At 60.4% G+C, this 110,819-nt stretch carries 109 protein-coding genes and 2 pseudogenes (1 of these 111 running past the window's edge); 56 read left to right on the forward strand and 55 right to left on the reverse strand.

Going from position 1 to position 110,819, the window contains the following annotated elements; genetic code table 11:
- Positions 1 to 60: 60 nt before the first annotated feature.
- Positions 61 to 261 (reverse strand): hypothetical protein, encoded by a 201-nt coding sequence (locus ACN0SW_RS09525; RefSeq protein WP_417727690.1) that lies wholly within the window; start codon positions 259 to 261, stop codon positions 61 to 63.
- A gap of 170 nt (positions 262 to 431) precedes the next feature.
- Between ACN0SW_RS09525 and ACN0SW_RS09530 the strand changes: the two genes are divergently transcribed.
- Positions 432 to 518: a hypothetical protein gene (locus tag ACN0SW_RS09530; protein ID WP_417727865.1), complete on the forward strand. Its 87-nt coding sequence runs from the start codon at positions 432 to 434 to the stop codon at positions 516 to 518.
- Between the two features lie 167 nt (positions 519 to 685).
- The gene (locus ACN0SW_RS09535) at positions 686 to 2,323 is read left to right on the forward strand and encodes a hypothetical protein (protein WP_417727691.1); all 1,638 of its coding nucleotides are present in this window, start codon (positions 686 to 688) and stop codon (positions 2,321 to 2,323) included.
- 111 nt (positions 2,324 to 2,434) lie between these two features.
- Here the strand turns inward: ACN0SW_RS09535 and ACN0SW_RS09540 are convergent.
- The 4 genes and pseudogenes from ACN0SW_RS09540 to ACN0SW_RS09555 form a co-directional block, all read right to left on the reverse strand.
- Positions 2,435 to 2,620, reverse strand: a pseudogene (locus ACN0SW_RS09540) (FAD-dependent oxidoreductase); the annotation flags it as partial.
- Between the two features lie 9 nt (positions 2,621 to 2,629).
- A pseudogene (locus tag ACN0SW_RS09545) lies at positions 2,630 to 2,773 on the reverse strand (3-isopropylmalate dehydrogenase); the annotation flags it as partial.
- 10 nt (positions 2,774 to 2,783) lie between these two features.
- Positions 2,784 to 3,413 (reverse strand): TetR/AcrR family transcriptional regulator, encoded by a 630-nt coding sequence (locus ACN0SW_RS09550; protein ID WP_417727692.1) that lies wholly within the window; start codon positions 3,411 to 3,413, stop codon positions 2,784 to 2,786.
- Positions 3,410 to 3,817 carry a hypothetical protein gene (locus ACN0SW_RS09555; RefSeq protein ID WP_417727693.1) on the reverse strand — a complete coding sequence of 136 codons (408 nt, stop codon included), beginning with the start codon at positions 3,815 to 3,817 and terminating at the stop codon, positions 3,410 to 3,412. The genes ACN0SW_RS09550 and ACN0SW_RS09555 overlap by 4 nt, the downstream gene beginning before the upstream one ends.
- Before the next feature lie 149 nt (positions 3,818 to 3,966).
- Here ACN0SW_RS09555 and ACN0SW_RS09560 point away from each other — a divergent pair, with 149 nt between their 5' ends.
- Complete coding sequence (locus ACN0SW_RS09560) at positions 3,967 to 4,293, forward strand: hypothetical protein (protein ID WP_417727694.1); 327 nt, start codon at positions 3,967 to 3,969, stop codon at positions 4,291 to 4,293.
- A gap of 42 nt (positions 4,294 to 4,335) precedes the next feature.
- Here ACN0SW_RS09560 and ACN0SW_RS09565 read toward each other — a convergent pair whose 3' ends face one another.
- The 3 genes from ACN0SW_RS09565 to ACN0SW_RS09575 are packed head-to-tail and all read right to left on the reverse strand — an operon-like array spanning position 4,336 to position 9,373.
- A complete protein-coding gene (locus tag ACN0SW_RS09565; protein ID WP_417727695.1) occupies positions 4,336 to 7,458 on the reverse strand; it encodes an efflux RND transporter permease subunit in 3,123 nt (1,040 codons plus the stop codon).
- Positions 7,455 to 8,759 (reverse strand): efflux RND transporter periplasmic adaptor subunit, encoded by a 1,305-nt coding sequence (locus ACN0SW_RS09570; RefSeq protein WP_417727696.1) that lies wholly within the window; start codon positions 8,757 to 8,759, stop codon positions 7,455 to 7,457. Before ACN0SW_RS09570 ends, ACN0SW_RS09565 begins: the two co-directional genes overlap by 4 nt.
- The gene (locus ACN0SW_RS09575) at positions 8,756 to 9,373 is read right to left on the reverse strand and encodes a TetR/AcrR family transcriptional regulator (protein WP_417727697.1); all 618 of its coding nucleotides are present in this window, start codon (positions 9,371 to 9,373) and stop codon (positions 8,756 to 8,758) included. The genes ACN0SW_RS09570 and ACN0SW_RS09575 overlap by 4 nt, the downstream gene beginning before the upstream one ends.
- A gap of 174 nt (positions 9,374 to 9,547) precedes the next feature.
- Here ACN0SW_RS09575 and ACN0SW_RS09580 point away from each other — a divergent pair, with 174 nt between their 5' ends.
- Genes ACN0SW_RS09580 through ACN0SW_RS09590 form a run of 3 tightly spaced genes read left to right on the forward strand, consistent with a single transcriptional unit; the run spans position 9,548 to position 10,903 of the window.
- A complete protein-coding gene (locus tag ACN0SW_RS09580; protein ID WP_417727698.1) occupies positions 9,548 to 10,189 on the forward strand; it encodes a MarR family winged helix-turn-helix transcriptional regulator in 642 nt (213 codons plus the stop codon).
- A gap of 59 nt (positions 10,190 to 10,248) precedes the next feature.
- Positions 10,249 to 10,386, forward strand: coding sequence for a hypothetical protein (locus ACN0SW_RS09585; RefSeq protein ID WP_417727699.1), 138 nt, complete (start codon positions 10,249 to 10,251; stop codon positions 10,384 to 10,386).
- A 52-nt stretch (positions 10,387 to 10,438) separates the two neighbouring features.
- The gene (locus ACN0SW_RS09590) at positions 10,439 to 10,903 is read left to right on the forward strand and encodes a TlpA disulfide reductase family protein (RefSeq protein ID WP_417727700.1); all 465 of its coding nucleotides are present in this window, start codon (positions 10,439 to 10,441) and stop codon (positions 10,901 to 10,903) included.
- 6 nt (positions 10,904 to 10,909) lie between these two features.
- On the opposite strand, the gene ACN0SW_RS09595 is transcribed toward ACN0SW_RS09590, so the two are convergent.
- The 7 genes from ACN0SW_RS09595 to ACN0SW_RS09625 all read right to left on the reverse strand — a co-directional run bounded on the left by ACN0SW_RS09595 (position 10,910) and on the right by ACN0SW_RS09625 (position 14,803).
- The gene (locus tag ACN0SW_RS09595) at positions 10,910 to 11,443 is read right to left on the reverse strand and encodes an NnrS family protein (RefSeq protein WP_417727701.1); all 534 of its coding nucleotides are present in this window, start codon (positions 11,441 to 11,443) and stop codon (positions 10,910 to 10,912) included.
- A 99-nt stretch (positions 11,444 to 11,542) separates the two neighbouring features.
- A complete protein-coding gene (locus ACN0SW_RS09600) occupies positions 11,543 to 12,028 on the reverse strand; it encodes a 5-formyltetrahydrofolate cyclo-ligase (protein WP_417727702.1) in 486 nt (161 codons plus the stop codon).
- A 76-nt stretch (positions 12,029 to 12,104) separates the two neighbouring features.
- Positions 12,105 to 13,118, reverse strand: coding sequence for an NAD(P)H-dependent flavin oxidoreductase (locus ACN0SW_RS09605; RefSeq protein ID WP_417727703.1), 1,014 nt, complete (start codon positions 13,116 to 13,118; stop codon positions 12,105 to 12,107).
- Entirely contained in the window at positions 13,115 to 13,522 is a 408-nt protein-coding gene (locus ACN0SW_RS09610) for a DUF488 domain-containing protein (protein ID WP_417727704.1), read from the reverse strand. The genes ACN0SW_RS09605 and ACN0SW_RS09610 overlap by 4 nt, the downstream gene beginning before the upstream one ends.
- Positions 13,522 to 13,866, reverse strand: a complete 345-nt coding sequence (locus ACN0SW_RS09615; RefSeq protein WP_417727705.1) for a carboxymuconolactone decarboxylase family protein — start codon at positions 13,864 to 13,866, stop codon at positions 13,522 to 13,524. The genes ACN0SW_RS09610 and ACN0SW_RS09615 overlap by 1 nt, the downstream gene beginning before the upstream one ends.
- Positions 13,859 to 14,344, reverse strand: coding sequence for a hemerythrin domain-containing protein (locus ACN0SW_RS09620; protein WP_417727706.1), 486 nt, complete (start codon positions 14,342 to 14,344; stop codon positions 13,859 to 13,861). Before ACN0SW_RS09620 ends, ACN0SW_RS09615 begins: the two co-directional genes overlap by 8 nt.
- Before the next feature lie 15 nt (positions 14,345 to 14,359).
- Entirely contained in the window at positions 14,360 to 14,803 is a 444-nt protein-coding gene (locus ACN0SW_RS09625; protein WP_417727707.1) for a group III truncated hemoglobin, read from the reverse strand.
- Between the two features lie 86 nt (positions 14,804 to 14,889).
- Here ACN0SW_RS09625 and ACN0SW_RS09630 point away from each other — a divergent pair, with 86 nt between their 5' ends.
- From ACN0SW_RS09630 to ACN0SW_RS09675, 10 genes are all read left to right on the forward strand, one after another.
- Positions 14,890 to 15,306 carry an RrF2 family transcriptional regulator gene (locus tag ACN0SW_RS09630; RefSeq protein WP_417727708.1) on the forward strand — a complete coding sequence of 139 codons (417 nt, stop codon included), beginning with the start codon at positions 14,890 to 14,892 and terminating at the stop codon, positions 15,304 to 15,306.
- A 19-nt stretch (positions 15,307 to 15,325) separates the two neighbouring features.
- Entirely contained in the window at positions 15,326 to 16,636 is a 1,311-nt protein-coding gene (locus tag ACN0SW_RS09635) for a cbb3-type cytochrome c oxidase subunit I (protein WP_417727709.1), read from the forward strand.
- Entirely contained in the window at positions 16,597 to 17,277 is a 681-nt protein-coding gene (locus tag ACN0SW_RS09640; RefSeq protein WP_417727710.1) for a DUF2189 domain-containing protein, read from the forward strand. Before ACN0SW_RS09635 ends, ACN0SW_RS09640 begins: the two co-directional genes overlap by 40 nt.
- Positions 17,274 to 17,666, forward strand: coding sequence for a cbb3-type cytochrome oxidase assembly protein CcoS (ccoS, locus tag ACN0SW_RS09645; protein WP_417727711.1), 393 nt, complete (start codon positions 17,274 to 17,276; stop codon positions 17,664 to 17,666). Before ACN0SW_RS09640 ends, ccoS begins: the two co-directional genes overlap by 4 nt.
- Complete coding sequence (locus ACN0SW_RS09650) at positions 17,663 to 17,989, forward strand: DUF6522 family protein (RefSeq protein WP_417727712.1); 327 nt, start codon at positions 17,663 to 17,665, stop codon at positions 17,987 to 17,989. Before ccoS ends, ACN0SW_RS09650 begins: the two co-directional genes overlap by 4 nt.
- A gap of 93 nt (positions 17,990 to 18,082) precedes the next feature.
- A complete protein-coding gene (locus ACN0SW_RS09655) occupies positions 18,083 to 18,502 on the forward strand; it encodes a hypothetical protein (RefSeq protein ID WP_417727713.1) in 420 nt (139 codons plus the stop codon).
- Positions 18,499 to 19,029 (forward strand): cupredoxin domain-containing protein, encoded by a 531-nt coding sequence (locus tag ACN0SW_RS09660; protein ID WP_417727714.1) that lies wholly within the window; start codon positions 18,499 to 18,501, stop codon positions 19,027 to 19,029. Before ACN0SW_RS09655 ends, ACN0SW_RS09660 begins: the two co-directional genes overlap by 4 nt.
- Positions 19,026 to 19,736 carry an RNA polymerase sigma factor gene (locus ACN0SW_RS09665; protein ID WP_417727715.1) on the forward strand — a complete coding sequence of 237 codons (711 nt, stop codon included), beginning with the start codon at positions 19,026 to 19,028 and terminating at the stop codon, positions 19,734 to 19,736. The genes ACN0SW_RS09660 and ACN0SW_RS09665 overlap by 4 nt, the downstream gene beginning before the upstream one ends.
- A 581-nt stretch (positions 19,737 to 20,317) precedes the next feature.
- The gene (locus ACN0SW_RS09670; RefSeq protein ID WP_417727716.1) at positions 20,318 to 20,629 is read left to right on the forward strand and encodes a hypothetical protein; all 312 of its coding nucleotides are present in this window, start codon (positions 20,318 to 20,320) and stop codon (positions 20,627 to 20,629) included.
- A gap of 214 nt (positions 20,630 to 20,843) precedes the next feature.
- Positions 20,844 to 22,754 (forward strand): PA domain-containing protein, encoded by a 1,911-nt coding sequence (locus ACN0SW_RS09675; protein WP_417727717.1) that lies wholly within the window; start codon positions 20,844 to 20,846, stop codon positions 22,752 to 22,754.
- Between the two features lie 129 nt (positions 22,755 to 22,883).
- Here ACN0SW_RS09675 and ACN0SW_RS09680 read toward each other — a convergent pair whose 3' ends face one another.
- A complete protein-coding gene (locus tag ACN0SW_RS09680; protein ID WP_417727718.1) occupies positions 22,884 to 23,468 on the reverse strand; it encodes a hypothetical protein in 585 nt (194 codons plus the stop codon).
- Between the two features lie 157 nt (positions 23,469 to 23,625).
- On the opposite strand from ACN0SW_RS09680, the gene ACN0SW_RS09685 reads away from it, so the two are divergent.
- Together ACN0SW_RS09685 and ACN0SW_RS09690 are read left to right on the forward strand one after the other, a co-directional pair.
- Entirely contained in the window at positions 23,626 to 24,138 is a 513-nt protein-coding gene (locus tag ACN0SW_RS09685; protein ID WP_417727719.1) for a c-type cytochrome, read from the forward strand.
- Between the two features lie 108 nt (positions 24,139 to 24,246).
- The gene (locus ACN0SW_RS09690; protein WP_417727720.1) at positions 24,247 to 24,663 is read left to right on the forward strand and encodes a c-type cytochrome; all 417 of its coding nucleotides are present in this window, start codon (positions 24,247 to 24,249) and stop codon (positions 24,661 to 24,663) included.
- Positions 24,664 to 25,197: 534 nt separating this feature from the next.
- Here ACN0SW_RS09690 and ACN0SW_RS09695 read toward each other — a convergent pair.
- The 5 genes from ACN0SW_RS09695 to ACN0SW_RS09715 all read right to left on the reverse strand — a co-directional run bounded on the left by ACN0SW_RS09695 (position 25,198) and on the right by ACN0SW_RS09715 (position 30,003).
- Positions 25,198 to 26,130 carry a ribose-phosphate diphosphokinase gene (locus tag ACN0SW_RS09695; RefSeq protein ID WP_417727721.1) on the reverse strand — a complete coding sequence of 311 codons (933 nt, stop codon included), beginning with the start codon at positions 26,128 to 26,130 and terminating at the stop codon, positions 25,198 to 25,200.
- Entirely contained in the window at positions 26,127 to 27,635 is a 1,509-nt protein-coding gene (locus ACN0SW_RS09700) for a thymidine phosphorylase family protein (protein ID WP_417727722.1), read from the reverse strand. The genes ACN0SW_RS09695 and ACN0SW_RS09700 overlap by 4 nt, the downstream gene beginning before the upstream one ends.
- Positions 27,632 to 29,014 carry an MBL fold metallo-hydrolase gene (locus tag ACN0SW_RS09705; RefSeq protein WP_417727723.1) on the reverse strand — a complete coding sequence of 461 codons (1,383 nt, stop codon included), beginning with the start codon at positions 29,012 to 29,014 and terminating at the stop codon, positions 27,632 to 27,634. The genes ACN0SW_RS09700 and ACN0SW_RS09705 overlap by 4 nt, the downstream gene beginning before the upstream one ends.
- Positions 29,011 to 29,376: a DUF5676 family membrane protein gene (locus ACN0SW_RS09710; RefSeq protein ID WP_417727724.1), complete on the reverse strand. Its 366-nt coding sequence runs from the start codon at positions 29,374 to 29,376 to the stop codon at positions 29,011 to 29,013. Before ACN0SW_RS09710 ends, ACN0SW_RS09705 begins: the two co-directional genes overlap by 4 nt.
- An 81-nt stretch (positions 29,377 to 29,457) precedes the next feature.
- Positions 29,458 to 30,003, reverse strand: coding sequence for a calcium-binding protein (locus ACN0SW_RS09715; protein ID WP_417727725.1), 546 nt, complete (start codon positions 30,001 to 30,003; stop codon positions 29,458 to 29,460).
- 405 nt (positions 30,004 to 30,408) lie between these two features.
- On the opposite strand from ACN0SW_RS09715, the gene ACN0SW_RS09720 reads away from it, so the two are divergent.
- The 4 genes from ACN0SW_RS09720 (at position 30,409) to ACN0SW_RS09735 (ending at position 34,106) form a co-directional block, all read left to right on the forward strand.
- Positions 30,409 to 30,633 (forward strand): hypothetical protein, encoded by a 225-nt coding sequence (locus ACN0SW_RS09720; RefSeq protein WP_417727726.1) that lies wholly within the window; start codon positions 30,409 to 30,411, stop codon positions 30,631 to 30,633.
- A gap of 63 nt (positions 30,634 to 30,696) precedes the next feature.
- Positions 30,697 to 31,134 (forward strand): hypothetical protein, encoded by a 438-nt coding sequence (locus ACN0SW_RS09725; protein ID WP_417727727.1) that lies wholly within the window; start codon positions 30,697 to 30,699, stop codon positions 31,132 to 31,134.
- Between the two features lie 241 nt (positions 31,135 to 31,375).
- Positions 31,376 to 31,717, forward strand: coding sequence for a hypothetical protein (locus tag ACN0SW_RS09730; protein WP_417727728.1), 342 nt, complete (start codon positions 31,376 to 31,378; stop codon positions 31,715 to 31,717).
- 49 nt (positions 31,718 to 31,766) lie between these two features.
- Positions 31,767 to 34,106, forward strand: a complete 2,340-nt coding sequence (locus ACN0SW_RS09735; RefSeq protein WP_417727729.1) for a heavy metal translocating P-type ATPase — start codon at positions 31,767 to 31,769, stop codon at positions 34,104 to 34,106.
- A gap of 797 nt (positions 34,107 to 34,903) precedes the next feature.
- Here ACN0SW_RS09735 and ACN0SW_RS09740 read toward each other — a convergent pair.
- Positions 34,904 to 36,046: an alpha-D-ribose 1-methylphosphonate 5-triphosphate diphosphatase gene (locus ACN0SW_RS09740; protein WP_417727730.1), complete on the reverse strand. Its 1,143-nt coding sequence runs from the start codon at positions 36,044 to 36,046 to the stop codon at positions 34,904 to 34,906.
- Between the two features lie 49 nt (positions 36,047 to 36,095).
- Here ACN0SW_RS09740 and ACN0SW_RS09745 point away from each other — a divergent pair, with 49 nt between their 5' ends.
- Positions 36,096 to 36,767 (forward strand): DUF1045 domain-containing protein, encoded by a 672-nt coding sequence (locus tag ACN0SW_RS09745; RefSeq protein ID WP_417727731.1) that lies wholly within the window; start codon positions 36,096 to 36,098, stop codon positions 36,765 to 36,767.
- Here the strand turns inward: ACN0SW_RS09745 and phnN are convergent.
- From phnN to phnG, 8 genes are read right to left on the reverse strand one after another with little or no spacing between them, the layout of a single operon-like run.
- A complete protein-coding gene (gene phnN / locus ACN0SW_RS09750) occupies positions 36,749 to 37,294 on the reverse strand; it encodes a phosphonate metabolism protein/1,5-bisphosphokinase (PRPP-forming) PhnN (RefSeq protein ID WP_417727732.1) in 546 nt (181 codons plus the stop codon). The two genes, ACN0SW_RS09745 and phnN, sit on opposite strands and share 19 nt — an antisense overlap.
- Positions 37,291 to 37,974 carry a phosphonate C-P lyase system protein PhnL gene (gene phnL / locus ACN0SW_RS09755; RefSeq protein ID WP_417727733.1) on the reverse strand — a complete coding sequence of 228 codons (684 nt, stop codon included), beginning with the start codon at positions 37,972 to 37,974 and terminating at the stop codon, positions 37,291 to 37,293. Before phnL ends, phnN begins: the two co-directional genes overlap by 4 nt.
- Positions 37,975 to 37,978: 4 nt before the next feature.
- A complete protein-coding gene (gene phnK, locus ACN0SW_RS09760; RefSeq protein ID WP_417727734.1) occupies positions 37,979 to 38,749 on the reverse strand; it encodes a phosphonate C-P lyase system protein PhnK in 771 nt (256 codons plus the stop codon).
- Complete coding sequence (locus tag ACN0SW_RS09765) at positions 38,746 to 39,597, reverse strand: alpha-D-ribose 1-methylphosphonate 5-phosphate C-P-lyase PhnJ (protein ID WP_417727735.1); 852 nt, start codon at positions 39,595 to 39,597, stop codon at positions 38,746 to 38,748. Before ACN0SW_RS09765 ends, phnK begins: the two co-directional genes overlap by 4 nt.
- Positions 39,594 to 40,196: an HAD-IA family hydrolase gene (locus ACN0SW_RS09770; protein WP_417727736.1), complete on the reverse strand. Its 603-nt coding sequence runs from the start codon at positions 40,194 to 40,196 to the stop codon at positions 39,594 to 39,596. The genes ACN0SW_RS09765 and ACN0SW_RS09770 overlap by 4 nt, the downstream gene beginning before the upstream one ends.
- A gap of 31 nt (positions 40,197 to 40,227) precedes the next feature.
- Entirely contained in the window at positions 40,228 to 41,316 is a 1,089-nt protein-coding gene (locus tag ACN0SW_RS09775; protein WP_417727737.1) for a carbon-phosphorus lyase complex subunit PhnI, read from the reverse strand.
- Positions 41,316 to 41,879, reverse strand: coding sequence for a phosphonate C-P lyase system protein PhnH (gene phnH, locus ACN0SW_RS09780; protein WP_417727738.1), 564 nt, complete (start codon positions 41,877 to 41,879; stop codon positions 41,316 to 41,318). The genes ACN0SW_RS09775 and phnH overlap by 1 nt, the downstream gene beginning before the upstream one ends.
- Entirely contained in the window at positions 41,879 to 42,334 is a 456-nt protein-coding gene (phnG, locus tag ACN0SW_RS09785) for a phosphonate C-P lyase system protein PhnG (RefSeq protein WP_417727739.1), read from the reverse strand. The genes phnH and phnG overlap by 1 nt, the downstream gene beginning before the upstream one ends.
- An 81-nt stretch (positions 42,335 to 42,415) precedes the next feature.
- On the opposite strand from phnG, the gene phnF reads away from it, so the two are divergent.
- Complete coding sequence (gene phnF, locus ACN0SW_RS09790; RefSeq protein WP_417727740.1) at positions 42,416 to 43,135, forward strand: phosphonate metabolism transcriptional regulator PhnF; 720 nt, start codon at positions 42,416 to 42,418, stop codon at positions 43,133 to 43,135.
- 265 nt (positions 43,136 to 43,400) lie between these two features.
- Here the strand turns inward: phnF and ACN0SW_RS09795 are convergent, their stop codons facing one another.
- From ACN0SW_RS09795 to phnC, 5 genes are all read right to left on the reverse strand, one after another.
- Positions 43,401 to 44,018 carry a chloramphenicol acetyltransferase gene (locus ACN0SW_RS09795; RefSeq protein WP_417727741.1) on the reverse strand — a complete coding sequence of 206 codons (618 nt, stop codon included), beginning with the start codon at positions 44,016 to 44,018 and terminating at the stop codon, positions 43,401 to 43,403.
- Position 44,019: 1 nt separating this feature from the next.
- Positions 44,020 to 45,333: a phosphonate ABC transporter, permease protein PhnE gene (gene phnE / locus ACN0SW_RS09800; RefSeq protein WP_417727742.1), complete on the reverse strand. Its 1,314-nt coding sequence runs from the start codon at positions 45,331 to 45,333 to the stop codon at positions 44,020 to 44,022.
- Positions 45,330 to 46,211 (reverse strand): phosphonate ABC transporter, permease protein PhnE, encoded by an 882-nt coding sequence (phnE, locus tag ACN0SW_RS09805; RefSeq protein WP_417727743.1) that lies wholly within the window; start codon positions 46,209 to 46,211, stop codon positions 45,330 to 45,332. Before phnE (ACN0SW_RS09805) ends, phnE (ACN0SW_RS09800) begins: the two co-directional genes overlap by 4 nt.
- Positions 46,212 to 46,273: 62 nt before the next feature.
- Positions 46,274 to 47,182: a phosphonate ABC transporter substrate-binding protein gene (gene phnD, locus ACN0SW_RS09810; RefSeq protein ID WP_417727744.1), complete on the reverse strand. Its 909-nt coding sequence runs from the start codon at positions 47,180 to 47,182 to the stop codon at positions 46,274 to 46,276.
- 60 nt (positions 47,183 to 47,242) lie between these two features.
- Positions 47,243 to 48,052 carry a phosphonate ABC transporter ATP-binding protein gene (gene phnC / locus ACN0SW_RS09815; RefSeq protein WP_417727745.1) on the reverse strand — a complete coding sequence of 270 codons (810 nt, stop codon included), beginning with the start codon at positions 48,050 to 48,052 and terminating at the stop codon, positions 47,243 to 47,245.
- A gap of 409 nt (positions 48,053 to 48,461) precedes the next feature.
- On the opposite strand from phnC, the gene ACN0SW_RS09820 reads away from it, so the two are divergent.
- The 7 genes from ACN0SW_RS09820 to glp all read left to right on the forward strand — a co-directional run bounded on the left by ACN0SW_RS09820 (position 48,462) and on the right by glp (position 58,819).
- Complete coding sequence (locus tag ACN0SW_RS09820) at positions 48,462 to 50,039, forward strand: oleate hydratase (protein WP_417727746.1); 1,578 nt, start codon at positions 48,462 to 48,464, stop codon at positions 50,037 to 50,039.
- Positions 50,040 to 50,811: 772 nt separating this feature from the next.
- A complete protein-coding gene (locus ACN0SW_RS09825; protein ID WP_417727747.1) occupies positions 50,812 to 51,660 on the forward strand; it encodes a PhnD/SsuA/transferrin family substrate-binding protein in 849 nt (282 codons plus the stop codon).
- Positions 51,661 to 51,663: 3 nt separating this feature from the next.
- Positions 51,664 to 53,106 (forward strand): sensor histidine kinase, encoded by a 1,443-nt coding sequence (locus tag ACN0SW_RS09830; RefSeq protein ID WP_417727748.1) that lies wholly within the window; start codon positions 51,664 to 51,666, stop codon positions 53,104 to 53,106.
- Complete coding sequence (locus ACN0SW_RS09835; protein ID WP_417727749.1) at positions 53,093 to 54,340, forward strand: sigma-54-dependent transcriptional regulator; 1,248 nt, start codon at positions 53,093 to 53,095, stop codon at positions 54,338 to 54,340. The genes ACN0SW_RS09830 and ACN0SW_RS09835 overlap by 14 nt, the downstream gene beginning before the upstream one ends.
- A 220-nt stretch (positions 54,341 to 54,560) precedes the next feature.
- The gene (locus tag ACN0SW_RS09840; protein ID WP_417727750.1) at positions 54,561 to 55,025 is read left to right on the forward strand and encodes an arsenate reductase (azurin) small subunit; all 465 of its coding nucleotides are present in this window, start codon (positions 54,561 to 54,563) and stop codon (positions 55,023 to 55,025) included.
- A 12-nt stretch (positions 55,026 to 55,037) separates the two neighbouring features.
- Positions 55,038 to 57,503, forward strand: a complete 2,466-nt coding sequence (locus ACN0SW_RS09845) for an arsenate reductase (azurin) large subunit (RefSeq protein ID WP_417727751.1) — start codon at positions 55,038 to 55,040, stop codon at positions 57,501 to 57,503.
- 59 nt (positions 57,504 to 57,562) lie between these two features.
- Positions 57,563 to 58,819 (forward strand): gephyrin-like molybdotransferase Glp, encoded by a 1,257-nt coding sequence (gene glp / locus ACN0SW_RS09850; protein WP_417727752.1) that lies wholly within the window; start codon positions 57,563 to 57,565, stop codon positions 58,817 to 58,819.
- A gap of 85 nt (positions 58,820 to 58,904) precedes the next feature.
- On the opposite strand, the gene ACN0SW_RS09855 is transcribed toward glp, so the two are convergent.
- Positions 58,905 to 60,887 carry an FAD-dependent oxidoreductase gene (locus tag ACN0SW_RS09855; protein ID WP_417727753.1) on the reverse strand — a complete coding sequence of 661 codons (1,983 nt, stop codon included), beginning with the start codon at positions 60,885 to 60,887 and terminating at the stop codon, positions 58,905 to 58,907.
- A 101-nt stretch (positions 60,888 to 60,988) separates the two neighbouring features.
- Between ACN0SW_RS09855 and ACN0SW_RS09860 the strand changes: the two genes are divergently transcribed.
- Positions 60,989 to 61,984: a LysR family transcriptional regulator gene (locus ACN0SW_RS09860; RefSeq protein ID WP_417727754.1), complete on the forward strand. Its 996-nt coding sequence runs from the start codon at positions 60,989 to 60,991 to the stop codon at positions 61,982 to 61,984.
- A 114-nt stretch (positions 61,985 to 62,098) separates the two neighbouring features.
- Positions 62,099 to 63,061: a GNAT family N-acetyltransferase gene (locus ACN0SW_RS09865; RefSeq protein ID WP_417727755.1), complete on the forward strand. Its 963-nt coding sequence runs from the start codon at positions 62,099 to 62,101 to the stop codon at positions 63,059 to 63,061.
- 40 nt (positions 63,062 to 63,101) lie between these two features.
- Here ACN0SW_RS09865 and ACN0SW_RS09870 read toward each other — a convergent pair whose 3' ends face one another.
- Together ACN0SW_RS09870 and ACN0SW_RS09875 are read right to left on the reverse strand one after the other, a co-directional pair.
- A complete protein-coding gene (locus ACN0SW_RS09870) occupies positions 63,102 to 64,391 on the reverse strand; it encodes an NAD(P)/FAD-dependent oxidoreductase (protein ID WP_417727756.1) in 1,290 nt (429 codons plus the stop codon).
- Positions 64,392 to 64,406: 15 nt separating this feature from the next.
- On the reverse strand, positions 64,407 to 65,072 hold the full coding sequence (locus tag ACN0SW_RS09875) for a haloacid dehalogenase type II (protein WP_417727757.1): 666 nt from the start codon (positions 65,070 to 65,072) through the stop codon (positions 64,407 to 64,409).
- Between the two features lie 452 nt (positions 65,073 to 65,524).
- Here ACN0SW_RS09875 and ACN0SW_RS09880 point away from each other — a divergent pair, with 452 nt between their 5' ends.
- The 11 genes from ACN0SW_RS09880 to ACN0SW_RS09930 all read left to right on the forward strand — a co-directional run bounded on the left by ACN0SW_RS09880 (position 65,525) and on the right by ACN0SW_RS09930 (position 75,902).
- Positions 65,525 to 65,896 carry a M20/M25/M40 family metallo-hydrolase gene (locus ACN0SW_RS09880; RefSeq protein ID WP_417727758.1) on the forward strand — a complete coding sequence of 124 codons (372 nt, stop codon included), beginning with the start codon at positions 65,525 to 65,527 and terminating at the stop codon, positions 65,894 to 65,896.
- Positions 65,893 to 66,066: a hypothetical protein gene (locus ACN0SW_RS09885; RefSeq protein ID WP_417727759.1), complete on the forward strand. Its 174-nt coding sequence runs from the start codon at positions 65,893 to 65,895 to the stop codon at positions 66,064 to 66,066. Before ACN0SW_RS09880 ends, ACN0SW_RS09885 begins: the two co-directional genes overlap by 4 nt.
- Entirely contained in the window at positions 66,063 to 66,416 is a 354-nt protein-coding gene (locus ACN0SW_RS09890) for a hypothetical protein (protein WP_417727760.1), read from the forward strand. Before ACN0SW_RS09885 ends, ACN0SW_RS09890 begins: the two co-directional genes overlap by 4 nt.
- A gap of 124 nt (positions 66,417 to 66,540) precedes the next feature.
- The gene (locus ACN0SW_RS09895; RefSeq protein WP_417727761.1) at positions 66,541 to 67,386 is read left to right on the forward strand and encodes a GNAT family N-acetyltransferase; all 846 of its coding nucleotides are present in this window, start codon (positions 66,541 to 66,543) and stop codon (positions 67,384 to 67,386) included.
- 17 nt (positions 67,387 to 67,403) lie between these two features.
- On the forward strand, positions 67,404 to 68,777 hold the full coding sequence (locus ACN0SW_RS09900; RefSeq protein ID WP_417727762.1) for an aminotransferase class III-fold pyridoxal phosphate-dependent enzyme: 1,374 nt from the start codon (positions 67,404 to 67,406) through the stop codon (positions 68,775 to 68,777).
- Positions 68,777 to 69,688, forward strand: coding sequence for a 2-hydroxyacid dehydrogenase (locus ACN0SW_RS09905; RefSeq protein ID WP_417727763.1), 912 nt, complete (start codon positions 68,777 to 68,779; stop codon positions 69,686 to 69,688). Before ACN0SW_RS09900 ends, ACN0SW_RS09905 begins: the two co-directional genes overlap by 1 nt.
- 239 nt (positions 69,689 to 69,927) lie before the next feature.
- Positions 69,928 to 70,659: an HAD-IA family hydrolase gene (locus tag ACN0SW_RS09910; RefSeq protein WP_417727764.1), complete on the forward strand. Its 732-nt coding sequence runs from the start codon at positions 69,928 to 69,930 to the stop codon at positions 70,657 to 70,659.
- A 68-nt stretch (positions 70,660 to 70,727) separates the two neighbouring features.
- The gene (locus ACN0SW_RS09915; RefSeq protein ID WP_417727765.1) at positions 70,728 to 72,341 is read left to right on the forward strand and encodes an ABC transporter substrate-binding protein; all 1,614 of its coding nucleotides are present in this window, start codon (positions 70,728 to 70,730) and stop codon (positions 72,339 to 72,341) included.
- A gap of 77 nt (positions 72,342 to 72,418) precedes the next feature.
- A complete protein-coding gene (locus ACN0SW_RS09920) occupies positions 72,419 to 73,378 on the forward strand; it encodes an ABC transporter permease (protein ID WP_417727766.1) in 960 nt (319 codons plus the stop codon).
- A complete protein-coding gene (locus ACN0SW_RS09925) occupies positions 73,375 to 74,235 on the forward strand; it encodes an ABC transporter permease (RefSeq protein ID WP_417727767.1) in 861 nt (286 codons plus the stop codon). Before ACN0SW_RS09920 ends, ACN0SW_RS09925 begins: the two co-directional genes overlap by 4 nt.
- Entirely contained in the window at positions 74,235 to 75,902 is a 1,668-nt protein-coding gene (locus ACN0SW_RS09930; protein WP_417727768.1) for an ABC transporter ATP-binding protein, read from the forward strand. Before ACN0SW_RS09925 ends, ACN0SW_RS09930 begins: the two co-directional genes overlap by 1 nt.
- 9 nt (positions 75,903 to 75,911) lie before the next feature.
- Here ACN0SW_RS09930 and ACN0SW_RS09935 read toward each other — a convergent pair whose 3' ends face one another.
- The gene (locus tag ACN0SW_RS09935; RefSeq protein WP_417727769.1) at positions 75,912 to 76,406 is read right to left on the reverse strand and encodes an Lrp/AsnC family transcriptional regulator; all 495 of its coding nucleotides are present in this window, start codon (positions 76,404 to 76,406) and stop codon (positions 75,912 to 75,914) included.
- A 160-nt stretch (positions 76,407 to 76,566) separates the two neighbouring features.
- Between ACN0SW_RS09935 and ACN0SW_RS09940 the strand changes: the two genes are divergently transcribed.
- Positions 76,567 to 77,892 carry an NAD(P)/FAD-dependent oxidoreductase gene (locus ACN0SW_RS09940; protein ID WP_417727770.1) on the forward strand — a complete coding sequence of 442 codons (1,326 nt, stop codon included), beginning with the start codon at positions 76,567 to 76,569 and terminating at the stop codon, positions 77,890 to 77,892.
- Between the two features lie 2 nt (positions 77,893 to 77,894).
- On the opposite strand, the gene ACN0SW_RS09945 is transcribed toward ACN0SW_RS09940, so the two are convergent.
- Complete coding sequence (locus ACN0SW_RS09945; protein WP_417727771.1) at positions 77,895 to 79,001, reverse strand: NAD(P)/FAD-dependent oxidoreductase; 1,107 nt, start codon at positions 78,999 to 79,001, stop codon at positions 77,895 to 77,897.
- Between the two features lie 109 nt (positions 79,002 to 79,110).
- Between ACN0SW_RS09945 and ACN0SW_RS09950 the strand changes: the two genes are divergently transcribed.
- The 5 genes from ACN0SW_RS09950 to ACN0SW_RS09970 all read left to right on the forward strand — a co-directional run bounded on the left by ACN0SW_RS09950 (position 79,111) and on the right by ACN0SW_RS09970 (position 85,818).
- A complete protein-coding gene (locus ACN0SW_RS09950) occupies positions 79,111 to 79,995 on the forward strand; it encodes a LysR family transcriptional regulator (protein WP_417727772.1) in 885 nt (294 codons plus the stop codon).
- 100 nt (positions 79,996 to 80,095) lie between these two features.
- Positions 80,096 to 82,171: a hydantoinase/oxoprolinase family protein gene (locus ACN0SW_RS09955; RefSeq protein WP_417727773.1), complete on the forward strand. Its 2,076-nt coding sequence runs from the start codon at positions 80,096 to 80,098 to the stop codon at positions 82,169 to 82,171.
- On the forward strand, positions 82,164 to 84,152 hold the full coding sequence (locus ACN0SW_RS09960) for a hydantoinase B/oxoprolinase family protein (RefSeq protein WP_417727774.1): 1,989 nt from the start codon (positions 82,164 to 82,166) through the stop codon (positions 84,150 to 84,152). Before ACN0SW_RS09955 ends, ACN0SW_RS09960 begins: the two co-directional genes overlap by 8 nt.
- Positions 84,149 to 84,469 carry a (2Fe-2S)-binding protein gene (locus ACN0SW_RS09965; protein ID WP_417727775.1) on the forward strand — a complete coding sequence of 107 codons (321 nt, stop codon included), beginning with the start codon at positions 84,149 to 84,151 and terminating at the stop codon, positions 84,467 to 84,469. Before ACN0SW_RS09960 ends, ACN0SW_RS09965 begins: the two co-directional genes overlap by 4 nt.
- Entirely contained in the window at positions 84,466 to 85,818 is a 1,353-nt protein-coding gene (locus tag ACN0SW_RS09970) for an FAD-dependent oxidoreductase (protein ID WP_417727776.1), read from the forward strand. The genes ACN0SW_RS09965 and ACN0SW_RS09970 overlap by 4 nt, the downstream gene beginning before the upstream one ends.
- Positions 85,819 to 86,036: 218 nt before the next feature.
- Here the strand turns inward: ACN0SW_RS09970 and ACN0SW_RS09975 are convergent, their stop codons facing one another.
- On the reverse strand, positions 86,037 to 87,212 hold the full coding sequence (locus ACN0SW_RS09975) for an AAA family ATPase (protein ID WP_417727777.1): 1,176 nt from the start codon (positions 87,210 to 87,212) through the stop codon (positions 86,037 to 86,039).
- 406 nt (positions 87,213 to 87,618) lie between these two features.
- Between ACN0SW_RS09975 and ACN0SW_RS09980 the strand changes: the two genes are divergently transcribed.
- Together ACN0SW_RS09980 and ACN0SW_RS09985 are read left to right on the forward strand one after the other, a co-directional pair.
- Positions 87,619 to 88,131: an aldehyde dehydrogenase family protein gene (locus ACN0SW_RS09980; RefSeq protein ID WP_417727778.1), complete on the forward strand. Its 513-nt coding sequence runs from the start codon at positions 87,619 to 87,621 to the stop codon at positions 88,129 to 88,131.
- Between the two features lie 18 nt (positions 88,132 to 88,149).
- Positions 88,150 to 89,196, forward strand: coding sequence for a tartrate dehydrogenase (locus ACN0SW_RS09985; RefSeq protein WP_417727779.1), 1,047 nt, complete (start codon positions 88,150 to 88,152; stop codon positions 89,194 to 89,196).
- A 248-nt stretch (positions 89,197 to 89,444) separates the two neighbouring features.
- Here ACN0SW_RS09985 and ACN0SW_RS09990 read toward each other — a convergent pair whose 3' ends face one another.
- The 8 genes from ACN0SW_RS09990 to ACN0SW_RS10025 all read right to left on the reverse strand — a co-directional run bounded on the left by ACN0SW_RS09990 (position 89,445) and on the right by ACN0SW_RS10025 (position 98,246).
- Positions 89,445 to 91,478, reverse strand: coding sequence for an NAD(P)-binding protein (locus ACN0SW_RS09990; RefSeq protein ID WP_417727780.1), 2,034 nt, complete (start codon positions 91,476 to 91,478; stop codon positions 89,445 to 89,447).
- Between the two features lie 69 nt (positions 91,479 to 91,547).
- Complete coding sequence (locus ACN0SW_RS09995) at positions 91,548 to 92,306, reverse strand: amino acid ABC transporter ATP-binding protein (protein WP_417727781.1); 759 nt, start codon at positions 92,304 to 92,306, stop codon at positions 91,548 to 91,550.
- A 17-nt stretch (positions 92,307 to 92,323) separates the two neighbouring features.
- Positions 92,324 to 93,124 carry an amino acid ABC transporter permease gene (locus ACN0SW_RS10000; protein WP_417727782.1) on the reverse strand — a complete coding sequence of 267 codons (801 nt, stop codon included), beginning with the start codon at positions 93,122 to 93,124 and terminating at the stop codon, positions 92,324 to 92,326.
- A complete protein-coding gene (locus tag ACN0SW_RS10005) occupies positions 93,121 to 93,867 on the reverse strand; it encodes an amino acid ABC transporter permease (protein WP_417727783.1) in 747 nt (248 codons plus the stop codon). Before ACN0SW_RS10005 ends, ACN0SW_RS10000 begins: the two co-directional genes overlap by 4 nt.
- 54 nt (positions 93,868 to 93,921) lie before the next feature.
- Positions 93,922 to 94,764 (reverse strand): transporter substrate-binding domain-containing protein, encoded by an 843-nt coding sequence (locus tag ACN0SW_RS10010; protein WP_417727784.1) that lies wholly within the window; start codon positions 94,762 to 94,764, stop codon positions 93,922 to 93,924.
- Between the two features lie 22 nt (positions 94,765 to 94,786).
- Positions 94,787 to 96,313, reverse strand: a complete 1,527-nt coding sequence (locus ACN0SW_RS10015; RefSeq protein WP_417727785.1) for an FAD-dependent oxidoreductase — start codon at positions 96,311 to 96,313, stop codon at positions 94,787 to 94,789.
- Between the two features lie 92 nt (positions 96,314 to 96,405).
- A complete protein-coding gene (locus ACN0SW_RS10020) occupies positions 96,406 to 97,311 on the reverse strand; it encodes a LysR substrate-binding domain-containing protein (protein WP_417727786.1) in 906 nt (301 codons plus the stop codon).
- A complete protein-coding gene (locus ACN0SW_RS10025; RefSeq protein WP_417727787.1) occupies positions 97,308 to 98,246 on the reverse strand; it encodes a LysR family transcriptional regulator in 939 nt (312 codons plus the stop codon). The genes ACN0SW_RS10020 and ACN0SW_RS10025 overlap by 4 nt, the downstream gene beginning before the upstream one ends.
- Positions 98,247 to 98,356: 110 nt before the next feature.
- On the opposite strand from ACN0SW_RS10025, the gene ACN0SW_RS10030 reads away from it, so the two are divergent.
- Entirely contained in the window at positions 98,357 to 99,058 is a 702-nt protein-coding gene (locus ACN0SW_RS10030) for an HAD-IA family hydrolase (protein WP_417727788.1), read from the forward strand.
- Entirely contained in the window at positions 99,058 to 100,353 is a 1,296-nt protein-coding gene (locus ACN0SW_RS10035) for an NAD(P)/FAD-dependent oxidoreductase (protein ID WP_417727789.1), read from the forward strand. Before ACN0SW_RS10030 ends, ACN0SW_RS10035 begins: the two co-directional genes overlap by 1 nt.
- A gap of 325 nt (positions 100,354 to 100,678) precedes the next feature.
- Here the strand turns inward: ACN0SW_RS10035 and ACN0SW_RS10040 are convergent, their stop codons facing one another.
- From ACN0SW_RS10040 to ACN0SW_RS10050, 3 genes are all read right to left on the reverse strand, one after another.
- Positions 100,679 to 102,652 carry an FAD-dependent oxidoreductase gene (locus ACN0SW_RS10040; RefSeq protein ID WP_417727790.1) on the reverse strand — a complete coding sequence of 658 codons (1,974 nt, stop codon included), beginning with the start codon at positions 102,650 to 102,652 and terminating at the stop codon, positions 100,679 to 100,681.
- Between the two features lie 69 nt (positions 102,653 to 102,721).
- Positions 102,722 to 103,552: an enoyl-CoA hydratase/isomerase family protein gene (locus tag ACN0SW_RS10045; protein ID WP_417727791.1), complete on the reverse strand. Its 831-nt coding sequence runs from the start codon at positions 103,550 to 103,552 to the stop codon at positions 102,722 to 102,724.
- Positions 103,553 to 103,704: 152 nt separating this feature from the next.
- On the reverse strand, positions 103,705 to 105,870 hold the full coding sequence (locus ACN0SW_RS10050) for an acetate--CoA ligase family protein (protein WP_417727792.1): 2,166 nt from the start codon (positions 105,868 to 105,870) through the stop codon (positions 103,705 to 103,707).
- A gap of 136 nt (positions 105,871 to 106,006) precedes the next feature.
- Here ACN0SW_RS10050 and ACN0SW_RS10055 point away from each other — a divergent pair, with 136 nt between their 5' ends.
- Positions 106,007 to 106,939 carry a LysR substrate-binding domain-containing protein gene (locus ACN0SW_RS10055; RefSeq protein WP_417727793.1) on the forward strand — a complete coding sequence of 311 codons (933 nt, stop codon included), beginning with the start codon at positions 106,007 to 106,009 and terminating at the stop codon, positions 106,937 to 106,939.
- Positions 106,940 to 107,220: 281 nt separating this feature from the next.
- Positions 107,221 to 109,035 carry a PHA/PHB synthase family protein gene (locus ACN0SW_RS10060; protein WP_417727794.1) on the forward strand — a complete coding sequence of 605 codons (1,815 nt, stop codon included), beginning with the start codon at positions 107,221 to 107,223 and terminating at the stop codon, positions 109,033 to 109,035.
- A gap of 137 nt (positions 109,036 to 109,172) precedes the next feature.
- On the opposite strand, the gene ACN0SW_RS10065 is transcribed toward ACN0SW_RS10060, so the two are convergent.
- The 3 genes from ACN0SW_RS10065 to ACN0SW_RS10075 all read right to left on the reverse strand — a co-directional run.
- Positions 109,173 to 109,538: a cupin domain-containing protein gene (locus tag ACN0SW_RS10065; protein WP_417727795.1), complete on the reverse strand. Its 366-nt coding sequence runs from the start codon at positions 109,536 to 109,538 to the stop codon at positions 109,173 to 109,175.
- A 61-nt stretch (positions 109,539 to 109,599) separates the two neighbouring features.
- Positions 109,600 to 110,421, reverse strand: a complete 822-nt coding sequence (locus ACN0SW_RS10070; RefSeq protein ID WP_417727796.1) for an ABC transporter permease — start codon at positions 110,419 to 110,421, stop codon at positions 109,600 to 109,602.
- A protein-coding gene (locus tag ACN0SW_RS10075; protein WP_417727797.1) for an ABC transporter permease crosses the window boundary here: on the reverse strand, positions 110,421 to 110,819 show its end. 492 nt of this gene lie beyond the right edge of the window; only the last 399 of its 891 coding nucleotides appear in the window; its start codon lies off the right edge, out of view; the stop codon is at positions 110,421 to 110,423. The genes ACN0SW_RS10070 and ACN0SW_RS10075 overlap by 1 nt, the downstream gene beginning before the upstream one ends.

Here is a 110,819-nt window from a genome sequence, read left to right on the forward strand (position 1 = left end):
CTGGCTTTGTCTGGTCAGATCCAACTCATGGACGGCAAATTCGTAATTAGCAGGTCGCATTCACGCTCGGTTCAGAACAGTACTGGTTCGGTCAAGGTCAAGGCACCCTCTCGCAACCAGTTTAATTTGCATGAGGTCGTCCGGCGAAAGCCCGGCGGCCTTTTTGCTTGTCTGGCAGAGGCTTAGGATGCCAGCGAGATCGCCTTCGATGCCCATCACGAAGCCGCTGTCTTCGTCGGCATTGGGATGCAGCACGACCATGGCTGCGTTCCGCACACATGCCGCAGAGACGCATGCACCGAAACAGCCGAGCCCACGCGTGGAACCGAAGCAGGCCATGCTGATCGCGCTGCTGCAGCGGCCGGAGGGGACCTGGGTGGAGGCGACCATAGCAGCGGCTGGCTGGGCAGGTTCACACCGCGAGGGGCGCGATGTCGGGCGCGCCTCAAAAGAAGCTGGGGCTTGTCGTGACCGCTGCGCAGAAAGATGAGCGGGGACGGGTGTATCGAGTCGGATAGCTTGTCCAGGATTGGTCGGAGGATCGTTTCGAGCTCTGAGTCGCCGGATTGTCAGGGTCTTCGACCAGACGTTTCGCCTCTGAATCAAGGCATGTGATGTCTCTCAGAGTGAACGCCATTGTTTGACGCTTTGTGCTATGCTCCCCACATCAACAAGGAGCATTACAATGTCGGATTATTTTGATCTGGGCCGTTATAGTCGCCCCGCAAGTGATGTGCATGTTGCACAAATCTGGTTTGACCGCGGTCTCGTCTGGCTGTTCGCTTACAATCATGAAGAGGCTATTTCGTGTTTCGAAAAGGCGTTGGCCTCCGATCCGGCCTGCGCCCTGGCCCATTGGGGGATCGCCTATGCTCTTGGCCCGAATTACAACAAGCCATGGGAGTTCTTCACGCCGGAGGAAAAGGCGCCGGCTCTGGAGCGCGCGCACAGATCTCTGGAGATGGGCCTTGCGATCAGAACGACCAAACCGGTGGAACGTGCGCTTCTCGATGCGCTTGCCTCGCGCTATCCGACCGACCCGGACATCGAGGATTATCAGCCCTTCAATGATGGCTTTTCTGCCGCGATGAAGCCGGTCTACGAGGCCAACACGCATGATTTGGACATCGCCTTTGTCTATGCCGAGGCCTTGATGAACCGAACCCCGTGGCAGCTCTGGGATGTGCGCAGAGGTGTGCCAAATCCCGACGCCTCGACGCCCGAGGCGATGGCGGTGCTCGAGCGCGCCTTCGATCAGGACCCTGCCGCCTGGGATCATCCGGGCCTGCTGCACATGTATATCCACCTGATGGAAATGTCGCCGTATCCCGAACGTGCCTTGCGACACGGTGATCGGCTCAAGGATCTGGTGCCCGATGCGGGGCATCTGGTGCATATGGCGACCCATATCGACGTGCTGTGTGGCGACTACCAGAACGTTCTCTCTCGCAACCTTGAGGCCGCCGTGGTCGACGACAGGTTCAAGGCCTATGCCGGAGCGGTCAATTTCTATGCACTTTACCGGATCCACAACCTGCACTTTGCCTTCTATGGCGCGATGTTCCTCGGCCAGAAGGCCGCAGCCGTTGATGCTGTGACCCGTCTGCGCGCCGAGGTTCCGGACGAGGTTGTCCGGTCCTATCCCGACATCTTCGAGACTTTTGTGGCCGCGGCCCCGCATGTCTATATCCGTTTCGGTATGTGGTCGGAGATCCTCAGACTCGAGCAGCCCAAGGACACGGAACTGTATGTGACCACAAATGCGCTGATCTATTATGCCAAGGCTGTGGCGCTCGCAAATCTTGGACGGCACGAAGAGGCCAGGGCCGAGATGGAGAACTTCACCGCGGCATATGCAGCGGTGCCAAGCAGTCGCATGCTGTTTAATAACAAGGCCCGTGACGTTCTGGCCGTCGCCGAAGAGATGATGAAGGGTGAGATCTCGTTCAAGGCGGGGCGACATGACGAGGGCCTGGACCATCTTCGCAGGGCCGTCGAGCTGGACGACGCTCTGGAATATGAAGAACCCTGGTCGTGGCCGCAGCCAACCCGCCACGCCTTGGGCGCGCTGCTGATGGAGGCAGGCGCGTATCACGAGGCCGAGGCCGTCTATCGCGCTGATCTGGGCCTTGATGGCAAACTGCCGCGTCCAAGCCAGCATCCCCGCAATGTCTGGGCGCTGCACGGGTTGCACGAATGCCTGACACGGCGCGGCGAAGAGGTGGAGGTGCCGCATGTGAAGCTCTTGCTGGATCAGGCCGTTTCGCGGGCCGATATTCCGATCCGTGCCAGTTGCCTGTGCCGCGCCGCCGCAGCGGCCTGACAGGATGTGTCATTCTGCGCGGAAATTCGTCGCGGAGCAGAAAGAGGTGGTTCCGGAAATCTGACCAGCCGGGATAGGTGGATTGTCCGTGCAACAGCGGCATGATGCTGCGAGCAGTGCTTCACGAACCAAGCGTATCTGGACGTATTCCAAATACCGTAGCCCACCATGGAAAAGCTTGGTCGATGCCGAGGAGGTGGCTGAGGCAAAATCATTCATCGCGGCAAAACAGACAGAATGGCCACGGCCTGCCGCATCCCGCGCAATGCCGCAACCATAGCCGCCGGGAAAAACCACGAGTGCCTATGCCTGCATCAGGAAATGCAATTTGCGTATGGCGAAGTAGTGAAAGCGGAATGCGAGATCCGGCGTGATGAGTGGGTTTGGTTTCGGTTCGCTCGGCAAGGTGACATTCAAACCGGCCGAGCGCGCTCCAACATCGAAGGCCCCAGATGCCATGTCACCCCTGCTCCTGTGCATGACGCGCCTTAGAAATGCCGCGCAAATAAATAGCAAAAACACGTGGCGCATCGGTACGCATTTTACCCATGTCGCCGGCGATCAGGGATTGCATCACGAGGCCTTGAATCGTGCCGATGAACAACGTAGCTGCCGCCCCGACTTCGAGGTCCTCGCGCAATTCGCCGCATTCTTTGCCACTCACAATCATGTCGCGCAGGCGTGCCGCGTATAGTTTCATCATGGTCTGCGCGAGGCGCTTGGCCGGCGTCTGTCGAGCGCCCTGAAGCTCTCCGAACAGCATACGTGGTGCGCCCGGGTGATCGGCGACAAATGCGATGTGAGCGAGAAACGTCGCCTCCATCTTTTCTGTAGGCGATGTTATGTCTTTGGTCGCGCGATCGATCCGGGCCATCAGGTTCCTGGCCACCCAGTTCATGACTGCTTTCCAGATCGCGTCCTTGTTCGGAAAGTGACGAAAGATCGCGCCCTGTGTCAGCTTCATATGCTTGGCAATGGCCGCAGTCGTGATGCTGTCCGGGTTGGAAGAGCTGGCCAGGTCGATGACCGCTTCGACGGTGATGTTGCGGCGCTCTTCCGCCGGGATCTTCTTTGGTCTCGTCTTGGTCAATGAAACGTCTCCGTTTGCCATACATGTGCGGTCGTCCATATCATCGCTGCGACCATCGAAATGCCGCCGGCCATGACGAAGATCGGCGGTGCACCAAAGAGCGCCTCGGCCAGAATGCCCAATGGCATCAGCAGCCCCAGCAGTGTTAAACCGGATATCCGGCGCCCAGTTGGCGTGTTTGGCGCGCGCAACAGGGCGAGCCCAACCACGATATTGAGGAGTGCGAACTGGTTGCCGTGAATATGCGCAAGCCGCGATTCGAGATGCATACCCACCGAATAGTCGGCGATCCATCGCTCGTTCCCCGGCGCGAAATCGCGCAAGAAGATCAGCGCGAACCCATACAGCATGAAGAGCGTCAGGAATGCGAAGACTGTCACGACATTCGTTTTGCCCGTCAGCATGAATTTCCTTCTCGGTCTCTTGCGGCCCTTACCTTCCTTGCCGTGCATCATGGTTTGAGTAAATATAGTAATCAATTGCTATCTTTATTCGAGGTTGTCCAGCGGTGCCGTAAACCATCATCTCGATGTCGCCGACCGGACATCAAGGAATGTTGATGGAGCCGCAAGCGTCGGACCAGATGGTGGAACTGCGTGATGTGCAAGGAAAGGAAGGGGACGAGCAAGCCGCGTCTGACTGCGCCGCACACGACATCTCAGAAGCAGAGACCAAGACGAAGCAGAGTGCATTGATGCAGGCTGGTTCGGTGACAAATGCCAGGCATTCACCCGCTTTCTTCGGTCCGGTCTCCTGTTCAGGGGTTTTTCTTGAAAAAGTTCGATCTGCAAAACCTCCGCGCATTTTGCAGTTCACTTCAGTCGACATCATGTTCTCCTTCTTGCATGGATTCGATCCCGGTCCACAGATAGGTGAATAGAAAGTTTCCAATCGGCTCGTTTCCATACCTCGCACGGCGGACTCATTCGTTCGCGCCCAAAGTGTCAAAATCCTCGCCCGCCTTGACCCGAGCCAACCTAAGATCGCCGAGAATAGCGTAGAAAGCGGGCAAGACGATCAGGACAAGGACGGTGGCGGAGAGCAGGCCAAAGACGACCGAGATCACCAGTGGTTTCAACGTCTGGGCCTGAGTGCTGGTCTCAAGCAGTAACGGCACAAGCCCCATCATCGTGGTCGAGACCGACATCAGGATCGGGCGGAACCGAGCGCGGCTGGCCTGACCTGCGGCGCGGGCCAGATCCATGCCCTCGGCGGTGCGCGTCTTGATGACCTGCACCAGCAGGATGGCGTTGTTGACCACGATGCCAGCCAGCGACGCGGCGCCGATCAACGATGGCATCGAGATGTTGTAGCCCATGATCAGGTGCCCCAGCACCACGCCGATGAAGGCCAGAGGAATCGACAGCATTACGATCAGGGGTTCCACATAGCTGCGGAACTGGAAGGATAGCACCACGTAGATACCGATCAGTCCTAAGAGGAAACCACGCAGGATCGAGGCGACTGTTTCCGCTGAATTGGCGCTCTGCCCGGCGACCTCGAAATCCAGTCCGGCGAAGTCAGCCGCAAGCTGCGGCAGAAAGCTGTTCGATAATTCGGATACAATCGCGTCGGCATTGCCGATTCTCGTATCGACATCGGCCTGCACAGCCACGGTGCGCTGCCCATTGACATGGGTGATGGAAGACCAGCCCCGCGCCTCGTCAACCAGCGCAACGGTCGAGAGTGGTACTGTGTGGCCATCCGGCAGGGCGATGGTAAAGTCGCGCAGATCATCGTAGGAGTCCCGGTCTTCCGCAGCCTGCTCAAGCTCGATCTCGTGGGCGATGTCGCCTTGCTGGACGGTCGTGATTGCGCGGCCCAGATAGGCGGCGCCGATCTGATCGGCCACATCGCGGGCGGTCAGTCCCAGCCCGGTTGCGCCCTCGGCGAGGCGCAGCCGAAGTTCTGGCTTGCCGGGGTGCAGGTCATGGGTGGCGTTGAACACCCCGGCATAGGTCTCGACCTCGGCCAAGAGGCGATCAGAGGCCTTTGTCAATTTCTCCAGATCCGATGCCGACAACCGGATCTCAATGGCAATCCCTTGTGGTCCGATGCTCGGTTCCATTAGCAGGATCGCTAGGGCACCGGGCACATCTCCGATTTCCTCGCGCCAAAGTGCCACGATTTCATCCAGCGTCACGGTGCGTGTCTCGGTGCCCAGTAAATCGGCGCTGATCGTGGCGACATGCGGGCCGGCTTCGCCAGCGGTGGCATTGACGTTGAAGCGCGTCTGGACGGACTTCACCAGCGCTGCGCCGTCCGGCTGATCGGGCGCGAAGGCCGTATCCACCCGGCCCAATGCGGCGCTCACACGGTCGGCCACCTGTGCGGTGCGGGCGAATGGCGTCCCCTGAGGCATGAGTATGCGTGCCTCCAGCACGTCGCCATCGATCGCTGGAATTGCCTCACGCTTGAGATACCCGCCAGCCAAAAGCCCCACGGTCACGATCAGCGCCGCGATTGTCGCGCCCGTTACAAGATATCTCCGGCGGATCGCCATGTCGGCCAGTCCGCCGATGCGCCGCTCGCGGAATCGATCGAAACGTGTATCAAATCCCGCGCGGAACCGTGACGGCGGCTTTTCCGCCCCTTTCAATCCGTAGCTGAGGTGATGCGGCAGCACCCAGAACGCCTCGGCGAGACTCGCCGCCAATGCCGCGATCAGCACCATGGGGATCACCTCGAGGATGGTGCCCAGTTCGCCGACCAGGAAGGCCAGCGGACCGAAGACCGCGATGGTGGTGGCGAAAGACGACAGCACTCCCGGCATCACCGCCATTGTGCCTTTCACGGCTGCTTCAGTGCGCGACGCGCCGTCCGCCGCAGCTTCGGCGATGGCGTCAGAAATGACGATCGAATCGTCCATCACGATCCCGATGGCCATCAACAACGCAACCAGCGTCATCATGTTCAGCGACAGGCCCTGCAGTGCCATCGCGGCGAACGCGCCCATGAAGGCCACAGGCAGGCCCATCGCCGCCCAGATCGCGAAGCCGGGCCGGAAGAAGAGGCTCATTACCGCGACGACCAGGATAAGTCCCAGAATACCGTTTTCCACCAGCATCGTCAGCCGGTCGCGCACGATGCTGGTCATGTCCTTGACGATTTCCAACCGCAGCGTGTCGGGCAGGGCGTGACGCTCGGATGCTACCAGCTTCTCGACGCTGTCGAAGACATCGAGCGCGTCGGCTCCAAGCGCCTTGTTCACTTGCAGATAGACCGCACGTTGTCCGTCGAGATACGCGCGTTCCTCCTCCGGCGAGTAGTGCTCGGAAATCGACGCGATCTGTCCGAGGGTGAGTTCGGCGCCGTTCGGCCGGGACAGGACGACAAGGCCGGCGAGGCCGGCTGCACTGCGCCGCTCATCGGTGAAACGCAGGCTGATCTCTCGGTCGACGGTCTCAAGCGTACCAAGGGGGCGGTCCAGGCTTTGTGCGCCGATAGTGCTGGCAAGTTGCGTGACGGTGAGGCCGTGTTGTTCCAGCAGCGCTCGAGGCACTGTTATCCGAAACTGGCGCGTTCCGAAGCCGGACATCGTGACCTTTGCCACCCCGGGGAGGGTCGACAATTTGTCCTGAAGATCCGCAGCGTAGCGTTCCAGGTGCGCGGGCGTTAGATCACCCGCCACGGCGACCGAGGTGACGTTGTCGGTGCGGTGAAGCTCGCGCACGATCGCCGGGTCAGCCTGATCGGGAAAATCGTCGATCGCCGTCACCTCGGTGCGCAGATCATTCACGAATCTGGCGCTGTCGCCTGACGGGGCCATTGTGGCGATGGCCCGCGCGATGCCATCCTGCGCGGTGCAGGTCAGTTCTTCCAGATTCTCGACACTTTCGACCGCATCCCAGATCCGTCGGCAGATGGCGTCCTCGACCTCTTCGGCTGTGGCGCCGCGATAGACCACGCTGATTTCCGCCTCGGCAGGCCGGAAATCGGGAAAAGTCTCACGCTTCAGCGTCGGCGCAGCCATGAGACCGACCGCGAAGATAAGCACGAGCAGAAGGTTGGCGGCCGTGGGGTGCCCGGCGAACCAGCGGATCATTCCAACACCTCCGCCGGTTCGACGATCATGCCCGGGATCGCTGGCATCAGATCGTCGATGACGACCTCTTCGCCTGCCGCGATGCCACCATCCAGCACCGCCATGCCTGACTGCCGCCAGTCGACCGACACCGTGCGCAGCTCTAGGCGGCCTTCTTTGTTTCGAAGATAAACGATATTGCCCTCATGGATTGCGCCATCGGGCAGAGTGATGCGCGCAGGTTCTTCGGGCCCGGTGAGGATGACTTCGACATACATGTTCGGCACCAGTGGCAGGCGCAGCGGCGGGTTCGTTCCGGCATAAGGATCATCGACAGCGATGACAGCGGGAACCGACCGGGCCTGCGGATCGAGTGCGCTCTCCACCCGCACCAGCCGGCCTGTCCATGTCTGGGATGGATCGGGTACAAGACGTACCTCTGCAGCAATGTCTGCGAACCGTTCGGAGAGATCCGAAATCGTCATTGGGCGGTTTCCGGTCGTGCCACTCAGCAGACGGCGGAACGAGTTCATCGGAATCTGTGCCGTGATCTCGGCCTGGTCGATGTCGTCGGCCGCGACCAGAGACTGACCGGCGCTCACAAACTGGTGGTGCTCGACATGCACCTCACTGACCCGGAGATCGAATGGTGCCGAGATATCGGTCTTGTCTAGGTCACGAGTTGCGCGGGCCAGAATGGTTCTTGTTCGCGCCATCTGGGCCTCAAGTCGTGCGCGGCGCGAGGGAACAAGAGCGTTGGCATTGCGCAGCTCCGCCACGCTCCGACGCACCTGCAAGGTGGTGCGTTCCTGAGCGTCGAGCGCAGACTGGGCTGCGACTCCACGCTCGGCCAGGTCGCGGACCCGCGCCAGTTCAGCCTCGGTCAGCATCAGCCGGTCTTCTTCCAGGGCCAGAAGACGGCTGGTGTTTGCCTCGTCAACGGCCAGCTGCGCGGCGTCCGCTTCCAATGCGGTCAGATCGGCCTCGGCCTGAGCAATGGCCAGTTCGTAACCCGTTGGGTCGATCCGGAGAACTTTTGTGCCTTCGGTGATAACATTGCCGGCCTCCAGATCGGGATGACGCCAGACGACCGTTCCGGCCACCTCGGCCACAGCTTCCCAGTTTCGTGCCGCCTGTACATTGCCATAGCCCCGCACGGTGGACCGCACACGCGTCATCTCTGTTATCACAATGCGCGCGACGACGCTGCGCTCGGATTGTTCTTTCCGCGCCGGCGGCTCCGCCGTTGAGATAAGCCATGCAGCGGCGCCGATGCCGAGGGCGATCGGTGGTGCGAGTTTCAATAGACGTGGAATTTTCACGATTTGTCTCCTCTGGCTTTCAGTCCGGACAGGCGAATCTGCAGCCCGATCAGCCGAACACCCTCTGCCACCAAATCGAATCCACGTCCGGTCAGTGACCAGCGCAATACGCAATCCTGAACCCCTTCGAGCAGCAAGGATTCCATTTCGCGTGTCTTGATCTGAAAGTCCTGGCCGCATTCCTGCACCGCCGTGTAGCGTTCTTCCGTGATGCGCAATCGGAGCGCCGTCATGATACGAACATGTATCGGATGGACGACTTCTTCGGCGACCATGCGCCCGGGTGAGAACAGCAGTGACGGGACCGCCGGACAGTTTTCGATCAGCTTGATCTGTGCCAGCAGAGTCTTGCGACGTCGGACAACTGTAGGGTCGCCTTCCCGGCTCGCACGTTCCCAAGAATGGTGGGCAAGTCGCTCGATTTCCGACAAAGCTGCAATCCAGAGGCCATTCTTGGTGGGGATGTGCTGGAAGAGGCCGACTCGGGTGATGCCGATATGATCGGCAATCGTCTGAGCGGACACACCACCCTCACCCAGTTCGGACAGCAAACGAAGGGCCATTTCCACGATTTCCTGTTGACGCTCAACCGCTGGTTTCCTGACGGTGGTCATCTGATTGCCTTTAAAGGTAGTGAGTGATTACTATCTAAATGATCCTGATGCAATAGTGTTCAGGAACGACGATAACATCGGGTTCGAAACTGGCGAGCGGTAAGAGTGGGATGAATATGCAGTTGCACGATACATAGGACTCCTATTTAAGATATATGTGTGTGGGGGATGGAAATGGGTTCAGATTCGAAGCACATAATTACGGCATTGCAACGGCTCGCGATGTTCTGGCGCGCGAACCAGTGGCACGTAGCCAAGGAATTGGCCCTGAACCCGACCCAATGCGAAGTCCTGACGCGCGTGGCGGCGAAGTCCGAACGAGCGGTGGATCTGGCCGATGCGCTTGGGATCTCGCAGGCCAGTCTGAGCGACAGCGTCGCGGCGCTCGATCGCAAGGGGCTTGTACGGCGCCGACGCGATCCCGACGACGGACGCGCACGAATGATTGAGGCGACCCGGGCGGGCACATCCTTGACCGAGCGGATGCCGGAGGCCCCCGTGGCCATACAAGAGGCGATTGCCGGGCTTGCCGAGGATGATCGTGCGGGGCTGCTGCGCTGCCTGGCGCTGATCATCCGCTCGCTACAGGAGGCAGAGGCGATCCCGGTGCAGCAGATGTGTTTCACCTGCCGTCATTTCTGCCCGCATGTTCATGCTGACCCGGCGCGACCGCACCACTGCGTCTTCGTCGACGCCGCTTTCGGTGATGGTGGCCTGAGGCTCGACTGCCCGGATCACGAGACCGCCACGGAGGAGGAAGCCCACCTGCAACCGGGCGCACTGGGTTGCCGTGGGGGGAGTAGGGCACCCGGATAGCCGCTGCAACGACCCGGACGCCCCGAATGCAACCTCACTATCAAGAAAGGAAGCCTCCCATGTTGATACGAAACCGACCGCATTGCCATGCCGCTGCCGCCAGTATCGCGATTGTCCATGCGCCGCTGCTCTGCGTGACGGATGTGTTCGACGTGGCCTTGGGCGATCCGAGCCGGCCGGGTAAAGCCGGAGAATGACAGATTTGGGCGCGGGCCGATGCCCACGCCTCGCCAGCATAGGCAGCATCGCATGGACGACATCCCCTTCCACACCGCCCACTGGCTCAACACAGATCACCCGCTGACGCTTGCCGATTTTCGCGGCCGGGTGCTGGCCGTCGAAGTCTTTCAGATGCTCTGCCCCGGCTGCGTGCTGAACGGTCTGCCGCAGGCGCAGCGCCTCGCGCAGACTTTTCAGGAAAGGGATCTCGCTGTGATTGGACTGCACAGCGTCTTCGAACATCACGCGGGCAACAGCCGAGAGAGCCTCGCCGCCTTCCTGCATGAATGGCGTATCCGCTTCCCCGTCGCCATCGACATGCAGGGAGAGGGTCTATTACCCCAAACGATGGCGGCCTGGGGCTTGCAGGGCACGCCGAGCCTGGTGTTGATCGACCGCGTCGGCAGGATGCGGGCGCGCCATTTCGGGCAGGTGGCGGACATGGCGCTTGGCGCGCAGGTGATGGAATTGATCGGAGAGAGCTCCGCAGGATGAGCGCGTTCACGATTGACGAGGTTCGGATCGGCAATATCTGCCCGCTCGACCGGATGCGGATCCCTTGGGCATCGACCGGGCGCTTGTCGTCGCTCCGCTCATGGCGCGGCTTGCAACGCCGGACTGATCACCCTCCGTGCCCGCAGGATCGCCGGGCCCTAGACTAGGGCGAAGGCACCGTAGGCCACCATCCAGGCGAGGACTCCGTGCATGTGCAGAAGTGGCGCCTGATCGGGCCAAAGGCCGACGGCGATCCCCGCGAGGACTGCCGTCAGAAGTGTGAGATAGATCGCAAGCGTTCCCCTGTCCACCGCGCCCGCCGACCCAGAACGCGAAAAGTTCGCCGAGCGGCCAGCCGACGAACGGCAGCTGCCCGGTCCAGTTGGGAGCAACGGTCAGCAGGAAGCCGCTAATGACTGCCGATAGATAGCCGAACAGAAACTCATGCGCATGCCAGCTTACCGCGTCAAAGCGGGCAGGCCGTTCGAGGGCAGCGGTGAACGCCGGAACCCGAAGCTCAGAATTTCTGGACCGTGCCATGCCGCATCGGTTCCGCAGTGGTGTTCATGCCGCTCCCTGTGCGGTCTGCGTCCCGTTCTCGGTCAGGATGAGATTGAGAGGGATGTCGTGGGGTTGCGGTTAGATGATTGCAAGGTGCGCGGCTTTGATCCCGATGCCGGTGACAAACGGTTTCGGGCTTAGTGTCGCCAATGTCCGGTCGAAATAGCCCCCGCTATAGCCGAGGCGATATCTATCCGCCGTCCAGCCGAGGAGGGGGGCAAGCGCGATGTCGGGCGTGACGGGAATGTTCCAGTCGCCGCGCACCGCGCGGATTTCGGGTGTCCAGCGGCGGAAGGTGAGCGGAACTGCCCTTGTTTCGACCAGCGGGAGGGCGATGGTTACACCGGCCTTGTGAAGTTCGGCCATCAGCGGGCGCAGGTCGGGTTCGCCCTTGATCGGCGAGTAGGCGGAAAATGTCATGCCCCGCACCCCGCCGAAGCGGTCTTTCAACACCTGTCGCAGATGCACGGCCAGCGCCTCGTTGATCTCCTTACGCTCAGCAGCCGACAGCGCCAAACGTGCGTCGCGCAGGCGGGTGCGTTCCGCCTTGCGCCAGCGGGCCACGTCGCGTGCCTGTTCGGGATCGACTGCCAGCGGAAGCTTTCGAATTCATCGCTCATGATCTCGCCTTGAAGTCGTTTCAAACCGTGCCTTTCAAGATATTCCGGGCCTGCGCGACCATATCACCCAGACGTGCGGCGGCGGGCGGGACATCGTTTAGGGCACCCACACCCTGACCGGCATAGAGCGCCATCGCCTCGAGATCGCCGATTGTCGTCCGCAGGGGCGAATCTGTGCTGAAGCGCAGGCGCGGCTGATCGCCATCGCGGGCGATGGCCACGCGCGGCAGGTTGTCGGGATCGTGGCCCAGGTAATGCCCGTCCAGCCCGTCGGTTACACTGTTGGCGATCACCCGCACCGCTGCGCCCTTGGGCCAGTTCAGAACGAAGACATCGGTCAGCACCGTGTCGTCGCTTGTGGCCTCGATGATGCGGGACTTGTGATAGGGGTGGGCGAAGGATTCCTCCGTTGCCAGAAAGGCCGTTCCGCATTGCACGCCATCGGCGCCGATTGCCAGCGCGGCGGCAAGGCCCTCGCCCGTTGCGATCCCGCCCGAGACGACGACCGGCAGGTCGGTCCGCGCAAGGATCTGCTCGGCCAGCCCGAAGGCCGGGAGACGCCCGTGAACGTGACCGCCCGCCTCAACGCCCTGCGCGATGATCGCATCCGCCCCGGCCTCTTCGGCGATCCGCGCGGCTTCAACCGTACCGACCTGGTGCAGGACAAGGCAACCCGCGCGTTTCACCCGGGCCACCACGTCCGGCATCACGTCCCAGAAGAAGCTGAAGGCCGGCACGCCAAGATCAAGGCAGCAGGCGATCTGCGCATCGAGCAGTCCCGGCGCTGTTGCCGACGGGATCAAGTTGACGGCAAAGGGCCGGTCGGTCGCGCCCCGCAGCGCGGCAACCTCAGCGGCGATCAGGGTCGGGTCTTCGCGCACCATGCCCAGTATCCCGTAACCGCCTGCATTGGCCACGGCGGCGGCCAGCTCCCAACGGGAAACACCGCCCATCCCAGCCAGCAGCACGGGCTGGTCGCAACCCAGCAGGTCGCAAAGCGGTGTATGCAGCGGGTCCTTTCGCCGGTCCGTCATGTCAGCCCCTCCCGTTCCAGCCATCGGCGCAGGTAATCGCGCAACACGATGGCATTGTTATGGGCCTCGTTCTTCGAGGCATAAAGCAGTGTAACGACGCCCTCGCGCGCATATCCGGCTAGTTCGGAGACTAGATCGTCATGGGAGGCGAGTTCCACCTCATAGCGCGTGGTGAACGCCTGCCATTGATCGGTGTGGCCGTGGAACCAGTGCCGCAATTCATCGCTCGGTGCGATCTCCTTGCACCATTGAAACAGTCGGGCGCGGTCCTTCGCCACGCCGCGCGGCCATAGACGGTCGATCAGTATCCGCTTGCCGTCCGACACGCGTGGCGCGCGGTAGATCCGCTTGACGCGAATACGCTCGGCGAGAGCGTCCGGGACAGGTGGCCTTGCCGACGGCATCAGCTGTCCCGCTTTTTCGTGTCGCCGATCGTCTCCACCGCCTTCAGCGCATGGGCCCAGGCGGCGCCGGCGCGCATTTCTGCGGCGACCCAGATAGCCTCCATGACCTGTTCGTCCGAGGCACCCGCACGCAGAGCGGCCTTGACATGACCCTCGATGCACCACGGGCATTGCGTTACATGCGCGACTGCCACGGCGATAAGCTGCTTGCTGCGCGCATCCAGCGCCCCCTCGGCGAACACCGCTTTTGAAAAGGCGCGGAAGGCATCCTCGATTTCCGGTGCCAGGGCATGACGCTGCTCAACGAGGTCCTTGGTCGGCTTGGGAAGATGCAGGTCAGACATGGCCCGCGCCATGGGCTTCGAATTGCGGGAACAACACGTCGTTTTCCAGCCGGATATGGGCCGCGAGGTCGTCAAGAAATTCACCGACCTCAGCATAGAGCCGCGTCCAGCTTCGGCAGGCGCCGTCCGGCACTGTCAGGCCGTTCGTCAATTGCCGGACCTGTTCGACTTCCGCCTCGTGGCCGTCGTGATCCGCACGCATTGCCGCGATCGGCGCGTCCAGCCCCGGTGCCGCGTTGCGAATGGCAGGAAACAGAATCAGTTCCTCCTTCTTCATGTGCACCTCGAGCTCGCCAATCATCCGGTGCAGCAATTCGGCCAGTCCAGCAGGGACATCCGCCTGTCCGGCATGGACGGTTTCCACCTTTTCCGACAGTGCCGCCAGTTCGGGAAGCTGGGTGCGGTGTTTCGCATGATACTCCGCCTCAATGTAGCGGGTGAGGCCAGCGGGATCTTGTGGGGGTATCGGTTTCGTCATGTCGGTATCCTTTGGTCAGACAAGAGACGGGACAGTTCGAGGCTTGGCGTCCTCGACCGCCATATAGAGCGAGCGTGCTATCCGCTCGGCACGTTCGATAACGTGCGCGGCACCCTCGGGCGGGCAGGTCTCGGCTGCGGATTCGCGAAACAGCACCAGCCAGCGTTTGAAATGATCCCATTCCACTGGCAGGGTCACATGGGCCGGCATCGGGGCGCCGTGATAGCGGCCGGTCATCAGCGCGACCGAAGACCAGAAATCCACCATGCGTTCCAGGTGTGGGCCCCAGTCGGAAATCCGGGTGGCGAAGATCGGGCCGAGAACGGCGTCGGCGCGCACCTTGTCATAGAAGCGATGCACCAGTTCGGTCAGCTTGCCCTCGTCCAGCCCGGTCCGCGTCATGATCTCGGCGGTCATTCGCGGGCGGGCGGAGATGATCTGTGGATCGGCGGACGACATGGGATCCTCAAGAATTTGAACTTGAGTCTCATGCTATCTCTGTTAAATAGGTATTGTAAATACCAATTTTAAAAATGCGAGACGACATGAACCTCACCTCCTTTACCGATTATGGGCTTCGAATGTTGATGCGGATGGCGAGTGCCCCCGATCAGGCTTTCTCGACGGCCGATCTCGCCGAGGAATTCAAACTGTCCCGCAACCATTTGACAAAGATCATGCAGCGACTCGCACAAGGCGGCATCGTCGAGACCCGACGCGGGGTGAATGGGGGCGCTGTCTTGCGACGTCGTCCTGGCGAAGTCCGGATCGGTGATGTCGTGCGACTGCTCGAACAGGGGCAGTCCCTCGTCGAGTGTTTCGGTCCGGATGGGGGAGACTGCTCGATTGACGGGTGTTGCCGCCTGAAATCACGGCTTCGGCAGGCTGAAAGCCAGTTCATCGCCGATCTGAACAGATCGACCCTTGCCGATATCGCCCTTCCCGAACGGGCGGCAGCATGACGAAGAAAGGCAGAAAAAGATGACTGCGACGCTGTCCGTTTCCGAACGCCGGATTGGCATGGTCCTGTCGATCCTACTGGCCTTGTTGGGGCTCTCTATGGCGGCAGTAGCACGTCACGGGGTCATGTCGCTGCACGGGTTCATGGCGCTCGGGCTCGGAATCGGCTTGGCGTTTCTGCTTGGCGGCGCGCTTTATGACCCCGAGCCGCCTGGCGATCGGTTGCGCCGCTATTACGATGCACCGACCCGGTTCGGAATCGTCATGACGTTGATTTGGGCGATAATCGGCATGGGTGTCGGCGTATGGGTTGCGGCGTTGCTTTATTGGCCTGAGGCAACGCCACTCTGGCCCGCGACCAGCTTTGGCCGGCTCAGGCCCGTGCATACGACCGGCATCATACTCGGCTTTGGCGGCAATGCCCTGATAACCACGTCGTTCCACGTCCTTCAACGTACCTCACGCGCGCGGCTGGCCGACTCCGTCAGCCCTTGGGTCGTGCTTCTCGGCTACAACCTGTTCTGTGCCTGGGCGATGACCGGCTATTTGATGGGGTCTACCCAGTCCAAGGAATATGCCGAGGCCGAATGGTATGCGGACCTATGGCTGGTGGTGGTCTGGATCACTTATTTCGTGCTCTATCTGCGCACAATTGCTCGGCGGAACGAGCCGCATATCTATGTCGCCAACTGGTATTACCTGGCCTTCATCCTAGTCGTGGCGATGCTGCACATCGTCAACAATCTCGCGTTACCGGTACGGCTTACCACGGCCAAGAGCTTCCCCATCTGGTCGGGCGTGCAGGACGCGATGGTGCAATGGTGGTACGGCCACAACGCGGTCGCCTTCTTTCTGACCGCCGGGTTCCTCGGCATGCTCTACTACTTCCTGCCGGTCCGGTCGGGGCGGCCAATCTGGTCCTATCGCCTGTCCATTGCCAGTTTCTGGGGTATTACCTTTTTCTATATCTGGGTGGGATCACACCACCTGCACTACACCGCGCTGCCTTTCTGGGCACAGACGCTGGGGATGACGTTTTCGGTCATGCTGCTGGTGCCGAGCTGGGCCTCGGCAGGCAACGCCATCGCCACGCTGAACGGCGCTTGGCACAAGGTGCGTGATGACGCGACGCTGCGCTTCATGTTCGCCGCCGCCGTGTTCTACGGGCTGTCTACCTTCGAGGGGTCGTTTCTTGCAATCCGCCCGGTCAACTCGCTCAGCCACCCTATGCGCGCGACCTGCCAGCGTCTTCGGCGTTGGACTGGCTGCGGGCTGGTTGGCAAGATGTGCGAATGGCGCCCTGGTCCAGCCTTGCCTACGGTTTGTTCCTGACGCTGATATCCTATGTCGTCCTGTGGGCACTCTACGCGGGCCATCTGTTGCATCTCGCGCTTCCCGCCATATCCGGGTTCCTGATTGTCGGGCCATTCCTGGCAATCGGGCTCTACGAGCAGAGTCGTATGCAGGCACAGGGTCGACAGGTTGCGTTCTCCGACATGCTGATATTTCGGCCGGTGTCAGGAGGGCAGTTGGCCTACGCTGGACTGCTACTCGGGCTTCTCATCCTGTTCTGGCTCAGGGCAGCAGATCTTCTTTATGCGCTGTTTTTCGGCCTTATTCCGTTCCCCGGCGCGGAGGAGGCGTTGACCAATGTGTTGACGACGCCCCGGGGATGGACGCTGATTGTAACAGGCACGCTGGTGGGCTGCCTGTTCGCAGCCTTCGCCTTTGCGATCAGCGTCTTCTCCATTCCCATGCTGGTCTCGCGCAAGACCGATGCGCTGACCGCCATGGGGTTGAGCTTTATCATGACAGTACAGAACCTGCGCCCCACGTTGGCCTGGGGTGTGGTCGTCGCGCTTGGAATGGGTCTGACGGTGGTAACCGGCCTTGCCGCCCTGATCGTTCTCTTTCCGGTTCTTGGTCATGGCACTTGGCACGCCTATCAAGCGATAGCTGGTGAGGGACGATGAGTCTTCTTCTGCTCATACCCCTTTCGATTGGCCTCGGCCTGATGGGGCTTTGCGCCTTTTACTGGGCGCTCAAGAACGGGCAGTTCGATGACCCTGATGGTCCGCATGGCGCATCATCCCCCCTGATCTCCCACTCGAAATGGAAGGAAAGCCCGATGACAAGCTGGCTCCCGACACTCAAGACAGCAACGCCCGAAGAGGGTTATGACCTCGCCGTCAAACTTGCACGGGTCGCCGTGAAACTGACGCAGCCCGACGCCGAAATCCGCGATCGCCTGCAACCGGAATACGCCGAGGATTCCGACGCTCTGATCGCCGTCAGCCAAGTCGTCGCGACGCATTTCGCCACTGTGGCTGTGGCGAATGATTACTGGCGGGGCACGACATGAGCTGCGTCGAGCGAAACGGGGATCAGTTCATCGTCGATGCGCGAGAACTGGCCAAGGCGTTTGACCTGACCGCCGACGAAACACGCATCCGGATGCAAGCTGGCCAGATCGCGGCGCTTTGTGAATGTGGCGAAGGGGACGATTCAGGTCGCTGGCGATTGACCTTCCGCCATCAGGGCCGCGCCTTGCGGATGATCGTGGATACGCATGGCGAGATCCTGAGCAAGAGCACGTTTCCAGTCGGTCATCCGAACGTGGTGACTCGAACACAATCACCGGCAACGCGCGAAGAACCCGTACCGACCAGGCGCGACAAAACCTGACCGCGAAACTTTTCTGCGAACCTTTATGTTTCTTGCGCATCAAAGAGACAGGTGGCCACGACTGTGGCGCCACAGAACTTGAAAGGACGCAACATGAAATCTGCTTTCATTCTCTCCGCAACCGCCCTCATCTTCTCTGTCGGGCATGCCCTGGCTCATGACGGGGAGGCGTTGCAAATGTCGCCTCCGGGCGAGCCTTATGTCCAGGTCAGCGACGCCTTGCCTCTGCCGGAGTTTATTCCGGGCCTGGGCACGCTCTTCGTCGATCCTGCCTCACTTCCCGCCGGCCCCTTTCTCGCCTATGATCACGATGGAAGGCTCTCGGCCACGATCTACATGACGCCTCTGGAAGACCTGCAGAACGGCACCTCCTTCGATGACCTGGGCGTTGGCAGCCACACGGTGTCGTTAGTCGACATCTACTTCAACGCCGGTCATCCCGGCGTGGACAGGCCGCATGCCCATGTTGTGCTGTTCCATGACGAGAACGCCAAGTCTAGGCTCTCCAAATGATACGGGGACGCCGAGAGTTACTGACGGTCGGGGGTGGCGTGATCGCCACCCTTGCGTTCCCGCGCGTTGTTCGGGCAACTCAGGTCGAAACCGTGGAAATGAAAGGAACCGCGCGGGGAGAACATGTCTGGTTCGAACCCATGGGTCTCGCGGTTGCTTCCGGCACAACCTTGCGTTTCATCAACAGAGATCCCGGCAATAGCCACACCGCGACGGCCTATCATCCGCACATATTTGATCGGCAGCGGCGCATTCCGGCAGGCGCTGCGCCGTGGGACAGCGATTTTCTGCTGCCCAACGAAAGTTTCGAGGTCACGCTGACCGCTCCCGGCGTCTATGATTACTACTGCCTTCCGCATGAAATGGCCGGTATGGTTGGCCGGATAGTGGTGGGACAACCCGCAACTCTGGGATGGGAGGGTCCGGCAGGCGACAGCGGAGATATGGAACCCGAGGCCCTCGCAGGATTTCCGTCGATAGAGGACATTCTCGCCCGAGGCTGGATCGTACGGGAGGAGCACGAATGAGTTCCCGATACCTGAAAAAAGTGGATGAGCTTCATCCGATCATCGATAGAAAGACCAGTGAAGGCGACCTGCTTGCTGCTGCAATTGCACGTTCGGAACCCGCCGTCCGGGAACTCATCCGGCGCAACAACCCGCGCCTGTTCAGGGTCGCACGGGGGATCGTTTCGACCGATGCAGAAGCCGAGGATGTGGTGCAGGAAACCTATCTCGCTGCGTTCCGACGTCTGGACAGCTTCCGCGGCGCTTCCGCCTTTTCGACCTGGATCACACGCATTGCGATCAACAACGCCTTGATGCACCAGCGCCGCAAACGCCCTGAGGAGGAGTACGATACAGTGATCGAGAGCGACGTTTCATCTGTCCTGCCTTTTCCTGGGTCGCCACTAGAAAATGCCGAGGGTCAGCTTGGGCGCCATCAGCTTCGGCGGATACTGGAGGAGGTGGTGAACGGGTTGCCGCCCGAGTTGCGTCTTGTGTTTGTTCTGAGCGAAACAGAAGGCATGACCAACAAGGAGATCGCACGCGACCTGGAAATCAACCCGATTACCGTCAAAACGCGGCTGTTTAGGGCGCGCAAATGGTTGAGATTGGATTTGGAGCGCAGGATAAAAGGCGGCTTCAATTCCATCTTTCCTTTCGACGGCCTACGTTGTGCCAACATGGCCGAGCGGGTTGTTCAAGACCTACGCGAGCAGGAGTATCTATAGAAAACAAGCCGCTTGACCGAACATTCGCTTGCATGCTCGTCAAGCGGTTGACGTAGTGACCGGAAACGAAAAGAATCGGTGCATGCAGAATTCCGGGAGCACTTCATCGGTTCTGGTGAGTCAAAGAGACAGCATTTCCGCAAATGCAGCACCACACCACATCACGTGTTGGGCCAAGCCACACTTTTAGGAACTCTCCGCTGGCCCTGCCGAGGAGGATTTTGCATGTCCAGCCCCATTGCGCAGAAATCGTCTGTTACGCCCTCCCGAAGCCAAAAAAACATTTGGATACAAAGATGTGCGCAGCGCCCTTCGGGGCAATTTTTGCATTTCGCATTTTACATCATTGCCACATCAACACCGTTACAGAAAAACCGCACCAGCACGCATCCTTCTGTATTCGACGACGTTTGTGGCCAAGGCGCTGCAATGCACGGTTGTGCGCAAATCCTGAGCTCGGACAGGATGGCGGGCTGGATCCACTGGGTATGTAGCGGCCCATTGAAGCGATCTATCAGTCGCTGCTACCGGGCATCAGCACCAACACACTGCGCTTCGGGTGCTATTAGTTCTTCGTCTGGATGCTCGAGGTCTGTGCCAAGGAAAACGAAAACACCGGTCCCATTGCCTTTGGGCTGTTCCAGCGTCGCTGTGAAAGCTTTTTTGCCTTTATCGCCGCGCGTGGCGCCGCCAAACTGGGCGTCGCAGGGATTGATTGGGCGCAGAGGTGGCTGGCAGCCGTTCCGGAAAACCCGGCGGCGATCATCGATTTCTCAGCCGGAATTGATCCGAAAGCGGATGTCGGCCAGCGCTATCTGCGCAACAAGGGTGGAGCCTTTGTGGGCAATCTACATTATGCTGAGACGTGCATAGAATGGAGTAATGCGCAGTAAACCGCCATAGAACATAGCCTTTGGAAACTCAAAACGCTTCGATCCTGCTGTTTTCTTTTTCACCTTCGGCAACTTGTTCTGAATTCTGTTGTCGCAAATTATATATTCCTGAGTTATGTTTTCTGTGGGTTCAGTTTATCCAAAAAAATTTCGAGCGGTAATTTCAGATAATAAAACGCTGGGTGAGGCAACCAGTCAAATAGGGAGATTACAAATGATACCGAAGTGGCTTTACATCCTTCCTGTTGCATTTTCCACAGCAGCTTTGCCGGTCTGGGCTGATGACCACCCGGAAATATCGGACGAATTTATCGGAATCCTTGAACGCCCCGATCCCAGTGAAGCGCTCAGTCACCATGACCTCGCCGTTAAGAATATAGTAAGTAGCGGACCAAATTCGAAAGTTACGAAAAACCTCGCCGAAGCGGGCCGGGGGGAGCGTTTGCTGCCCGAAGGCACAACGGATGTTTGGGTCCACGACGGGTTTGCATATATTGGGACGTTCAATTCTCCTTGCGGTGATGGAACGGGTGCCAACGGATCAGGGGTTCAGATTTTCTATGCCCGAAATCCAAGCAAGCCTTACCAGATTTCGGTGATCCCATCTCCGGAGGGCAGCCGTTCGAATGATGTCAAGGTGGCGTCGATGAATTCCGGCGATATTCTTGTACATTCCAATGAGTCCTGTGGCGGTGGCCCCGGTGGATTTGAGGTATACAACGTCGATGATCCCGAATTTCCCCAACCGCTGGCGTCTGTGCGCATTGATGAGATCAACGCGCTGAGTAACCTTGTGTTTGGCGGCATTACCGATGTCGGCGTGCATAACCTGTGGCTCTTCAGTCAGGGGAGCAATGATTATGTGGGGGTCGTGGCCGAAACGGCCTTTGACAACTTCATGATTTACGACATTACCGATCCGGCCAATCCGGTTCGAGTGAGCGCATGGGGGGCCGAAGAAATTTTCGATCCGGGCGTGGGTGACGAAGTTGCCGATGTTAGTCGCGTTCTGAACTCGGCACTTTGGTTGCTGGACGGGTTTGGTGCCTCGGCGAACCGTTTCCTGCATGATGTGACGATCAACAAGGCAGGCGACAAAGCCTATCTAAGCAACTGGGACGCTGGTCTGGTGCTCATCGACATCAGTGATCCCGCCAACCCGGCCTTCGTCTCTCAAGCTATTGATGTGGCCAACGGCTCACTTGACGGCGAAGTCAACAGCCACAACGCCTGGCCTAATGCCGATGGCACGGTCGTCGTGGAAACAGAGGAGGATTTCTCGGCTTGGGAAAGCAACATTCCGCCAACCAGTCTGACGCAGGACGGAGGGGCCACGCCGGGTGATCCGACAATTCCCGCCACGGCCATTTCGACCAGTGCAGGTGATTTCTTTGAGACTAATCAGACCGGACTTTCAGGTTCCGTCAGTGGCGGACAGGTCGTGGTCGATGGCGGCCCAACCTTTGCTGCGGTCGAACTGGGCACTGCGGCCGGATCTCCAACTTTTTCTGACACCGGTACGCTGTCAGGTGAGTTGGTCTTTATCGGTCGCGCGTGTACGCTGACTGCGGGTGATGCGCTTTTGAACGTTGGCGCAATCGATCCCGGCGATATTGCTGTTGTTCGTCGTGGTGCCTGCGAGTTCGACGAAAAGTCGCAATCGGCTGCTGCAGCTGGCGCCTCTGCCGTGGTCATCGCAAACAACCAACCCGGCAGCACCCCTTGGGGTGGCATCCGTATTTGGGACTACAGTGATCCGGCCAATCCGGTTCTGTCCTCCCTGTTCGATACGGAATGCAGTGCATCGACCGAGCCGGGTGGTGAATGTGATCCACGTGGTACCTATTCGGTACACAACGTGCAGGTCGAAGGGGAAAAGGCTTATGTGTCCTGGTACAGCGATGGTATGGTCGTGCTGGACATCAGCGATCCCGTGAATCCTGTGGAGACAGCCCGTTTCAAAAGATCGGGGCCTGAATTCGAGGCCGAAAACGGTGGAATTCAGGATATCTGGGGCGTTTACAAAGAAACCAACAGCCCTTGGATTTTCGGATCAGATCGTAATGGTGGGCTGTATGTACTCAAAGAGTATGGTTCAGGCAGCATAAAGGTTGCCCAAGATTAGTCTGGGCAAATTGACTGACATCAAAAACAAGGGGCGGCACAACAGTGCCGTCCTTTTTATGTAGGCATCGAAGATGCGTCATAACAGCCGCTCTTTATTGTTCTGGAGCCGAAAGGTCCGGCACAAAACCTAATGTGTGGATTTGCCTGCCCGCGCTTTCACTTTCCGCGCCGTTTCAAGCAAATCATGCAACGTCTTCTCTTCCAATCCCTGAGTACGAACCATGCCTTTGCCACCCGTAGACTTGGTGTCCACAGCCGGTTCCTCCACAATGGCAGTCTCGATTGGTGTGCTGTTTGCGAAATGGATCAAGTCGCGGCGCGTGCCCAATTCGATCCATACTCCAGCCTTGTCTATGTCCGCGATCATCTCACCTTGGGGCAATGTGTCCCCGGGCCCAACAAGAATATCGCGATTAGCTGTACCCAGGATTGCCCACCGTTCCGTCCTGCCAACAAACAACCCTTTGAGTGTGTAGTTGCCAATCATGACTTCGCTTTTAGCGTCGGGCTCTATTTTCTTAAGCGGTTTGCCAAAAATAGGTGGCCAAGCTGAAGTTCTGCCTTGTTCATGATCTAACTGAGCCTCTATCCCCGGTCCGCGAAGCGAAACTTCGGCACTCGGAACCCGTTCGAAATGAGTAAGCACAAGCAGCAGAGAACCGCCGCCATAACCAAAAGCGGTCGCAGCAGTTACCAAAACAAGATTTGCCAAGCTTTTCATCTAAGGGCAAAGCATAACACGGGTTATATCTACTGGACACAACTGACCGTTGCTGATCTGAAATAGGTTAAAGCTTTTGAGTGCGCGGCTGTCGTACGCCCAAAATATTGACCGGATAATGAGCGACACAAGAACAAAGAACGGTCGCATGGCGATCAAAGCTTGGATAGGGAAACGGATTGCCCTGATAGGTGCTTTTGTGCTGCTGATTTGCCTTGGCTACCTATCGTCGCAAATGGCTCCGGATACCAGCAAGCGAAATTGGCCGATGCAATTCACGAGTGCAGGGCAACGGCTTTACTTTACCGGTCAGGGCACTTCGGGGCAGCGCATGTTGCCAAGCGGCGGAAACCATCACATGACAATGATGGGCAGCGGAGCATGTGTGGACTGCCACGGCACGAACAGAGAGGGCGGGCGTTTGTGGCCTACTTTCTGGAGTAAGGCACCGGCAATTACATTCTCGGCTCTGTCAGGCGCGCATGGTGAGGATGGTCATGATCACGAAACCTATTCTGCAGAAACTTTGGCCAAAGCAATTGCAGATGGGGTGCGTCCTGACGGAACCTCGATTGGGCCGGGGATGCCCCGTTGGTCGATGCCTTCGCAATCCCTTGATGATCTGGTGAACTACCTTCTTTCGCCCCCCAATGATAAGTGACCTGAAAATGACCTCTGGCGCGGGCTGGAATGCCGTTGTGTTCAATGCTTTCGTGCAAAAGGCACACAAACAGAATGAACGGATAGGACTATGCGAAAAATAATAATTATGGCCGGAACTATCGTCGCCGGTGCTGCGGTCTACTTCGGCAGCCAACAGACTGGGCTCGCGCCTGTGAGGGATACGCAGGATGCCAATCAAACAGGTGCAATTGTCGCCGTGAACGTGCCAGACACATTGTCTGCGAATGCGATGATTGGAAAAACGGCTTACCAAGTCAAATGCGCAACCTGCCACGGTGAAAATGCAGCCGGGAAAGACGGTAAGGCACCGCCATTGGTGCATAAAATCTACGAACCATCGCACCACGGCGACGAAGCCTTTCAGCGGGCAGCCGCCATCGGCGTACGAAGTCATCACTGGCCTTTCGGCAACATGCCGCCCGTTGACGGGCTGACTCGTGCTGATGTCTCAATGATCGTTGTCTACGTGCGTGAGCTTCAGCGCTCCAACGGCATCAATTGATTGTAAAATACTCATATCCGTTCGAAGCGGATATTGTGTGATTTCCTCAATTCAGGACGAGCCGGTTCTTCAACCACCGAAGATCAATCTCGCAAGGGCGGAAGTGCTTTATCAAGCGCATCGCACCTCTTGGCGCAGTGTCAATCTGGAGGGTCGTCCAACTGGCAAACTCCGGATACCAACGAACGACGTCCTGCGCCGACACATGATCGCGACGGACATACTTGGCATCTTGGTATAGCACCTATCCAAAATTTGGTGGACAGGCAGGGCCGGTCGCAATCCGCCCAGAGTGGTTTCTCCATAGGATGCCCGCGTTTCAGAAAGGTCTGACAGACCCCTAATCTTGAATATCATCGGCGACAGTAGGAGATTCGGCACGGTGAGGACCAGCGAGACCCAGAAACGGCGCTTGACGTCAGCGATCATCGTGCCGTGGTCGTCGTGTCCCTCTTCGTCGTGCCCGGCGTGCTCTGTGTCAGGCGGCGCGATTGTGCTTGCCGCCTGCCTGATGTTCGTGATGCTCCATCTTGTTCACTCGCCCTTCCTTTCATTGGCGTGTCGGCGTCCCTCCCCAAGCGTTGCGGACGGAGCGATCTCGCGGATCGCGTGGGCTATCAACGGAGCGACCCCGATGACGTTCGTCGGATGCGGCACCGTGTCGGTAGTCACGACGCGCAAGGCGCCCGCCGACGAGAGATTCTCGAGAGCGTTACCGGCAAAGATGCCATGAATGATCAGACAGATCGGTTGACCGGTGCCCGCCGCGAGAAGCTGTTCGATGGCCCGGACCATCGTCTGGCCCGACGACGCGATGTCATCGAGAATGACGGGCGTACCGTGACGCAGGGCGGCGCTTTTGGGCATGCTGACGTCAACTGACCGATCGCCCGTCCGGTGCTTCTTCAGCACCTCGAAGGGTCGGTCCGCCAGCCGCGCGACCTCGCCAACCCATTGCTGGCTCTCACTGTCGGGGCCAAGCAGCACCCCATCCGGTACGTTCTTGCTAATCCACTCCGCCAACAGTGGAGCCGTCGTGACGCGTTTCGCAGGAATCCGGAACACATCTCCGAGGCTCGAAATGCGATGAAGATGAGGATCCACCGTCACGAGCCATTCGAAGCTCTCGCTCAGGAAGTCTGAAAACAAAATTGCGCTGACGGATTGCCCCGCATGAAACCGGTGGTCCTGCCGCATATAGCCGAGATAGGGCGCGATCAGACCGACATGATGAGCGCCCATCTCCCGTGCCGTGGCGGCGGCGAAGCGAAGCGGTAGCGCCAGCGTGTCGGGATCCCGCAGGGTCGCAACGATGGCCACATCTTCGCCCGAAAGTCCGTTCGGGATTGTCACCAGGCTCTCGCCATCGGGAAAGTGGTGCCAATCCAAGGGCCGTGAAACGGTACCGAGATGCGAAGCGATCTTGGCAGCAAGCGGTATCATTTCCGGGAACGGGATCAGGATCATCGCGATTCCTCCGCGATCACGAACACGTCCGGATGGCGTTCCGCATAGCTTCGCGCCCAGTTTGCCTCGCCGGGGGTGGCCGAGTGGATCTCGTAGAGCGGTTGGCCCTTGGAAACGCGGTCCCCGACCCGCGCCGTCAGCCGGACACCGGCCACCTTCTGTCGCGGGGCACCCGCAAGCTTGGCGACCCGCGCAATCACCCGGTTGTCGATGCTGGAGATCACCCCATCGGACAGTGCCGAAATCTCGATCCGATGCGGGGCAAGTTCTGGCTCGGTAAACCCACCCTGCGCAGCGCAGATCGCAAGGAACTTCGCTTCGGCTGCGCCGCTGTCGAGCAGCGTTTCAGCCCTCGCGCGCCCGATACCCGGCGCGCCGTCAGGCACAAGATCCAACAGTTTTCCAGCAAGGGTCAGCGCCCTCGCACGCAGGTCGTTCGGAGCGCCGGCCGCACGGCGCAGCACCGCCAGCACGTCTGCCGCTTCGAGTGCCGGTCCGATGCCACGCCCGACCGGAGCGGAACCGTCACTCAGGTGCAATGCCAGCCGAAGGCCGATGGCCTCGCCCACCTGAAGGAACCGTTTCATCAATACTTCTGCGGCCTTGGCGGAGCGAACTTTCGCGGTAGCGCCGACGGGGATGTCGATCAGGACATGGGTGGATCCGGCTGCTGCCTTCTTGGACAGGACGCTGGCCACTAGCTGCCCGTTCGAGTCGAAATCGAGCGGGCGTTCGATCCGGATGAAGTGATTGTCGGCCGGGCTGAGGTTCAGCGCCCCGCCCCAGATCACACAGCCGCCTTCGGCCTCCACCACCCGGCGCAGTGCTCGCTCGTCGAGCGTCACAGGCGCCATGACCTCCATAGTATCTGCAGTGCCCGCCGGCGATGTGATAGCGCGGCTCGATGTCTTGGGGATCATCTCGCCGGCGGCCGCGACGATCGCGACGACAAGGGGCGTCGTCCGGTTGCCGGGAAGCCCGCCGACGCAATGCTTGTCCAGGACCGTCCGGCCGCCCCAATCGAGCGTCTCGCCTGCCGCCTGCATTGCCCGCGTCAACCCCACGGTCTCGACATCATCCAGTCGCTCGCCCGCGCAAGCGGTGATGAAAGCGGCGAGATCGAGATCGGTCAGACGGTGGTCGAGCGTGTCGCGGATGATCGATGCGAAATCCTGCTCGGTCAGCCGTTCGCCGTATGCCTTGGCCCGAACCCTTGAACTGGAAATGGCAGGTTCAGGATGTGAAAAACGGGCAAGGTCGCCGTGCTGTGCTCTGATCGCCGACCAGGCCGAGGCGGACAAGGCCGCTTTGTCCACCGCCAGCCACTCGCCGCGCGCCACGACGTTCAGCGTGGCGATAACCCATCGGTCGCGCAGGTCGATGCGCACCCTCGTCTGCGCCGCAAAACCTTCGGCACGGCATATGTGGCAGTCCTCGTGCATGTAGACGACCGGCTGGCGGTAAGTATCGATCCCGGCGGGTACGAGGGCAATCGCGTCTGTCATTTCGGATGATCCAGATGCACAGTCTCGAGGTGATCCGGCACACGGACTGCCCGACCGAGTTCATGCGCCACGCGTTGACGCAGCGTGTCGGCGGCTGTCGGCTCGCCGTGGGTCAGATAGGTCATTCGCGGCGCGGGGCCGGCTGCCATCCACCGCAGGATTTCGTCCGCGTCGGCATGGCCTGAGAAGCTTTGGAGTTGGACGACTTCCGCCTCGATGGGAAAGTCGCGCCCGAACATACGCAGCGTCCTCGCCCCTTCGACCAGCGCCGCGCCCCGCGTGCCACCGGCCTGGAACCCCGAGAGCAGGATTGTGTTCCGCCGATCGCCCCCAAATCTCACCAGATGGTGGAGGATACGACCCCCTGTGAGCATGCCACTGGCAGAGACAATGATCATCGGCCCATGCCTGGTGTTGAGCTTCTTCGACTCCTCGACCGAGTTCACACGCTGCGCGATACGGAACATGCCTACGCAATCGTCCCAACTCACACGGTGTTCTTCGTGGTGCCGGTGATAGATCTCAGTCGCGTCGACCGCCATCGGGCTGTTGAGATAAACGGGAACCCGAGGAATTTCGCCCCGTGCCATCAAACGGGCGACGTGATACATCAGACCCTGTGCGCGGCCGACTGCGAAGGATGGGATAAGAACCGTGCCGCCACGGGCCAAGGTTCGCTTGAGGATGGGGGCGAGTTCCGCCTCGGAGTCAATTTCCGGGTGGCTGCGATTTCCGTAGGTCGACTCGCAGACCAGCACGTCGGCTCCCGAAAAAGGCGCGGGCGCGCGCATTAACGGATCAGGATCGTGCCCCAGATCACCGCTGAAATGCACCACGGTACCGCCAAACTCCAGCCTGATTTGCGCCGCTCCAAGCAAGTGACCGGCCGGAATGAAGGTAACACTGATTCCATCGCCAAGATCGATGGGCCGATCGAACTCCACGGTCTTGAACCGTTCGAGCGCGCGCTCTGCGTCCTTTACCGTATAGAGCGGGATCGGGTTGCGATGCTTCGAGAAGCCCTTGCGCTTGGCATTGCGCGCCTCTTCCTCTTGAAGGTGGCCGCTGTCGGGCAGGATCAGACCGCAGAGTTCCGCAGTGGCATGGGTACAGAGCACCCGCCCGCCATAGCCAGCCCGGATAAAGGCCGGAAGAAAGCCGGAATGATCGAGATGGGCATGGGTCAGCAACACCGTGTCGATGGCGGAGGGCCGCGCCGGAAACGGTTTGCGGTTGCGGTCACGCAGCGTCTTGAAACCCTGGAAGAGACCGCAATCGACAAGAATGCGGCGGGTTCCGATCTCGACGAGATAGCGGGACCCTGTGACGGTTCCCGCCGCCCCTAGGAAACGTAGGCTGGGGCGGGCAAAGCGGATCATACCTGCCTCCGCCGCGCTGTGAAGGCGTTGTAGAGGCCACCAAATACCAGTGCGACATACCAGCCGTAAAGGAAGCTTTCCGCCAGACCGATGGCGAAACCGGCTGGCGTCAGCCACACGAAACCGGGCAACAATCTGGCCCAGGTCTCGTACATCGCATAGCTTGGGAGCAGCAGGTCGAAGACAACGCACGCCACATAGGTGATGGACAGAAAGAGGCTCAGCGCCCAACCGAGATTGAGGATCGGCAGACCGACGCCGCTGCCTGTCTCAGAACGCCCCATCACGCGGGTGCCGCAGGAAAAACGCAAAGCAAAGAACAGGATTGCGGCGATTCCGGCGAAATAGATGATTGGCATCATGGCTCGGTTCCTTTCGGTATTGGCCAGACCCGGTCCCGACCTGGCTCGTTCGGCTCGGTCGGGACGCAAGTCGGGACGGTGTCAGTTGCTGGATGGCATCCGGTCGCCCATCATGCCCGGTGCCCCGGGCATCCTGCGCCGCATCTCCATCCGTCTTGCGGGGCCGTCCATCTCGGCTTCGGTGATCCTGCCGTCACCATCGGCATCGAGATGCTGGAACCGGTCCACTGTGGTTTCGCGGATCATCGCCGCGTGCAGAGCCTCGAATTCGGCCAGCGACAGGGTGCCGTCGCCATCGGCATCGAAGTCGGCGAGACGGGCCAGCATCGCCGCACGCGCGGCGCCGGGCTCAGGCTCTGCAGCCGGACCGGTGCCCATCATGCCCGGCCCCATCATCATGCGCATCATGTCGCCATCCATCATCGACATGCCGTTGCCTGGACCGGTGCCCATCATTCGGCCGTGCATCTGCATCATCATCGACATCATCTCGCCCTGACCGGCGTAGGGTCCGCTGTCGTTCGCCAGTGGCCCGCAGCCATGTCCATGGTTGATGTCGGCAGCGGCATGACCTGCTGCGGCAAACGAGAGGCTCAGCGCGGCTACAAGTGTGGTAATCGTCTTCATTTCAGGTTCCTCTGGTTTTGTTCAGCGACGCTGCAAACCGCGAAAGCGGTGCACTCCGCCGCATGGGAATAGAGCTTTCGGCAGTTGAGCCTGCTGGGGGTGAGCAGTACTCACTGCCGGACGGCGTGATCTCACACGCCACGATGCCGACGAGGGTCCGTTTTTTCCGTAAGATTGGACGACGGGTTCCGGCGCGGCGCGACTCTAGCTGTGCTGTGGCGGTCGCAGAAGTCCGAAAGCCGGAGCCGAAGGTACGGCGAACTTGACGATCACGAAACGAGCGAGGCCCGTCTCGGGGCCTGGTGGAAGTATAGGTCCCGGTAGAAGGGCCACTAGGCAGACGAGGCCACCTCCACAATGCGTCGTCGAAGGGGCGTGAGACTCGACGGCTTGATGCGAGCGGTCATGGTTCTCGTCGGCAAGGACGCCTGCGTGCGCCGCAGCGTCGTCAACCACGATGCCGTGAGCCTCGAGCGGCGTGCCGAACCCGATGACATGCACAACAGTGATCAGCGCGAGGGCGCGGATCACGACGCAGAACAGGTCAAGCGGGCTGTTGTGACTCACTTCCTTCTCCGGTTCTCTTCACCTCGTATCCTGTCTATGCTTCTTTTCTGGAGTACCTGTTGACGCAGATCAATGTTACTCATCCTTTTGACACGGGCGGCTTATGGAAAGGCTATGGCTTCTGTAATGAAACGCGCGGTTCCGGTAGAGGTCGATCTATTGATCCTGTCCTTCCTGGGTCATTTCGCGTGGGAACTTCTTCAAGCGCCGCTTTTTTCGAGCCTTGAAGGTATCGGGCATTTCGCAGGTGTGCTGATCTGCCTCCATGCGACTCTGGGCGATCTGGGGATCGCGCTTGTGGCCTTCTGGTGTGCCGCATGGCTCGGGGGCGGTAGAGGATGGGTCGCTCGGCCGATCTTGGGAGCCGTGATCCTCTTTTTCGGCGTCGGTCTGGTCGCAACCATCGGCTTCGAGTTCGTTAGCACTGAAATCCTGAACCGCTGGTCTTATGGTCCCGGGATGCCGCGGCTGCCGATTGTCGGAACCGGATTTGCGCCGCTTGTCCAGTGGCTGATCGTTCCATCACTGGTACTCTGGTACCTAAAGAGGCTCGCGAAAGAATAATAAAGGTAATGAAAGAATATCAAAAGCGCTTCGGCAATCAGGCGCAAGCCATCCACATTCCGCCGCATAGTTGCACGTCAGGGTACGGCCGCCGATAATACCTAGGTTCGCAACCCGTTTCCGGCCTTTCCCCCAAGGTCAGGAGAGAACCATGGACCGTCTAATGGGCTTTGGGGGTGCACGCCCGCGTTGAGACAACGAACGCTGCCTGGGCCTGCACGCCTGGCGGTTGGCCCTCGCGATGCCGGCGGGCATCGTCCCGGAAAGTTCCTGCTCGCGCAGTTTCGCCTATCTCGTGATGAATATCCTGATGCATTGGGGAGTCTGGCGGAATCTCCGTGGGGATATCGGCGCTCGGGGCTCGGTCCTCCTGACAGCGATCACGCTGAACTTGATCGTCCTTGCTGCCTTCGCCTCGCTTAAATGGCAGAGCGACCCGCTGATCGTCGTCATCGCCTTTGTTGGCATGACCGCCGTGGTCCTGTCCGCGCGCGTTTTCCTCGCACTCAATCCGCCACCGAGCGAAGCAGTATATGGCGGCCACTCCTCTGCACACGAAGAAAAACACGAGCCCGCCTCTTGACCTTCCGGTTACTGGAGGCCGTATGCTCGGGCGGAAAGGACGTCGATTCATGGCAAACCATCACGATCACCATCATCACGCCGCTTCCGGAAACGCCCCGGACTCTGAAATCGCAACCGATCCGGTCTGCGGAATGACCGTCGAAATCAGGGAAGGTATCCGGAGCCGTGACTATAGCGGCGAAACTTTCCACTTCTGCTCTGTCGATTGCCAGGAGAAATTCGATGCCGATCCGTACTTCTACGCCGTCGGCAAGGCGTGGAAGGCAGGACTGCGGGCACAGCCTGGCACGCAATACACTTGCCCCATGCACCCGGAGATCGTGCGCGACGAACCGGGTAACTGCCCGATCTGCGGCATGGCGCTTGAACCGGTGGTGCCATCGAACGAACCTAGCCACGAACTCGTGGACTTCACGCGGCGGATGTGGTTCTCAGCGGCGGCGGCTGTGCCTCTCATCGTTCTGACTATGGGTGAAATGGTGGCGCTGCCAGTGCGCGACTGGATCGGACATCGGACGGCGAACGTCGTGGAATTCGTTCTGGCCACGCCGATCGTTCTCTGGGCGGCACTGCCGTTCTTCCGCCGTGGCCTCGACTCGATCCGAAATGCATCACCGAATATGTGGACGCTGATCGCGCTCGGCGTGGGCGCGGCCTATGTCTACTCTTTGGTCGCGACCTTTGCGCCGGGCGTGTTCCCCGAGCAGTACCGAATGGGCCACGGCGTGGGCACCTATTACGAGGCCGCCGTGGTGATCGTCGCGCTGATCTTCGTGGGCCAGGTCCTGGAACTGCGCGCGCGAGAGCGCACAGGCGATGCGATCCGGGCACTGCTTGACCTCGCCCCCAAGACCGCGCGCCGCATCCTGCCGGACGGGTCGGAATACGACGCGCCGCTCGAGAACATCGTAGAGGGCGACCTCTTGCGGGTCCGGCCCGGCGACAGTGTGCCTGTGGACGGTGAGGTGGTCGAGGGCCGGTCCTCGGTCGACGAGAGCATGATCACGGGCGAACCGGTGCCAGTGGAGAAGGTCGAGGGCGACCGGGTTACAGGGGGGACGATCAACAAGAACGGCACGCTGGCGGTGCGCGCGACGCAGGTCGGCGCGGACACCGTTCTGTCGCAGATCGTCGAGATGGTCGCAAGCGCGCGGCGGTCGCGGGCACCGATCCAAGGGTTGGCGGACCGGGTGTCGTCGATCTTCGTGCCGACCGTGGTGCTGGTGGCCGTTGCAGCCTTCGTCATCTGGCTCTTGGCCGGGCCAGAGCCGGTGCTGGCCTTCGCCGTCGCCTCGGCAGTCTCGGTTTTGATCATCGCGTGTCCCTGTGCGCTGGGCCTCGCCACACCAATCTCAATCACCACCGCCGTCGGCCGCGGCGCGCAGGCCGGCGTGTTGATCAAGGACGCCGAGGCACTGGAGCGCATGGCGCGGGTCGAAACGTTGATTGTCGATAAGACCGGGACGCTGACCGAGGGCAAGCCACGGTTGACCGACGTGGTGGCACTCCACGGCGATGAGGCGGACGTGCTCGGCCTGGCCGCCGCGCTCGAGCGCGGATCGGAGCATCCGCTTGCCGAGGCGATTGTGGCCGGTGCCAAGGACCGTGACCTGTCGCTCGGGATCGCGGAGGACTTCGAGGCAATCACAGGCAAAGGGGTGAAGGGCACAGTTAACGGTCGCAAGGTAGCGCTCGGCAACGCAGCTATGATGTCGGAACTCGGATTGACGACAGACGACGCCGAAGCGCAGGCCGACACGCTCCGTTCGGACGGCAAGACCGCGATGTTCGTCGCCGTGGACGGAGCGCTCGCCGGGATCGTTGCCGTGGCCGATCCGATCAAGGAAACGACGGCAGCCGCGATCCGCGACCTTCATGCTCTGGGGTTGACCATTATCATGGCCACGGGCGACAACCGGCGCACGGCTGAGGCCGTGGCATCGAAGCTCGGTATAGACGAGGTGCGCGCGGGCGTTCTGCCGGAGGACAAGCAGAAACTGGTTGAGGAACTGCGCGCGAAGGGCGACTTGGTGGCGATGGCCGGCGACGGGGTGAACGATGCGCCTGCGCTGGCCGCCGCCGATGTCGGCATTGCCATGAGCACCGGAGCCGATGTGGCGGTGGAAAGCGCGGGGATCACACTTATGCGCGGGGATCTCGTTGGGATCGTCCGGGCGCGAAAATTGGCCGTGGCCACGCTGCGGAATATCAAGCAGAATCTTTTCTTTGCCTTCGTCTACAACGCTGCGGGCGTCCCCATCGCTGCCGGCGTGCTCTACCCTTTGACCGGCCTCCTGCTCTCGCCGATGATTGCGGCCGCAGCGATGAGCCTGTCCTCGGTCTCGGTCATCACCAACGCGCTCCGGCTCAGACGGACTGACCTCTGAACGCCAAGCCGTGCCTGACTTCAATCGCCAGAGGAGAACGCCATGACCGACGAAATCCTTTCCCGCCGCTGAGTGCTGATCGGCGGTGCGGTGCTGCCCTCAGCCGTCGCTGACCCGGTCTGACGGAACGCCGATCCATGTCCTGAAGGATCCAAACTGCGGCGGCTGCTCGACCTGGATTGAGACCCTAGAGGGCGACGGCTTTGTCGTCACGACCGCAGTGAGCGCGGGAACCCTGCTCATCACGGGCCTTCTGCAGGGCTTCGACGTTTGGTCCGTCGAAATAGAGAGAAATCTCGGTACTCATTGTAGACATTTCCCGTCGGTGAAAGGATAGGGTTTAGCTTTTCCCAATGGTCCGGGCTACTCAGGGTTCTTACTCAAGCATCGGTCGATCCCATGGTCGCGCGGACTCGGTGTAGATGGAGCGTATTGGCATATACTTCTTTGGTTCGTCCAACGACGATGCGTAGGCATAAACCCGGTCGGCCATTCGCTCACTGCGCCGGATTATCAGATAGCCGCAGTTCCGACCGAAACCGCTCCAAATCGGACGGCCTGAGCCACCCGTCATTTGCTACTCCGTGATTGCGCCTTCGGTCTGAAATGTTTCGGCAATCAGTGCCAACATTTCCGAATGTCCGGTACCGGTCAGTTGCTGGCAATCGCGGCTGTCTTTGAGGTGCGACCAAGAGGTCGGTATCATCCTGCCTGCCTGCTGCCTTGCAGCATTCGTCACATCAACTTGACGATTCTCCTCTAAGTTGATTGATGCAACGGTCTATAATGGACAGGCATCAGGCAACGCGTTTCCCTTGACTCCAGACGCCGCGCAAGAGCGGGGTGTCTCCAACCAAGGCGACGCGGATGACGTCACCGCGTTGGCCAACCAAAAGCTTGCCGCGATCGTTCAAGCCTGCGGCCTTGGCGGGGTTCTGCGTGACGCAGGCCGTGGCGGCGGGCAGGTCGTTCCAGAGTTTGGCCAATTGGAACGCCGACAAGAGCAGTGCCGAAGGCACGTAATCAGATGAGATGATGTTGAGAAGCTCAGCTTCTGCCAGTTCGCGCGCCGCGACATTGCCGGAATGCGATCCACCACGCACGAGGTTGGGCGCACCCATCATCACCGCAATACCATGCGCCCGGCAGGCGGCTGCCGCCTCGCGGGTGGTTGGAAATTCGGCAAAGCCTACGCCATTGGCGGCTGACGCACGAACCTGATCAGCGGTGGTGTCATCGTGGCTGGCAAGTACGGCTCCGTAGCGACGGGCTTCGGCAACGGCACCTGTTTGGTGCTTTTCTCCGAACCTTGCCTGCAAGGTCCTGAGGTTGGCGACATGTTCGGCAAATTCGACATCGTTCATGCCGCGCTTTTTCATGACATAGGTCTTGAGCGCGGTCAGGTCACGGAACTGGCGCTGACCTGGCGTGTGGTCCATCAGGCTGACGATGCCGACACGATCTTTGGGGCCGAAGGCGGCCATTTCTTCGAGCAGCGTTTCCGAGCAGATTTCGGCGCGCAGGTGAATGAAGTGGCTGATCTTAAAATGCCCCGCTGCCCGTGCGTCGAGCAATTCATCCGCCAGTTTGCGAGCATATGCGCCATAGCCCGAGTCTGCGCTGTGGATCGACCCGACGCGCAGCGCGTCAAACACCGTTGTAATCCCGGTCGACGCCAGTTCGGCGTCATGTGCAAGCAGCGCGGGAAGATGCGGCCAATCCACCTTGGGGCGAGGTTCGATATGACGTTCAAGATTGTCAGTGTGCAGTTCAACCAGACCCGGCATGACGTAATCGCCTTGGCAGTTCACTGCGCCGACTGGCACATCGTCGCCTTGTTCTATCATGTCGATCTGACCGTCGATAATGACGATCTGTCCGGTGATGACCCGATCGGATAAAACTAGACGGGCATTTGCAAGATGCAGCACCTGTGACATGGATCCGTCATGTACTTCTGTCAAATGGGTCGAAATTAAAGGAGAGTTCATGTCATACGCTCGCTTTGCGATCTATTATGTGCCGCCCGAAGGCGCGCTGGCCGAATTCGGAGCCGCGTGGCTGGGATGGGATTGCGTCGCGGGGCGCGACGCGCTCCAACCCGGTGTGCCGGGTCTTGATGACGTGACGATCACACCGCGCAAATACGGGTTTCACGGCACGCTGAAGCCGCCATTTCGACTGGTCGAGGGGCGGGATATTGAAGGGTTGAAGGCGGCGGTGGCGCAGATGGCGCAGACCTGCCCGCCGGGTCAGAGCGACGGGCTGGCGTTGACCGCGTTGGGCCGGTTCCTTGCACTGACGCCGGTCGGGGATGCCGCTGGCATTTCCCGCGTGGCCGCCACCTGTGTCGAGACGCTGGACGCGTTCCGTGCGCCGTCCACTGAGGCCGAGTTGGCGCGGCGACGCAAAGCAAGGCTGTCTGTGCGCCAGGACGCGTTGTTGCAAAGCTGGGGTTATCCTTATGTGATGGAGGAGTTCCGTTTTCACCTGACCCTGACGGGGCGTCTGCCGGTCGATCAGATCGACCGCTGGGCTGAGACTGCCCGCGCGCATCTGCCACCGCTGGCTGCCCCTTTTGTTGTGGGTGAGGTGGCGCTGATGGGCGAGCGGTCGGATGGGCGGTTCGAACTGATCCAACGCTACACCCTCGCTGGTTGAAGCGCGTCGAGCGCCTGTGCAACGGTGTCTTCAAGCGCACCGTCATTCGCGATGGTCACCACATTCAGCCCGGCAGGCACGCTTTTGTCGGCCTGTGCCAGCCGTCCGGCTATCTCTGCGACCGTTTCACGCCCGCGTCCGGCCAGACGGCGGGCCAGTGTCGTGGCGGCGGCGGTGATGTTGAGAACGGTTAGGTTCGGGAAGACCTCGTTTGCTTGCACAAGTGCGGTGCGCGAAAAATTGGCCAGACAGTCGGTGCCGGTTTGGACATCAGTCAGAACGTCCGCGGGGATGCCGTAGGACAGGCCATGCGCGGACCAATGGACACAAAACGCGCCGCGTTTGGCCGCGTCGGCAAAGGCGGCGGGTGTCACTGCATTATAGTCTTCACCACTCAGGCCTGGCGCGCGGGTAATGCTGCGGCGGACGAGGCGGATGTCGGGGCGGGCGGCAATCATGCCCGCCATGATGCTGTCTTTGCCGACACCAGATGGCCCGACAATGGCGATAAGGCGACCCGTGTTCATGCCGCACGCGCCGGGGTGAAGCGGCTCACGTCGATTTCGCGGTCGCAGACGCGGGCACGCGCCGCTTCGTCGTGGAAAATGCCGATGATCGCGGCCCCGCGTGCCTTGGCTGTCTCGATCAGCGACAACACCACGTCGCGGTTGGCGGCATCCAGACTGGCGGTGGGTTCATCCAGCAGCATCGCCGGGTAGGGGTGGGCAAATCCGCGCGCGATGTTGACGCGCTGCTGTTCGCCGCCCGAAAAGGTGGTGGGCGACAGCGACCAAAGCCGTTCGGGGATGTTGAGCTGTGCCAGAAGCTCTGAGGCGCGTGTGCGGGCCTCATCGCGGCCTACACCTACCGCGCGCAGGGGCTCTGCCACTACGTCGAGCGTCGGCACACGCGGCACGACACGCAAGAACTGGCTGACATAGCCCAACACCTCGCGGCGGATCTGGATGATCTCGCGGGGCTCGGACTGTACCAGATTGACGCCACCGATATGGATTGCCCCGGATTGGGCGCGGTAGTTGCCGTAGATCATCCGCATCAGCGTTGATTTACCCGCGCCCGAAGCGCCGGTGAGGGCCACACATTCGCCGGGCGCGACGCTCAGGTTGACATCGCTCAGCACTTCGATCACGGCGCTGCCCTGATTGTGCAGGGTAAAGGTCTTGGACACTTTGAAAAGGTCAATCATGGTCTCACACCTGCAAAACGGAGCTGACAAGAAGTTGCGTATAGGCATGCTGCGGGTCGTCCAGAACCTGATCTGTCAGGCCTGCCTCGACCACATGACCGTCTTTCATCACCATCAGCCGGTCGGCGAGAAGGCGCACCACAGCGAGGTCATGGGTGACAATGATTGCTGACAAGCCCATGTCGCGCACCAGCCCGCGCAGCAGGTCGAGCAGGCGGGCCTGCACCGACACGTCCAGCCCGCCGGTCGGCTCGTCCATGAAGACAAGGCGCGGCCCGGTCACGAGGTTGCGCGCGATTTGCAAGCGTTGTTGCATCCCGCCGGAGAACGCGGTGGGGCGGTCGTCAACGCGGGCGGCGTTGATCTCGACCCGCTCAAGCCACTCCACCGCCTTGTTGCGAATGTCCCCGTAATGTCGTGCACCTACGGCCATAAGCCGTTCGCCCACATTGCCGCCGGCGCTCACACCCATGCGCAGCCCGTCACGGGCGTGCTGGTGGACAAAGGCCCAGTCGGTGCGCGATAGCATCCGGCGTTCTGGTTCGCTCATCGTAACTGTGTCGCGGGGGCCGTGGCCCCTTGTATCGAACACCACCGATCCGGCGTCGGGCAACAGATGCCCGGCCATGCAATTGAGCAATGTGGATTTGCCCGAGCCGGATTCGCCGACGATGCCCATGACTTCGCCGGGATAAAGGTCAAACGACACATCCGCGCAGCCGATATGCATCCCGTAGCGTTTGGTGACGCCCTGAACTGACAAAAGGGGGGTCATGCCGCATCCTTTCCGCGATGACCGGCGGTTTGCCGCGCCTCGCAATAATCGGTGTCTGAACAGACGAACATCCGCCCCCCCGCATCATCAACGATCACCTCGTCCAGATAACTGTCCTCGGCGCCGCAGAGGCCGCAGGGGTGATCGGCCTTGCTGGCCTCGAACGGGTGATCCTCGAAATCAAGGCTGACAACCTGTGTGTAAGGCGGCAGCGCATAGATGCGCTGTTCGCGGCCCGCGCCGAACAATTGGATCGCAGGGCAGTTGCCCAGCTTGGGATTGTCGAATTTCGGGATCGGCGACGGGTCCATCATGTAGCGCCCCTCGACCCTGACCGGGTACGCATAAGAGGTGGCGATATGGCCGTGGCGCGAGATGTCCTCGTAAAGTTTCACATGCATCAGCCCGTATTCTTCGAGGCTGTGCATCTTCCGCGTTTCGCTTTCGCGCGGTTCGAGAAAGCGCAGCGGCTCTGGGATCGGCACTTGATAGACGAGGATTTGCCCCTCGGTCAGGGGGGCTTCGGGGATGCGGTGACGGGTCTGGATCACGGTCGCCTCAGAGGTGGCTGTCGTGGTTGCGACGCCAGCGGTGCGCTCAAAGAAGGCGCGGATTGATACCGCATTGGTGGTGTCGTCCGCGCCTTGGTCGATGACCTTGAACCGGTCCTCGGGTGTTAGAACGGCGGCGGACACCTGTACGCCGCCCGTGCCCCAGCCATAGGGCATTGGCATTTCACGGCTGGCAAATGGCACTTGATAGCCGGGGGTCGCCAGCGCCTTGAGGATGGCCCGGCGGATCATCCGCTTGGTCTGTTCATCAAGATAGGCAAAGTTGTAATTGGTCATAAGAGCCCCCGGTCGTACAGGTCGGCGCGCAGGCCCTCGGGCCCGGCAAAGTGATGCGCCTGCCAGCCTGCAGCGCGGGCTCCGGCCACATTGGCGGCGCTGTCATCGGTGAAATAACACTGGTCAGGGTGGGCGCCCGCACGCTCGCACAGAAGGTCAAAAATCTCGCGGTCGGGTTTCACTATGCCCTCATGGGCAGAGACGACGATGCCTTCGAATATATCGGTCAGGTCGGGATGCAGGCGCAGCGCCTCGGGCCATGTGTCGGCAGAGAAATTGGTGAGCGCCCAGAGGCGGTGATCGCGCGTGGCTAGCTCTGCGATAATGTCCCAGGCACCTTGGATGCGCTCGCGGATGGTCAGGCCGAAGTGGTCGAAATACCCGTCCATCAGATCGGCATGCTGCGGCCAGCGCGCGGCAATTGCCGCCACTGCCTCGGCGCGCGGGCGGCCCCGGTCCTGCTCAAAGTTCCAGTCGTAAAATTCAACCTCTGCCAGCACCGCTTCAATCTCGGCATCGTTGTCATAGGCATGACGAAAGGCGGCCTGCGGTTCCCAGCGCAAGAGAACATTGCCGATGTCGAACACGATCAGGCTCATGTCCACCCCCGTTTCATCGTTCCAAAAATACTCATTCTGCGGCCTCCTGTCGGGCAGTGCTTTCGGCCTCGCGGCGCAGTTTGCGCACCAGTTCGAGTTCGGACTGGAAATCAACGTAATGCGGCAGCTTGATATGTTCGAGGAACCCCGTCGCCTGAATGTTGTCAGCATGATAGAGGACGAATTCTGCGTCTTGTGCCGGTGCGCCGACATTGTCTTCACCCAGTTCTTTCCAGCGCAGCGCGCGGTCGACGAGGGCCATTGAAATAGCCTTGCGTTCGGTCTGGCCAAAGACCAACCCATAGCCGCGGGTGAATTGCGGCGGTTCGGTTTTCGAGCCTTTGAATTGGTTGACGGTTTCACATTCGGTCACGGTGATTTCGCCAATTTCAACGGCGAAACCCAGTTCGGGGATGTCCATCTCGACCGGCACGGTGCCGATGCGCAATTCGCCGACAAAAGCATGATTGCGACCGTAGCCGCGCTGGGTCGAATAGGCCACCGACAGAGTGAACCCTTCGTCGGCGCGGGCGAGGGCCTGTAGGCGCAGAGCGCGATCGGCAGGCATTTCGAGCGGTTCGCGCGTCAGATCTGGTGGTGGTGTGTCATCGGGCGGCGCCTCTTCGATCAGGCCTTCGCGGTTGAGAAATTCGGTCACATGCGGCACCGGGCCCTGCGCTGTCTCGCGCGTTGGTGCCTCGGCTGTGTCACCTTCGGCGGCGAGTTTGAAATCCAGCAGGCGATGCGTGTAATCGAAGGTTGGGCCAAGCAATTGGCCGCCGGGCAAATCCTTGAACGTGGCCGAGATGCGCCGGTCACAGGCCATGTCACCGGTGTCGACCGGGGCGGACGTGCCAAACCGCGGCAGGGTGGTGCGGTAGGCGCGGATCAGGAAGATCGCCTCAATCAGATCACCGCGCGCCTGCTTGATCGCCAATGCCGCCAGATTGGGATCGAAGAGTGACCCTTCGGCCATCACCCGGTTCACTGCCAAGCTGAGCTGTTCGCGGATTTGCGCGACCGAAAGCTCTGCAACCGAGATGTCGCCGCGCCGTTCTTCGGCAAGCCATGCATGGGCGTTCCGGATGGCGCGTTCGCCGCCTTTGACCGCTACATACATCAGGACACCTTCGTGGTTCTGGGCAGCGCCGCGATGCGGTCGCCGCTTGTAAAGAAGAAATCGAGGCCCAGCGGGAAGCGCGCAGAGTTGTCCCGAAACGCCTGTGTTTCTGGTAGGGACAGAACGGCGGTATTTTGGATGCCAGGGCCGGTCAGAGTTGCGCCTTTGATCATCAGGTCCTCGCATTCAACGATCAAAGTGGCGGACCGATCCGGGTATTCCGACGTACCGATGGGATAGGCCGACAGGGGGGCAAGCGCGTCCCACATGCCTAAGGCGAACATGCAGCGCGACGGGCCGGTGAGCGGCGCACCGGTGTGGAACGCCACCCATGCGCGCACTGCGTCGCAATCAGCGTCCCCGGCCAGATAGAGCGGCGTTTCGGTGTCGCAGAGCGTCAGGAGCGCGACTCCGGCGGCGATGGACAGTGGGGCGGGCGGCATTGCGCCGGTGAGCGTGTGCAATGTGCCGGGCCGGGCCATCGCCTCCATCACACCGCGAAAGGCGTGGGCCGCATCGGTGGCCGGATAGGCGAAGCCACCTTCAAGTGTTTGGGCCTGCATCAGTCGTCCCCCCGGACCATCGTGAAAAAATCTACCTTGGTTGCGGCGGCTTTTTCCGCTCGCTTTTCCCGTCTTGTGGCCTGTTCCTGTTCCAGAGGTTGTAGCAACTCGGCGCGCAAGATCCCGGCGGCACCCGTTTGCATCAACGCATCCACCAGCGCCGCCACTTCGGCATCTGGTTTGCTGCGGCCTTGGATGTAGGCATGTCCGACCTCGCCACCGGGCAGCGTCAGCGCACAGCGCGTGATGGTCATTTCTCCAAGGTTGAACGGCGCGCCGGTACCGCCCGCGCGGCCACGTATCATGATGCTGCCGATCTCGGGCGCGCGCAGCCACCTAAAGGCGGGGCGGGGCAGGATGGCGTCCAATAGGAAGGCGATGCGGCCTTGAGGCGCTTTGGCCATCAGGCTCATCCACGCTTTGCGGTCCGGTGTCTGATTGCTTGAGTCTTTCATCTCGACAACTTTGTAAATTTCTATACAACTAGACACATCATACCAGATTCCCTCGTCTGAGACAGTGGAGATTTGTGAAGTTTGCGTAACAACCGTTCCACAACCCCTGTTTGGAAAGCTATCGCTGCAGCCCTGCGCGCGGAAATCTCGGAAAGGCGCTACCTATCCGGAGACAAGTTGCCGACCGAAGCACATCTGTCGGCGCGGTTCGGCGTCAACCGTCACACGGTGCGTCATGCCTTGTCGCATTTGGTGGCCGAGGGTCTGGTGCGCACGCGGCGGGGGGCGGGTGCCTTTGTCGCGGCGACGCCGACCGATTACCCGATTGGGGAACGGGTACGGTTCCACGAAAACCTGTTGGCAGCCGGACGCAAGCCGGAGAAGCGTATCCTTCATATCGAATGTCGCGCTGCGACGACGGGTGAGGCGCGGGCCTTGGCAATCGAAGACGGTGCGCCGGTCTGTGGCTGTCACGGATTGTCATTTGCGGACGGCGCGCCGATTGCACTTTTCGAGAGTGTATTTCCACTGGACCGGGTCGCCGGGATCGACCAACACCTGACCGATACCAGCAGCGTCACCGACGCTTTGACCCGCGCAGGCGTGGCCGATTATACCCGCGCTTCCACCCGGCTGACGGCGGTCGTGGCTGATGTCACGCAAGCCTTGCAGCTACATCTGCACGAGGGGGACCCGCTCTTGCGGTCGACCAGCGTCAATGTCGATGCCAAGGGCCTGCCGGTGGAATATGGGCGGACGTGGTTCGCTGGAGACCGGGTTACCTTGACGTTGGAGACGTGAAGCCCGTTGGATTAAATCGCCCCTTACGAGCGATCAGCCCTGTCAGGTCGAGATCGTGCTGATGCGCAAACACAAGTAGCACCCCAAGCGCATCCGCAACTTTGTCGCGACTGCGCCCGGTCTTGAGGTTTCGGAGCTGCGTCAACGCTCCGGTTTATTCCTCAAGTTTCAGTATGACCCAATCTGCGCCACGTTCCAACTTATGCAAGTCGCAATAGCCGAGCGTGACGGCGTCAAACTCAGCCCGAACTTCCTCGAACATGTTTCAGCCTCCGAACCTTTCCAGAAACGCTTCGGCACTCAGGGAGCGGAAGTCGTCCAAAGCCATGCGCAGCGCGTTGTGCGGCCAATCCCACCATGCTAGGGCGATCAGGCGTTCGGCAATCTGGGGTGACTGGCGGGCGCGCAAAAACCGGGCGGGCGTGCCGGCGACGATGGTGTAGGGGGCAACGTCCTTGGTTACGACTGACCCGGCGGCGACGACCGCACCGTGGCTCAGCGTGACCTCCGGCTTGATCATCGCGCCGTGGCCGATCCACGTGTCATGGCCGACAACCGCGCGGCGGGTTTTGCGGTAGTTCAGGAAATCCTCGTCCGGGTGGGCGTCGTCCCAGTAATCCTGCGACCGGTAAAGGAAATGGTGACAGGCGGCGGTTTGAAGCGGGTGATCCGTCGCGCCGATCCGTACAAAGCTGGCAATATTGGCGAACTTGCCCACATCCGCATTGGCAATATCGGCATATCGGTCGCAATAGCTGTAATCACCGATATGACTATTGGCGACGCGGCTTCCCAGCCCGATTTCGGTATAGGTGCCGAAGGTGCTGTTTGTGAGGGTGCACCCGTCGTGGACAAAGGGCGCGTCATGGGTCAGGCGGGCCATATCAGTCCTTGCGGCCGATCAGCTTGCCACGCAGCCAGCCTGAAAAGCTGTCCATCGTCATCACCATCACCACGATCAGGATGATGTAGTAGGCGACCTCTTCCCAATCCTTTTGTGTCTGGATTGCCTGTGTCAGCATCAACCCGATCCCGCCGCCGGTGATTGCGCCGATGATGGTGGCAGAGCGGGTGTTGGATTCAAGGAAGTAGAGAATCTGTGCCAGCAGGATCGGTATAATCTGTGGGATCACACCAAAGCGGTAGCGCTGGAAGGGTTTGGCCCCGGTCGAGCTTATTCCTTCGATCTGTTTCTGATCGACGTTTTCCAATGCTTCCGAGAAGATCTTGCCGAAGGTGCCGGTATCAGTGATCAGGATAGCGAGGCTGCCTGTTAGTGGGCCGGGACCAAAGGCGCGGGCCAGTACGACGGTCCAAATGAGCGCATCGACGCCGCGAACGAAGTCAAACAGGCGACGGGTTGCGGCGCGCACGATCATGACCGGGGCAAACCGCTTGGCTGCCAGAAACGCCAGCGGCAAAGCGAGGATTGCCGCCCCCATCGTGCCGAGAAATGCCATCAGAATGGTTTCTCCAATTGCCCACGCCACGTCCTTGTGCCGCCAAATCGCGTTGTTCCACCAATCTGACACCGCGCCTGAGATGTTCGGTCGGGTCGGGTCAATCCGGTCACCCGACAGGATCTCGAACATGCTATGGCCGTGATAGGGGCTGTCGAAGGTGAACCAGAACAATTCCCATCCGGGAAAGTAGTTGAACACTTCCGTTTTTGATCCGGTGATGGTGATGCGGCCTTCGGGTGTCGTGATGGCGACCCGGCGGTTCGCGGAATTGATCCAGTCAGGCGCGTCCTCTTGCAGGTTGGTGGTGATCTGACGGCCCTTGGCCTGCGCTTCGATCAGGCCGAAGCCGGGCACTTCGATCTCGGTGCGTTGATCTGGCAGCAGGCGTACGATGGTGTCACGGCCCAGATCAATCGTGATGATGTCGTCGCCGGTGATCCAATCGGGGCGCTGGCCTTTGGGGTAAGTACCTTTGCGTTCGCCTTCGACGGCATAGGTCACTTCGCCGCTGAGGTTGTCGCGGGTGACATGGGTCTTGTAGGACCAGATGTCCGATGCAAGCGTGACCGCGTTTTCCCAGTTCGCCCGCTTGGTCAGGCCGGGGATGTCAAAGGCAAAGAAGATATAGACGAAGTAGGCGAGGATAATGGCGGGAAAGGCGACTGCAAACATACGCTTGCGCACGAACAGCGCATCGGCGTCCGCTTTGACAAGGTTCAGGTCAGTGGTGGTCATGCGTTATGTCCTTCGGTCAGGCGATTGCGGTAGCGGCTGGAGATTTGATCGAAGAACACGATGGTTCCAAACAGCAGGACGAAGATTGCGGCGGCCTCGTCGAAGCGGCCCGGCCCCCAAGCCATGGCGTTGCGCAGTTCATAGCCCAGGCCGCCTGCGCCGACGAACCCAAGGATGGCGGAGGCGCGGATGTTGATCTCGAACCGCAAGAGCGCATAGCTGAGATAATTGGGTGCGACCTGCGGCAGTACGCCAAGCCACATGCGCTGTGACCAACTGGCTCCGGTCGAGGCGAGGCCCTCGACCGGTTTGGGGTCGGCGTTTTCTGCCACTTCCGAGAACATTTTGCCAAGTGCACCTGCCGTGTGGATGGCGATGGCGATCATCGCGGGCACCGGCCCACCGCCCAAAACAAAGATCAGCACCAGCGCGATCACGATTTCCGGCACGGCGCGCATGATGTCCATGCCGCGGCGGAAGACCGGGATCAGGCGGGGCCAGCGGGCCAGCCCCCGTGTGGAGAGCAGCGATAGGATGAGACCGGCGGCAGCGCCGAACAGGGTGGATACCGCCGCGATATTGATGGTCTCCACCAAGGCGGGGAAGAATTTTCCGACCAGAGCGGGCAGCTCGGCGCGTTTTTCCCAAGCTTCTGACAGAACCTCGGACGGGTAGTCGCCGACATTGAGGAGACCGTCCCAGAAGCCGCCTGCATTGCGGCCATCTGCGACGGTGAACCCGGAGACCATGAGGATGGTGAAAGTCAGCAGCGTTAGCCCACCATAAAGGCGGCGGCGCTGAACTTGCGCGATGTAGCTCGCCTGAATGTTGTTCACCGATTGGCGTCCCTGCGCCGCGCCGAGTGTCGCGTCTGTCATGTGCTGCCCTTAAATGAAAATCGGCAGCCCACGAAGGGCTGCCGATGAAAAAGGTGAAAAGCTCAGCTGCCGACTTTGGCTTTGCGGGCTTTGATCACTGACTCGTAGGTGCTGTGCTCGACCGGCTGGAAGCCAAGCGTTTCACCCGCAGCCACACCGTAGGCGCAATCCTGATCACGCTCGTGCAGACCGTCGACCAAAGCGGTCATTTTTGATTTCACGTCAGCGGGCAGAGCCTTGCGCAGGACAACCGGGCCTTCGGGGATGACTTTGGATTTCCAGATTTGGACCAGATCGTTCATGTCGACAAGACCAGCATCCACCGCCTTGCGCAGCGCACCCGAGTTGTAGCCGTCTTCCCAGTTGCCCTGACCGTCGGCCCATGTCACGCCGCCGTCGATGTCGCCGTTATAGACAGCAACAATGGTTTGCTCGTGACCGCCGACGAACTTGACCTCCCCAAAGTAGTCGCCAGACTCCATGCTCGCGCCAGTCGCCTGCGGGATTTCGATCGAGGGGATCAGGTAGCCCGACGTAGAGTTTGGATCACCAAAGCCAAACACTTTGCCCTGCATGTCTTCGAGAGAGGTTATGCCGGCGTCCTTGCGTGCAAAGCCAATGGAGTGATAGCCGATTGAGCCATCCATGTTCACCTTGACCAGAACCGGCTCGACCGCTTCGGGGTCTTGTAGGAAGGTTGCGGCATAGGACGATGCGCCCAGCCATGCCATGTCGATGGTACCGCCCAGAAGGCCCTGAATAACACCGTTATAATCCGCAGGTGCGAACAGCTTAACGTCGACGCCCAGTTCTTCGGCCGCGTAGTCCTGAAGACAGCTGTAGCTGTTCATCCGGTCTTGAGCGTTTTCACCACCCAGAATACCGATGCGGAATTCCGTGATCTCCTGTGCAAAAGCAGCGTTGGTCAGAGCGGTTGTGGTTGCAAGTGCAAGCGCGATGGTCTTTTTCATCTGTCTCTCCGTTGGGTGTGATGAAATGCAATAGCCCGCCAGAGCGGGGTCTGAACTGGGTCAGGCCAAAACGAGGTCTTTGTCGGTCCGGTCCAGCGTTTCGATGGCGGTGGATGTGGCGGCTTCCGAGAAACCCGCCCCCGCCCCGTAGATGTCGCGTGCGACACCGGTCGTCAGTTGGTCGGGGCGTCCGTCAAAGACGATGCGCCCGTCGCGCATCCCGATCACCCGGTCGCAGTAACGACGGGCCGTGTCGAGTGTGTGCAGGTTTGCGATGACCATGCGCCCGTCCTCTTCATGAATACGGCGCAGTGCATCCATCACGATCTGGGCATTCATCGGGTCAAGGCTAGCAATTGGTTCATCGGCAAGGATAATGCTGGGGTCTTGCATCAGGGCGCGGGCGATGGCGACGCGCTGTTGCTGACCACCCGACAGTGCCTCTGCGCGTTTCGGGGCCTGTTCGGCGATCCCGAGCCGGTCTAGAATCTCGATGGCCTTATGAATGTCGTCCTGTGGGTAGAGGTTGAACATCGTCGCAAATGTCGAGCGTCGGTTCAACGTGCCGTGTAGCACGTTCGATACAACATCCATGCGGGGGACAAGGTTGAATTGCTGAAAGATCATCGCACAGCGTGACTGCCATTCGCGCCGCGCCGCGCCCTTGAGCGACAAGATTTCCGCGCCCTCGAAACGGATTTCGCCGTCGCTGGCATCGGTCAGCCGGTTAAGCATTCGCAGCAGTGTCGATTTGCCTGCACCCGAACGGCCGATGATGCCGATCATCATGGGTTTTTCGACGGTAAAGGTTGCGGCATCAACAGCCACCTTGTCGCCAAACCGTTTGGTCAGTGACTTTAGTTCGAGCATGGTATCCCCCTGTGCTGAGGGGCGGATACCGGTTGTCTGCGACGCTATCACGACAGCTTTGAATCGAGTTTGCGAAGAATGGGAAACGGTTTTGTAACACCGCAAAGCCAAGCCTTCGCAGATCGATCTAACCGCAAGGGATATACTTTTAGGCGATTGTATACTGGGGGGCATGATTATCGTGGCGTCACCTGCCGTGAGGACGCGGCATGGCAGCTGCGGTTTGCCATTGCGGTTTTCGGGGGGGCGCAAGACGATGCGCTTTCCGGAAATAAAATTATAAAATAAAAACAGTCTCTTGAACGTCGGCGGCTTTGCCGTGACTTGTCACTCTTGATTCATATCAACGCCATGACGTCTTTGATATGCGCCAATTAACACGTTTCGAAGGGAGAGGGGGACCCCCATCATGCCGGAGACCGTACCGCAGGCGCATCATCACATTGTCGGTGGAGGGATCGCTGGTTTGGCAACAGCCGTTTTCCTCATACGCGATGCCGGTGTGCCCGGAGAAAGAATCCACATCTACGAACAATTGGCTGTTGCCGGTGGTTCTTTGGATGGATCGGGATACGCGACCACCGGTTATCTTATCCGGGGCGGGCGTATGTTCGAGGAACATTTTGCCTGCACCTTTGATCTGTTGTCGTCCATCCCATCTGCCGATGATCCCACAATCTCGGTGACCGATGATATTCTTGCTTTCAATCGCATGGTGCCAGGATCGTCGAACTGTCGTATTGTCAAAGACGGAAAACCGGCCGAAGACAGGTATGAGTTGACCCTCAGTGCCCACGACATTCTGGATATCAATCGTCTGATCCTGCACCCTGAAAACAGCCTTGGCGATAAATCAATTGAGGATTGGTTTCAGCCCAGCTTTTTTGACACCAATTTCTGGCTGATGTGGTCCACCATGTTTTCTTTTCAGCCCTGGCACGCGCTGATTGAAATGCGGCGCTACCTGCGCCGGTTCATTCACCTCTTTCCGGGGTTTACCCGCATCGCCGGGATTCTCCGGACCCGCTACAATCAATACGACTCGATCATTGCCCCCATCGTAACATGGCTGCGTGAGCGCGGGGTCATGATCGAAACCAGCACGCTGATCGTCGATGTCCAGATCGAAGGCTCCAGACAGGACCGCGCTGTGACCGGCCTGAACCTTGCGGATGGCAGAAGTTTACCCGTCAGCGCGCAGGACCGGGTTTATCTGACGCTGGGGTCGATGACCGATGGATCAACGCTGGGCACCAATGATCAGGCACCCAGTCTTGCGGATCACCAAGGCGGGGCTTGGACGCTCTGGCGCGAACTTGCTGCACAACACGAGGGTTTTGGCCGCCCCGATGCGTTTTGCGGTAACACGGAAAAAACCGCGTGGCACTCTTTTACTGTGACCCTCGATAGCCCGGATTATTTTGAATTCATGGAGGATTTTACAAACAACCGGACTGGAACAGGTGGGTTGGTCACGTTTGCCGGATCGGGCTGGACCCTGTCCATCGTCCTGTTCCACCAGCCGCATTTCCGCGGTCAGACGCATGGGACATATACGTTCTGGGGCTATGGGCTGCGCGGGGACCGCAACGGTGATTTCGTGCACAAACCAATGTGGCAGGCAACCGGGGATGAAATTATTGCCGAACTCAGCGGGCATCTGAAACTGGACGATTCTCAAAAAGCATGGTTCAACACTGCGCGCGTTATCCCGTGCCGCATGCCATTCATAACAAGCCAGTTTATGCCACGTCGCTCTGGTGACCGACCCGATGTCCGCCCCGTGGGGTCAAGAAATTTTGCGGTGATTGGACAATATTGCGAATTGCCGCGGGATTGCGTGTTTACCGTAGAATATTCAGTGCGCTCCGCACGAACCGCTGCGGCGGCAATGACTGGCAAGGTGAAGGCCCCCCCTCCGGTTGTGCGGACGGACCTTGATCCGTTTGTTCTGGCCAAAGCGGCAAAAGTGCTGATGGGCGTGTGATCGATGCCGATCTTCTATGTGAAGTGATCAGCGTGTCGCCGGACGCCGGAAGGCGTGATCGCTGTGCTCTGCCAAGCGGGATTGCGGTTGCGCCCCTTTCGAAAGGGGAACTATCACCCTGTTGTGTTGTCCTTGCCGACGAGGAGAGCTAGCAAGAGTACTTGCGGGGCAAGTGCCTTATGCCGACGAGGAGAAGTGTGAGGCGCTGCCCGTGGTCAGGGTCTTGCCGCTTTCCAGAAACGTTCCATTCAGTTTGCGCTCAGCCTAGAGAGCGCCTTCTCAGCCTGAGTGTCATCCATAAGGCCGAGTCTCTCACGATTTTATGCGACCTGTGTAAAATCGACGGGGCTCGCATGCTGTCCGGGGTTATCTGGAACCAGGCGAACAGCACGCTCGCGCACTTCGGGGGAATACGTGCTCGTTGTCTTGCTCATGATGCTCCACCCTACTCAAGAGTTGGAGCCTCCGGCAAACCCGGCGCGGTTCGGGCATGGGATGAGGGGCTGATCATTGCCTTTCATGAGTGCAACGGCCATTCTGGAAGGTGAGGAGGGCGGCGGCGTGACGCCGTTTGTCTATTTCGAACGTATCGTTGATGCGACGGTGGATGTCATGAGATTCACGCTTCCGGCCCGTAACCGTACAGAGTAGCGTGTCAATCGCTATTCCGAGCGCAAGAATTAGCGCGTCCTATTTGTCGACGCGGGTCAATCAGTCAGCCACCTGATTACGTGGATGGTCTGAAGTCTGGCCAAGGGAGGAGGCCGAGAGCATGAAGTATCAGATCAGACGACGAACCCTCGTTGGGGTCGGGCTTGCAGCCTTGGTCGCGGGCCGGGCGTGGTCGCGGCCGGTATTCCGCCTTGGGCTAACGCCGGTTTTTCTGGACAACGACGCAGCCGTGATCAAAGGGTTGCGTAGTGCATTGTCCCTTGGAATGGGCCGTGAAATCGAACTTGTGCAGCGGCGCACCTACCAGGAAATCACGGGCCTCCTTCTGGAGCGTAGCGTCGATGCGGCATGGCTGTGTGGCTATCCCTATCTCCAACATGCCGACGTTCTTGAGCTGGTGGCTGTGCCGGTGTGGCGCGGTGGCCCACGATATCAATCCTACCTGATTGTCGCTACAGAGGATCCGGCCGCCGCCCTGACAGACCTGCGCGGGGCGACGCACGCGTTTTCCGACCCCGATTCAAACTCTGGATATCTTGTCACTGCCACTGATCTGCGTCGTATGGATGAGCGGGTTGAAACCTTCTTCAGCAGGTCAATCTTTACTTTTGGCCATCGCAATGTGGTCCGCGCAGTGGCGGATGGCCTTGTCCGCTCTGGTAGCGTCGACGGCTATGTCTGGGAAGCGCTGGCCGTGATTGAGCCGGAGTTGACCGCGCGGACGCGGGTGATCGCCCGGTCAGAATGGCTGGGCTTTCCCCCGGTTTGCGCACGGCGCGACAGCATCATGTCTGAACCGGTTCAGGCCCTGCAAAGCGCCTTGATGGATCTGGCAAGGACCGAGGAGGGGCGGCAAGCGCTCACGTCGTTACAGCTTGATGGGTTTCAGCAGGCATCGACCGACCTGTTCGACGGGATTGCAGACCGCATGCGCGATTTGGGGCCCTGAGCCATGAAGCGGCTTGCCCCGATGCCCCCAGCGATACCATTGTCGATCAAGCTGCCGCTTCTCGCGGCGGCAATGATGGTCCTCGTTGGCGCGGTGGCATCGCAGCAGGTCTTGCGATCGCTGGCGCGGGTGCAGGACGCGCGGATTCAGGAACTGGCGCGGATGCATGTCGAGGGATTGTCGGTGGCGCTCGGGCCGCTCGTCCTGCGGCATGATATCTGGGAAGTCTACGACACGCTCGACCGGGCGGCACAGGGGGGCGAGGGGCGGCGGATGGTCCTTACCGCCGTTGCGGATGAGCGCGGTCGCGTGCTGGCGGCGACCGATCCCCGGCGTGTTCCCATGGACAGCGATATCGCCGATCTTGCCAGTGATGCGGTGGCCCTCGAAGACCTGTCGGTGGATGGATCCGGTGCGGTTCTCAGTCTGCTTGCGCCATTGATCTATCAGGGGCGCACGGTCGGGCAGATCGCAACCGAACTGGACGTGTCCGACCTGCTGACAGAGCGACGGCAGGCGTTGCTACTGCTGATCTTGGGTAATGCGCTTGCCATTGGTCTGCTGTCTCTGGCGGGCTTTGTTGCCATCCGGACGATGCTCCGCCCGGTTATAACGTTGGCGCGCCAGATGACCGAAACACAAGGCGAGCCGCATCCGATACCGACGTCGGAGATCCCCCGGGGTGATGGCGAACTGGCGAGGTTGGCGCGTACCTATAATTCGATGGTCGGTGCCGTGGCCGCAAAAGCCGAAGCCGAGCGGCGCCTTGCTGAGCGGGAACGGTTCGTGGCGCTTGGTCGGCTTTCCTCATCGCTGGCGCATGAGATCAACAACCCGCTGGGGGGGCTCTTGAATGCTACGGATACGATCCGCACCTTTCCTGACCGACCCGAGGTTGTGCGGCAGTCCGCCGACCTTTTGGACCGGGGGTTGCGCCATTTGCGCGATGTGACCCGCGTGACACTCGACCAGAACCGAATTGATCCTGAAGATCGGGTGCTGACACCCGATGATTTCGAGGATCTGAAGCTTCTGATCCAGCCCGAAGTCTCACGGCAGGGGCTGGACCTGACGTGGTCGGTTGACCTTTTGGAGGAGAACAGGTGCCCAATTCCCGCCGGTCCGGTGCGTCAGATCGCGCTCAACCTTTTACTGAACGCCTGCACCGCGTCTGGTCCATCAGGGCGCGTCGGCTTTTTCGTCTGCTGCAAAGCTGACGCGCTGACGCTCGAGATAACGAACACCGGTCCCGAAATGCCAAAGGCGGCGTTGGACAGGCTGTTTGGAGATGGACCTTTGTCGCCCGGCGGGGGTGTCGGGCTCCGTCTGGTCCGTGAGCTGACAAACGGTCTTGGCGGCTGGATCGGACATGAGCAGCGAAACAGCGTGACCCGCGTCACGGTCGGTGTGCCGACGTCTCGGGAGGCCCCCAATGCTGAAGAATAGATATATCGTCCTTGTCGAAGATGACGAGATCATGGGTGGATCGTTGTTGCAGCGTCTGGAACTGGAAGGCGCACAGGTCCTTTGGCTAAAGCAGATGGTGCGCGCCGTTGGAGCGATCCGAACCCCGAAAAAGCCGATCGACGCGGTGATTTGCGATATTGGTCTGCCGGATGGGTCCGGGGAGGAATTGTTTTCGACACTCGCCCGGACGGGAACGCCGCCCCCTTTCCTGTTTATCACCGGGCAGGGTGGTATTGGGCAGGCGGTGCGCCTGATCAAGTCGGGCGCGGCGGATTATGTCACCAAGCCTTTCGACATGTCTGTATTTCTCGAACGGCTTGGCCTTCTTGTTGGAAATCTGGAAAAAGCTTGCACAGGCGATGACGTCCCTCCCTTGATGGGGATCTCCCCGACAGCGCGAAAGATCGAGACGCTGATTGCGAAAGCGGCGGCGGAAAGCCATCCGGTATTGATCCGCGGCGGAGCAGGCACGGGAAAGGATCTGGTTGCCCGACGCATTCACGACTTATCCGACCGATCCGCCGCGCCTTTTGTCACCGCCAATCTCGCCCGTGAGGCCGATGCCGAAGCGGCATTGTTCGGAGGCGGAGGCGGGTTCGACATCGTGGGCGACGGCACCCTCTTTATCAACGCTGTCAGCAAGATGGCAGCGCCGGTCCAGTCACGGCTACTGGAGCAACTTGATCAAGGGTTTGGCGGCCGGATGATCACGGCCTGCGGCAACGATCTCGAGGCGCGGATCGCACAGGACCAATTCAATTCCGAACTGCTCTACAGGTTAGCGCGGATCGAAATCCCCATACCCCCGCTGAACACGAGACCGGATGATGCGGTCTGGCTGATGCAGCAATTATTCCGCAAACTGTCCCCACGTCATGCGCCCGGCATCGAAGGGATCAGCGCGCTGTGCGAAGAGGCCGTGCGCAATCATGACTGGCCGGGCGGTGGCCGAGACCTGCGTGCCAGATTGCTGCGTGGTCTGGCGATGGCGTCTGGGCCATTATTGCAGCCATCCGATCTGTTCCCCGAACGCCTCGCAGGACCCGATGACATGCTGTCGCTCGCCGAGGCGCGTGAGGTGGCTGAAAGGGCGCAGATCATTGCCGCTCTTGATCGGACCGATGGGCAGATCGGAGAGGCGGCAAAACTCTTGCGCATTGCCCGCACGACGCTCTGGGAGAAAATGCAGAAACTCGGGCTGTCGGGGGCCTGACAGGCTGCGCGCCATGTTCGGATTTCCGAACATCAAATTTTTCCATTGAAAATCAATGCATAGCTGCAATGCCGCGTGCGCTCTCTCGCAATCGCCCGGCCCGGCCGCATTGGGTAGGATGTTGGCATGCATCTATCACTTGATGAGCTAGGGAGGAGACCAGCCAATGAAGTGCAACCGATTGGTCGACGCGGGACGTCGACAGTTTTTAAGGGGGGGCATGATGGCCACGGCAGGGGCTGTTGCTGCCACGGTCATGACGCCGGAGCAGGCAAAGGCACAGGCCCTGGCCCGCGTAGATTACCCGGCGAACCGTCTGGCCAATGTCGCGGATCTTGCGGTGAACGAACCGATGGACATTGAGTATCCTGACGAAGGTAGCCCCGGTGTGCTGCTCAAGCTCGGGCAGGCGGTCGAAGGCGGCGTCGGGCCGGATGGCGACATCGTGGCGTTTTCGGTGCTCTGCCCGCACAAGGGCTGGATGATGAGCTATTCGGCTGGGGACAAAACGCTCAACTGTCCCGGTCACCATTCGCGGTTCGATTGCGAATCCGGCGGTCAGCAGATCTGGGGCCACGCCACCAGCAATCTCGCCCAGTTTCTGCTCCGAGTCGACAATCAGGGCGACATCTATGCCGAGGGCGTGGATGAACTGATCTACGGCCGCTTGTCGAACGTGCTCTGAGGGAGAAAAACAATGGCTTACAAAAGACAGATCGACCGTCTGCCGATTATCCCTGCAGACGCTGACGAATTCAATGTGACCTGCCACTACTGCATCGTCGGATGTGGCTACAAGGCCTACACTTGGCCGATAAACCGGCAGGGCGGCACAGCCCCGAATCAGAACAAATTCGGCGTTGACCTGAGTGAGCAGCAAGCCATGGAGGCTGAGGCCTGGTACGCGCCCTCAATGTACAACGTTGTCCGCCAGAACGGTCGCGATGTGCATCTGGTGGTCAAGCCTGACGCGAATTGTGTGGTGAATTCCGGCCTTGGCTCAATCCGGGGCGCTCGGATGGCCGAGAACCGGCCCTCTCGCGTGACTGGCACGCAAGCTCAGCGGCTCTCGGACCCGCTGGTCTGGCGAAATGGCGTCTGGCAACCGACAAGTTGGGACGATGCGCTTGACCTCGTGGCGCGTGTGACGGCGAAGGTCGTCCTGCAGGGCTCTGAGGATGATATCGTGGTCTCAATGTTCGACCACGGTGGTTCTGCTGGCGGTTACGAGAATACCTGGGGCACCGGCAAGCTCTATTTCGAGAGCATGAAGATCAAGAACTGCCGCATCCACAATCGTCCCGCCTACAATTCCGAGGTGCATTCCTCGCGTGACATGGGTGTGGACGAATTGAACTACGCCTATGAGGATTACGAGGTGACCGACACGATCTTTATGGTCGGTGCGAACTCGATGGAAACCCAGACCAATCTCTACCTCAACCATATGGTCAAGGGCTTGCAGAACGGCGCCAAGATGATCGTGGTCGATCCGCGCCGTACACTGACCATCGCCTCGTCCGAGCAATATGTCGGGCCCGAGAACGTGCTGCACCTTGCGATCAACGAAGGCACGGACCTGGCGCTGTTCAACGCGATTCTGACCCATATTGTAGATGAGGGCTGGATCGACGCGGAGTTCATCGCCAATTCGACCTTTCAGGATGGCGAAGCGGTCGCACAGGATGCCGCCCACCCGGCTGGTCTTGGCAGTCTCGACTATGTGATGCAGACCTGCCGCACCTCTCTCGAACAGGCTGCGGAAATCTGTGGCGTGGCTGCTGCCGATATCCAGAAAGCTGCCGAGTGGATTGCTCAGCCCCATGAAGACGGCAGCCGCCGCAAATGCGTGACCTGCTACGAGAAGGGAATCATCTGGGGCAATGACAACTATCGGACCATCGGCGCGCTGGTGAATATTGCGCTGGCGACCGGTAATATCGGCCGCGAGGGTGGTGGTGCCTGCCGCTTGGGTGGCCACCAAGAAGGATATTTCCGCCCCTCTGATGCCCATGTCGGGCGTCCTGCCGAATACGTCGATCAGTTCCTGATCCGGGGACTGGGCGGTGTGCATCACATATGGGCCTGCGATCATTACAAGACGACGCTCAACGCCTCAGAGTTCAAGCGGGTGCACAAGCGTCGCTCGGACATGGTCAAGGATGCGATCGACATGGCAGCGGGTGGCACCCGTGAACAAGTGGTGGATGCCATCGTCTCGGCCATCAATGCAGGCGGCCTGTTTGTAGTGGATGTGGACATCATCCATAGCCAGATCGGTCAGAACGCTCATGTCATCCTACCGGCCTGCGAAGCCAACGAGATGAACCTGACCTCGATGAACGGAGAGCGCCGCCTCCGGCTGTCCGAGAAGTACATGGACCCGTTCGGCAACTCGAAGCCCGACGCGCTGATTGCTGCTGGCATTGCACAGCACATGGAGCGTGTTCTGCGAGAGTTGGGCGCGGATGCCTACGCCGATCAGTTCAAAGGTTATGACTGGGAGACCGAGGAAGACGCGTTCATGGACGGCTATGGTGCCGCCCATACGGCGGTGACCTATGAGCGCCTGCGCGAGGCTGGCAACAACGGGGTTCAAGAGCCGGTCGCGGGCTATGAGAACGGCCAGCTTGTCGGCACTACGCGCCTTTACTCCGACGGCATATTCACCCGGCACGGGCGCGAGGACGGCAAGGCGCTGTTTTGTGCGGCGGGTTGGCGTGGCTGGCAGGCCCCGGGCAAGGCGCGCGAACAGGCGGCGCACCGGTTCTGGATCAACAACGTCCGCGCCAACATCTTTTGGCAAAACCAGTTTCTGGATCAGGACAACGACTTCGTTCAGGACCGCTATCCGCATCCGTTCGTCGAAATGCATCCTGATGACATGGTTGATTTGGGGCTGAACCCCGGCGATCTGCTTGAGATCATCAATGACAACGGTGTGACGCAAGGTATGGCCTATCCGATGCCGACGCTGAAGCGGAACACGGTGGCGATGGTCTTTGGCTCGCCTGCGGGTAGTCAGGGCAACGTCGTGAACCCGGGCGTGAACGAGCTGGTGCTGCCGGACTACAAACATTGCTGGGGCGACATCCGCAAAATCTCGGATGCGACGGCGCAGACACGCGGTATCTCGTTCAAGTCGCACGAGATCATGCTCTGATCCGACAGGCTGGACCCGCCCCCGATACCGGGTGCGGGTCTTTTCAACGGAGGAACACGATGACCAGTCTTGCTGCCTGCTCTACAGGTAAATCCGGGCCGACCCTGTCGGTCGATGCCGCTCGGTTGCGGGCTATTGCTGCGGCGTTTCCAGTGGCCGGGCAGGAAACTATTCCGCTCGACGCCGCAGTCGGCCGGGTGACAGCCAACCCGGTTAAGGCGGCCTCGGCGCTGCCACCCTTCGACAATTCCGCCATGGACGGATACGCTCTGCGCCTGTCCGACCTGACCGGCGACGGTCCCTGGAACTTGCCCGTGTCAGCGAGAATTGCGGCAGGCGATGGGCGCGGATTAAGCCTTTCAAACGGTTCGGCGGCGCGCATTTTCACTGGTGCGCCTTTGCCTCTTGGGGCGGATGCAGTCGTGATGCAGGAACAGGTCACATGTTCGGGCGATACGATCAAGCTGATGCAACGCCCCCGTCCCGGACAAAACATCCGCTGCGTGGGTGAAGATGTCGCGCAGGGCGCACTTGCAATGGCCACGGGGCTCATGCTGAGCCCGCCGCGTCTTGCCCTGCTGGCAGGATGCGGCGTGGCATACGTTGCTGTGCGCCCCCGAGTGCGCGTGGCCGTCCTGTCAACTGGTAATGAACTGGTCGAGGCTGGTCACGCGCTTGGAGCAGGACAGATTTATAACTCTAACCGTGTCCTGCTCAGGGCGACGCTGTCACGCCTTCCATGGGTTGAATTGACGGACCTCGGCATCCTTCGCGACGATCCCACAAGAATCCGTACCGCAATCCGCCATGCCGCGCAGTCGCATGATGTCGTAATTTCCTCGGGCGGAGTGTCAGCGGGCGAAGAGGATCATATCCTTGACGCGCTGCGCGCCGAAGCGGCAGAGCTTGATGTGCTCAAGGTTGCGATCCGACCGGGCAAGCCACTGACCGTGGGTCGCCTTGGTGGTGCGCTCTACTTTGGACTGCCCGGAAATCCCTATGCTGCGGCGATCACCTTTTCCCAAATCGCGCAACCCGCCCTGCGCCGGGTTGCCGGGTTGATGGACGCGTCGGACACATGGCTGCCCGCTGTTGCTGGCTTCAGCTACCGCCGCACAACAGGACGGCGCGAGTATGTTCCGGTCACATGGGCCGGGCGCGATCCGATGGGGCGTCCGCTTGTCGAGCGTCTTGGCTACGGTGCCTCGGCATCCCTGTCCCCCATTGCGCAGGCCATGGGCATCGCGGTGATCCCGGCCGACTTGGCCGAGATCCACCCGGGCCAGTCTCTGCAGGTCGAGCCGCTGTTCGAATGATTACCGGGTCGTCTCTGGGTTTCCAAAGCCGCAAGAGCGCGATCAGCGCCGAGAGGTTGACCCGGCGAAGCAGGGCAAACTCAAGTCATATCGTTCGAGCGATCATATGCGCCTCACGCATCGCTGCATGAATATCGCGCGAGGCCACCGCATCACCCATGAGATGGAGGGTCTTCAGCATTATGGCGTTGGCTGGCTGGCGAAGGTGGGCGCGCAGATCGTTGTAAAGATCGTGAATTGGCGTGGTTCCAGTCTCGACAACAATTTGATCCGCTTCAAGACAGATGATTTCACCAGTAAAGCTGTGGGTGAACCGGGCTTGAATCCGAGCTTCGCATTTGATCACGTCATCTAATTGCAGATCTGTCAGGCAGCGAACTCCTTGCAGCCCCAGGTTCTTGCGAAATCCTGTGCTGTCCTGATAGGGCATTTCCTGTCCGACATGACTGTCGCATGTCACCAGCGTCGTTTTGTGTCCCTTCTCCGCAATCGCGAGCGCGCAAGATGGGGCCGGTTGCCGACCGGTCCCGTCATAGATCAGGATGTCGTCCCCCAGAGGCACCGCACCCGACAGGATATCCCATGTGCTGACGCAATGAACGCCGCCAGGGAGCCAGTTCAGATCGGGCACACCGCCGGTGGCGATCAACACGGCATCCGGGGACAATGCGAGGACGTCGTCGTCAGTGGCAAGGGTATCGGTTTTGATCTCGACACCGAGGCGTTCGAGTTCCTGAACGCGCCATTCGATGATACCGATCAACGGGGTGCGGTGAGGGGCGCGGCTGGCAAGGAGGATCTGTCCGCCAAGCTGTGATGCCGCCTCAAGGAGGGTGACGTGATGGCCGCGCAGGGCGGCGACGCGCGCGGCCTCGAGCCCGGCAATGCCGCCGCCGACCACGACGATCCGGCGTTTGGTTTTGGCCGGGTTTACATCATGGCCGATAGACAATTCGTTTCCGGTTGCGGCGTTATGCACGCAAGTCGCCTTTTTATAGAGGCAATAGGAGGAGCCGACACAGGGACGGATGCGGTCTTCTTCTCCAGCTTTGAGCCTGCGCACAATATGCGGATCTGCGATATGGGCGCGGGTCATGCCCACGAGATCGGCGATATTCTCGGCGATCACATGGCGTGCGGTGGCCGTGTCACGAATGCCGCCGGCGTGAATGAGGGGCAGTGTGGTCTCGGCGCGAAAGGCCCGGACGCTCTCCAGATAAGGGGCTGACGCTTGAAAAAGGCCCGGCATGTTATCCTCGGACAACACGAGGTCGCTGTCCATCCGGCCATAGATCGCGTTGAAGAAATCAACCAACCCTTCGCGCTCGAACATCTGGGCAAGGGCAATGCCATCCGCCGCAGTCAGCCCGCCCGCGACACCTTCGTCGATCACCAGGCGAATGCCGATCACCAGCCGGTTATCCACCGCCTCGCGAAGGGCCTCATGCACCATCAGGCCAAAGCGGGCCCGGTTTTCGAGACTGCCACCAAAGCTGTCCGTGCGGTGATTTGTCAGGGGTGACATGAACTGACCAATGAGATGCCCGCCGCAGAGCGTCTCAATGCCATCAAGACCGCCCTCAAGCGCACGTCGGGCGGCGCTTGCGTAATCGGCGATCACCCGGTTTATGTCATCGCGATCCATTTCGCGGGGGATACTACGGCCACGAACTTCGCGAATGCGCGACGGGGCAATGGCGGGTCGCCAGTCGCCATGCAGCGCATTGGCACGCCGACCGAGGTGAGAGATTTGTGTCATCACTGCCGTGCCATGCACATGGAGACGCTCGGACAGGTTTTGCAGGTGAGGGATGATGCGGTCGCTGCTCATGTCCAGTTGACCGCCTCCCCAGCTTGAATCCTTTGAGACCATCGCGCTGCCCCCGATCATGGTCATGGCAATCCCGCCGCGCGCTTTTTCCTCGTGATAGGCCTGATAGCGTTCAGTCGGCATGCCGCCCTCGTCAAACATCGAGGCGTGGCTGGTGCTGACAATGCGATTGTGCAGGTGCAGCTTGCCCAAGGTGAAGGCGGTGAGAAGCGGATCATTGCGGCGGGGCTGGGACAAGGGAAACCTCTGGCGTTGGCGGAGCGATCACTAACCATTCTTGCGCGGCCGAGATTGGAAAAACAGGTTGAAAAAACAAGTGTCAGCTATACGCTCAGCGTATGACAAACCTGCATCGCCTCGTGTCCTCGCCTAAATCGCTGCTGGTCTTTGAGGCCGCCGCGCGGCAGGGAAGTTTCAGCAGGGCGGCGCAGGCGTTCAACATCTCTCAACCCTCGGTCAGCCGTAATATCGCGCAACTGGAGGCAGAGATCGGGCAGCCGCTCTTTGTCAGAGGGGCAAAGGGGGCGGTGCTAACTGACGCGGGCAAAGCGCTGTTTATCGCTGTCAGCGAAGGGTTCGGGCGGATATCCGACGTCATAACGCAATTGCAGAGCCAACAGCACAAGGCCGGACGCGACGTGGTGCTGTCGCTTTCAAATGCTTTTGTCACAAATTGGCTTGGACCACGTTTCGCGGAGTTCGTCGCAAGCTTCCCGGATGTCGTGTTACGGTTCGAGTTGCTGCCGGGCACACGTGTCGGGCTGCCCGAGGATGTGGATCTGGCAAGTTGTATCCGGGATGAGGCCGCGAACGATCCGGTGCTGGCACCAGAGATCATCATTCCAGTGTGCAGCCCGGCCTATCTGGCGCAGCATGGGATGTTGCTAAGCGGGGCAGGCGGAGAGGGGCATGTGTTCTTGCATCTTTCGGATCATCCCAGCACGATTTGGGAGCCGATGCTGGGCCCGAACGTTCAGGGCACAGAGCACCCGGGCACATGGTATGCCTTTTCCGATTATGCGGCGATCATGCAGGCGGCGGTGGATGGCACCGGGATTGCGTTGGGCTGGGTGAATGTCGTCGCGGGTGCCTTGCGCGCCGGACGGTTGGTCCCGGCGTGGCAGGGTGGCGGGATCAACACCGGGCGCTGCATCACGCTGGTTTCGACACGGGCGGCGCCGGTGCGACCCGTGGTGCGCGAGATCGCGCAGTGGCTCTGCGCGCGCATGGCCGAGGATATTGTGGTCCTCGCGCGGGATGGGCTGTTGCCCGATCACGCGACGGGACAATCCGCGACACAAACTGTCGGTGTGCTTTCTTATACGGTAGAATAATTTGCGCAAATCGCGCCATAGTGTGGGCAAAGCGGGCGAACAGGCGAGGCACAGTCTTGCTCTCATGTCGCGATCGAAACACAAAGGTGCTGAATGCAAGGCGAAGGCAGCCCGATGACACAGGCCTCAGACCCAAAGATAACCGACGTGCAAGCCGAGTCTCAGGCACGCCGCGCTGCCTTCATGGCACGAAAATCCCCTTTGGATGACGTCCGACTGAAGCTGGATGCCTACGAGGCTACAATCGAGTCGCTTGATGTCAGCAAACGCCAAGAATTACATGAACTGACCGTTAGTGTATTCTGGCCGCACCGTGCTGACGATCTCGATCTGTTTTTGTCTCTCGGGCAAGGATATCTGGCACTGGACGAAATCGGGCGTCCTCTGGGCTCTGCCATGTATTTCAATATGGGCGAGGATTTCGCCATGTTCGGAATGATGGTCACGATGCCGCGGTTGCAGGCATTGGGGGCTGGTCAACGTTTGTTACGGCGGATCATGCGCGATTGCGACGGGCGGGATCTGCGACTGAGCGCAACGCGATCTGGCTATCGGCTCTATGAAACGGCAGGGTTCATACCTGTTGCCACGATCTGGCAACAGCAGGGTATCGTGCGGCCGTTTCAGGTGCCGGATGCTGTCCCGGGGCTTGCGGTGCGGGAAATCGAGGCGGATGATCTGCAAAGGATAAAGGCTCTTGATTGTCACGCCTATGGGGCGGATCGTGGCCGGATTCTGGATAGATTGATGGGGGTCTCTTCCGGTCTGGTGGTCGAGCGCGAGGGTGAGGTGCGGGGCTATGCTGTAATGCGAAAATTCGGCAAGGGTGTGGTGATCGGTCCAGTGGTTGCCGAGGATGATGCCGTAGCCATGCATCTGGTCGCCCCGCTGATTCAGCGCTGCGAAGGCATCTTTGTCCGCCTCGATACGCCGCAACAGAGCGAGCATTTCAAGGCGTTTCTGGCGGCGGCTGGCATGGGGGTACATGATACGGTCACGGAAATGCGGATCGGTCCGTCGCGGCGCGCGCAAACGGGGGCATTGCTTTACGGCCTTGCGTCGCATTCTCTGGGCTAGGCGGGCAGACGCGGCGCAGGGCGTCGGCGCTCGGCTTGCGTCAAGACAGTCGGTCTTTGAGCGCGAACCATTGGCCGACGAGCGGCAAGAACCACGGTTTGCCACTGTGCAGAGGGATGGCGGGCCAGTCGAGACCGGCCAAAGGATTGGTATCCTTGCGGCCCATGGCCATATCTGCCAGCGACTGCCCGATCAATGTCGACATTTGCGCGCCGTGGCCCGAATATCCCATGCCATAGAGCATCCCGTCCACCTCGCCCGCGCGGGGAAAGCGGTCCTTGGTCATGCCCACCAGACCGCCCCAGCAATAGTCGATCTCGACTTGCTTGAGTTGTGGAAATTGCGCGGTCATCGCGGCCCGCAGGATCGCCCCGGATTTGGCATCAGAGCGTTGGTCCGAAACGGCTGAAAACCGCGCCCTGCCGCCAAAGATCAAGCGGTTGTCTGGCGAGAGGCGGAAATAATTGCCAATATTAAGCGAGGTCACACAGGTGCGGTTGCCGGGCAGAGTGGCGGCCACCTCTGACGCGGTCAGTGGCCGCGTCGCGATTATGAACGATCCCACCGAAATGATCCGGCGCCGGAAAAATGAGAGCGGGGCACCGCGCACGGATCCGGAATAGGCCCCTGTGGCGACGATCACCCGCTCCGCCCGTAAGGTGCCTTTGGGGGTCGTCACTGTCCATCCGTTGCCCGCGCGAAAGCGGGCCGTCACAGGGGCGTTTTCCCAGATCTGCGCGCCATGGCGATGGCTGGCCTCGGCCAGACCGCTGACATAGCGGCCCATATGCATCATTGCGGATTTGCCATAGAGCATGCCGCCGTGAAACGCTTCGGATCGGATCTCTGCGCTGAGTTGGTCGCGGTCAAGCCAACACGTGTTTGAATCTACCTCTTTGTGGATCAGGTCGAAATTGGCTCTCAGCGTCGCCACATGCGAGGGTTTGGAGGCCAGTTTCAGCTTGCCGGAGCGGCGAAAGTCGCAGGCGATGCCCTCTTCCGCAATCAGATCCTCGATCATGTCGATAGAGCGGTCATAGGCTTTGTAGAGGCGGTGCGCGCGCTCGACCCCAAGATGCGCCTTGGCGTCTGCATAGCCATGAGCGATGCCGTTGTTGAGATGACCACCGTTGCGGCCAGATCCGCCTGCACCGATATGTGTGGCCTCAAGAAGGGCAACGTGCACGCCTTCGCGGGCAAGTTTGCGCGCAGCGTTGAGGCCAGTAAAGCCACCGCCGATCACGGCCACATCGAATTTGCCCTCTACTGGCCCGGCCTGGCCATTGGCAAAGGGGGCCGCGCTGTCATGCCAATACGAGAGGTATTTCATCTGTATCTCCGGCGGTTACAGGCCGACAACGGCGGCCAGTCCCGAGATGTCGGGAATCTCGGTATAGCCATAATAGGGATTCGCTGGCTCATGTCCGCGATTAACCCAGACCTTGTGCTTGATGCCCATGTCATGCGCCGTCATCAGGTCGTAGCGAAAGCTGGAGGAGACGTGCAGAATATCCTCAGGTCCGCAGTTGAGCTGATCCAGCATATACTCAAAGGCCCGCATCTGCGGCTTGTAGGCCCCGGCGCTCTCGGCGGTGAAAACATGTGTAATGGGCGCGCCAAGCCGTGCGATATTCAGGGGAATCTGGTCGTTCATCGCATTGGTCAGTGCCACAAGCGGGATCTCTGCGGCCACCTTGGCCAATCCGGCAGGCACGTCGGGATTCGGCCCCCATGTGGGCACGCGGTGATAGATCTCTTCGGCAATCGTCGGGTCAAAGGCGATGCCATGGCGCTTGCAGGTGCGTTCAAGGGAATTGTGCACAACCTCGGCATAAGGCTTCCATGCGCCCAGCACCTCGTCGAGCCGATAGGCCGAGAAATCCGTTATGAAACGCTGCATCTGTTCGGGTGACAGATGGGCTGCGTAATGGTGACGCGCCGCACCGGCCATATCGTAATAAATCATGGTCCCGTGGCAATCAAAGGTGATGAATTTGGGGCGAAAGGTCATTGCGGTCTCCGGTGCCTGACTGTCCTGCTCATCCTTGACCGGTTCCGGCAACAGAGCTTGCCGCGTTTCTTCGTTTCAGAGCATGAAATGTCGTATCCATGCAGGCGTTCGGCATGCTGTGCCGCCCTGGCCCAAGTTCGGGTCGGTTTGCGGTTCAGTTTGGGTCAGGGTAGGGGCGGCTGTGCCCGTGCCTATGCGCAGAACCTCAAGCTTCAAAGAGCTGATCATGACCGCACCCATGTATAGCCCCGTAGAGATGCTTGACTGACTGATCGGATTTGCCAGCGTTGTTGGCACCTCGAATGAGGCCTTAATGCAATGCGTGGCGAGCTATCTTCGGGCGCATGGGGTTGTCTGCCATCTGCTGCCCGGGCCGGAAGGGGGCTGGCTCAATCTCTTTGCCACCATCGGCGATGCATCAAGGCCCGGTTATATCCTCTCGGGCCATGTCGATGTCGTCCCCGCAACCGAACCGGGCTGGCGCGCTGATCCTGTTCGTGATGCGCCGCGAAGGGGGGCGGCTGATTGGGCGCGGGGCGTGCGACATGAAAGGCTTTGTTGCCGCTGTTCTGGCATCCGTGCCGATGTTGGTGAAGTTGAACCCGAGCGCGCCCATACATATTGCGCTGTCTTATGACGAAGAGGCAGGCTGTCGCGGGGTGCCGCATCTGATTGCGGCACTGCCAAGGCTCTGCGCGCCGTCGGCCGGATCTATCGTGGGCGAGCCGACAGGCCTCGTGCCGGCGTTGGCGCAAAAGGGCAAGGCGGCACTGAGACTGCGTGCGCAGGGGTGTTCCGGGCATAGCGGCCCGATCAGGGGATGAATGCAATACATGCGCTGGTGACGGCTCTGGCGGCGGCGGTCGATCAGGCTCGTGCCCCGGAGGCAGGCGTGCAGGACGCCCGTTTCGCGCCGCCCTATTCCAGCCTGCAAATCGGCACCTTGCGGGAGGTGAGGCTGTCAACATCATTCCCGACCGGGCCGAGGCGGTGATCGAGGCGCGCGCCATCGCCGGTGTCGACCCCAAGGCGCTGCTGACCCCGGTCGCGGCGGCGATGGGTGCCGGGGTGACGACAGAGTGGATTTCGTCCTATCCGGCGCGGGCATTGGATGCGGGTCGTCCGCTGGTGGAGGTGCTGGTGGAAATTTCAGGAAAGGCTCCGCAGAGCGCGGTGAGTTTTGGCACCGAGGTGGGACTATTTCAGGCGGCAGGCATTGCGTCGATCATCTGTGGACCCGGTGATATCGCACGCGCGCACCGACCCGAGGAATATCTTCTGGAGGATGAGTCGAACGCTGCCGCTCAGATGATACTGGCGCTTGGGCGGCATCTGGCGCGATAAGCACGGCAGATCATGCGGGCCTGACGCCCCCATGCAGAGCATATTGCCGCCCAAGGCACGGTTTAGGGGATTTATGCCGTGGGGCCGCGCCTAGGCTGAGCCGAACAACGACGGACCCTACACGATGACAGTCACGCCCTCTTCGTTCCCGGATCACCCGGCGCAGGCGTTCAACCTTGTGCCCTTCGCCCAAGAACACCTGACCGGAGCACAGCGCCTGTCGCAAGAGGCGGGCTGGCCGCATCGTGGCGAGGATTGGGCGCTCAATCTTTCGGTGTCCGAGGGCGTCGTCGCACTGATTGATAACGAGGTTGTGGGCACGGCGCTTTGCACCAACTTTGGCGATGTGGCCGCGCTCAACATGATCATCGTCGATGCGCGCATGCGGGGGCAGGGGCTTGGCGCGCGGTTGATGGCGTGGATTATTGCTTGCGCTGGCGCTCGGGAATTGCGTCTGGTGGCCACGGTTGATGGGCAGCCGCTCTATGCCAAGCTTGGCTTCGTGGAAACGGGCCGCATCGTGCAACATCAGGGCGAGGCGCGCGCAGCCGCACCTCACCAACCGGTGTGGGACGGGTGCGCACAGGACCGTGCCGCGCTGGCCGCCATGGACATGAACGCATCTGGCATGTCCCGCGCGGCCTTGATCGGCAAGATTATCGAGCACGGACAAATCCTGAAGACCGACGGCGGGTTTGCCCTCTTGCGCGATTTCGGGCGGGGCCGCGTGCTCGGCCCGGTGGTAGCGCGGGATGTGGCGGGCGCACGGGCGCTGATTGCCGAGGCCGCCACACGCTGTGCGGGGACATTCCTGCGTATAGATCTGCCCGAACAGGTCGGGCTGGCGGGTTGTGTCGAGGATCTTGGCCTGACCCATGTGGGTGGCGGGACTGCGATGGTCTGTGCCGCACGAATGCAAAACGACAGAAACTTCACGACATATGGCCTCGTCTCACAGGCGTTGGGCTGAGTTATACGGAGAACAACATGCTGACCAATTCCATTGCAGAGCTGGATCGCCAGCACCTGATCCATCCGGTGTCCTCGTTTCAGGGACATGAGGCGCGCGGGGTGCGCCTGTTGAAATCGGGCAAGGGCGCCATTGTGACCGATGGCGACGGGCGTGACTTGATCGACGGCTTTGCCGGACTGTGGTGTGTGAACGCAGGCTATGGGCAAGAGAGCATCGTCACCGCCGCCGCCGATCAGATGCGGCAATTGCCCTATGCCACGGGCTATTTCGATCTGGGGGCCGAGGCCCCGATCCGGCTGGCGGCGGCCTTGGCCGAACGGGCACCGGGAAATCTCAACCACGTCTATTTCACGCTGGGGGGGTCGGATGCCGTTGATAGCACGATCCGTTTCATCCGGTATTACTGGCACAGCCGGGGCCAACCCGGTCGCGATCAGTTCATTTCGGTCGAGCAAGGCTATCACGGATCAAGCTCGCAAGGGGCTGGCTTGACGGCCTTGCCGGTGTTTCATGACGGATTTGGCCTGCCGTTTGCGTGGCAGCACAAGATTTCGTCGCATTATGTCTATCGCAACCCGGTCGGGCCCGATCCGCAGGCGATCATTGATGCCTCTGTGGCTGAGTTGCGCGCAAAGGTGGCGGAGATCGGCGAGGACCGGGTGGCCGCCTTCTATGTCGAGCCGATCCAAGGCTCGGGCGGCGTTCTGGTGCCCCCCAAGGGATGGATCAAGGCGATGCGCGCGGTCTGTGCCGAGTATGGTATTCTGTTCGTCGCCGATGAGGTCATCACCGCCTTTGGCCGCACCGGCCCGCTCTTTGCCTGCGAGGACGAGGGGATTGTGCCGGACCTCATGACCACGGCCAAGGGTCTGACCTCGGGTTATGTGCCGATGGGCGCGGTGCTGATGTCTGATCATGTCTATCAGACAATTGCCGAGGGGGCCGGGGCCAAGGCGATTGGCCATGGGTTCACCTATTCGGCGCATCCGGTCGCGGCGGCGGTCGCACTAGAGGTGTTGGCGCTCTATGAAGGCGGTCTGCTGGAGAATGGCCGCAAGATGGGTGCGCGGCTCTTGCAAGGGCTGGGCACGCTGCAAGATCATCCGCTGGTCGGCGATGTGCGCGGGCGCGGCATGCTGGCAGCGGTCGAATTGGTGACGGATAAAGACCGCAAAACGCCGTTGCCTGCATCCGTGCAGCCTGCGACGCGGCTCTTTGATCGGGCATGGGACAACGGATTGATCGTGCGCAGCTTTGCGCAGGGCATTTTCGGATATGCGCCGCCGCTCTGTTGCACCGCGTCGGAAATTGACGCAATCGTCGAGCGCACCCGCGCGGTGCTTGATCAGACACTCGAAGACCCGGACGTGCGCGAGGCACTGCGCTGATGGCGCTTTTGTTTCTCTCCTCGCCAGAGCGGGCTGCGGTCTGGGCACCGATTTTCGAGGCGGCGGGCGAGGAGATGGAGATCGGTGAGGCGGCGGTCAGCGATCCAAGCGCAATTACCCATATTCTATGCTGGCAACCGCCCAAGGACATTTCGCGCTATCCGAACCTTAGGGTGCTGATCAGCAGCGGGGCCGGAGTGGATCAGATGCCAACCTTGCCCGAGGGCGTGCAGTTGTCGCGCACGGTTGCCAAGGGGATCGAAGAGATGGTGCGCGATTGGGTGGTGATGGCGGCCCTCATGTTGCACCGGAACATGCCCATCTATCTGGCGCAGGCCGCACGCGGTGACTGGCGCGCGCACATGACCCGCGGGACGGGGTTCACCCGCGTGGGCGTCATGGGCCTTGGGCGGATCGGAAAGCTGGCGGCGCGGACACTGGCAGACCTTGGTTTCCAAGTTGCAGGCTGGAGCCGCTCTGGTGCTCGGGTCGAGGGGATTGAGACCTTTGGCGAGGCCGACCTTGAGGCCTTCCTCGGGCGCACGGATCTCTTGGTTTGCCTCTTGCCGCTTACGCCTCGGACGCAGGGCTTGATGGATGCCGCGTTTCTGGCGCGGCTGCCGCGCGGCGCGATGCTGGCCCATGCCGGGCGCGGCGCGCAACTGGATATGACCGCGCTGAGGCACGCACTGGACGAGGGGCAGATTTCGGCGGCGATGCTGGATGTCACCGACCCCGAACCTCTGCCGCAGGATCACTGGGCGTGGGGCGATCCACGGGTGATCGTGACGCCGCATATCGCTTCGGAAACGGATCATGCGGAAGGGGCGGCGCATGCGCTGAACGTTATCCGCGCTACGCGCGAGGGCCGGGAAATTCCCGGCTTGGTCGACCCTTTACGGGGATATTGAAGGGGGATGCCGCACGCGACGCGTTATGCGGCGCAAGGGAGGAAAATAGAAGAATCTGCCGCCACCTCTACTGGTTTCAGCATTTCGCCAGAGGATTTGGGGGGGATGCTGAAGGGAGGACGCGGGCGGGAATGGTTCGAGATACGTACTGGAGCCTTGAGGCAGGCATCAGGTCAGTGGGGCTACGCGGCAGAGCGAACGGTATCGCGATGTCCAGGATTTGGGAAAGGATTGTTGGAATGGCAACCAAGACGGCTGTGACGCCTCTGACCGGGTTCGACTACATGACCTTTGATGTGGTTGGCACGCTGATTGACTTTGAGGCGGCGATCACAGAGGCCTTGGCCAAGATTGCCCAAGCAGAGGGCGTTGATGTTGACGCCGAAGCGGTGCTCACGATCTATCGTAACGCGCGCTACGAGGCGAATGCGGGTCGCTTTCCCGATGATCTGGGGCGGTGTTATGCCCGCATTGCCGCAGTCTTCGGCCTGCCAGATACGCCGGAGTATCGGCAGTCAATGATTGATGCGGTCGGTGAGGCAAAACCCTTTGCCGATAGCGCAGAGGCGTTGAAACGGCTGGGGCGGCATTACAAACTGATTGCCATGACCAATGCGCAGCGTTGGGCGTTCGAGAAATACGAGGCCAAGCTGGGCCGTCCGTTCTGGGCGGGCTTCACCACCGATGACACCGGCACGGAAAAACCGGATCCTGCGTATTTCGTTCAGGTCTTCGAATTTATCGAAAAGGCAGGTGGCATCAAGGATCGCATTCTGCACACCGCGCAGAGCCAGCATCACGACATCGGCATTTCTCGAAGGCTGGGCATGACCAATGTCTGGATCGAGCGACGCCACGCGCAAGCGGGGTATGGTGGCACCATCGAGCCCAAGGAATACACCGAGCCGGACTACCATTTTCACGCATTGATCGATTTGGCCCGCGCGGCAGACGATGCCTTTGATGCGTGAACGCAAGCGGACCTGACGCGGCACACAAGACCGTGCGGGTTCATCAACCTTCAACAGGGAACTGTGACATGACAAAGAAGAACACAACCAACTGGACCCGTCGCGATGATGCGATGGTGGAACACATGATCCGTCGCGGCGCGTCGCGTCGCGACCTCTTGCGGATGCTGATGGCTTCGGGCGTGGGTTTGGCGGCAGGTAGCTCGCTTCTGTTGCGGGCCTCACAGGCGGTTGCCGCCACCCCGGTGAGCGGCGGGGCGCTCAGGGCGGCCGGTTGGTCCTCTTCGACCGCCGATACGCTTGATCCGGCCAAGGCCTCGCTTTCGACCGATTATGTCCGTTGCTGCGCCTATTACAATCGCCTGACCTTTCTTGATGAGGCTGGCGTGGCGCAGATGGAGTTGGCCGAAGAGTTCGTGACCGATGATGCGCAGACTTGGGAGATCAAGCTCAAGTCCGGCGTAACCTTCCACAATGGCAAGGCGCTGAGCGCGGATGATGTGGTTTATTCCTTGAAGCGGCACCTGGATGAGGCCGTCGGCTCCAAGGCCAACTCGATCGCCAAACAGATGACCGAAATCTCCAAATTGGATGATCTGACAGTCAAGATCGTGCTCTCTGCCGCCAATGCCGACCTGCCGACCATCCTGTCTCTGCATCACTTTATGATCATTGCTGATGGCACCACCGATTTCAGCACTGCGAACGGCACAGGGGCCTTTATCAGCGAAGTGTTTGAGCCGGGCGTGCGCTCAGTCGGGGTGAAAAACCCCAATTACTTCAAGCCACAAAGCGCCTATCTCGACAGTTTCGAGTTCTTTGCCATTCCCGACAACAATGCGCGGGTGAATGCGCTCTTGTCGGGGGACATTCACCTTGCGGGGGCGGTCAACCCGCGCTCGTTGCGGATGCTGGAAGGGCAAGACGGCGTGCAGACATCGATCAGCACCTCGGGCAATTACACAAATATGAACATCCGTCTGGACACCGAGCCAGGGGCCAAATTCGATTTCATCGAGGGGATGAAACATCTCATAAACCGTGAAATGATCCAGAAATCCGTGCTGCGCGGACTGGCACAGATCGGCAACGATCAGCCTGTTTCATCTGCCAATCGCTATCACAACCCGAATCTTAAGCCGCGCGATTTTGACCCGGAAAAGGCCAAGTTCCACTTTGAAAAGGCCGGTCTCTTGGGGGCGGAAATCCCGATCGTTGCCTCTGATGCGGCCTCGTCTTCGGTCGACATGGCCACGGTCGTACAACAGGCGGGGGCCGAGATCGGCATGAATCTGACTGTCGACCGCGTACCTTCCGACGGCTACTGGTCCAACTACTGGCTGAAGGCCCCGGTGCATTTTGGTAACATCAACCCCCGTCCGACGCCGGACATCCTGTTCTCGCTGCTCTATTCCTCGGATGCACCGTGGAACGAGAGCCATTACAAATCCGAGAAGTTCGACAGCATGATGGTCGAGGCGCGAGGCGCATTGAATGAAGAAAAGCGCACGGCCATCTACTGGGAAATGCAAGAGATGGTCGCCAATGAGGCGGGCACGATCATCCCGACCTTTATCTCGAACGTTGATGCGCTGTCGACCAAAGTGGGGGGATTGAAAGCGAACCCGCTGGGCGGCATGATGGGCTATGCCTTTGCCGAATATGTCTGGCTCGACGCCTGATCCTGAGGCCAAGATTGGGCCCGCCCCCTAGAAAGGGGCGGGCCAGTGGCTGACCACATCCATCAATGAGGTGCGGATTGCAACTGTCAAACTTGCCTTGGTTTCTGGTCCTTCAGCGGCTTGGCATTGCGGTGCTCACGCTGATCATCGTGTCGTTCGCGGTGTTCTTTGCGACCGAGCTGTTGCCCGGAGATGTCGCCGAGATCCTTTTGGGTCAGGCCGCCACCCCCGAGGCCGTGGCAGGGCTGCGCGCGGCGATGGGGCTGGACGAGCCAGCTGTTTCCCGGTTTCTGGGGTGGCTGGCAGGGCTGGTGCAGGGTGACATGGGCACCTCTTATGTGAATAATATCGAGGTGGCTGACTTGGTTGGTGGTCGGCTGGTCAATTCCTTGCGACTTGCCGCTGTGACGACCGCCGTTTCCGTGCCGATTGCGCTCTGCCTCGGCATCGGGGCCGCGATGTGGCGAGGTTCGCTTTTCGACCGTGCCGTGACGGTAATGACGATTTCGGTGATTTCTGTCCCTGAGTTCATGGTGGCGACACTGGCGGTGCTGGTCTTTTCGGTCTGGTTGGGATGGCTTCCGGCATTGAGTTTTGGCGCCAATGTCGACTCGCTTTCGGCGATGCTCAAGGCCTATGCCATGCCGGTGATCACCCTGTCTTTTGTGGTGTCAGCGCAGATGATCCGCATGACCCGCGCGGCGGTCATCGACACGATCAACACGCCCTATGTCGAGATGGCCTTGCTCAAGGGAGCGTCACGGTCGCGCATGGTACTGCGCCATGCCCTGCCCAATGCGCTTGGCCCGATTGCCAATGCGGTGGCGCTGTCGCTCAGCTATCTGGTGGGCGGGGTGATCATCGTCGAAACGATTTTCAACTATCCCGGCGTGGCGAAATTGATGGTGGATGCGGTCTCGACCCGCGATTTGCCCCTTATTCAGTCTTGCGCCATGATCTTTTGCGTCAGCTACCTGACCTTGATCACGCTGGCCGACATGATTGCCATTCTGTCAAATCCGAGGTTGCGGCAATGAAGCGGGACGGACCCATCGCCCCGGCGCAACCCGAGCTGAATGCCGGCGGGTATTCCTTTAGCTGGGTTGGTCGCATTGGCCTGCTGATCATCCTCTTCTGGGCGCTGGTTGCCCTGATCGGGCCGTGGCTTGCCCCCTATCCCCCCGGCGAAATCGTGGATTGGGATTATTTTGGCCCGGTGGGCGGCGAATACTGGATGGGGACGGATTACCTTGGCCGGGACATATTCTCGCGGATCCTGATGGGCGCGCGCTATACCGTTGGCATTGCGTTCTCTGCCGTGGTGCTGGCCTGCACGGCCGGTGTCCTTTTGGGGATGATCGCGGCGGTTATGGGCGGATGGTTCGACATGATCCTGTCGCGGCTTCTGGACGCGTTCAACGGCATCCCGTCGCTCCTGTTCGGTCTGGTGGTTGTGGCGGCGGTCGGATCGTCGATCCCGATTCTGGTGCTGACGCTGGCGGCGATTTATATGCCCGGCTCCTATCGGTTTGCGCGGGCATTGGCGGTCAATGTCAACACGATGGATTTCGTCACCGTGGCTCGGGCGCGGGGCGAGCAGACCGGCTATCTGATCCTGCGCGAGATATTTCCCAACATTCTGGGCCCGGTGTTGGCTGACCTTGGACTGCGCTTTGTCTTTATCGTGCTGGTGCTTTCGGGCCTGTCCTTTCTCGGCCTCGGGGTGCAGCCGCCCTATGCCGATTGGGGCGCGCTGGTGCGCGAGAATATCGAAGGGCTGAGCCTTGGGGCGCCGGCGGTGATCTTTCCGTCGATTGCCATCGCTTCGCTGACCATCTCGGTCAACATGCTGATCGATAACCTGCCCAGCAAGATACGCGACAGGAGCGAATGATGACCGCCGCGCCACTTGTAACCGTCAGGGATCTGCGGATCGGGGCCACAACGGATTCAGGCCGCAAGGTGGAGATCATCAAGGACGTGAGCTTTGATGTCGCTCCGGGCGAAATCGTTGCCTTGATCGGTGAATCCGGCTCGGGCAAGACGACGATCGCCCTGTCGTTGATGGGGCATACGCGCAGCGGCTGCGCCATCAACGGCGGCACGATCACCCTCGGGGAGGACACAGTCACCGCCATGACAGAACGCGAACGCGCCCGGTTGCGAGGCACCAAGGTATCCTACATTCCGCAATCGGCGGCGGCTGCGTTCAACCCGTCGAAACGGATCATGGATCAGGTGGTCGAGATCAACGCCATTCACAAGCTGATGTCCCGCAGTGCGGCTGAGGCCAAGGCGATCGAACTCTTTCGTGCCCTCGCCCTGCCAGACCCAGAGACGATTGGCGTACGTTACCCACATCAAGTGTCGGGCGGGCAGTTACAGCGCCTCTCGGCAGCGATGGCGCTGATTGGCGGTCCAAGTCTTGTGATTTTCGACGAGCCGACCACGGCGCTGGATGTCACGACGCAAATCGAGGTGCTGCGCGCGTTCAAATCGGTTATGCAGACGGGCGGAATTTCTGGGGTCTATGTCAGCCATGATCTGGCGGTCGTGGCGCAGATCGCGGATCGGGTGATCGTGCTGCGCGGTGGCGAGATACAGGAACAGGGCAACACGGATCAAATCCTGCGGTCGCCTACCCATGCCTATACCAAGGAACTTGTCGCCGCCTTCGATCCGGTGCCGCATGCATCCGTTGTGACCGAGTCGGACGCCCGCTCCAAGCTGCCCATTCTTGAAGTGACCAATCTGCATGCGGGTTACGGCACCATTCACAATGGGGAACCCGCGTTCAAGATTCTCAAGAACATCAATTTCCGCCTGGAACGCGGGCGGAATATGGGAGTTATCGGCGAATCTGGGTCGGGTAAATCGACCCTCGCGCGCGCCATCGCGGGCATTCTGCCGCCCTATCGGGGAAATATCCTGCTGGGTGGCCAAGACGTGCGTGGCGCGCTCCGGGATCGTTCCAAGGAAGAATTGCGCCGTGCCCAGATCGTGTTTCAATTGGCCGACACAGCCCTCAATCCGACCCATTCGATAGGCAATATTCTGGGCCGTCCGCTGACCTTTTATCACGGGCTGAAAGGGGCCGCGCGCGAGGCGCGGGTGATCGAATTGCTCGACATGGTGCATCTGCCTGCCAATATGCGCCACCGCCTGCCGGGCGAATTGTCGGGAGGGCAGAAGCAACGGATCAATCTCGCCCGTGCGCTCGCTGCCGAGCCGGATCTGATCCTCTGCGACGAGATCACCTCGGCGCTCGATACGGTGGTTGCGGCGGCAATCCTCGATTTGCTCAAGGAATTGCAACGGGGGCTGGGCCTCAGCTATCTGTTCATCAGTCACGATCTCTCGACAGTCGAGGCGATTTGCGACGATGTTTTGGTGATGCTGATGGGCGAAGTGGTCGAGGCTTTGCCCGCTGCCGACATGTCCGAGCACGCAACCCATGCTTACTCGCGGCTGCTTATCTCCTCGGTACCGCAGCTTGATACCGGATGGCTCGCGGGGCTGGAGCAAGACCCGGCATTGGTCGCGCAGTTCGCCAAACGGTGACAGGCGCGCTCAGACTTTATCACCAAATAGGCGGGTTAGCGGAATCTGGGTTTTTACAAAGGGCGTCTTGATCACGACAAAGCTGAAATATTTGTCGATACCCACGTCCCGATCAATCAGCGTCTCAATGATGTCCTGATAATCGGTGATGCTGGCGGTCACGAATTTGACGAGATAATCATAGCCACCGGACACCAGATGGCATTCGACACAGCTGTCGATCTTTTCCAGCGCCTCTTGAAAGCGGGCAAAATCGATCTGGCGGTGGTTCTTGAGGGTAAACTCGGTAAAGACAGTCAGGGTCTCGCCCAATTTGGCCACGTTGATCTTGGCGGTGTAGCCGACGATATAGCCCGCCTGCTGCAATTTCTTGACGCGAATCAGGCAGGGCGAAGGCGACAGGTGCACCAGATCGGCCAGTTCGACATTGGTGATCCGGCCATTGCGCTGCAACTCGGCGAGGATCTTTACGTCGATCCGGTCAAGTTTGTAGCCAGATGTCATACTGTCACCTTTTGGGATCTCACGGCCGTGTCCTTTCTGTGAAAGCCAGAGGGATCATCGTGTCAACCACATTCGACAGGAAATGCCGCGAAGTATTGGCGATCCGGCACAAGCATCTGAGGGCATTGGCCTAAGCTCTGGAAAACGACCGGAGGATTCAATGCCCGCCCCCCTGATGCAGATCGAAACCAGCACAACCTTGCCAGACCACGCCGATTGCGTGGTGATCGGTGCCGGGATCATCGGGGTCAGCACGGCCTATTGGCTGGCACGCACAGGGCAGCGTGTCGTTCTCTTGGAAAAGGGCCGGGTCGGGGCGGAACAAACCAGCCGCAATTGGGGCTGGTGCCGTCAGCAGAACCGCGACGCGCGCGAATTGCCACTGTCCACGGTCAGTTTGCGCCTTTGGGAAGAGATGGCAGCGGATATCGGCGAGGATCTGGGGTTTCGCCGCTGCGGGTTGCTCTATCTCTCGGATAACCCGGCAGAAATAGACGGCTGGGACAGATGGGGAAGATTTGCGCGCGGCGAAGGCGTGGATACCCACATGCTGAGTGCGGCTGAAGCTGCGGAGCGCGGGCAGGCCACGGGCAAGCCTTGGATGGGCGGCGTCTGGTCGCCCACTGACGGCACCGCCGATCCGTCGCGCGCCGCACCGTTGATTGCCAAAGGTGTCATGCAGCATGGTGGCACCGTGCTGCAATTCTGTGCGGCGCGGGGCATTGAGACCTCTGGCGGCGCGGTGTCGGCGGTGATCACCGAACGGGGCGTGATCCGGACCAAGAATTTGGTGCTGAGCGGTGGCGCTTGGGCTGCAAGTTTTCTGCATCAATCCGGCATCAGCTTTCCTCAGGCGTCGGTGCGCAGTTCGATCCTGTCGGTGGCCCCCGGCGCAGAGGGCCTGCCAGCAGCGCTGCACACGTCTGCCGTCTCGGTCACGCGGCGTGGCGATGGGGGGCATACCTTGGCGATTTCGGGGCGTGCAAACCTTGATCCGACACCGGGGGCGATCCTTAGTGCCCGCCAATTCCTGCCGATGTTCGCAAACCGATGGCGCGTCTTGTCGCCCGGTGGTCCGCAGGCGTGGCAGGCCGGGTTCGAGACGCGGCGCAAATGGGCGCTGGATCATCGAACCCCGATGGAGCAAATGCGTATCCTTGATCCTCGCCCCTCCGAGCGGTTGATCCGGGAAACCCTGCGCCGCGCGCGCGCCTTGCTGCCGGCGCTGCGAGATGTACCGGTTCAGGCAACTTGGGCGGGCTATATCGACAGCACCCCCGACGGCGTGCCGGTGATTGACGCAGACATCGGTATCGCCGGGCTGACGCTTGCGGCGGGGCTCTCGGGGCATGGGTTCGGGATCGGGCCGGGGGTGGGGCATCTGGTGGCCGACCTCTTGTTGGGGCGCACTCCGATCACCGAGACGGCGCAATATCGGCTGGCGCGCTTTGATGCGGCGCAATGGGGAAAGGTGGCGGGATTCTAAAGTCATTTGGCAAAGCGCGCGATATGGAACGGGTCGAGCGGTGTCTCGCACCGCCCCGTTGTGATCAGTTCTGCCATAGCATCGCCCACCCCCGGCCCCAACTGAAACCCATGCCCGCAAAAGCCAAAGGCGTGAAAGAGGCCGGGTTGCAGGCCCGAGGCGCCAATGACAGGCAGGCCATCGTCGATATACCCCTCACAGCCCGACCATTGGCGAATGACCGTAACATCGCGCAAAGCGGGCAGCAATTGGACCACCGAACGCAGTTGCGCGGCCAATCTGCCGGGGGTCGCAGACGCATGACCCGGCTCCATCGCGACGGCGGCGCGCGGTACCCCACCGCCAAACACGATATTGCCGCGCGCGACCTGGCGCAAATAGCTGCCATGCTCGCGCGACCACATGCCGACCACCGGCAGGATGCGCTGCGGCAAGGGTTCGGTCACGCCCATTTGTGGGCCATAGGACGCAAGCGGCACCTCCTCTCCGAATTGCGCGGCGATGCCCGCGCCCCACGCGCCGGCACAGTTGAGCAATATGGCGCTCTCAAACGCGCCCCGGCTGGTCACAACGGCGAATCCGGCCTTGGTCGCGCACACGGAGCGCACGGTCGTCAGGGGCAATATCTCTGCGCCAAGCCGTGCTGCGGCATCCGCAAAGGCCGGGGCGACAAGGCGCGGATTGGCCGATCCGTCCTCGGGCGAAAAAGATGCACCAATGGCGTCCTGTCCGAGGCCGGGAAAGCGGCGACGCAGGTCAGTGGCGTCCAACTCTTCTATGTCCAGCCCCCAAGGACGGGCTTCTGCTGCATAGCGACGCATGTCCGTGTGCCCGTGCTCGTCAAAGATCAGCCGAAGATGTCCCGTTGCCCGAAATTCCACATCGCGCCCAAGCATCCGTTCTGCGTCCCGCCAGAGGGCAAGCGATCTGTGCGCAAGCGGCAGTTGCGGCAGATAACGCCCGGTCCTACGGATGTTGCCAAACGAGGCGACGGTCGCCGCCGCTCCGATCGCGCTGCGTTCTATGAGACGGGTGCGGATACCTCGGCGCGCGAGGAAATAGGCGGCAGAGCAGCCCATCAACCCGCCGCCCAGAATGATCACATCCATTCCGCTCTCCTGTCCTGTCCGCGTCTTTGGGGCTATAAGACCGCAGATCAGGCGGCCCCGTCAAAGACGGGAAGGGGATGTGCCCATAAGTCCGGCCTATGGAGGTGCCATGCGCGCGCGTCAACTTGAAGTCTTTACTGCGGTGATGCGGGCTGGAACCGTGACCGAGGCAGCGCGGATGCTGCACATCTCGCAGCCAGCGCTGAGCCAGATCCTGCTTCACTGCGAGGGCGAACTGGGATTTCGCCTGTTTGACCGCGAGAAAGGCCGTTTGCGACCCACCCCAGAGGCGATCGAGCTTTATCCCGAGGCAGAGCGACTCTTTGCCGGTCTTGAAGGGTTACGCCGCAAGACGCAGGATTTGCGGCTGGGACGGGCGGGGCTGGTGCGGGTTGGGGCGTCGGCCCCTCCGGCCATGGCGATCCTGCCCACAGTTATGGCCGGGTTTCGCGCGCATCACCCGGATATTCTGTTGCGCTCGAATGTTGCGCCAATTGCCGCGTTGGTCGCGATGTTGCGGGCGGGCGACATTGCTCTCGCTCTGGCGCTGGACGATCACCTGCCGCCTGACATCGAGGTCGAACCGTTGGGCGCAACTGGCTTTTGCTGTCTTTTGCGTCAGGATAATCCGCTCGCCCTGCAAGACGAGATAACCTTTGCCGATCTGGAGGCGGAAACGGTGATCTCTTATCGGGGGGCCACCCGCCCGCATGACGAGTTGGATCAGGCCGCGCGTCGGGCGCAGGCCCGTTTCCTGCCCGAGTTGGAAATAGACGTGTCCATCACGGCGGTCGGTTTCGTACAAGCGGGACTTGTGGTTGCGGTTGTCGATGCGTTGCTGCCTTGGGGCCAATTTGAAGGCATCGTGGTGCGTCCGCTGGCGGCGGCTCCGCGGGTGCCGCTTTCACTCTTGACCCTGCGTGGGGCGGCGCTGTCGCGCGCCGAGGATATGTTGCGCGGGCAGATCCGCAGTGTCTGTCAGCAGATACTATAAGTCGTGCTTATGCATGGGCATGCCATGCGTCTTGGACCATGGGGCGGTTTTCTGGTCGGATCCGGGCCAAGGACATCCCCAGTGAAAAGGCAGACCCGACATGGATGGCATGACCCCCCCGCATCTGGCCGAGGCAGACTGGAAGATCGGCGTTGATATCGGCGGCACCTTCATGGATTTCTGCGCGCTCGAAACGCGCTCGGGGCGGATTGCATCGCTCAAGGTGCTGACAACGCCCGATGATCCCGGGGCCGAGCTTTTGACCGGACTCGATCTCTTGGCCGAGAGCGAGGGGCTGAATCCCACCGCGATCACCCGGTTTGTGCATGGCACCACGGTGGGCATCAATACGATCATTCAGCGTAAGGGGGCAAAGCTCGCCTTGATCACCAACGCCGGGTTTGAGGATGTGATCGAATTGGCGCGTTTGCGGATGCCCGAAATGTATTCGCTCTTTTGTCACAGGCCGGATCCGCTGATCCCGCGCGACCGGATCTTTGGCATCGGCGTGCGTTTGCGCGCGGACGGGGTTCAAACCCTGTCCCCCGACGCCGCAGAGGTTGCCCGTGCGGTTGAGGCCGCAAAGGCCGCCGGGGCCAAGGGGATCATTGTCGCTCTGTTGCACAGTTGGCGGGACGGGGCGCAGGAGCAGGCGATCAAGGCGGAAATCGAGAGGCTGGCGCCGGATCTGTTTGTCTTTACCTCAGCCGAGGTATGGCCGGTCATCCGCGAATATGAACGGACGTCCACGGCGATCCTCAACGGCTATGTGCATCCGCGTGTCTCAGGCTATCTGACCGCGCTCGAAGAGCGGTTGACGCGCCGACTTGTTCCGGCGCGGGCCATGCTGACCAAGTCGAATGGCGGCGTGATGACGGCCAGCGAAGGTCGCCGCGATTGCGTCTCGATGCTGCTCTCGGGCAGTGCGTCAGGGGTGATGGGGGCGGCGTGGTTGGCTCGGCAGGCCGGTGAACGGCATGTTCTGACCCTCGATATTGGCGGCACGTCTGCGGATTTCGCCCTGATCGTCGATGGCACGGTACAGTTTGGCTCTGATGAGAAAATCGGGGAATTTCCGCTACATATCCCCTCGGTGTCGGTCAGTTCGATCGGCATCGGCGGTGGTTCTATCGCCTCGATCGACGCGCAGGGGGTGCTGCGGGTGGGCCCAGAATCTGCCGGTTCCTTGCCGGGGCCTGCCTGTTACGGGCGCGGCGGCACCGCCCCCACGGTGACGGATGCGATGGCGGTCTGTGGCTGGCTGGGGCATTCCGGCATGGCCTATGGCCAATTGCAGATAGATGTCGGGCGCGCGCAGGCCGTCGTGGGCGATCTGGCTCAACGGTTGGGGCGGCAGATCGAAGAGACCGCCCAAGCCATTCTCGATATCGCCGTGTCCGAGATGTTCGTTGAGGTGGAAAAGCTGTCCTCGCGCGCAGGTGTCGATCTGCGGGATTTCGTGCTGATGCCGTTCGGCGGTGGTGGCCCGATGCTGGGCGCGTTTCTTGCGCAGGAACTGGGGCTGGCGCGCGTCATGGCGCCACGATGGCCCGGTGTCGTTTCGGCCTTGGGCGGGTTGGTGGCCGATTTGCGGGGCGATTTCATCCGCACGGTGTTTGCCGAGTTGGACGAACAGACTGTCGGAGCGCTCAGGCAGGTGTTTCAGGACCTGAGCCGCGAGGGCCGTAACTGGCTGATTTCGCAGGGTCATGTCGGGGCAGCAGACCTAATCCTGTCGGCGGATATGCGCTATGCAGGCCAAAGCTATGAGATCGAGGTGATGTTGGAACCGGACTGGCTTGCAGAGCCTGATCGCATTGCCGAGGCGTTTCACCACACGCATCGACGCATCTATGATTTTGCGGATCCGGGCGCGCGGATTGAGATCGTCAATCTGCGCCTGTCGGCAGTGGGGGCAGGGCCAAAGCCCGAGTTCCCTACGGTCCCGGGCACGGGGCAAGCGGTTGCCCCTGCGCGGGAGGTTCAGGTGTTTCACGGCGGCTGGTGCGCGGTGCCACTCTTTGAACGTGCGTCGCTTTCGGATGGGGGCACATTCGACGGCCCGGCCATCGTGGCGCAGGAGGATACAACCTTTGTCATCCCCGCCGGGACCAAGGCCCGCGTTGACAGCCATCTCAACATTCACCTCAGCCTGACGGAGCGCGCCGATGTTTGACCGTATGACCCTTCAGGTGCTGGCCAACCATGCCCGTGCCGCCGCCGAGAACATGGCCCATACCCTGCACCGCACCGCGCATTCCGCTTTTGTCAAGGAAACTCAGGATTTTACCGTCATGCTGATGGACCGGGGGGGCGATACCTTTGCTGTACCGATGGAACTTGGCGCGACATGGTATCCGGGGCTGACCTATGGTCGGGTGATCAACATGGTGGAGGATTACCGCCCCGGCGATGTGGCCTTTACCAACGATCCCTATTCCGGTCATGTCGCAACCCATGCGCCCGACACCCATCTGTGGAAGCCGGTTTTTGCCGAGGGCGAAATCGTTGCTTGGACAGGGGGGCACATCCACAATACCGATATGGGCGGGGCTGTGCCTGCGTCGCTGTCACGCTCTCTGAGCGAGATCCATCAAGAGGGCATACGCTTTCCGCCGATGAAACTGGTTCGAGAGGGTGAATTTGACGATATGATCATGCGGATCATGGAGGTCAATGTCCGCAAGCCGTCGCTGAATATCGGGGATATCAAGGCCTTGGTGGGGGCGCTTAACACCGGGGAACGCAAGGTTCACGCGATGATCGAGCGCTTTGGCCGCCGGGGGTTTCTCGAGGGGGTGGCCGCTCTCAAGGATCAGGCCGAGGCGCAAGCGCGGGCGATCCTGTCGGAGATTCCCGATGGTGACTACATTTTCGCCGATTATGCCGATGAGGACAGCGATCATGCCAACCCCTGCCGACTCAAGCTGAGCCTGCGGATCAGGGGCGATAGCGCCGTTCTGGACTTCACTGGATCGGACCCGCAATTGGGCTCATCGCTCAACGTGCCTTCGGGGGGTGATCCTCGGCATACCATCCTGTTGGTGGGGGTTTATTATGTGCTCTACACGCTCAATCCGCGCGTTCTGCTCAACACTGGTCTGACCCGGCCCTTTACCTGTATCGCGCCCGAAGGCACGGTGCTCAATCCGGTTGCCCCGGCGGCGGTGGGTATGCGGTCCTTGACCTGTGCACGGCTGCGGTCGGTGATTTTTGGTGCATTTGCCCAAGCCATTCCTGAGAGGATGCCTGCGGCACCTGCCGGAAATAACTGTATAATCAACGTGATGACCCGCGACGACCGCAGCCGGAAAACGGTGATTGCGGCGGTCAACCCGGTGGTCGGCGGCGGCGGGGGCATGCCGCACCGCGATGGCACCAACGGGTCGGGGGCGGATGCGGCCTATCTCAAGAACACGCCCATCGAGATCACCGAAACCGAAGTACCAGTCGAATTTCTGCGCTATGGGCTGGCGCGGGACAGTGGTGGGGCGGGACGCTGGCGGGGCGGGCTGGCGACCGAGATGGCGTTTCGGGTTTTCGCCCCCGATACGCGGATCACGGCGCGCAATCGGGATCGGTCGTTCTTTCGTCCATGGGGCGTCCTTGGGGGACGAGCGGCAGGCCTGTCGGATATGGTGGTTAATCCGGGCACTGCGGAGGAGCGGCGTTTGGGCAATGTTGATACGGCGGTGTTGCAGCCGGGGGACGTATTGCAAATACGATCAGCAGGCGGAGGCGGGCGCGGCGCGCCGCAAGAGCGCGAACCGTGGCGGGTAGCCCGCGATGTTACCTGCGGCTATGTCTCTGTTAATGCGGCATATAATGACTATGGTGTCGTGATGGACGGGGGCCGCGTGGATGAGGGCGCGACAGAAAGGCGACGCGCTTACCTACCGCGCCATGACGGTCCGTTCCATTTCGGACCGGAGCGAGAGGGGTATGAGCGCCGGTGGACGCCGGAGGCGTATGACCGGCTGACCGAGATTCTGATGGGGTTGCCGATCCATTGGCGGTTCTTCACCAAGACGGAAATATTCCGGCGCATGACAGAGGGGCGGTCCGGGCGTGCGGGGGTCGAGCAAGCCTTTGCCGAAACCTGTGCCCGTTTTCCCGACCTGCCGCGTCTGGCAGAGGTTGCAGAGGCCGCGGAATGAGTGGCGCGGGGCGGTTCCAACGGTTGGCCGAGGAGAGGCGGGCGTCGGTAACATTTCACTTTGATGGAAAAATTATGGATGCAAAACAAGGGGATACGGTTCTGACCGCGATCCTGATGTCTGGGCGGTTTCTCAGGCCGTCGGACAGCGGGCCAGAGCAGCGCGCCGGGTTTTGCCTTATGGGGGCCTGTCAGGATTGCTGGATCTGGCAGGAGGAAGGGCCGCGTTTGCGGGCCTGCACCACTGAAATCATTGAAGGAATGCGGCTGAGGTCCACGACCCCCGAAGGCTGGCCCGAGCCGAGGCGGAGGCAATGAGCCGGATTTTGATCGTTGGCGCGGGGCCTGCAGGGGTGCGCGCGGCAGAAACCATGGTGCGGGCGGGGCTGCATCCGGTGGTGGTGGACGAAGGCATTCGTGCCGGGGGGCAGATCTATCGCCGTACGTTTGTGCGGTTGGACCGTACGTTCAGGACGCTCTACGGGTCAGAGGCAGGCAAGGCCGAGGCGGTGCATGCGGCGTTTGACCGGATGGTGGCCGAGAACCGGGTGAGTTTCCACAGCCAGACCTCTGTTCTTGCCCTGCGGGACGGGATGGCGCATCTCTTGGGACCGGAGGGAGCCATAACCCTTGCCTATGATCGGCTGATCCTTGCGACCGGGGCGATGGACCGGGTCGTTCCGCTGCCGGGCTGGCAGGGGGCGGGGGTCTATACCCTTGGGGCGGCGCAGATTGCGCTCAAGGCGCAGGGTGTGGCGCTGGGGCGTCGGATGGTGCTGGCTGGGTCGGGGCCGCTGCTGACGCTTGTTGCGGTGCAACTGATCAAGGCCGGGGGCCGCGTCGAGGCGGTGCTGGATACCGCACCCATAAGCGCGCAGATGCGGGGCGCAGTGGGCATGGCGCTTGCCCGGCCTTGGGTGACTCTGCGCGGGGCGATCATGCGCGCGCGGTTGGGGCGGTGTTATCATGCCGGGGTGCGGCTTGACCGGATCGAAACCGATGCGACGGGCCCGGTTGCCTTGCATTGGCGGACTGCGAGCGGAGAGGCGCGGATTAGCCCCTGCGACGCGGTGGTGCTTGGCTGGCATTTGCGGGCCGAGACCCATCTGGCGGATCTGGCGGGTGCCTCGTTGGAGTGGAACGCGGGCTATGCCCAATGGCTTCCGAAAATTGACGAGATGGGACGCGCGGCAGAGGCGGTCTATCTTGCAGGGGATGGGGCGCGGTTGCTGGGGGCGGATGCGGCTGAGGCGGCGGGGCGTCTGGCGGCAACGGCCTGTTTGAAGGACATGGGGCACAGGGCGATTGATCCGATGCCAGATTTGCGGCGTCTGCGCCGGATGGCGCGATTTGCCAATGCGCTGCAACGCGCCTTTCCTTGGCCTGCGGAGATGGCGCGCGCCCTGCCGGATGATACTGTGCTCTGTCGTTGCGAAGGGATCAGCGCGGGGGCGCTGAGGGCGACGGTCGATTGGTCGGGACCAGAGGCGAACCGCGCCAAATCCCTGAGCCGGGTCGGCATGGGGCGCTGTCAGGGGCGCTATTGTCAACTGGCGGCGGCAGAGGTGATCGCAGGCCATGCCGGTCTGCCGGTGTCCGAGGTTGGACGGTTGCGCAGCCAGTCGCCGGTCAGACCGGCGCCTGTCAGCGCATTTCTTGGGCGGTGAGGGTCAGTGCCACATAGGTCTGCTGTATTCCGGCCGCACACAGCGTTTCGACTTAAAGTCCTGGTTTTCAATGCACCAGCTTGGGACGTCGCGCGCTTGGTTTTCCATTATTGGCAGATCGTTTTCCTGCCACCTGAGCGGTCTTTCGTTGCATAATGCGGGAAGGGCGGTGTGGCGGACCCTTACCTGCACCCGAAACCTGCCTACCTGAACTTTTCTCAGCGGCTTAGTTTCCAATTCCGCCGAAGATAATTGTCGAACATTGGGACAGTGAAATCTATGTCGCCATATTGAGGACTGTAAATCATGCCCTTGTCGATAATTTGTGCTCGACGAGGACCGAGCTTGGAAGGAGGCTGACCTAGACGTTCGGCGACCTCTGAGGAGCGATAAGGGCCCTTGCCCAGTTCTGCCATCGCGATCACGTACTCGCGCTCCTTTGGTGTTAACCTGTCGAACCGGACTTGGAAGAATCCGTCATCCAGTCTCTTCAGAGCATTGACGGTGGCATTGTTGACGTCATTAACATCAATGGGTGACCCGTCAGCAGTATTCCAAGTCTGGAAGCCCCACTCTTGCAGAAAGTATGGATAACCTTCAGTGATTTTGTAGATTTCACTCAGGGCACTGTCGGTTATCTCTTCTCCTTCTTCGTTTATAGGTCCTTGCACCGCTCTTACGGCAGCTTCGTCATCCAGAGCCCCAACTTTTGGGTAAGAAAAGAGACGTTCCGCATATGATTTAGCGTCTCCAGATAGACCAGCCAGCTGTGGAAGCCCCGCGCCAAAAAAGATGACTGGAAGCTGTTTTTGACCAACCTTATGGATAGCAACAATGAGCGCCGCAAGCTCATCTGATTTGAGGTATTGAACTTCATCAATGAGGAGGCACCATCCCTTGCCAGCTGCTTTTGCGGCATGCCCAATCGCGACGAACATGTCAGGAAGATCGTATTCGAGATTTCCACTATCCGCTACGCCTGGTTCTGGGTCGACGGAAACTGATAAATCGCCGATCTGTACTTTGAATGCACTTGCAAAGCTTCTCAGAGCCTTCATTGCGGCGTGCGTTTTTGCTTTGGCATTCTCTATCAACGACAGCTTTCGGAGCACTTGCTGCATCTTTGGGTACAAAAGCTCGGCAAGTGGTTTGTCCTCCGGGGCTTCGATAACAGACGTTAGATAGCCATTTTCTTCGGCTGCGTTTTCGATAGTGTTGAGCAAAACGGTTTTGCCTGTCCCGCGTAGTCCAAGCAGCATTTGTGACTGCGCATGCTTGCCAACCAGCATTCTCTTCAAAGCAGTGTTTGCGTCTGAGATAATTTCATCTCGACCGGCAAGCTCCGGTGGTTGTGAGCCCGCGCCGGGCGCGAATGGGTTTCTTACAGGGTCCATCGGTCTACCAACATCTAACCAGTTATATCAATAATGCTATATAACCAGTTAGAAGTCGATACACTTATTATCCATCCCGCAAAAGCTGCCATTGTTGCAGCCCGCAGCATCAGTCACTCTGGGTTCAAACCGGGCCCTCTCTGTGTGATACATGACAGCCTGCTTTGGTCTCGACGGAAAGATCCGATGTCATCTCTGAAAGACCTATCGTCATTTTCCATCTGAGGCGCAACCTTCTGCCTCTGTTTGGCTGTTGCGCAGCGCATTCTGCCGCAAGTCTTGGGCATTCGGCAGTTTTGTGTGCGCCCGGCGATGGATAGTTCCCCCACAAACACGCAAAAGAGGTGTTGCATGTCCTTTGCCTTTGACCCCGGTCAATTGTCGCTGCCCAAAGGCCATTTCATCGATGGGGCCGGCGCTGGCGGCGGGCAATGCGGTGGTGCCGGGATTTTACCCGATCATCTCGGAGCGGCAATTGACGCGGATTGACGGTCTTGTCAGGGCGGCTGTCGGGCAGGGGGCCGAGGTTCTCTGTGGGAGGCAAAGGTTTGACCGGGCGGGCAGTTTTTACCAGCCGACATTGATTGCGGGGGGCGCGTGCGGCAATCCTGCCGTGACCGAGGAGATCTTTGGTCCCGTCGCCACGTTGGAGACTTTTGAGACCGAAGAAGAGGCGGTGGACCTTGCCCGTCACCCGACCTACGGTCTGTGTGCGGGGCTGTTCACGCGGGATCTGTCAAGGGCCATGCGGGTGACGCAGCGGCTTGAGGCCGGGACCGTCTGGATCAACCGTTATGGCCGTTCGTGCGATCATATCCTGCCGACCGGAGGCTGGAAGGCCTCGGGGCTGGGCAAGGATCTGGGGCGCGAGGCCTATCTTGCCAATCGCCGAGTAAAATCGGTTCTGATCGACCTATGACCTGCCAAGGAGGCTGACATGACGACCTATAATCTTGCCCTGATCCCCGGTGACGGTATCGGCGTTGACGTAACCGACGCCACGATGCGGGTGATGACGGTGGCGGGTGCGCGCTTTGGCTTTGACCTCAGGACCGAAACCTTGCCGTGGTCCTGCGCCTATTACCATGAGACAGGCACGATGATGCCTGAGGATGGTATTGCCTATCTGCGCGGGTTCGATGCGATCTATCTGGGGGCGGTTGGTTGGCCGCAGAGCGTGCCGGATGCGGTGTCGCTGCATGGTCTGTTGCTGCCCATCCGCAAGGCGTTCAATCAATATGCCAATATCCGTCCGCATCGGCTCTTGGCTGGGGTCGAGGGGCCGTTGCGCACGGATGGGTTCGATATTCTGTGTATCCGCGAGAACACCGAAGGCGAATATGCCGGGGCCGGGGGGCGGGTGCATCAGGGCATGCCGAACGAGGTGGCGGTCGAAACCTCGGTCTTTACCCGTGCCGGAGTGGAGCGGATTTTGCGGTTCGGGTTCGAGCAGGCACGCGCGCGGCGCAAGCATCTGACATCGGTGACGAAATCCAATGCGCAGAAATATTCGATGGTGTTCTGGGATGAGGTGACGCGCGAGCTGGCCGCTGAGTATCCCGACGTGACCGTTAGCCATATGCATATTGATGCGATGGCGGCCAAGATGGTGATGGCGCCGCAGGATCTGGATGTGGTGGTGGCCTCGAACCTCTTTGGCGATATTCTGACCGATCTGGGGGCGGCTATTCAGGGCGGGCTTGGCTTTGCGGCCTCGGCCAATATCAACCCGGATCGCAGCGCGCCATCGATGTTCGAGCCGGTGCATGGGTCAGCCCCCGATATCGCGGGTAAGAACATTGCCAATCCGATTGCCGCGATCTGGTCCGGGGTGATGATGCTGGAACACCTGGGCGAGGCGGCGGCGGCAGAGGCAGTGCTGGGGGCGGTCGAGGCGGTCACAGGGCAGGGGATCGGCACGCGCCCCGGCCAGAATTCGACCGAAGAGATCACGGCGGCGGTGATTGCTGCCTTGGGGGGCTGAAAAGAGGTTGCGGGACAGCGATTTCTTTCGACAGGAACCCAGATGACAAAGAACCCGGTCTGCGGGATGACGGTCTCGGTCAAACCGGACCGGGTCTCGCGGACTTTCGGGGCGACCCCTTTCATTTCTGCTCTGAGATATGCCGGGCAAACTTCAAAGCCGCGCCGCCTCGGGCGTGACAATCACGCCGGGCGGGGCGGGCAGATCTGCGGTCTCTGCGACCCTCGGCGTCGGGCCGCCCACCGGGCCTAAGCCACCGAACAAAGACGCAACGCGTCATAAACCGCTGCGTGGATGTTGCGTGAGGATTGGGCATCGCCAATGCGGTGCAGTTCATAGCCTTTGCCTTTTCCGGGCTGGGGTTCAAGGTTCTTGAGCGCGTGAAGGTCGGTGACCCCGTCATTGGCCGATTGCCCGCGAAGCCCTTGGAACAGGTCGTTCATCGGTATCGTGCCCATTTCGACAATCACCTGATCATAGAGATGCTGTTCGATGTCATGGGTCAGCTCGTTCATCAAAACTGCCTCTAGCTTATTGCCTTTGCGTGTGACGCCGGTCAGCCGGAGGTTGCCTTCGGGGCGCAGGCCCGATTTTGCAAACTCTTTGTGCCAGCGCGTTGACTCGGGATAGACAAGATCCTGACCGATGTTCACATCAATGGTTGTCAGGCGCACATTGGCGCCTTCGGCCTGTGCCACCTGAGCGGCCAGCAGCGCGGGGTGTCGGCCTGTGTTGTCCCAGATCAGAACGTCCCCAAGGGGTTTGACTTGACGCCCGACGATATCCCATGCCGATTGCACCAGATCATCCCCGATCCCAAATTCGGTTTGCGGGATGCCGCCCGTCGCCAGAATGACCAGATCGGGATCAAGCGCTGCGACGCTGTCCATGTCCATGTAACGATTGCATTCCACCGCGACGCCCAAGATTTCCAGTTCGGCCAGACGCCAATCAATGATCCCGATCAGATCGCGCCGCCAGTCTGCCGCCGCCAAAAGCACCTGACCGCCCGGTTGTGCGGCCGCTTCGAACAGGCGTACATTATGGCCGCGCTCGGCCAATACGCGCGCCGCTTCCAGCCCGGCGGGGCCCGCGCCCACGACAACTGCATTGCGCGGCTTTTGCGTGGTCTCGATCCGGTGACCAATGGTCAGTTCGCGCCCCGTCGATGCGTTGTGCAGGCATTTTGGGCGGTGCTGCGACTGGCAATGACCGGCCCCGACGCAGGGTCTGATCCGGTGCTCTTCTCCGCGCATCAGCTTGGCCACCATATGCGGGTCTGTGATATGCGGGCGGGTCAGCCCCGCCATATCCACATGCCCCTCAGAGACGGCAAAGCGCGCCGAGGCCATATCGGACAATTTCGCCGCGTGGAAAACCGGCAGATTCACCGCGCGTTTGAAACGGCCGACTGCCGCGACCCAAGGTGCTGCAGGCATGCCCATACCGGGGAACACCTCTTCTGACAGCGACCGCGAGGTATCCATCGAGCCGAACAGCGCATTGAAAAAATCAACCGCGCCTTCACGCTCAAGAATCTGTGCCGCCGCCAGGCACTCTTCTGCGGACAATTCACCATCGATGCCCTCGTCCACCACATAGCGCATGCCGACGATGAAATCGGCGCTGACATTACGGCGGATTTCATCATGTACCATCAAGGCAAAGCGCACGCGGTTTTCCAATGATCCGCCAAACCGATCCGTGCGGTGATTGGTCTTGGGGGACAGGAACTGTCCGATCATGTGCCCTGAGGCCAGTGTTTCGATCCCGTCAAGCCCGCCGGCCTCGCAGCGTCGCGCGGCCTGACCATAGGCTTTGACGACGCGCACGATGTCGTGCTCATCCATCTCGCGGGGGATACCACGGTGCAATGTCTCGCGGATAGGGGACGGGCCGATTGGTGGCAACCAGTCCTGCGCATAAGGATCACCCCGCCGCCCAAGGTGTGTGATCTGGCACATCAAAGCCGCGCCCTGCGCATGCATCCGCTCAGAAAAGCGCTGAAAGTGCGGAATGATCTGGTCGGTTCCGACATTGAGTTGCTGAAAGATGTTCGGGCTGTCTATGTCTACATTTGACGATCCGCCGAACATCGACAGACCAATGCCGCCCCGTGCCTTTTCCTCGTGATAGGCCTGATAGGCCTCTTGCGGAAATCCGTCTTTCTCCAGTCCGCAGGCGTGCGATGTGCTCATGATCCGGTTGCGCAGAACCAGCTTTTTCAGTTTGAGCGGTTGCAGCAGCGGGTCTTTGGCGCGGATGGGGCTTTGGATGGCCATAGCATGAACTCCGGTTAAGACGTGGCCGGTCCGACCCGTCCGTGTGTCAAATGTCGCGAAGAATAGGGATCAGAGCACCTTGGACAGGAATTCCTGCGTGCGCGGATCTTGTGGTGCTTCAAAGATTTGCGAGGGCGGGCCGCTTTCCACGATGCGACCGGCATCGGTGAAGTAGACCCTGTCGGAAATTTCGCGGGCAAAGCCCATCTCGTGGGTGACCAACATGCAGGTCATCCCGTCCATCGCCAGATCCTTGATGGTCACCAGCACCTCTTTGACCGTTTCGGGGTCAAGCGCGGCTGTCACTTCGTCAAACAACATCACGTCGGGCCGCATGCACAGGCTGCGGGCAATCGCGACACGCTGTTGCTGACCGCCTGACAGTTCCGCCGGATAGGCGTCTTCCTTGTCCTTCAGTTTGACCTTGGCCAGAAGGGCGCGGGCGCGGTCCTCGACCTCTTTGCGGTTTTCCTTGAGCACCAGAAGCGGGGCCATCATCACATTCTGTAAAACGGTGCGGTGCGGGAACAGGTTGTATTGCTGGAACACAATGCCGACCTTGCGCCGCAGCGCCAGCTTGTCGAGTTTGGCGCTGTGCACCTCCAGCCCTTCGACCTTGACCGATCCCTTGCTGATCGGGGTCAACCCGTTGATCGTGCGGATCAAGGTGGATTTGCCCGATCCCGACGGGCCGATGATACAGATCACCTCGCCCTTCATGACGTCGATATCTATGCCTTTGAGAACCTCAAGGCTGCCAAAGCTCTTGTGAACACCGTGCAACGATACAATCGGCTGCGCTGGGGTCCAGTTTTCGGTGGAGGACATAATGGTGAAATCTCCTGTCAGGACCCGACGGCGAAGCGTTTTTCAAGCCGGCGGGTGTAGATGGATATCGGATAGATGAAGACAAAGAAGATCGTCATCAGGAACAGGTAGAAAGGGATCAGGAACTCGGGGCGCGCGCCTGCGGCCTCCATCGCTGCCTGCGTGTTGCCAAGCGCCTCGTTGACGCCAAGGATTGCAGCCATCGGGGTCATCAGCGTCAGCAGTGCGTACCAGTTCATCCACGGCGGCAGCATCCGGCGGATACATTGCGGCAGAATGATATGGCGCAGCGTCTGGGCGCGGCTGAAGGCAAGGCTCTCGGCGCTTTCCCATTGGCCCGACGGGATCGACGCCACCGCACCACGCAGGATTTCCGAGACATTCGCCATAACTGGCAAGGCAAAACCGAAAGTGGCCTTGAGCCAGTCGGGGATCATCACCTTGTCACCGCCCGGCAGGGTGATCTGGAACGGCACAAGAAACATGATCGCAAACAGGATCACCAACCAAGGCGAGTTGCGGAACAGGTTCGTGACCAGCCTGGCAGGCACCCGGATCAGGGCGAGGGGGCTGATCTGCATAAAGCCCAGGATCACCCCGGTGACCGTGGCAAAGGCCATGGCCAGAACGCTCATCAGCAGGTTCAACCCGAACCCCTTGAGGATAAATGGCACCCAGATCGCCAGCGTGGCCAGCGCCGAAGGGCGTGCGGCTGATCCGTCCTGTGCCATCGCGGCACATGTGGCGACAAGGCACAGCCCGGCGGCCAGCACAGGCGCGCGCCACGTCAGACGGGTAACAGTCCAGTTTGACATCATTGCCCATACCCCGGCAGTGCTAGTTTGCGTTCGATCACGGTCATGATCCGCGCGATGATCGCGATCAGAACGATGTAATAGGCAAAGAGGAACAGCATCATTTCCGGCACGTTCACGCTGTCCGACCAGATGCCGCTCAGCGAGTATGTGATCTCGGGGACCGCGATCACATAGGCCAGCGACGAGGTCTTGGCGAGCGAGACGATGTTGTTGGTCAGTGCGGGCAGGCAGATGCGCAGGGCCAGCGGGAAGGTGACATAGACAAAGATCTTGAACCCGGAGAACCCCAGCGACTCTGCTGCCTCTTTCGTCGATTCCGGCACCGCCTCGATGCCCGAGCGGAAAATCTCGACGTTGTAGCTGCCGCCGAAGATGCCGATGGCAATGACCGCCCAACCGAACGATCCGATCATGGGCTCGTACCAGCCGCCCATATCCACTTGCGGGGTGATCGCGCCCAGCCCGAAGTAAAAGAACAACAGCTGTACGATGGGCGGCGTGTTGCGGAAAATCTCGATATAGGCCGCCACGATCCAGCGCACCACCTTCAGGCGTGAGGTCTGCGCCCCTGCACCTATCACACCGATCACCAGAGAAACTGCGATGATCGCCGTGATAAGTTTGATCGAAACCCACATCCCCTCTTTCAACCGACCCCAGTCGTAGGAATCGTAAAATGGCGAGAAGTTGAGCCCGGTGGTGTCGTAAAGCCGTTCAAAGAACGGCGCGATAAGGTCCAGCACGGATGTCATCCTGTCAGTCGGATGGGGGGGGGCAACGCCCCCCCCCCGTTGTCATCAATTGTCCAGATAGGAATTGTCGTACTGCAGTTGGTCATGCAGCGCGGCGATCCACGGCGACGCCTTGACGCCCCACTTCTGTTCGAGCGCGATCAAAGTGCCGTCTTTGTGCCAGTTGTAGGCCATGCCGGACATGAATGCGCCCCAGATGCCGTCCTTTTCTTCGAGAGGCACAGCAACCCCCCAAGGGTTGGAAAACACAGTATCGACAGGCATTTCATAGCCTTCCCACTCGCCACTGGCAATGTCAGCCGCGATCGAAGTGTCGTCATAAACCCATGCCAGGCATTTTCCCGAGCGCAGCGCCTCTTTGGCCTCGGTGTTGCCGCCAAAGGCCACGACATTCGCGCCAAATTCGACTTCGGCGATCTTGTTGTAGAACACGCCCTGCTTGCCGCAGACCGGCTTGCCCTTGATATCATCCCAAGACGAGATCGCGCCGGTCTTGGCCATAAGCGTCGGGCCGGACGTCCAGTAAGCAGGCTCGATGATGCCAACGATCTTGCGGCGGTCGGGGCGGTCGGACATGGCGCCGATCAGCAGGTCAACCTTGCCCTGCTGCAAGAATTCCATGCGATTGGCCGAGGAAATCACCACCGTTTCCAGCGTTACGCCCATCCGGTCCGCGACGGTTTGCGCAAGGTCTACTTCGATACCCTGAACGGCGCCCTCGGGCGACCGATAGGCCCAGGGTTTGAATGCGCCCTGAACGCCGACGCGCAGCACGCCGCGCTCCAGCACTTCTTTGAAACGGTCATTTGTCACCTCTTGGGCCAAGCCGGCCGTGGCAGTCAGGGCACCTAGCGCAATCGTACTGAGCAACGTTTTCAGAAGGGTCATTGGTTTCTCCTCGTTGGATTTACTATTGTTGGTTTGCCGGTGTTTCCGGGTGTGTTCTGCGGTCTGGTGGAACGCAGAATTCGGTTTCTTGCCGGGCAAGAAATGCGTCGATCTGATAGCTTTTCTCTGTTTCGGACCAGCTGAACAGCGGTGCAACGGCGTTGGCCACCTGAGTTGCATCTTCGCGGCTGATCAGCCCGTGCCAGATGGCCCCGGTGCGACGGGCCAGCACCGCGTAAAGGTCTGGGGCATGTTCATGGGTCACGGCATATTTTGCAGGGTCTTGGCTGGCTTGGGGCACACCACGCAGGTTGACGGTGGCGGTCGCAGGCGGTGCCCCGATCCGGGCCGAGATCTCGGACAACATCCGCCGCCCGCCGCTGCGCAGGCTCATCACTGGTCCTGCGGTCATTGCCAGCACGTTTTCAAACCCCTGCGGTGCCAAATCGTGCACGCGGCGTTCGCGCGCGCCCATCGGGCGGTCGGGGGCATGGGTCAGGGGGCGCACACCGGCCCAGCATTGTTCGACATGTTTCTGCGTCAAACCCAACCCCGGCAGCAAATGGTTGGCCTCGGACAATAAGAAGGCGACGTCATCGCTGTCGGCGTGAACGTTTCGCGCGTCCCCTGCGAACAGGGTTTCTGTCGGCCCGAAATAAAAGCGGTCATCGCCCAAAGGCAGGCCATAGAACGGATGCCCGCCGCGATGTACGGTCGCGATTCCGCGATCGGCAAAGCCTTTGGGCAGGCGCAGGATGATATGCGCGCCCTTGGTGCCACAGATCAGCCGCTTGCCAAAATCCCCGACCTCGTCGGCCCAGCTTCCGGCCATGTTCAGCACCGCGCGGGCCTGCACCTGTGTGTTGCCCTTTGGCCCCTCCAGCGCCACGCACCACAGCCCCGCGTTGTTGCGCCCGCGCAATTCGGCACGGGTCATCAGACGCAGATCGGCGCCGTGCGCCTCAGCGTCCAGTGCGTTGTCGACGCACAGCCGTTCCGGTGCGGAGAACAGATATTCGCGAAAGCTGACCATGCCGCGCAGGGTGTCCTGATCGCGCAGATACCGCCCGATTGGATGCGCGCGCGCGCCGTTGGCGTCGCGTAAGGTGCGGTCAAGCGATGGCCCCGACGGCCCGATTGCCCCAAGCAGACGCAAGCCCGCATCAAGCTGCCAACGCGGAAACGGCCCGTCGCGCCAGACCGGAAACGACAATTCAATTGCCCGCGTCGCGATACTGTCGTCCTGCGACAGTTCCGCCCGCGCCGCCATCGCATCGCGCGCCATGCCCAAAGCGCGGGCAAAGCGGACCGGGTGGCGCAGGGCGTTCCAAATCGGATTGGGCGATTCCAGATAGCGCAGTCCGCAATGCAGCATCCGCGAAGATCGGCCGCTGGCGCCTGCGCCCAGATCTTCGGCCTCGGCCAGCAAGACCGAGTAACCCGCCCGCGCCAACTCGCGCAGCGCAGCGGTACCGTTGACGCCGCCACCGATGATGACAACATCAAAATGCTTTGTGTCGGAGGTGCGGCCGGAACTGGGGTTTTGCATCATGCATCACATTAAGAACGCGTGAGCATTAGAATCAAAATGCAAAGTTAACCTTTCAATATGCGTTTGATGCATACTGAGTGTCTTACCGCCTACGCCATATCGGCAAGCACTTCATCCCGCAGGCTTTCTGCATGGCCGATCAACTCTGTGGCGAGCACGGTCGGGGTTCGGGTGTCCGGTTGCAGCAATGCAAATCGGCACGGAATCTGCGGTAAAAATGGGCGATAGACAATTCTGGCGTCCGGATTGGCCCATGCCGTGAACGGATCGACAACCGCCAGCCCCAACCCGCGTTTGACCATGTTGCACATGGTGGCCGACATCGTGGTTTCAATCAGCTGCTGAGGAATGATCCCCGCACCCTGCATGATGTCGTCAAAGATGCGGCGGGCGGACACCGAGATGGTCCAACCGATAAGCGGTTCACCGCGCAGATGCTCGGGGCGTATCACCTCTTCTTGGGCAAGCGGGTGATCGGCCGGTATAGCCGCGATATAGACCGTGTCTGCGAAGATCCGTGTCCCGAAACCGGACAGCTGGAACGGAGTTTCGGCAAGGCCGAAATCTACCTGCTGGGTCGCAACCCATTTTTCAACACTGACCGACATGCGCACGTTCAGCTTGACGCGGGCCAGAGGCCTGTCTTTGGAGAACCGCGAAATGACTTCGGGCATGAAATCCATCCCAAGTGCTGGCAGCGCGGCGATTCTGATGCCTCCATCCTGTCCCTCTTCCATGCGACGGCTGAAATCATCCAGTGATGAGAGGGACACGAACAACCGTTCAACCTCGTCCAGCAGCAGATGTGCCGCATGGGTGGGCAGGACGCGCCCCTTGCGGCGCTCGAACAGCTTGACCCCCACGCTGCTTTCCAGCTTGTCTATCATGCGGCTGACGGCCGGTTGGCTGCGGCCCAAATAATCCGCAGCCCCCGATATGGTGCCCGAGCGCATCACGACCTGAAACGCCTCATAAACCGACGGGTGCAACCTCATGTTTGGCCTCCGGACGTCAAAAGCGCATCGACACCAAGGGCCGGATAGCGGATCGCAATGCCCCTGAGGTCAGACTGTATCTCGTCCACCAGCCAGTCTCTGACGGCTTCAACCACATCCGCATGTGCGCCGTCTGTGCGCGCCAGCATCCGGCATTCCCGTCCGGGGAAAACCAGTTCGTTGACCGCAGGCACCAGACGTTCCTCGTTCATCCAATAGCTGACGATATTCATCCAACCGGCGGCAATACCCTGTCCGACAAGGGCGGCTTGCACCACCACGGCGTAGTCTGAAAATCCCAGTTGCCCGTCACGCCGCAACCCAAGGCCCGGCATCAACGACGCCACCCCTTCGGAGGCTTCGCCGTCCAGACGGATCAAGGCCGGCCCGTCCGGCGGAGGCGGGTTCAGATAGCCCGGTGCGCAGACCGGAACATAAGCTTCACGCATGACAAAACGTCCGGAAGTTTCGGATGCACTGCCATAGCGCATGGCGATATCGACCCCACCCGTAGGACCAGTCACCTGACCGGCAATCAGTTGAAATCGCAAATCGACGCTTGGAAAAACCTTTTGGAACTGTGCAATACGAGGCATCAACCAATGAGTGGTGAAGGCTGTCGAGACCGACAATGTGACCTGTGCCTTGCCTGTGCGTCGCTCCTCCAGTTGATCCAGAACGCTGTTTATCTGTGAGAACGCTGATTCTACGGCAGTTTTCAGCAGAATCCCATCATCCGTTAGCCGCGCGCCGGGCTTGCCCCGTAAAAAAAGTTGCGCCCCCAGATGCGATTCAAGACCTGCCAGCGTGCGACTGACCGCAGGCTGAGTTACGTTCAACTCTTCCGCCGCGCGCGTGAAATTCTCATGTCGTGCGGCGGCTTCGAACACGAAGAGCGCATTCGCGGAGGGTAATTTACGACGCAATCCAATCATGACTTCATGTTATGGAAAGTCTCAGTATTTGGCAATTGCCCAAATGGGGGGATCTGCATCATTGTCGCGATATCGCAAACGCCCAAACGGGCAATCAACACGAGGGTCCCATGGATTTTTCTGCGTTCAAAGTGCTGACATTCGATATTGTCGGCACCTGCATCGATTTTGAGAAAGGCGTTTTGGACGCTGTGCGCCGCATCGGTGGCCCTGCCGCTGCCGATCTGTCCGACGATGATATTTTTGGCCCCTATATGGCGGGTCGCGATCTGAACTATGGCCGCTCAAGCGAGGTTTTTGCGGATGTTTACATGCATCTTGCGCAAGAGCTTGGCCTGCCTGCCACCCCTGACGCCGCCCGCGATTTTCAGCTTTCAGTGTTGGAATGGCCTGCGTTCGCAGATTCGGTGCAGGCGCTTGGACGGTTGCGAACACGGTTCCGTCTGGTCGCCATGACCAACGCCGATCGCACCGCATATTCCGCCTATGCGCATCGGCTTGGTCTTCCGTTTCACGACGCGGTGACCTGTGACGAGGCGCAATGTGCCAAACCAAACCCGGAATTTTTTGCTTTTAACTGCGGACGGCAATCGGCGCTTGGTTACAAACAAAGCGAAATTCTGCACGTCGCCCAAAGCCAGCATCACGACATCGGCGTCGCCAAATCTTTGGGATACAAGACATGCTGGATCGAACGGCGGCACGATCAGGCGGGCTATGGGGCCACGCCGGATCCGGCACGCTTTACCGAACCCGATTTGCGTTTGCACAGCCTTGGGGCGCTGGCAGACGCCGTATTCGGAGGTGCGTGATGCTGCTTCCGCCGGAAGCCAAATCGCTTTGGCGAGAGCAAAGGCCGGTTGGCGCAGTTTATCCTGCGCTGACACGTGATTGCGCCTATGACCTTGCGATCATTGGCGGTGGGTTTACCGGATTGCACGCTGCTCTGACCTTTGCCGAGGCAGGTCTAAGCGTGGTCGTGCTGGACGCCGGTGAGCCCGGGACCGGCGGAAGTGGTCGAAATGGTGGTGTCGTCTCTGCCAAATTCCGCCGTGGATTTAATGACATTGCCCGAGCCCACGGCCTTGAGATGGCAAAGCGTATGCACGCCATAGCGACTGGCAGTGTCGAGCATCTGACAGAGGTTATCGCCAGGTATGATCTGTCCGATACGGGGTTTCAGCGGGTGGGTGCTTTGAAATGCGCGCATTCGATCAAGGCTTTTGACCATGCGCGGCAAGAGGCGGACTGGTTGCGTGAAACCTTGGGCGACACCGGGTTGCATGTTCTGAGTGCTGGGGCCGTTGCCGAGGAAACAGGGTCTGACAGCTTTGTCGGCGGCGTGTTGCAAGAGGGGGCCGGAACCATTCAGCCTCTGGCCTATCTCCAAGGGTTGTGGAGCGCAGCAAAGGCGCGTGGGATTGACGTCTTTGCCCAGACCCCTGTGCGCTCGGTCGAGGTGCGGGGCGGTCGAGTCGTGCTGAGCACGCCTGCGGCAAGCGTCACCGCAGACCGCATTCTGCTGGCGACCAACGCGTATTCATGGCTTACGCCTGCAGGCAAGGCTGTCGCCAAAAGCATTGTGCCGTTCCGAAGCGCGATAATCGCAACCGAGCCTTTGCCCGACGTTCTGGACAAGCATCTGCTCTCCAAATCCCGAAGCTATACCGAAACCCGCCGCATGATGCGCTGGTTTCGCAAAGTGGACGGACGGGTGGTTTTTGGAGGTCGTGGCGCATTGGGGGCCGTGGACGCGCCGGCAGCCTTTCGTCGGCTTGAAAGTGCAATGGGGCAGATTTTTCCAGAGCTGCGCGGCGTGCCTGTCGCTCATCGCTGGTCCGGCCAGGTTGCATTGACCTTTGATGGGCTGCCACACGCGGGCCTGTTGTCGGACCGCATCGGCTATGCCGCAGGGTTCAACGGTGCCGGTGTCGCCATGTCGGGGTTTGTTGGTGATCAGATCGCAAGGCGCATGACCGGCCAGCCACATGATCTGGGCCTGATTGCCCGTGCAAGCATCCCAAAGGTTCCATTTTACCCTCTGCGCGCCATCGCTGTCCGCTCGACAACCTTTTTCTACGAAATGCTGGATGCCGCAGGGCTCTAGAAACCGAATATCCCATGTGGGTCAGATTGTGCCGGCCCGCCAAGAGCTTTGAAGTACCGATCCGGTGGGCTAGGCCGTAGGCGGCGGTCTTGGATTCCATGTCTGCTCGGGCATCGCAGGGGTGCAATGGACAATGCCGCCCCGTGAGCCGGGCGCAAAGGGCTGCCAGCCACAGAAGGTGGGGTCACGCGGAGGGGGTGACCCAGGCCCCATGCCGCGAGCCCAGCGAGATTCCGGAGCATTTTCCCATCATTAGGGGCGATATTTTGTAATGGACTTCGTGCCGGGAGCGGGTGCCTGCGTCAGTGTTATTTCAGGGGTCGGATCAAACCCCGAGCCCGGCCAGAAACCCCTCGTAAATCGCCTCTTCCGCTGTGCGTGGTGAGAGGCAATCACCGGCGCTCAGCATGTGGATATCGAGACCGCTCAACGTATCCTCAAGGCGCGTATCTGGCAGGTATGGCCCGGCGACTATCATATCGTCCACACCCTCAATGAGGATGGGTGCGCCGCTTATGCTGTGGGTAAAATAGGCGGTATCGGCATCCATCCCGAAGGCTCTCGTGTAGGGGATAACCTCGACTCCAAGGGCGTGCAGCCGACCTGCCCAGTAGTCGCGCACATAGGTTGGCAGGTTTTGCCCGGCGCACAGTCCATCCACGGCAAGGCGCACATGATGGCCCTTGGCGGCCAGATGCGCCGCAATGCCCAGTCCCACCCAATCACAGCGCCAATCCGCGATGACCACGCGCCCGCCGACATGCGCGGTGCCCTGCAATACCTCTACGGCGAGGATCGGGGACCGATCGCCCTCGATGTCTATTTCCAGTGGGGCGGGGCGGGCACCAGTGGCGAGAATGAGCGCGTCCGGTGTCTCGGCCTCGATCAGCGCGCGATCCACGCGCTGACGTGTTCGAACCTCGACATTTGCCGCGCGCAGTTCCGCCCCGAGGTTGGTGATCAGCCCGCCGAACTCGGCCCGTTCGGGCAACCGCTGGGCCATCAGCGCTTGGCCCCCCAGCATGGGCGCGGATTCTATCAGCAGCACAGAGTGACCGCGTCGCGCTGCGGTCACGGCGGCGCGCATGCCGGCCGGGCCGCCTCCGGCCACCAGCACCCGGCGCGGTCGTATGGTGGGGTCTGCCAAGGCTGGGGCAAAGCGTGTCTCGCGGCCTGATAGCGGACTCTGGATGCAGGAAATTCCGGTGCCTTTATGGAGATGTCCAATACAGGCCTGATTGCAGCCGATACAGGCCTTGATGCTGTCGCTTTTCCCGGTGCGGGCTTTGGCGGGCAGGTCAGGGTCGGTGATCAGCGCGCGGGTCATGCCGCAGATATCGGCATGGCCGCTGGCCAGCACCTGCTCGGCCTCCTGGGGTTGGTTGATGCGTCCGGCCACCAGAACCGGCAAGCGGGTTGCGGCACGCAGGCGTCCGGCGTGCGCGGCCAGATAGGCCGAAGCGATCTCCATCGGGGGGACCACATGGATCGAGCCGCCGAGGCCAGCCATGGACCCTGCGGTCACGTTGAGATAGTCAATCGCGCCGGAGTCGGCCAAGAGGCAGCAGGCGGTTTGGATTTCGGCGGGATCGGTGCCATCTGCCTCAAAATCTTCGGCTGAAATGCGTAGGCCTATGGTCATGTCGTCCCGCGTGGTGCGGCGCACCTCGGCCAAGCTATCGCGCAAAAAGCGCAGCCGGTTTTCGAGCGGGCCGCCATAGGCATCAGAGCGCCGGTTGACGGCGGGGTTGAGAAATTGGGCAAAGAGCAACCCGTGGCTTGCCATCAATTCGACCCCATCATACCCGGCCTCGGCATAGCGCCGGGCACCTGCGCCAATGGCGCTGACCAATTCCTGAATGAGCGCAATGGACATCTGCCTTGGTACGGTCTGATAGCGCCTGTCGGGCACGGGGGAGGGGGCATAGGCCACGCCGCGATGGCCCTCGCGCATCCGGTGGGACACCCGCCCAGAATGTGAGAGTTGGCCGATGATGCGCGCGCCTTGGTCTTGTACCGCTTTGGCCAGTCTTGCGTAGGCGGGAATGGCGGAATCCGCTACTAGACGCAGTTCGAGGGGGGCGGCAAAGGCGCTTTCGTGAAAGCGGGCTGCTTCGGTGATGATCAACCCCGCGCCGCCACGCGCGCGCGCTTCGTGATAGGCCACCAAGGCGTCTCCGGGTTGATTGTTCTCGGCCAGAAAGGTCTGGTGGCCGGTGGATGCAATGCGGTTACGGATTTCGAAGGGACCTAGCGCAAGCGGGGTGAACAGTCTGGGAAAGAACGCGGGAGTGGGCATTGGGACCTCAAAACCTGAATGGTTGAAATGCAGCCTGCCAGAAAGACGTAGTTGGTGGACTCAATCAGCTTAGCCTGTCTGACCGGGACGGCGCTCGCGCCAAGCGATGGCGGCTTTCAGGCCCTCTTCTCTGCGAATTCGGTTGAAAGCCTCGCGTTCCGGGCCGCCATTGGCCTCGATATAGATATCCAGCTCCAGCGCCTGCCGCAGGGCGTTGCGCATGCCCATCATTTCGTAGCTGCGATTTATCGCCTGCTTGGACATCCGCACAGATGCGCCTGCGGCACCTGACATCGCCCCGGCAAGCGTTCGGGCGGTTTGTATCAGCTCCGCTTGGGGAACGACGCGGTTGAGCAGGCCAATCTCGTAGGCGCGTTGGCTGGTAAGTTTATCCTGTCCGGTAAGCACAATCTCTTTGGCCATCTTCGGCCCGGTGAGCCAGGGCAGCAGCAAGGCGACCACACCGGAGCCGAACTTTACCTCTGGCTCTCCAAGCAGGGCGGTTTCGCTTGCGACGGTTAGGTCGCAAGCCATGGCCATCTCGAATCCACCGCCGAGGCAATGGCCCTGCACCGCCGCAACAGTGGGTTTTGGGCAATCCCAGAACCGCATGATGAGATCGAAATCCACCTGCAGGAACTGTCGCCATTGTGCGAGGGTTACCGTGCCACGGGCGGCGGATTCCTTGAGGTCGAAGCCTGCGGAAAAGGCGCGCCCATGTCCCGACAGCAGGATGACGTTCACCTCCGGATCGGCCTCTGCAAGGTCCAATGCCAGATTCAGCTCTGTGAGCATCGTGCTGTTGATGGCGTTCAGCACTTCGGGGCGGTTGAGGCCGATTTCGGCTATATGGTCGCGCGTTTCATAAGTGATGGTGGTGAACTGGGGGGCGTCGGTCAATTGGCGTTCCTTTTGGTAAGGGGCCTCGGGGCGGCGGGTGTGCGCTGGGCGTTTTGTGCAGCAGCGCAATGGTTTTGCTCGGTGCGGGGCCGGGCTGGCCCGCCCTGTTCATCAGTCACCCGTTTCACGAAATCCACAAGTGGGGGTCCTTGTCAGATGTTAGGCGTGCGCGTGGCACGAACGTTCAGCAGGGCATCAACGGCGCGTATCCCGTCCGCCCTTGCGAAAAGAGGGTTCACATCCATCTCGGCAATCAGGTCGCCAAGATCGGCGGCAAGCTGAGAAAAGCGCGAGAATGCCCGGGCGATGGCGTCCAGATCGGCAGGGGGGATGCCACGGCCGCCGCCCAGCTGTCGGCGGATACGCAATGTGTCAATCATGCCGCGCGCCTCGACCGGGTCAAAGGGCGGCATTGCCACGGCCCGGTCATCCAGCGCCTCAATCCAGATACCGCCGGCGGCTACCATGACGAACGGGCCGAATGTCTCGTCCTGCACCACCCCGAATGCCAATTCGATACCAGTCGGCACCATCTCTTCTATCACCGCCTGCGGCCCGAGCCGTTCGGAGATGTCGTTATAAGCCGCCTCGACGCTCTGAAGGTCCGTCAGACCGAGACACACCCCGCCTACATCGCTCTTGTGATGGATGCCGGGCACTGCCGTCTTGAGCACAACCGGAAAGCCGGTTTTCTGCGCGGCGGTGCGCAGCGCCTCAGGTGTGTCCACTGCGATGACGCAGGGCGTGGAGATGCCATAATCCGCAAGCAGCGCCAAGGCCTCGGCTTCGCTCAAATCTCTGGGTTCTGACAGGCGGGTACGCCAGCGGCTGACGATTTCGGGCGCGGTGGCGGGGAGGGGGGTATGGGACAGCTTTTGACGGTCGCGGAAGGCGAACATCTCGCGGATCGCCTTGAGCCCTTCCTGCGTGCCTTCAATCACGGGCAATCCGCTCTCTACGGCCTCAAGTGCAATGGTTCCGTGTCGCACTCCTGCATAATTGGAGATGATAACGGTCGGTTTGTTGCTATTTTTGGCGACTCTGCGCAGAGCCGCCAAAAAGCCGGTGGCGATGTAAGAGCCATCGCGAATGTCTTGGAACAATGCCAGCGCTCCAGTGGCCGGATCGTCGATCAGGGCGCTCATGCAGTTTTCAGCCTTGCGCTCGAACTCATGCCCGGAGCCCCATACATCAATCGGGTTCTCAGGCTTGAGGCCGCTGTCCAGATTGGCGCTTAGCTTGGTTTTCGTGGCCTCTGAAATGGTGGCATACCGCACGCTTTCGCGCTCGGCCAGATCCACCACCATCTCGCGCTCGCCGCCGGAATCGTGCACTCCGGCCAGCCAGCCGTCGGGCAAATGTGTCGGATCAACCTTGGAGAAAAGCTGTAAACAGGCACCGAATTCGTCGAGGGTGGCGGTTTCCACCACGCCGTAACTGCGGAAGACTGCCTCATAGGCGGCCGCGTTGCCGGCAATGGCCCCGCTGTGGCTAGAGGCGAAATGTGCGCTGAGTTCTGTTTTACCGACTTTGAGCACCACCACCGGGATTGATCGTTCCCTCGCGCGTTCCAGCGCGGCGATGAAACGCGCCGGGTCGCGCGCAGTTTCCTGAAACAGGCCGATCACTTTGGTCTCGGGCTGTTCCAACGCCCAGAGCATGTAATCCTCGCTGCGCGTGGCAAGTTCACGCCCTGTCGATACGCAGAACGAATAGCGCAACCGGGTGTGATTGTAGGCCAGGGCACTGAAGGCGGAGCCCGATTGAACGATCAGTGCGATATTACCCGGCTTTAGAGGGACAGGCGAGGCGAAGCCATTGAGCCGCAACCCAATCGTGGGGTTCAGGAAGCCCATGCTGTTGGGGCCGCAGATGTGCAGACCAGCCTCGCGGGCCATGTCCGAGAGGCGGTGCAGCAGCCTGTCATCGCCTTGGTCGGACATGTCGCAGCCGGTGAAAATGGTGGCGGCGCGCACGCCCTTGTTGATTGCTTCGCGCAGGGCTTGCTCTACCCGCTGATCGGCCAAGCCGATCACTGCATGTTCCACCGGTCCGGGAATGCTGGTGATGTCCGGAAAGCAAGGAAGCCCCGAAATTTCAGTTTCCTTGGGGTTAACCGGATAAAGCGCGCCAAGATAGCCATCCATTGCCGCAGTGCTTACCATGACGTTTCCGGGGGTTTGCGGACGGTTAGAGGCCCCGATGAACGCGATAGAGTTTGGTCGCAGAAGCGGATCCAAATTGGGCGGGCAGACCGTATGCGCCGTGGTCACTGAACTGTTTGCATTTGCCTTAAGAAGATTTGAACGCTCTTGCATCAGGGGCCTTTCTGGGTCCAATCGGCATCTGTTTTGAGGGTGATGTTACGAGGGAGCTTGCATTCTGTAACGTCACGAATACTCATTGCCTCATTACCTTGGGTTATGGGTTTGAGCGGCAGAAGGAAAGCGCGTCATGGCGTTGAGATCGAGAGTTCCGAGCGCGGGCGCGCTGTTCGTCTTTGAGGCGGCGGCCCGGCGGTTGAGTTTTTCGGAGGCCAGCCGGGAATTCAACGTGACCCAACCTGCGGTGAGCAAAACGATCCGCCAGCTTGAGGATCAGCTTGGTGTGCCGTTGTTCAACCGAATGTCGGGTGGTGTGGAGCTGACACGGCATGGCCAAATCCTAGCCGATGGCGTGTCCGGTGGGTTCCGTCAGGTGGAGGCGGCGCTGGATGAGATTGAGCGGATGTGTGAAAGCCCGACCTCGGTGACAATTTCGGTCACTTCCGCGTTTGCGCTGCATTGGTTCATGCCACGGTTGGATTGCTACCGGCAGGCGCTGCCGGATATCCCAATTCGTTTCCAGATCATGCATGGCGATCCCATCGGCCCGTTGGATGGGGCCGATCTTGGGGTGCGGCACGATGAAGACAAGAATCAGGCGTTCGACCGATGGTTTCTCCAGAAAGAGGTTGTGATTCCGGTGGCAAGCCCAGGCTATGTGGCGGCCCATGGGGTGCTGGATGGCTGTTCCTCTCTCAAGGGGCACACGCTGGGGCATCTCAACGAGCCGCTGCGGCTGCCTTGGCGGAAATACCTGGCTGAGATGGGATATGCCCCACCCGGCGACGCCTCTGAAATGCTGTTTTCCGATTATGCGCTGCTGTTGCAGGCTGTGATCAAGGGACAATGCATTGGTCTTGGCTGGCGTTATGTGATCGCCCATGAGTTGGAACAGAAAGGGCTGGTGCGTGCAGCGTCACGGGAATATGTGACCGGGCTTGATTATTACATCGTCACCCCGTCGGACCGACCCTTGCGACCAGAAGTTGCCCAAGTGCGGGATTGGTTGCTGGCCGAAGTCGGTTCTGATTTGCAGAAGGGGGATGGTCTGGAGCGGCGCTGAGCGAAACACTTGGCGGAATTGCCTCGGTGCCAAACGGAGCGGCGGGGCAGGCCCCAGAATCGCGCGTGATCTGTTATGCTTGGCCTATAGGCGGGCGAACCGAGGCCTGATCTGTATCAAGACGCAACTCTGGTGTTTCGTGCAATGTCTTGAGGGTCGATCAGGTGCTGAGGTTTGGCGTTGTTGGAGAGCGTTTCGTGGGCAAGACTTAAATGCTTCATCGCGCGCCTTGAGGCCTATAGCCCAGCCCGTGCAGGAAAAGCAGCAAAGGACAGTTCAAAATGACAAAAGCTGCCAAGCCACCCAAAGCTGAACGCATCACACCTGCGCGCCCTCAACCGTCTGCCGTGGTCGTGCCCAGCCAGCAGGCCCCTCAATCCGCAGCACATCCGCATGAGAACTTGGACAGGGCATCGCGGGCTGCGGTTGCGATGATGACGGGCGGTGTTTCACCGCATGCGTTCGTTGAAGCATGGATCGACTGGGCGCATCACATCGCGCGCGCGCCGGGGCGGCAGCTTGAATTGGTGGAACATGCACAGGAAAACCTCGCCAAGCTGGTGAAACAGGCAATCAGCCCGAGCGCTGATGTGCCGCCCGCGTTCCTTCCCAAGCCCTATGATCACCGCTTTGGGCACCCCGGTTGGAGAAAAGCGCCCTTCAACGTCTGGAGTCAGGGGTTTCTGGCGGCGCAGGATTGGTGGGACTACGCAACGGATCATTTGCGGGGGTTGCGGCCTGAAGATGCTGACCGTACCCGCTTTATGGCGCGGCAGATGCTGGATATGATGTCACCGTCAAATTTTCCGGCCCTCAACCCCGAGATCATTGAACGCACTCTGGCCTGCAAGGGGGCCAACCTTACCGAGGGAGCGGTTCATTTTCTGCATGATTACCTGAACACAATCGCGCAGCTGCACGAGCCTGCACCAGAAGGCTATCAGATTGGCAAAGACCTTGCTTGCACACCGGGCGACGTGGTGTTTCGCAACGATCTGTTTGAACTGATCCAATATGCGCCACTGACCGATAAGGTGCAGACCGAGCCGATCCTGATCGTGCCCGCATGGATCATGAAATACTACATCCTCGATCTGAGCCCGCGTAATTCCTTGGTGCGCTATCTGGTGGAGCAGGGCCACACCGTCTTTGTGATCTCATGGTGCAACCCGACCTCTGATCAGGCGGATTTGTCGCTCGAAGACTATCGGCAGACCGGTGTAATGGCGGCGCTTGATGCGGTTAACGCTATTGTGCCGGACAAAAAGATTCATGCGGTTGGCTATTGTCTTGGGGGCACGATGCTGGCGATCGCGGCGGCCACCATGGCACGAGATAATGACACCCGACTGGCCTCAATCACACTTATGGCGGCGCAGATTGATTTCATGGAAGCCGGAGAATTGCTTTTGTTCCTCGATGAAAGCCAAGTCTCGTTTCTTGAGGATATGATGTGGGAAAAAGGCTATCTTGATCGGCCGCAAATGGCGCGCGCCTTTTCCACGATCCGGTCCGAGGATTTGATTTATAGCCGCGCCGTACGTCGTTACTTTCTGAGTCAGGAAGATGTTCCGACTGACATGGGGGTCTGGGTGAAGGATACCACCCGCATGCCAGCGCGGATGCATTCCGAATACCTGCGAGGTTTGTTTTTGGAAAACCGGCTCACGGCTGGTCGCTTTGCGGTTGAGGGGCGCGTGATTGCGATGAAGGATATTTCGGTCCCGATCTTTGCGGTGGGCACGGAAGCCGACCACATCGCACCGTGGCGATCCGTCTATAAAACTCAGCTGTTCTCGGATACAGAGCTGACCTTTGTTCTGACCAGTGGAGGGCATAACGGCGGCATCATAAACGAACCGTCGGCTGAACGCGGGCATTTTCGGTGCGCTCTCAGACCTGCGGGCGCACGCTATATCGGTCCTGATGCGTGGTTTGAACAGACTTCCTCTCAGCCCGGATCTTGGTGGCCTGCTTGGGCGGAGTGGCTGACGGCAAGAAGTAGCGGCTTTGCGGCCCCGCCTGCAACGGGGGCTGCGGCCAAGGGACTTGCGTCACTGGGGGCCGCGCCCGGTACATATGTGCACCAATCATGAGATTGGTCTGGCACAGATACGTCTGACCGGGTCTGTCGGCCCCCATGGGTAATCCCTCATTCCTAACGGGGGCCAGTCGCAGGGTTTTTGCGACCATTTCAGGGTCTGGGCGGGCGCAAATCCGCCGTGGCCCATGTTCAGGCATCTGGCGATGCGCTGATGATATAGAGCTTGCGCATATGCTCATGGATCACCCATTCGCCGGTCCAGCCCTGTGGCAGGATCAGTAGATCACCGGGGCCGATCTCACGCGTGCCCAGACCATCCGCATTCGTCACCGAGGCGCGGCCCGAAATGATGTGGCAATATTCACCCGCCGCCGTGCGGTCAGCGGTAAAATGCCCCGGCGTGCATTCCCAAACACCAACCTTGGTGCGCTCGTCGGCAGAGGTCCAGAGCAGGGCGGACGCCTCTTGCTGGCCCGGTGTGAGGCTGGTCGGCTTGGGGGCAAAGCCGCCGAGCGGCTGGTCGGCGAGGTTTTCAAAACTCTTGAGGTCGATCATCTTTGTCTCCAGGGCTCAATGAGGCGAACGGCACACTATACTTGGGCGGCATCCGGTCGCGTTATGGTTTCTTTTCTTGACCAAAGATCTGGGCCAGCACCATCATCGCGGTGGTCACAAAGATCATGATGGTCGATATGGCCGCGATGGTCGGGTCAATCTGGTCACGCAGCGCATTGAACATGTTGCGCGTCAGTGTCGGGTTGTCGCCGCCAGAGATGAACATTGCCACCACCACTTCGTCAAACGAGGTGAGAAACGCCAAGAGCGCACTTGTGACGACCGCAAAGCGGATCTGTGGCAGAGTGACGGTCATGAACGCCTTCCAGCGCGGGGCGCCAAGACTGCGCGCCGCCTGTTCCTGGCTCATGTCATAGCTCTTGAGCGCAGAGCCCGTGACGATCACCACCAGTGGCAGGGCCAGCACGGTATGGGCCATCACCAGCCCGGTGATGGTGTAGAGGAGGTTGAGTTTGACGTAAGCGTAGAAGGCTCCGATTGCCACCAGCACGAGGGGCACCATCATTGGGGTAATCATCAGCACAAAGGCCACCCGCACCAACGGAAACCGCGAGGTGTGCAGCCCGTACGCTGCCAGCACCCCAATGGGCGTCGCAACCAGCATGGTCAGGACGGCGGTTTGAAACGAGGTCCGCGCCGCCTGCATCCATTCGCTTGAGCCAAAGAAATTGTCATACCAGCGCGTTGACCAGACCTCGGGGGGGAATTCCAGATACTGGCTGTCGGAGAATGACATCGGAATGACGATCAGCGTCGGTGTCACCAGCAAGATCATCACAATGACCGCAAACACATATAGCCAGAGCCGCTGGCCATGCGTCACTTGCGTGTCGGAGGCAGGAGATTTCAGCCAGTTCAGCATCAATGACGCCCTCCTGTCATCTGATCGAAATTCAGAAACCGCGAAGCAACCCAGAGGATCGCCATCGTCAGAACCAAAAGCACCACGCCCAATGCGCTGGCGGCCCCCCAATTCACGAACAGCTCGATATTCGAGACAATCTGCATCGAGACCATGATCACCTTGCCCCCGCCCAGCACGGCGGGTGTGACAAAGAACCCGAGGCACAGAATGAACACCATCAGCGCCCCGGCGAAAAGCCCCGGCGTGGTCAGCGGAAAAAATACCGTCCAGAACGCCGTGCGGGGACTTGCCCCGAGGTTGGCTGCTGCCTTGAGATAATCGCGGTCAATTGCTTTCATCGCGCCGTAAACCGGCAGGATCAGGAAGGGCAGCATGATATGCACCATGCCAATCAG

It is taken from the genome of Roseovarius sp. (genome assembly GCF_048262375.1).
Taxonomy (GTDB): Bacteria; Pseudomonadota; Alphaproteobacteria; order Rhodobacterales; family Rhodobacteraceae; genus Roseovarius.

What these genes read in the sequence shown, in the direction of transcription:
- ACN0SW_RS09525 (WP_417727690.1), bottom strand. Translation starts at nt 261, where the DNA reads ATGGTCGTGCTGCATCCCAATGCCGACGAAGACAGCGGCTTCGTGATG.
- ACN0SW_RS09530 (WP_417727865.1), top strand. Translation starts at nt 432, where the DNA reads ATGTCGGGCGCGCCTCAAAAGAAGCTGGGGCTTGTCGTGACCGCTGCG.
- ACN0SW_RS09535 (WP_417727691.1), top strand. Translation starts at nt 686, where the DNA reads ATGTCGGATTATTTTGATCTGGGCCGTTATAGTCGCCCCGCAAGTGAT.
- ACN0SW_RS09555 (WP_417727693.1), bottom strand. Translation starts at nt 3,817, where the DNA reads ATGCTGACGGGCAAAACGAATGTCGTGACAGTCTTCGCATTCCTGACG.
- ACN0SW_RS09560 (WP_417727694.1), top strand. Translation starts at nt 3,967, where the DNA reads ATGTTGATGGAGCCGCAAGCGTCGGACCAGATGGTGGAACTGCGTGAT.
- ACN0SW_RS09565 (WP_417727695.1), bottom strand. Translation starts at nt 7,458, where the DNA reads ATGATCCGCTGGTTCGCCGGGCACCCCACGGCCGCCAACCTTCTGCTC.
- ACN0SW_RS09575 (WP_417727697.1), bottom strand. Translation starts at nt 9,373, where the DNA reads ATGACCACCGTCAGGAAACCAGCGGTTGAGCGTCAACAGGAAATCGTG.
- ACN0SW_RS09580 (WP_417727698.1), top strand. Translation starts at nt 9,548, where the DNA reads ATGGGTTCAGATTCGAAGCACATAATTACGGCATTGCAACGGCTCGCG.
- ACN0SW_RS09585 (WP_417727699.1), top strand. Translation starts at nt 10,249, where the DNA reads ATGTTGATACGAAACCGACCGCATTGCCATGCCGCTGCCGCCAGTATC.
- ACN0SW_RS09590 (WP_417727700.1), top strand. Translation starts at nt 10,439, where the DNA reads ATGGACGACATCCCCTTCCACACCGCCCACTGGCTCAACACAGATCAC.
- ACN0SW_RS09595 (WP_417727701.1), bottom strand. Translation starts at nt 11,443, where the DNA reads ATGGCACGGTCCAGAAATTCTGAGCTTCGGGTTCCGGCGTTCACCGCT.
- ACN0SW_RS09605 (WP_417727703.1), bottom strand. Translation starts at nt 13,118, where the DNA reads ATGACGGACCGGCGAAAGGACCCGCTGCATACACCGCTTTGCGACCTG.
- ACN0SW_RS09610 (WP_417727704.1), bottom strand. Translation starts at nt 13,522, where the DNA reads ATGCCGTCGGCAAGGCCACCTGTCCCGGACGCTCTCGCCGAGCGTATT.
- ACN0SW_RS09615 (WP_417727705.1), bottom strand. Translation starts at nt 13,866, where the DNA reads ATGTCTGACCTGCATCTTCCCAAGCCGACCAAGGACCTCGTTGAGCAG.
- ACN0SW_RS09620 (WP_417727706.1), bottom strand. Translation starts at nt 14,344, where the DNA reads ATGACGAAACCGATACCCCCACAAGATCCCGCTGGCCTCACCCGCTAC.
- ACN0SW_RS09625 (WP_417727707.1), bottom strand. Translation starts at nt 14,803, where the DNA reads ATGTCGTCCGCCGATCCACAGATCATCTCCGCCCGCCCGCGAATGACC.
- ACN0SW_RS09630 (WP_417727708.1), top strand. Translation starts at nt 14,890, where the DNA reads ATGAACCTCACCTCCTTTACCGATTATGGGCTTCGAATGTTGATGCGG.
- ACN0SW_RS09635 (WP_417727709.1), top strand. Translation starts at nt 15,326, where the DNA reads ATGACTGCGACGCTGTCCGTTTCCGAACGCCGGATTGGCATGGTCCTG.
- ACN0SW_RS09640 (WP_417727710.1), top strand. Translation starts at nt 16,597, where the DNA reads ATGGCGCCCTGGTCCAGCCTTGCCTACGGTTTGTTCCTGACGCTGATA.
- ccoS (WP_417727711.1), top strand. Translation starts at nt 17,274, where the DNA reads ATGAGTCTTCTTCTGCTCATACCCCTTTCGATTGGCCTCGGCCTGATG.
- ACN0SW_RS09650 (WP_417727712.1), top strand. Translation starts at nt 17,663, where the DNA reads ATGAGCTGCGTCGAGCGAAACGGGGATCAGTTCATCGTCGATGCGCGA.
- ACN0SW_RS09655 (WP_417727713.1), top strand. Translation starts at nt 18,083, where the DNA reads ATGAAATCTGCTTTCATTCTCTCCGCAACCGCCCTCATCTTCTCTGTC.
- ACN0SW_RS09660 (WP_417727714.1), top strand. Translation starts at nt 18,499, where the DNA reads ATGATACGGGGACGCCGAGAGTTACTGACGGTCGGGGGTGGCGTGATC.
- ACN0SW_RS09665 (WP_417727715.1), top strand. Translation starts at nt 19,026, where the DNA reads ATGAGTTCCCGATACCTGAAAAAAGTGGATGAGCTTCATCCGATCATC.
- ACN0SW_RS09670 (WP_417727716.1), top strand. Translation starts at nt 20,318, where the DNA reads ATGCTCGAGGTCTGTGCCAAGGAAAACGAAAACACCGGTCCCATTGCC.
- ACN0SW_RS09675 (WP_417727717.1), top strand. Translation starts at nt 20,844, where the DNA reads ATGATACCGAAGTGGCTTTACATCCTTCCTGTTGCATTTTCCACAGCA.
- ACN0SW_RS09685 (WP_417727719.1), top strand. Translation starts at nt 23,626, where the DNA reads ATGGCGATCAAAGCTTGGATAGGGAAACGGATTGCCCTGATAGGTGCT.
- ACN0SW_RS09690 (WP_417727720.1), top strand. Translation starts at nt 24,247, where the DNA reads ATGGCCGGAACTATCGTCGCCGGTGCTGCGGTCTACTTCGGCAGCCAA.
- ACN0SW_RS09695 (WP_417727721.1), bottom strand. Translation starts at nt 26,130, where the DNA reads ATGATCCTGATCCCGTTCCCGGAAATGATACCGCTTGCTGCCAAGATC.
- ACN0SW_RS09700 (WP_417727722.1), bottom strand. Translation starts at nt 27,635, where the DNA reads ATGACAGACGCGATTGCCCTCGTACCCGCCGGGATCGATACTTACCGC.
- ACN0SW_RS09705 (WP_417727723.1), bottom strand. Translation starts at nt 29,014, where the DNA reads ATGATCCGCTTTGCCCGCCCCAGCCTACGTTTCCTAGGGGCGGCGGGA.
- ACN0SW_RS09710 (WP_417727724.1), bottom strand. Translation starts at nt 29,376, where the DNA reads ATGATGCCAATCATCTATTTCGCCGGAATCGCCGCAATCCTGTTCTTT.
- ACN0SW_RS09715 (WP_417727725.1), bottom strand. Translation starts at nt 30,003, where the DNA reads ATGAAGACGATTACCACACTTGTAGCCGCGCTGAGCCTCTCGTTTGCC.
- ACN0SW_RS09720 (WP_417727726.1), top strand. Translation starts at nt 30,409, where the DNA reads ATGGTTCTCGTCGGCAAGGACGCCTGCGTGCGCCGCAGCGTCGTCAAC.
- ACN0SW_RS09725 (WP_417727727.1), top strand. Translation starts at nt 30,697, where the DNA reads ATGAAACGCGCGGTTCCGGTAGAGGTCGATCTATTGATCCTGTCCTTC.
- ACN0SW_RS09730 (WP_417727728.1), top strand. Translation starts at nt 31,376, where the DNA reads ATGCCGGCGGGCATCGTCCCGGAAAGTTCCTGCTCGCGCAGTTTCGCC.
- ACN0SW_RS09735 (WP_417727729.1), top strand. Translation starts at nt 31,767, where the DNA reads ATGGCAAACCATCACGATCACCATCATCACGCCGCTTCCGGAAACGCC.
- ACN0SW_RS09740 (WP_417727730.1), bottom strand. Translation starts at nt 36,046, where the DNA reads ATGTCACAGGTGCTGCATCTTGCAAATGCCCGTCTAGTTTTATCCGAT.
- ACN0SW_RS09745 (WP_417727731.1), top strand. Translation starts at nt 36,096, where the DNA reads ATGTCATACGCTCGCTTTGCGATCTATTATGTGCCGCCCGAAGGCGCG.
- phnN (WP_417727732.1), bottom strand. Translation starts at nt 37,294, where the DNA reads ATGAACACGGGTCGCCTTATCGCCATTGTCGGGCCATCTGGTGTCGGC.
- phnL (WP_417727733.1), bottom strand. Translation starts at nt 37,974, where the DNA reads ATGATTGACCTTTTCAAAGTGTCCAAGACCTTTACCCTGCACAATCAG.
- phnK (WP_417727734.1), bottom strand. Translation starts at nt 38,749, where the DNA reads ATGACCCCCCTTTTGTCAGTTCAGGGCGTCACCAAACGCTACGGGATG.
- ACN0SW_RS09765 (WP_417727735.1), bottom strand. Translation starts at nt 39,597, where the DNA reads ATGACCAATTACAACTTTGCCTATCTTGATGAACAGACCAAGCGGATG.
- ACN0SW_RS09770 (WP_417727736.1), bottom strand. Translation starts at nt 40,196, where the DNA reads ATGAGCCTGATCGTGTTCGACATCGGCAATGTTCTCTTGCGCTGGGAA.
- ACN0SW_RS09775 (WP_417727737.1), bottom strand. Translation starts at nt 41,316, where the DNA reads ATGTATGTAGCGGTCAAAGGCGGCGAACGCGCCATCCGGAACGCCCAT.
- phnH (WP_417727738.1), bottom strand. Translation starts at nt 41,879, where the DNA reads ATGCAGGCCCAAACACTTGAAGGTGGCTTCGCCTATCCGGCCACCGAT.
- phnG (WP_417727739.1), bottom strand. Translation starts at nt 42,334, where the DNA reads ATGAAAGACTCAAGCAATCAGACACCGGACCGCAAAGCGTGGATGAGC.
- ACN0SW_RS09795 (WP_417727741.1), bottom strand. Translation starts at nt 44,018, where the DNA reads ATGGCCCGCCTGACCCATGACGCGCCCTTTGTCCACGACGGGTGCACC.
- phnE (WP_417727742.1), bottom strand. Translation starts at nt 45,333, where the DNA reads ATGACCACCACTGACCTGAACCTTGTCAAAGCGGACGCCGATGCGCTG.
- phnE (WP_417727743.1), bottom strand. Translation starts at nt 46,211, where the DNA reads ATGACAGACGCGACACTCGGCGCGGCGCAGGGACGCCAATCGGTGAAC.
- phnD (WP_417727744.1), bottom strand. Translation starts at nt 47,182, where the DNA reads ATGAAAAAGACCATCGCGCTTGCACTTGCAACCACAACCGCTCTGACC.
- phnC (WP_417727745.1), bottom strand. Translation starts at nt 48,052, where the DNA reads ATGCTCGAACTAAAGTCACTGACCAAACGGTTTGGCGACAAGGTGGCT.
- ACN0SW_RS09820 (WP_417727746.1), top strand. Translation starts at nt 48,462, where the DNA reads ATGCCGGAGACCGTACCGCAGGCGCATCATCACATTGTCGGTGGAGGG.
- ACN0SW_RS09825 (WP_417727747.1), top strand. Translation starts at nt 50,812, where the DNA reads ATGAAGTATCAGATCAGACGACGAACCCTCGTTGGGGTCGGGCTTGCA.
- ACN0SW_RS09830 (WP_417727748.1), top strand. Translation starts at nt 51,664, where the DNA reads ATGAAGCGGCTTGCCCCGATGCCCCCAGCGATACCATTGTCGATCAAG.
- ACN0SW_RS09835 (WP_417727749.1), top strand. Translation starts at nt 53,093, where the DNA reads ATGCTGAAGAATAGATATATCGTCCTTGTCGAAGATGACGAGATCATG.
- ACN0SW_RS09840 (WP_417727750.1), top strand. Translation starts at nt 54,561, where the DNA reads ATGATGGCCACGGCAGGGGCTGTTGCTGCCACGGTCATGACGCCGGAG.
- ACN0SW_RS09845 (WP_417727751.1), top strand. Translation starts at nt 55,038, where the DNA reads ATGGCTTACAAAAGACAGATCGACCGTCTGCCGATTATCCCTGCAGAC.
- glp (WP_417727752.1), top strand. Translation starts at nt 57,563, where the DNA reads ATGACCAGTCTTGCTGCCTGCTCTACAGGTAAATCCGGGCCGACCCTG.
- ACN0SW_RS09860 (WP_417727754.1), top strand. Translation starts at nt 60,989, where the DNA reads ATGACAAACCTGCATCGCCTCGTGTCCTCGCCTAAATCGCTGCTGGTC.
- ACN0SW_RS09865 (WP_417727755.1), top strand. Translation starts at nt 62,099, where the DNA reads ATGACACAGGCCTCAGACCCAAAGATAACCGACGTGCAAGCCGAGTCT.
- ACN0SW_RS09870 (WP_417727756.1), bottom strand. Translation starts at nt 64,391, where the DNA reads ATGAAATACCTCTCGTATTGGCATGACAGCGCGGCCCCCTTTGCCAAT.
- ACN0SW_RS09875 (WP_417727757.1), bottom strand. Translation starts at nt 65,072, where the DNA reads ATGACCTTTCGCCCCAAATTCATCACCTTTGATTGCCACGGGACCATG.
- ACN0SW_RS09880 (WP_417727758.1), top strand. Translation starts at nt 65,525, where the DNA reads ATGTCGTCCCCGCAACCGAACCGGGCTGGCGCGCTGATCCTGTTCGTG.
- ACN0SW_RS09885 (WP_417727759.1), top strand. Translation starts at nt 65,893, where the DNA reads ATGAATGCAATACATGCGCTGGTGACGGCTCTGGCGGCGGCGGTCGAT.
- ACN0SW_RS09895 (WP_417727761.1), top strand. Translation starts at nt 66,541, where the DNA reads ATGACAGTCACGCCCTCTTCGTTCCCGGATCACCCGGCGCAGGCGTTC.
- ACN0SW_RS09900 (WP_417727762.1), top strand. Translation starts at nt 67,404, where the DNA reads ATGCTGACCAATTCCATTGCAGAGCTGGATCGCCAGCACCTGATCCAT.
- ACN0SW_RS09905 (WP_417727763.1), top strand. Translation starts at nt 68,777, where the DNA reads ATGGCGCTTTTGTTTCTCTCCTCGCCAGAGCGGGCTGCGGTCTGGGCA.
- ACN0SW_RS09910 (WP_417727764.1), top strand. Translation starts at nt 69,928, where the DNA reads ATGGCAACCAAGACGGCTGTGACGCCTCTGACCGGGTTCGACTACATG.
- ACN0SW_RS09915 (WP_417727765.1), top strand. Translation starts at nt 70,728, where the DNA reads ATGACAAAGAAGAACACAACCAACTGGACCCGTCGCGATGATGCGATG.
- ACN0SW_RS09925 (WP_417727767.1), top strand. Translation starts at nt 73,375, where the DNA reads ATGAAGCGGGACGGACCCATCGCCCCGGCGCAACCCGAGCTGAATGCC.
- ACN0SW_RS09930 (WP_417727768.1), top strand. Translation starts at nt 74,235, where the DNA reads ATGACCGCCGCGCCACTTGTAACCGTCAGGGATCTGCGGATCGGGGCC.
- ACN0SW_RS09935 (WP_417727769.1), bottom strand. Translation starts at nt 76,406, where the DNA reads ATGACATCTGGCTACAAACTTGACCGGATCGACGTAAAGATCCTCGCC.
- ACN0SW_RS09940 (WP_417727770.1), top strand. Translation starts at nt 76,567, where the DNA reads ATGCCCGCCCCCCTGATGCAGATCGAAACCAGCACAACCTTGCCAGAC.
- ACN0SW_RS09945 (WP_417727771.1), bottom strand. Translation starts at nt 79,001, where the DNA reads ATGGATGTGATCATTCTGGGCGGCGGGTTGATGGGCTGCTCTGCCGCC.
- ACN0SW_RS09950 (WP_417727772.1), top strand. Translation starts at nt 79,111, where the DNA reads ATGCGCGCGCGTCAACTTGAAGTCTTTACTGCGGTGATGCGGGCTGGA.
- ACN0SW_RS09955 (WP_417727773.1), top strand. Translation starts at nt 80,096, where the DNA reads ATGGATGGCATGACCCCCCCGCATCTGGCCGAGGCAGACTGGAAGATC.
- ACN0SW_RS09960 (WP_417727774.1), top strand. Translation starts at nt 82,164, where the DNA reads ATGTTTGACCGTATGACCCTTCAGGTGCTGGCCAACCATGCCCGTGCC.
- ACN0SW_RS09965 (WP_417727775.1), top strand. Translation starts at nt 84,149, where the DNA reads ATGAGTGGCGCGGGGCGGTTCCAACGGTTGGCCGAGGAGAGGCGGGCG.
- ACN0SW_RS09970 (WP_417727776.1), top strand. Translation starts at nt 84,466, where the DNA reads ATGAGCCGGATTTTGATCGTTGGCGCGGGGCCTGCAGGGGTGCGCGCG.
- ACN0SW_RS09975 (WP_417727777.1), bottom strand. Translation starts at nt 87,212, where the DNA reads ATGGACCCTGTAAGAAACCCATTCGCGCCCGGCGCGGGCTCACAACCA.
- ACN0SW_RS09980 (WP_417727778.1), top strand. Translation starts at nt 87,619, where the DNA reads ATGGGGCCGGCGCTGGCGGCGGGCAATGCGGTGGTGCCGGGATTTTAC.
- ACN0SW_RS09985 (WP_417727779.1), top strand. Translation starts at nt 88,150, where the DNA reads ATGACGACCTATAATCTTGCCCTGATCCCCGGTGACGGTATCGGCGTT.
- ACN0SW_RS09990 (WP_417727780.1), bottom strand. Translation starts at nt 91,478, where the DNA reads ATGGCCATCCAAAGCCCCATCCGCGCCAAAGACCCGCTGCTGCAACCG.
- ACN0SW_RS09995 (WP_417727781.1), bottom strand. Translation starts at nt 92,306, where the DNA reads ATGTCCTCCACCGAAAACTGGACCCCAGCGCAGCCGATTGTATCGTTG.
- ACN0SW_RS10000 (WP_417727782.1), bottom strand. Translation starts at nt 93,124, where the DNA reads ATGATGTCAAACTGGACTGTTACCCGTCTGACGTGGCGCGCGCCTGTG.
- ACN0SW_RS10010 (WP_417727784.1), bottom strand. Translation starts at nt 94,764, where the DNA reads ATGACCCTTCTGAAAACGTTGCTCAGTACGATTGCGCTAGGTGCCCTG.
- ACN0SW_RS10015 (WP_417727785.1), bottom strand. Translation starts at nt 96,313, where the DNA reads ATGCAAAACCCCAGTTCCGGCCGCACCTCCGACACAAAGCATTTTGAT.
- ACN0SW_RS10020 (WP_417727786.1), bottom strand. Translation starts at nt 97,311, where the DNA reads ATGAGGTTGCACCCGTCGGTTTATGAGGCGTTTCAGGTCGTGATGCGC.
- ACN0SW_RS10025 (WP_417727787.1), bottom strand. Translation starts at nt 98,246, where the DNA reads ATGATTGGATTGCGTCGTAAATTACCCTCCGCGAATGCGCTCTTCGTG.
- ACN0SW_RS10030 (WP_417727788.1), top strand. Translation starts at nt 98,357, where the DNA reads ATGGATTTTTCTGCGTTCAAAGTGCTGACATTCGATATTGTCGGCACC.
- ACN0SW_RS10035 (WP_417727789.1), top strand. Translation starts at nt 99,058, where the DNA reads ATGCTGCTTCCGCCGGAAGCCAAATCGCTTTGGCGAGAGCAAAGGCCG.
- ACN0SW_RS10040 (WP_417727790.1), bottom strand. Translation starts at nt 102,652, where the DNA reads ATGCCCACTCCCGCGTTCTTTCCCAGACTGTTCACCCCGCTTGCGCTA.
- ACN0SW_RS10050 (WP_417727792.1), bottom strand. Translation starts at nt 105,870, where the DNA reads ATGCAAGAGCGTTCAAATCTTCTTAAGGCAAATGCAAACAGTTCAGTG.
- ACN0SW_RS10055 (WP_417727793.1), top strand. Translation starts at nt 106,007, where the DNA reads ATGGCGTTGAGATCGAGAGTTCCGAGCGCGGGCGCGCTGTTCGTCTTT.
- ACN0SW_RS10060 (WP_417727794.1), top strand. Translation starts at nt 107,221, where the DNA reads ATGACAAAAGCTGCCAAGCCACCCAAAGCTGAACGCATCACACCTGCG.
- ACN0SW_RS10065 (WP_417727795.1), bottom strand. Translation starts at nt 109,538, where the DNA reads ATGATCGACCTCAAGAGTTTTGAAAACCTCGCCGACCAGCCGCTCGGC.
- ACN0SW_RS10070 (WP_417727796.1), bottom strand. Translation starts at nt 110,421, where the DNA reads ATGCTGAACTGGCTGAAATCTCCTGCCTCCGACACGCAAGTGACGCAT.